Consider the following 115,343-nt stretch of genomic DNA (forward strand, 5'->3'; position numbering starts at 1 on the left):
CATTGGATACATATGTAAGGGAAGGCAATTTAATTAACGGGTCAAAAGTTATGTATGTTGATACTGTAGGATTTGTATCGGATATACCTCATAATTTGGTAGAAAGTTTTAAAGGAACGTTAGAAGAAATTAAATACTCGGATTTAATTTTACATGTAATAGATATTTCAAATATTAATGTTGATGATCAAATTAGTATAACTAATAAAATGATAAAAAAGCTTAATTGTGAAGATAAAAATATTATTTATGTTTTTAATAAAGTTGATAAATTACTTAATGAAGATATTAAACTGCATTATTCAAATATTGAAAATAAAATATTTATAAGTGCAAAAAATGACTTTGATATAAGTTTACTTTTAAAAGAAGTTGAAAAACATTTATTTTCTTCTTTAATTCAAACAAAACTTTTAATACCATATGATAAGCAAAGTATAATAAGTACTATAATGAATGATTATATTCCTGAATTTGTTGAATATAAAGAAAATGGCACTTTGTTAAAAATATTATTAAAGTCTGATGATTATAATAAATATAAAGGATATGAAATAAATGAAGAGTAATGAAAGTTTTTTAAGTATTCATAGTAATAGTTCATATAGTTTTGTTATTAATAAATCTGAATTTATAGGACATTCTTTTTATGTTGAAACTGTTGATGAAGCAGAAAAGCATATTTTAGAAATAAGGGAAAAATATCATGATGCAACACATAATTGTTTTGCCTATATCATTGGAGAGGATAAATTAATACAAAAATATTCAGACGATGGTGAACCATCTGGAACTGCTGGAATTCCAATGTTAGAAGTTTTGAGAAAAAAAGATTTGACTAATTGTTTAGTAATATCTACAAGGTATTTCGGAGGAATCTTACTAGGAGCTGGAGGATTGGTAAGAGCTTATACAAAATCTGTAGTAGGTGCTTTAGAAGAAGCAAAAATTGTTAAAAAAGAAGTATTTTATGATATTAATATAGTCTTAGATTATATTTATTGGGGAAAAATAGAAAATTTTTTTAAAAATTTTGATTTAGAAATTTTAAATATTGATTATTTAGATAAAGTAATTATCAATCTATCAGTAAAAAAAGATAAATTTAATACGTTAGAAAAGATTCTTATCAATGAAACTTCAGGTAATTGTATTATTAATATAAATGGTTTTTGTAGAGGATCTGTATTTTTCGAATAACAACTTAAAAACAAGAATATAATTAATTATTTATAGTTTATATTTCTTGTATTAAAATTACTTTTATTGTATAATATTGAGTAATGATAAAAAAATAAATTCTATTTTTAGGAGGGTTTGACTTGTCTGATAACAAAATAAATAATAGTATTGTAGTTATGAAAGGCATTACTAAAATTTTTGGAAAAAATAAAGTTTTAGATGAAGTGGATTTCGAATTAAAAAAAGGAGAAATTCACGCTCTATTAGGAGAAAATGGTGCCGGTAAAACTACTCTAATGAATATTCTTTATGGTTTGTATTCACCAAATTCAGGAGAAATATATATTAATTCTAATAAATATACACACATGACGCCGAAAATAGCGGTAGAAAGTGGAATAGGAATGGTTCATCAACATTTTATGCTTATAGAACCATTTAGTGTTATCCAAAATATAGTTTTAGGAACTGAAGATACTAAGGGTCTATTTATTGATCTTGAAAAATCGAGAAAGAAAGTTCTTTCAATTATTGAAAAATATGGTTTCAGTATTGATTTAGATTCTAAAATACAGGATATAACTGTAGGTTCTCAACAAAAAGTTGAGATTTTAAAAGCTTTATATAAAGGTGCTGAAATTATAATTTTTGATGAGCCAACAGCTGTTCTTACTCCTCAAGAGATTGATGAATTTATTAATATATGTAATAATTTAAAAAATGAAGGAAAATCTATAATAATTATTACACATAAACTTGATGAAATTAAAAAAATGGCAGATTACTGTACAATTATTCGTCGTGGTAAGTTTATTGATAAAGTAACAGTTGCAGAGTCATCCCAAAAAGAACTTGCTGAAAAAATGGTAGGTAGGGAAGTAAACTTTAGTGTTAATAAAAAAGAAAATGAAGTAGGTGAAATAGTTTTAGACGTTAAAGATATTAACGTTCTTAATAATAGAGATTTACCAGTATTGAATGGATTAAGTATTAATGTTAGAAAAGGTGAAATATTAGGTATTGCTGGAGTCGATGGTAATGGACAATCTGAATTGATAGAAGCTATCACAGGTCTTAGAAAAGTAGAATCTGGAAATATTTCTATTTTAGGTAAAGATATTACAAATAAGTCAGTTTATGAAATTATTGAAAGTGGTATAAGCACAATTCCTGAAGATAGACATAAGCATGGTTTAGTTTTAGATTTTTCAGTTTCAGAAAATATGATATTAGAAAAAAGAGGAAAGGCTCCTTTTTCAAAAAAAGGAATTTTAAATTTTAAAGAAATAGAGTCATATACTCAAAAAATGATTGATAAATTTGACATAAGACCAAATGATGTACATGCAACAGCTAGAGGACTATCCGGTGGTAATCAACAAAAAGTTATTTTAGCTAGAGAAATAGATAATAACCCAGATTTACTAATAGCTGCACAACCAACAAGAGGTCTTGATGTTGGAGCTATTGAGACTATTCATAAGTATATAGTAGAACAAAGAGATAAAGGAAAAGCGGTATTATTGATTTCTTTTGAATTAGATGAAGTTATGGACTTATCTGATAGAATAGCAGTAATTTATAAAGGAAAAATTGTTGGTGAAAAGTTATCAAATGATACAAATGAAAAAGAATTAGGACTTATGATGGCAGGAGGTGTTATTAATAATGAAGAGTAGAAAAAAGATATTAATGCTTTTACTTTCAGTATTAATAGGTTTTATTGTAGGTTCTATAGTTATATCAATAGCTGGGTTTAATCCTATTAATTATTACAAAATAATGATAGAGACTACTTTTTCTAGACCAAAATTTTTTGCTAGAACTCTAGTAGACGCAGTTCCATTAATTATTGGTGGTATTGGTGTATCACTAGCATTTAAAACAGGTGCTTTTAATATAGGAGCTGAAGGACAGTTTATTATTGGATCTTTAACTGCTGCGTTCTTCGGATACTTTTTAAAATTACCACCAATTATACATCCAATAGTTTGTATTATTTTAGCTGCTCTAGCTGGTATGGCTTGGGGTGGATTTGCAGGGTGGATTAAATCAAAATATGGTGTTCACGAAGTAATAACTACAATAATGTTGAACTGGATAGCATTATATTTTTCAAATTTAGTAGTTACTTTTGGAAAATTTTATAATGAAACCAGTCAAACATCAAATGATATACAATCAACTGCAAGTATTAAAATGTTTCAAGGATTAAAAGAGTCTTCTATTCCTTTTGTAAAAGATTTCTTTTCTGCTGATATAAATTTTGGTATCATTTTAGCTATTATTTTATCTTTTTTAGTTTATTATTTATTAAATAGGACTTCAAAAGGATATGAATTAAAAGCCGTTGGATTAAATCCGAATGCGGCTGAGTTCGGTGGAATTAATGTAGGAAGTAATTTAATATTATCAATGGGTCTATCAGGGGCATTATGTTCTGTTGCTGGTGCGGTTAAAGTTTTAGGATTTGCTGGAAATGTTGCAAGACTTACTGTAGCAGAAGGCAATGGATTTGATGCAATGTCTGTGGCACTTTTAGCAAATAGCCATCCTATTGGCTCTATATTCTCCGGGTTTTTCTTTAGCGTGATAAAAAGAGGTGGATTTAGAGTTCAACAATTATTAGGAGTTCCGTATGAAATAGTTCAAATTATTATAGGTATTATTGTACTATTTATTTCAATGCCTTTAGTTATAAAAATTATTTCAAGTAAATTTAAAAGAGTTGGAGGTAAAAAATAATGAATTTTTCGACATTAGCTTTATTTATATCTGATACATTATTGTTTGCAACTCCATTATTATTTACTGCTTTAGGTGGAATGTTTACTGAAAAAGCAGGTGTTACAAATATTGGTTTAGAAGGAATGATGACAATAGGAGCATTTGCTGGAGCCACTGTAGGATATTATACAAAGAGTGCTTTATTAGGCTTTATAGCGGGTGGTATTGCTGCTGCTTTAATTGCACTTATTCATGCAATTGTTAGTATTACTTTTGGTGCAGATCAAGTAGTTTCAGGAATCGCTATAAATTTTATTGGACCAGGAGTAGCTTTGTTTATTTGTTCGCTTTTATTTGAAGGAGCTAAACAAACAATACCTGTTTCAGATGGTGAAGGCAAAATGATAAAAATATTTGATAACCTTACTGGAATACAATTTATAGACAAAATATTAGGTCAATATATAACTACTTATATTGCATTAGGATTGGTTGTTTTAATTTCAATTTATTTATATAAAACAAAATTTGGATTAAGACTAATAGCAGTAGGAGAACATCCAAAAGCAGCAGAAACATTAAATGTTAATGTTTATTTATACAGATATTTTGCCGTTGTAATTTCTGGGTTACTAGCTGGTTTTGGGGGTGCAACTATGAGTTTAGCAACTGTTTCTAACTTTTCACAATCCTTAATTTCTGGCCAGGGGTTTATTGCATTAGTAGCAGTAATATTTGGTAAATGGAAACCTTATGGAGTATTAGGAGCGTGCTTATTTTTTGGTGCAGCTCAAGAATTAGCAATTCTATTACCTGGATTAAATATTAATATTCCTGAATCAATTTTACCAATGGTTCCATATATAAGTACATTATTAGTACTAATATTCTTTGTAGGAAAGTCTAAAGGACCATCTTCTGCAGGAGTTCCATATATAAAATTGGAAGATTAATATATAAAGGCATACTTATTAGTATGTCTTTTTGTTGTGAAAAATTTAAATGTATTTTTTAATATATAAAATGGAGGATAATTATGATTACAATAAAAAGTAAACAAGAAATTGAAGGGATGAAAAAATCTGGTGAAATTATTTCAAAAATCCATATTGGGTTAAGAGATTTTATTAAACCAGGAATTACTACTTTAGATATTGATAAATTTTGTCATGATTTTATGCTTAAAAATGGAGCAAAACCAAAACAAATTGGTTATCATGGATATCCATATGCAACATGTACTTCAGTTAATGATGTAATTTGTCATGGACTTCCAAGTAAGCAAATATTAAAATCTGGAGATTTAGTGACTGTTGATATGGTTGTAGATTTAGATGGATACTTATCTGATAGTGCATGGAGCTATGCAGTTGGAGAAGTATCTGACGAAGTAAAAAATCTAATGGATGTTACTAAGGAATCTATGTATAAAGGAATAGAAGCTGCAGTTATTGGAAATAGAATAGTAGATATTGGAAAAGCGATACAAAGTTTTGTTGAACCAAAAGGTTATTCTATCGTTAGAGATTTTTGCGGACATGGTATAGGTGTAGAAATGCATGAAGATCCGCAAGTTCCTCATTATATTACATCTACTAGAGGAGTTAGACTTGTAGAAGGTATGGTAATAACAGTAGAACCAATGATTAATACTGGAGATTGGAGATGTACTATTGACGATGATGGATGGACAGCTAGAACTATAGATGGTGGGCTTTCTTGTCAATATGAGCATACATTTGTAATTACAAAAGATGGACCATTGATATTAACAGATCAATCACTTTATGAATAATTATTTGCATATTATTTATTGATTTTTTTATAAAATAGGAGTATAATTTAATTGTAGATATTGTAAAAATTAATAAAATATTTAAAGTAGGGACAAAATTGGTGTAACGGGACAAAAATGAATGATATTGAATATGTAAAAAAATTTGCTCCTGATTTGATTGAAAAATTAATATTTAGATTCAAAATCTTAGAATATATTTCTATAAATGCTCCAGTTGGTAGAAGAAATATTGCTTCTCATTTAGGAGTAGGAGAAAGAATAGTTAGAAATGAATTAGAATTTTTTACAGATGAAAAATTTATTGAAGTTATAAAATCAGGAACTTTTATTACTGAACTTGGAGAATCTATTTTACAAGAACTCAGAGGTTTAGTTAATAATTTAAATGAAAATCATATTATTGCTGAAGAATTAAAAAATAAACTTAGAATAAAAAAAGTATTAGTGTGTGACTCGTATCAAGATGAGATTCTTGGTAAAGAACAACTTGCTAAGGTAGCTTCTGAATATTTTTTAAATATTATATCTGAAAAAGATGTTATTGCTATTTCAGGGGGTACGACTGTTAAATCTTTTGTTGATACTATGAGTGTAAAGAAATATTATAATGAAATATCTGTAATTCCAGCAAGAGGTAGTTTGGGAAATGGATTAGAGTGTCAATCAAACGTTGTTGCAAATAATTTATCAAAGAAATTAAAAGCAAAGTTTTTTGGAACTTTTTTACCAGATTATTTAGATGAATTAACGTTTGATAGATTAAAGGATTTAGAAGAAGTAAAGACACTCATTGAATATTTAGATAAGATTAACGTTTTAATTTTTGGTATTGGAAGAGCGGATGCAATGGCAAAAAGACGCTCTTTAAAATCATCTGAAATTAATTTGCTTAATGAAAAGAAAGCTGTTAGTGAAGCATTTGGAAATTACTTTGATATTAATGGAAATATTGTTTATAGTTCAAATACAATAGGGTTGGATATGGAACAATATTTAAAAATTAATGATGTTATTGCGATAGCTGGATACGGGAAAAAGTATAAGGCAATTATTTCTATCTGCAATATTAGAAAAGATATGACTCTTATAACAGATAGAGATACAGCAAAACAGATTTTAGCTATATTATAAGCGAAAGCTTTTATAAAATTATAAGGAGGAATCGAAATGAAAGTTGCGATTAATGGATTTGGTAGAATTGGTAGATTAGCATTTAGATTAATGCATGAATTAGAAGGAGTAGATGTCGTAGCAATTAATGATTTGACAGATGCAAATATGTTAGCACATTTACTTAAATATGATTCAACTCAAGGACGTTTTGAAAAAGAAGTTATAGTTAAAGAAGGATGTTTTTCTATCGATGGAAAAGAAATTAAAGTCTTTTCTGATGCAGATCCTAAAAATTTACCTTGGAAAGAATTAGATATTGATGTTGTGTTAGAATGTACAGGATTCTTTGTTGCAAAAGAAAAAGCTCAATTACACATTGATGCGGGTGCAAAAAGAGTAATAATTTCTGCTCCTGGAAAAGGTGATATGAAAACTGTAGTTTATGGAGTAAATCATGATATTCTTGATGGAAGTGAACAAATTTTATCTGGAGCTTCTTGTACAACAAATTGTTTAGCTCCTATGGCAAAAGTATTGCAAGATAAATTTGGTATAGTTCAAGGTATAATGACTACTATACATGCGTATACTGGAGATCAAAACACATTAGATGCTCCACATAGAAAAGGTGATATGAGAAGAGCTAGGTCAGCTGCTATAAATATTGTTCCAAATACTACGGGAGCAGCAAAAGCTATTGGCTTAGTTATACCTGAATTAAAAGGAAAATTAGATGGCTCTGCGCAAAGAGTACCTGTTGCGACAGGTTCATTAACTGAATTAGTAACTGTTTTAGAAAAAACTGTTACTGTTGAAGAAATTAATAATGCAATGAAAGAAGCATCAAGTGAATCATTTGGATATACTGAAGATCCAATTGTTTCAACTGATGTAATTGGAATAAAATATGGTTCTTTATTTGATGCAACACAAACTAGAATAGTTGAAGTTGATGGTAAACAACTAGTTAAAACAGTTGCTTGGTATGATAATGAAATGTCATATACTGCAAATTTAATTCGTACGTTCCAGTATTTAGTTAATCTTTCTAAATAATTAATAGATAAGAATTTCAAAAAATAAATTATAAGTAATTTAAGATATGTGTTGAAATCTTATTGTCATATAATAATATGAGGTGAAGATTTTCACCTCATATTGTATAGTAAGGAGTAATTATGAATAAAAATGTTATTACAGATTTAGATGTTACCTCAAAAAGAGTTATTGTAAGAGTTGACTTTAATGTTCCAATGTCAAAGTCTGAAGTTGGTAAAATTACTGATAATGCTAGAATCTTAGCTGCTTTACCAACTATAAATTATTTAATTGAAAACAAAGCTAAAGTTATTTTATTATCTCATCTTGGAAGACCAAAAGGAGAAGCTAAAAAAGAGTTTTCTTTAGAACCAGTTGCTAAGGAATTGTCTAGGCTTTTAAATAAAGAAGTAAAATTTTTACAAAGTGATTTAGTTGTTGATGATAATGTAAAAAATAAAGTATTTAATTTACAAGATGGAGAAGTAGCATTACTAGAAAATACTAGATTTAGACCAGAGGAAACTAAAAATATAGATAATTTTTCAAAAGAATTATCTTCTCTTGGAGATATTTATATAAATGACGCTTTTGGGACTAGTCACAGAGCTCATTGTTCAAATGTTGGACTATGTAAATTTTTACCATCTGCAGTTGGATTTTTGGTTGAAAAAGAGATTTCTATTATGGGAAAAGCTCTTTCTAATCCAGAAAGACCTTTTGTAGCAATTTTAGGTGGTGCAAAAGTATCTGATAAAATTACTGTAATTGAAAACTTAATTGAAAAAGTAGACAGTATTATAATCGGAGGAGGAATGGCATTTACATTCTTAAAATCTTTAGGATACTCAGTTGGTAAAAGCTTATTAGAAGAAGATAAAATTGATTTAGCAAAGGATTTATATGAAAAAGCTAAAAGTAAAAATGTCAATATGTTATTGCCAGTAGATGTAGTTGTAAGTAAAGAATTTTCAAATGATTCTGATTTCAAAACTGTTACTATAGATTCAATTGAAGAAGATTATATGGGTCTTGATATAGGATATAAAACTGTTGAGCTATTCTCAAATGAAATTAAAAAAGCAAAAACAGTGGTTTGGAATGGTCCAATGGGAGTATTTGAAATGCCAAATTTTGCAAAAGGTACATTTGAGATTGCAAAGGCTATAGCTGAAACTGATTCTATAAGTATAATCGGCGGAGGAGATAGTGCATCTGCTGCTGAAAAATCAGGATTTAAAGATAAAATAACACATATTTCAACTGGTGGTGGTGCATCATTAGAATTTCTAGAAGGAAAAATTTTACCAGGAATTGATGCAATAGATAATAAATAATTGGAGGTAGTATGAGAAAACCTGTTATTATTGGAAATTGGAAGATGAATAAAACATTGGATGAAGCAAAAATACTAATTAGTAACATCTTGTCACAAAAACTAGATAATAGTGTTGAAAAAGTTGTATGTGTACCCTATATATATGTTACTGAAATTAAAAAATTAATAGATGGAACTGGTATAGGGTTAGGTGTACAAAATATGTTTTACGAAAATAGTGGAGCGTATACTGGTGAAATTTCTCCTACTATGCTTAAAAGTTGTGGTGTATCTTATGTGATTTTAGGTCATTCAGAAAGAAGAACTATTTTTAATGAAACTGATGATTTAATTAATAAAAAAGTAAAAGCAGCATTACAAAATAATATAATTCCAATATTATGCTGTGGCGAATCTCTTGACGAAAGAAATTCTGGTGCTGAAAAAGATATTGTAAAAAGACAAATAAGTAATTCATTGTTTGGAATTAGTAAAAGTGAAATTGAAAAAGTAATAATTGCTTATGAACCTATTTGGGCAATTGGTACTGGATTAACAGCATCTTCTGATGATGCAGAAGATATGATAAGATTTATTAGGGAAATATTGAATGATATTTATGGTGAAATATCATTTAAAGTAAGAATTCAATATGGTGGAAGTGTTAAACCAAATAATATAAAAGACCTAATGACAAAAGAAAATATTGATGGAGCATTAGTTGGTGGTGCTTGTTTAGAAAGCGAAAGTTTTTGTGAATTAATAAATTATAAAATATAAGGAGAATAATATGAGCTTAATAGTTGAAATTTACGCAAGAGAAGTTTTAGACTCAAGAGGAAATCCTACTGTTGAGGTTGAAGTAACAACTGAAAATGGAATAGTTGGAACTGCTATAGTTCCTTCTGGTGCATCTACAGGTGTCCATGAAGCTGTTGAATTAAGAGATGGTGATAAAGCAAGATATTTAGGAAAAGGAACACTTAATGCAGTTAATAATGTAAATGAAAAAATAGCAGATGAATTGATAGGTTTCGATGTGTTTGACCAAGTTGGAATAGACAGAGCTTTAATTCAAATAGATGGAACAGATAATAAGTCAAATTTAGGTGCGAATGCAATTTTGGGTGTTTCTATGGCTGTTGCTAGAGCTGCATCGATTGAATCCGACACTCCACTTTATGAATATATTGGTGGTGTAAATGCTAAAACTTTACCAGTTCCAATGATGAATATTTTAAATGGTGGAGAACATGCAGATAATAATGTAGATATTCAAGAATTTATGGTTATGCCAGCAGGTGCTATTTCTTTTAAAGAAGCGCTTAGAATGGGTACGGAAGTTTTTCATAATTTAAAAACTGTATTAAAATCTAGAGGATATAATACTGCTGTTGGTGATGAAGGAGGATTTGCTCCAAATTTAAATTCTAATGAAGAAGCTTTACAAACTATCATGGAAGCAATTGAAAAAGCTGGATATGTTCCAGGTAAAGATATATTTTTAGCTTTAGATGTAGCATCAAGTGAAATGTATGAAAATGGAAAATATAATTTTAAGGGAGAAGGAAAAGTATATACTTCAGAAGAATTAGTAAATTATTATTCTAATTTAGTTAACAAATATCCAATAATATCAATTGAAGACGGATTATCAGAAGATGATTGGGATGGTTGGAAACTTTTAACTGAAAAACTAGGTAATAAAGTTCAACTAGTAGGAGATGATTTATTTGTTACTAATTATTCCAGACTAAATTTGGGAATTAATAAAGGAATTGCTAATTCAATCTTAATTAAATTAAATCAAATTGGAACAATTACTGAAACATTAGATGCGATAGAATTAGCTAAAACTAATGGATATACTTGTGTAATATCACATAGGTCAGGAGAAACTGAAGATACAACAATTGCTGATTTAGCTGTTGCAGTAAATTCCGGACAAATTAAAACTGGTTCTGCCTCAAGAACAGATAGAATCTGCAAGTATAATCAATTATTAAGAATTGAAGATAGATTAGGAGAAAATTCTAAATTTTTAGGATTATCAGCTTTCTATAATATTAACAGAAAATAGTATAATTAAAATAGCTCATTATTTTTATATAAAAAATTATTATATAGTATAAAAAAATATATTATTTAATGTGTTTTATGATATACTATTATGTAGATATTTATATAAAATATATGAGCTAATCTTTTGATTGTATATTATAATTTTGGAGGAAGTATGTCTATTTTAATTTCTGTTTTAGGTGGATTAGGATTATTTCTTTATGGGATGAATCTAATGGGAGCTGGATTACAAAAATCATGTGGTGAAAAATTAAAAGGAATAATAGCAGCAGTAACAAAGAATAGAATTTATGCTGTTTTAGTTGGGATTTTTGTTACTATGATTATTCAATCTAGTTCTGCAACTACAGTTATGACAATAGGTTTTGTAAATGCTGGGTTTATGACTTTAGCTCAATCTGTTGGAATAATTATAGGGGCTAATGTTGGTACAACAATAACTGCACAGATAATAGCTTTTGATATTTCTAAATATGCGCCATTAGTGATAGCTATTGGAGTATTTTTGTGGATGAGAGCTAAAAATGATAGAAAAAAAGATATTGCAGAGATTCTTATAGGATTCGGTATCTTATTTTTAGGTATGTCTATAATGACTAACGGTTTAGAGCCTCTATCTCAAGAAGAATGGTTTAAAAATATATTGGTAAAATTAAATAATCCAGTAATTGGTGTTTTAGCAGGTCTTTTACTTACAACTGTTCTACAATCCTCATCCGCATCAATCGGTTTATTGGAAGCATTAGGAATGCAAGGTGCTATAAATATTAATCAAGCTTTTGGGATTCTATTTGGAGATAATATTGGTACAACAACAACTGCTATGATTTCTAGTATTGGTGCTAGTAAAAATGCTAAAAGAGCTGCATTTATACATTTTCTATTTAATTTAATAGGAACTATTATATTTATGACAATACTTAGAATTCCAGTTCAATATTTAGTAGAATATATTTCTCCAGGGAATGTTCAAAGACAAATAGCTAATGCACATACACTTTTCAACATAATAAATGTTTTAATTCAATTGCCATTTGCTAGCTTATTAGTAAAAATTTCACAATGGGTTATTAAAGGTGATGATGTAGTTGAAGAAAGGTATTCTGAACATTTAGATAAAAGAATATTCGAAACTCCAAGCATTGCTATAATTCAAGCACAAAAAGAAGTTGCTAGAATGGGTGAAATAGTAATTGAATCTTTAGAAAAAACAGTTGAAGCTTTTAAAACTAAAAGTAGTAAAAATATAGAGTTTGTTCTTGAAAGAGAAAAAGTAATTAATGGTTTAGAAAAAGAAATTATTGATTATTTGGTACCATTATCAGATAAAAATTTATCTGATGAAGAAAAACATAAGGTATTTGTCATGATGTATGCAATTAACGATTATGAAAGAATTGGAGATCACTGTGAGAATATAATAGAGTTGATACAAGAAATAAAAATAGAAAATTCAGTATTTAGTAAAACCGCCTTTGATGAATATGAAAAAATATCATCAGATGTTATGAAAATTATTGTAGATACAACAAATGCATATAAGGATAATAATCTTGAATTAGCTAAAAAGTGTATTCCTATAGAAGAAGAAGTAGATATTTTAGAAGAAACTTATAGAAGAAATCATATGGATAGAATTAACAAGGGTATATGTGATACAAATGCAGGCGTTAAATTTTTAGATATATTATCTAATTTTGAGAGAATTGCTGACCATGGTTTAAACATTGCAAATTACACATTAGGAAAAGAATTGTAAAAGATTGTTATTTTTGTGTACAAATACTTAAAGTTATAAAAAAGTTTTATTATGATTTTGACAAAAAATGCTTTACAATTGGGTAAACATAATATATAATAATAAACGGATGTGATTTCATTGCAGTTTGTTATTTTTATACTGTAAATGGAGGTAAGCTATGTACGATTGTATTATAATTGGCGCTGGTCCTGCTGGAATTAGCGCAGGTATTTATGCAGCTAGAGCTAGTATGAAGACAATAATAATTGAAAGAGGAACACCAGGTGGTTTAATAGCAAAGACAGATGAGATTGCTAACTATCCAGGTGCTGAAGATGTTCCAACTGGTCCAGAATTAATTGAAAGAATGGTAAAACAGGCTAAATCATTTGGAGCTGAATTTATAACAGATACAGTAGTAAATGTAGATTTTTCTGGAACAACTAAGATTGTTTACGGTGAAAATACTACTTATGAAGCAAAATCAGTTATTATAGCCACTGGATCTAATCCGAGATTACTAGATGTACCAGGAGAAAAAGAATTTACTGGTAAAGGAATTGCTTATTGCGCTACATGTGATGCACCATTTTTTCAAGATTTAGACGTGTATGTTGTTGGATCTGGGGAAGCTGCTGTTGAAGAAGCTATGTATTTAACTAAATTTGGTAGAACTGTTACTTTATTAGTTAGAAAAGATAAGTTATCTGTAGCGAAATCAATAGAAGAGAAAGCAATGAAATGTGAAAAATTAAAAATTATGTGGAATGTAGAAGTTGAAAGTTTTGAAGGAACAGGTTTATTAAGCGCAATGAATATTGTAAATAATAAAACTGGAGAAAAAACTAAAATTGTTCCAAGAGAGGGAGATATGATATTTGGAGTATTTATCTTCGTTGGATATATTCCTGAAAGTACAATATTTAATGGTATAATTGATACTGATAGAAACTATATAGTATCAGATGAAACAATGAAAACTAGTGTTGAAGGTGTTTTTGTTGCCGGAGATGTTAGAGTTAAAGAGCTAAGACAAGTTGTTACAGCAGTTAATGATGGCGCAATTGCTGCAATAAATGCAAGAAAATATGTTGAAAGCTTAAGTTAATTGAATTTAATTCCGAAAGGATTAAATATATAAATTTTAAGGAGGTGAGTATATGCGTCTAGAATTAGGAAAAATCTTAATTAACGATGTTAAATTTTGTTCAGAAACAAAAGTTGACAAAGGTGTTTTATACATTAATAAAGAAGAATTAATAGATCATTTAATGGATGATGAACACTTAAAATCAGTAGACGTAGATCTTGCAAAACCAGGTGAAAGTGTAAGAATTACTCCAATTAAGGATGTTGTAGAACCAAGAGTAAAGGTTAACGGAGCAGGCGGAGTATTCCCTGGAATGATTTCAAAAGTTGATGTAGTTGGTTCAGGAAGAACTCATGTTCTTAAGGGAGCAGCAGTAATGACAGTTGGTAAAATAGTAGGTTTCCAAGAAGGTATTGTTGATATGCAAGGACCTGGAGCTGAATATACACCATTTTCAAAAACTAATAATATAGTTTTAATAGTGGAACCAGCTGAAGGAGTTGCTACTCATGCTTATGAAAAAGCTGTTAGAATGGCAGGATTAAAAGCTGCTACTTATCTTGGATTAGCTGGTAAAGAAGTTGAACCAGATGAAGTAGAAGTATTTGAAACTAAACCATTATTTGAACAAGCTGAAGAATTAAAACATTTACCAAAAGTAGCTTATGTACAAATGTTACAATCTCAAGGATTATTACACGATACATATGTTTATGGTGTAGATGCAAAACAAATAGTTCCAACTTTATTATATCCAACTGAATTGATGGATGGAGCTATCTTAAGTGGTAACTGTGTATCTTCATGTGATAAGAATACAACATATCATCACTTAAATAACCCTGTTGTTAGAGCAATGTATGAACAACATGGAAAAGAAATTAACTTCGTTGGTGTTATTATCACTAATGAAAATGTATATTTAGCAGATAAAGAAAGATCATCAAATTGGACTGCTAAATTATGTGAATTTTTAAATCTTGATGGAGCTATCGTATCACAAGAAGGATTCGGTAACCCAGATACAGACTTAATTATGAACTGTAAGAAAATCGAAGGTAAAGGTGTTAAGACTGTTATAATCACTGACGAATATGCAGGTAGAGATGGTGCCAGTCAATCATTAGCTGATGCTGACGCTTCTGCAAATGCAGTAGTAACTGGTGGTAATGCTAATGAAACTATCGTATTACCTAAGATGGATAAAGTTATTGGAACTTTAGACTATGTTGACATAATTGCTGGTGGATTTGATGGATCATTAAGAGAAGATGGTTCAATAGTGGTAGAATTACAAGCAATTACTGGAGCAACTAATGAATTAGGATTTAATAGATTATCAGCTACTGGCTATTAAAATCTATTAAAAAAACGGAATATTATATAAAATTAAAAGAAAATAAAAATTAAGAAAGGATGTGTAAGCGATATGGCACTTTTTACAGAAAACACAAAAGTAATCATAATCGGCGATAGAGATGGTATACCAGGACCAGCTATAGAAGAATGTGTCGCTACAACTCCTGCAGAAATAGTATTTTCAGCAACTGAATGTTTTGTCTGAACTGCAGCAGGAGCAATGGACTTAGAAAATCAAAGAAGGGTAAAAGAATTAGCAGAAAAATATGGAGTAGAAAACTGTGTAGTTCTTTTAGGAGCATCTGAAGCAGAATCAGCAGCATTAGCTGGTGAAACTGTAACAACAGGTGACCCAACTTTCGCAGGTCCATTAGCAGGAGTTCAGTTAGGACTTAAAGTATATCACGCAGTTGAACCTGAATTTAAAGCAGAAGTTGATGAATCAGTTTATGATGACCAAATTGGTATGATGGAAATGGTTCTTGACTGTGATGCTATCATTGAAGCTGTAAGTGAAATTAGAAATTCATTATAATTTGTAATTAAGATAAAATCATATATAAATATATGATAGAGAGGTGATTAGTGTGGAAAAATTAAGAGTAGTTCACTATATAAACCAATTCTTTGCTGGTATAGGTGGAGAAGAAAAGGCAGATTACAAACCAGAAGTTAGAGAAGAAAAAATCGGACCTGGTTTAGCATTAAATGCTGGTTTTAACGGTGAAGCTGAAATAGTTGCTACTATTATTTGTGGTGATAGCTATTTTGGTGAAAATATGGACCAAGCTAAAGCAGAAGTTTTAGAAATGGTTAAGAAATACAATCCAGATTTATTCATAGCAGGTCCTGCATTCAATGCTGGTCGTTATGGAGTTGCTGCTGGTACAATTACTGAAGCAGTTCAAAATGAACTAGGAATTCCAGCTTTAACTGGTATGTATATTGAAAACCCAGGTGCAGATATGTTTAAGAAGAGCATATATGTGATTTCAACAAAGAATAGCGCTGCAGGTATGAAAGATGCTGTAAGCAAAATGGTTCCACTTGCATTGAAACTTGTTAGAGGAGAAGAAATTGGTTCTCCAGCTGAAGAAGGATACATTGAAAGAGGAATTAGAAAGAATATATTTAGAGAAGATTTCGGTGGTAAAAGAGCAGTTAATATGATGATCAAAAAGTTAAAGGGAGAAGAATTCGAAACAGAATTCCCAATGCCAAACTTTGATAGAGTTGATCCAAATCCAGCTGTTAAAGATATTACAAAAGCTAAAATTGCTTTAGTAACATCTGGTGGTATTGTACCTCATGGAAACCCAGACCATATTGAATCTTCATCTGCTTCAAAATATGGTAAGTATGATATTGAAGGTGTTTTAGATCTTAAAGAAGGTGAATGGGAAACTGCTCACGGTGGTTATGACCCTGTTTATGCTAACCAAGATTCAGACAGAGTTTTACCAGTTGACGTTTTAAGAGAACTTGAAAAGAATGGTGAAATTGGAAGTCTTCATAGATATTTCTATACAACAGTAGGAAATGGTACAGCAGTAGCTTCTTCTAAAGCTTTTGCAGAAGAATTTAGTAAAGAGTTAGTTGCTGACGGAGTAGATGCAGTTATATTAACATCTACTTGAGGTACTTGTACACGTTGCGGTGCAACGATGGTAAAAGAAGTTGAGAGAGCTGGAATACCAGTAGTACACATTTGTACAGTAACTCCAATTTCAATGACAGTAGGAGCTAACAGAATTGTTCCTGCTATTGCAATTCCTCACCCATTAGGTAATCCTAAATTATCTGCTGAAGAAGAATATGCATTAAGAATGGGTATTGTTAAAAAAGCATTAAAAGCTTTATCAACTGAAGTTGAAGGACAAACAATATTTGAATAATTTTTTAATAAAAAAGGTGTCAAATATTGACACCTTTTTAATTTAATGGTATGCTATTACTAAGGGTAGTTGGCTTATGTAGTTGGCTTATGTAGTTGGCTTATATAGAATACATACTATACTATCTGTTTTTTATATTAAAGGAGGTAATTAAGATGAATTTTCCTGTATTAAAAGGAACTTCTTACGTATTAGTTCATGCACCAGACATGATAATCCAAAATGGAACAACTCAAACTACTGAAAAGGCTTTAAATCCTAATTCAGACTATTTAAAGGAAATACCAAATCATATTAGAAAATATGAAGAAGTACTAAACTATTTACCAAACCAAGTTTATATTGGTAATAAAAGACCTGAAGATTTAAAGGCTGTACCACAACCATGGTCAGATCCTGAAAAATATTTATCAGGTGCTCCAAGAGAAGGTAAATATGGTGAAATAATGCCAGAACATGAATTTATAGGTCTTATGAAGATTTGTGATGCTTTTGATTTAGTTTTACTTAATAAAGAATTTACTGAATTAGTAAAAGCAGATTTAGAAAAGCACCCATTAATTAATGAAGGCTTACTTGCTAGATTAAAAGAAGGTGTTGAACAATCAGTTCTTGAAGGACATATGGATAATCATGCCGAAGGATTATTTTTTGAAGATAAATTAGTAGGTGTTGTTACTAGAGCTCATGATGTAGATGTTAACTTATCTGCTCATGTTATGTTTGAAAATTTAGTAACAAAAGCATCTGCTTTATTAGCAGCTTTACATTTAGTTGCAAAGAACAATTTAGATCCTAACGAAGTAGAATATGTAATTGAATGTTCAGAAGAAGCATGTGGAGATATGAACCAAAGAGGTGGTGGTAACTTCGCAAAATCTATAGCTGAATTAGCTGGATTCGATAATGCTTCAGGATCTGACTTAAGAGGATTCTGTGCTGCTCCTACTCATACATTAATTACAGCTTCATCACATGTACATGCAGGAACATTTAAACATGTTGTTATAGTAGCAGGTGGAAGTACTGCTAAATTAGGTATGAATGGTAAAGATCACGTAAAAAAAGATTTACCAATATTAGAAGACTGTATTGGTGGATTTGCTGCATTAATTTCTGAAAATGATGGAGTAAACCCAATTTTAAGAACAGATATCGTTGGAAGACATACTGTGGGAACAGGTTCTTCACCACAAGCTGTAATGTCATCATTAGTTACTGCTCCATTAGAAAAAGCTAATTTAACAGTTAAGGATGTTGATAAATATTCAGCAGAAATGCAAAACCCAGATATTACTAAACCAGCAGGAGCTGGAGACGTTCCAAATGCTAACTTTAAGATGATTGGAGCATTAGGAGTAATGAAAAAACAATTAGAAAAAACTGAAATAAATGAATTTATAGAAAATCATGGTATGGAAGGATGGGCTCCAACTCAAGGACATATTCCTTCAGGAGTTCCTTATTTAGGATTCTGCCGTGAAGATTTAACTTCAGGTGATTTAAATAGAACTATGATTATAGGTAAAGGATCATTATTCTTAGGAAGAATGACTAACTTATTTGATGGTGTTTCAATTGTTTTAGAAAGAAATTCAGGTGAATTAGAAGATAACTCTGGAGTTTCTAAAGAAGAAGTTAAGAAATTAGTTGCTGAAGCAATGAAAAATTTTGCATCTTCTTTAATTGAAGAATAGAGGTGATTTAATGTCTGATATAAAAAAAGTAATTGGTAATGTTTTTGAAGAAATTGCTACTGGTTTAGAAACTGGTGCTTTTACATCAAGACCAAGAATTGCTGTTACAACTTTAGGCAGTGAACACGGATTGGAAAATGTCGTTAAGGGTGCTGAATTAGCTCAATCAAGAGATAAAAGTGTTGAATATTGTATAATAGGACCAGAAGTAAAAACTTCATTAAAACAATATGTTGTTGCTAATGATGAAGAAGGTTATAAAGTAATGGAATCACTTTTAGATAGTGGAGAAATTGATGGTTGTGTAACTATGCATTATAGTTTCCCAATCGGAGTATCTACTGTTGGTAGAGTTGTAACACCTGCTGCTGCTAAAGAAATGATTATTGCAACAACAACAGGAACATCCTCTGCACATAGAGTAGAAGGTATGGTAAAAAATGGTATCTATGGTATTATTGTTGCTAAAGCTTTAGGTATTGAAAATCCTACAGTTGGTATTTTAAATCTAGATAATGCCGTTTCTGTTGAAAGAGCATTTAAAGAATTAAAAGATAATGGCTATGATATAAACTTTGCTGAATCAAATAGATCTGACGGTGGAGTGTTAATGAGAGGAAATGACTTATTACAAGGTGTTCCAGATGTTATGGTTAATGACACATTAACTGGTAACCTACTAATGAAAGTATTCTCTTCATATACCACTGGTGGAAGCTTTGAAGCTATGGGTTATGGTTATGGTCCTGGAATAGGTGAAGGATATGATAGATTAGTACTAATTATATCTAGAGCATCTGGTTTCCCTGTAATCGCTAATGCTATGAGATATGCAGGCCAATTAGTAAAAGGAAATATCAAAGAAGTTTCTAAAAAAGAATTTGAAAAAGCAAATAAAGCTGGTCTTAAAGCTATTTTAGAAAAAATTACTTCAGCTGGAGCTAAAAAAGCAGAACCAGAAGAAGATATTAAATGTCCTGCAGAAGAACAAGCTACTGCTACAATTGGTGGTATTGATATTCTTGAACTTGAAGATGCTAAGGTTGCTTTATGGAAAAATAATATTTTTGCAAAAACTGGAATGGGATGTACTGGACCAGTTATCATGGTAAATGATGCAAATCTTGAAAAATCTAAAGAAATCTTAACAAAAGAAGGATATATTTCTTAATATTAAATTTAAAGAGAGCTTTTAGCTCTCTTTTTGTTTGAAAATATAGAAAAGTGGTATAATTATAATGTCTTAGTAAAAAGGCAAAAATAGGAGGTATTAATATGAGTTTAATCGGAAAGAAAATTGAAGAATTTGATGTTCCAGCATATTATGATGGAGATCTAATAAGAGTATCAAACAAAGATTTAGAAGGAAAATGGAGTGTATTATTCTTCTACCCAGGAGATTTTACATTTGTATGTCCAACAGAATTAGAAGACTTAGCTTTAAGCTATGATAAATTTAAAGAAATTGGTTGTGAAATTTATTCAGTATCTACTGATTCTGAATTCGTTCATAAGGCTTGGTGGGACGCTTCTGAAACAATCAGAAAAATTCAGTATCCAATGATTTCAGATAGAGCTTTAGCTCTTTCAGAACAATTTGGTGTTTTAATTGAAGGAGAAGGTCAAGCATTAAGAGGCACATTCGTTGTTAACCCTCAAGGTGAAATTGTTCTTTATGAAGTAAATGCTAATGGAATTGGAAGAAATGCTAAAGAATTATTAAGAAAAGTTCAAGCGGCGCAATTCGTAGCTAAACATGGAGATAAAGTATGTCCTGCAAGATGGGAACCAGGTGATGAAACTTTAACACCAGGATTAGACTTAGTTGGTAAAATCTAATTAAAAATTTATTTAGACCAGAATATTTTCTGGTCTTTTTTTGTTGAAATTTAATTGTTTTCATGATATAATATATCTAATATTTTGTATAATAAAAAAATTGAATATGAGCATATAAAAGAGGAGTAGTTTAAAAGAAATTTTTAGAGAGAATTTATTTGGTGAAAAAATTCATTTTCTTTTTTATGAAGGTAGCTTTTTAGCTTTGAAAGACGGGTAATTACGTTATAAATTAAGAGAGTCATTTTATGAAAATTAGGTGGTACCGCGATAACTTCGTCCTATAATTGGGATGAAGTTTTTTTATTTAATACACTAATTTTTAAAAAATGTATTCATATAATAACAAATACTTATTTTATTATTATTTATAGGAGGTACTATGAAAAATTTAGAAAAAACTTATAATCCAAAAGATTTTGAAAAGAAAATTTACAATAGTTGGTTAGAAGATAAAGATTTTGTAGCTGAAGTTAATCCAAATAAGACACCATATACAATTGTTATGCCACCACCAAATGTAACAGGTAATTTGCATTTAGGTCATGCATTAAATAATACTATTCAAGATATTTTGATTCGTTGGAAAAGAATGAGTGGATATGAAGCACTTTGGGTTCCTGGTACTGATCACGCATCTATTTCAACAGAAGCTAAAGTTGTTGAAAAAATAAAAAATGATGGAAATTCTAAAGAAAAATTAGGAAGAGATGGATTTTTAAAAGAAGCTTGGGATTGGACTGAAAAATATGGTGGAAACATAAAAAATCAACTTAAAACATTAGGAGTTTCTTGTGATTGGTCTAGAGATGCATTTACATTAGATGAAAATCTATCTAAAGCAGTTGAAGAAGTATTTATAAAAATGTATAATGATGGTTTAATTTATAGAGGAGATAGAATTGTTAATTGGTGTTGTAATTGCGGTACTGCAATTTCAGATGCAGAAGTAGAACATATGGAGGAAGAAGGAAATTTTTATCATATAAAATACTTTTTTAAAGATAGTGATGAATATTTAACAATTGCAACAACAAGACCTGAAACAATGTTAGGAGACTTGGCAGTTGCAGTACATCCAGATGATGATAGATATAAAGACAAAGTTGGTAATACTTTAATTTTACCAATTGTAAATAAGGAGATACCATTAATTGCAGATGAGTATGTGGATATGGAATTTGGAACTGGTTGTGTTAAAATAACTCCTTCCCATGATCCAAATGACTTTGAAGTTGGAAATAGACATAATTTAGGACAAAAATTAATGATGGATTATGATGGAAAAATAGCAGAAGGATTTGGCAAATTTTCTGGTATGGATAGAAAAGAAGCTAGAAAAGAAATTGTAAAAGAATTAGAATCCCAAGGTTACCTAATAAAAATAGAACCACATAATCATGCAGTTGGACATTGTGAAAGATGTAAAACTACTATAGAACCAATTATTTCAAAACAATGGTTTGTAAAAATGGAAGAATTAGCAAAACCAGCAAAACAAGCATATTTAGATGGGAAATTAAATATTATTCCTGAAAGATTTGGAAAAGTTTATATTAATTGGTTAGATAATATTAAAGATTGGTGTATTTCTCGTCAATTGTGGTGGGGTCATAGACTTCCTGTATATTATTGCAAGGAAAGTGGAGATGTTGTAGTAAGTAGAACTGAACCAAAAGAAGATGGAAAAACTTTTGTTAGAGATGAAGATACACTAGATACTTGGTTTTCTTCTGCATTATGGCCATTTTCAACTCTTGGATGGCCTAATGAAACATCTGACTTAGAATACTTTTTTCCAACAGAAACATTAGTTACGGGTTATGACATTCTATTTTTCTGGGTAATTAGAATGGTGTTTTCTAGTTTATATAATCTAAAAGAAGTACCGTTTAAAAATGTATATTTTACAGGACTAATTAGAGATGAACTTGGTAGAAAAATGAGTAAGTCATTAGGTAATGGTATTGATCCGCTAGAAATTATAGATAAATATGGTGCGGATGCTTTAAGATTTACATTAGTTGGAGGAAATACTCCAGGTAATGATATGAGATTCTATGAAAAGAGAGTAGAATCAAATAGAAATTTTGCAAATAAACTTTGGAATGCTTCAAGATTTGTACTAATGAATTTAAATGAAGATGAAATTTATGATATAGACTTTAATAAAATTGAAGTTGAGGATAAATGGATTTTAACAAGATTAAATAGAACAATTGAAGAATTATCTTTAAATTTATCTAAATTTGAATTTGGTTTAGCTTCAGCAAAAATTTATGATTTTATCTGGAATGAATTTTGTGATTGGTATATTGAATTTTCTAAAACACGATTATATGGTGATAATTTAGAAAATAAACTTGTTGCAAAGTCAGTATTAGTTTATGTATTAAATAATATTCTAAAATTATTACATCCTTTCATGCCTTTTATTACTGAAGAAATATATTCTTTCTTACCAAATGTTAATGAAAAACTAATTAATGCAGAATTTCCAGTTTATGATAGAAAATGTATATTTATTGAAGAAGAATTAGAAGTAGAAAATTTAATAGAAACAATAACTGCTATAAGAAATAAAAGAAGTGAAAAAAATATTCCTCCTTCAAAAAAATCTGATTTATTTTTTGTTTCAAATAATGAAGTAACAAAAAACTATACAGTAGAATTAGAACATCTATATAGATTTTTAGCTTCTTGTTCAAAAGTAATCGTGATGGATAAAGATGAAGAAGTTGATAATTCAATGGTTGTAATATGTAATAATCAGAAAATTTATATTCCTTTAGATGGGTTAGTTGACTATGAAAAAGAACTTGAGAAATTGAATCAAGATTTACAAAAATATGAATCAGAAATTAAGAGGGCATCCTCAAAACTTTCTAATGAAAAATTTGTAAATAATGCTCCTGAAAAAGTTGTTAACGAGGAGAAAGAAAAACTAGAAAAATATAAAAATATTTATAATGAAATATTATCAAGTATTGAAAAAATTAAAAATAACTAAGAATAATTAGGTGATACTATGAATGTTGATTTTAATGTTATATTTATGACTTTTTTAATTGTAATACTAGTTAGTATTCAATATACTTTAAATAAAATATTGATTATTTTAAAAGAAATTAAAGATTCAGAGAAAAAGAAGTTAGACTTTGAAAAAAACAAAAAAATTGCAAAGGAGGATTATTTTGATGAACAAAAGAGAGGTTATTAGATTTACAAGAGAAGAAATTTCTAATAGGATAAAAGAACTTGGTAAACAAATTTCAAAAGACTATTCTGGTAAAGAATTAGTTGCAATAGGTCTTTTAAGAGGAAGTTTCGTGTTTCTTGCTGATTTAGTTAGAGAAATTGATACTCCTATTGTAGTTGATTTTATAACAACTTCTTCTTATGAAGATGCTGAAATATCTTCTGGAAAAGTTAATATTATTTCTGATTTAAGAGAAAATGTAGAAGGAAAAGATGTTCTTATAGTTGATGATATTATGGACTCTGGAAATACTTTAAAGAATATTAAAGAATATATTCAAAGTAAAAATCCTAGAAGTATAAAGACATGTGTTATGCTAGATAAGCCTAGTAGAAGACAAGTAGATATTACTCCTGATTATTTTGGTTATGAAATTGAAGACTGGTTTATAGTTGGATATGGATTAAATTATGGAAGTAAATATAGAAATATTCCATATATATTTTCATATGAGGATTAATCATGTACAATAGATTTTCTTATATTTATGATGATCTTATGAAAAGGCAAGTAGACTACGAACTACTTGCCTCTAATCTTATAAAAATTTGTCAACAATATCAAATAGATGTAAAAAATGTATTAGAGTGTGGTATGGGAAGTGGAAACTTAACAGAAACTCTATTAAAAAGAGGATTTAATGTTGATGGTTTTGATATTTCTGATGAAATGTTATCTATAGCATATAATAAATTAATAGATTATAAGAATGTAAATATTTTAAAAGGTGATATTAGAACTTTTGTAACTAGTAAAAAATATGATTTAATATGTTGTTTTTTTGATGTCTTAAATTATATAAAAACAATAGATGATATTGAGCTTTTTTTAAAAAATGCAAAAAAACAGATGAATGAAAATTCTATTTTAATGTTTGATATTAATACAGAATATAAACTTAAAGAATACTTAGGAAATAATACTTTTGTATCCGAAGAAGAAGATTTTTTTTATGTTTGGAGAAACTATATCAAAAAAAATTACATTGATTTTGAAATTGATTTTTTTATAAAAAATGAAAATAATACTTATGAAAAAATTAAAGAAATTCAGAGACAATATATACACTCAGAAAATGATATTATTCAATTATTTGAAAAAAACGAATTGAAAATTTTGGATATTAAAGATTTTGAAACTTTCCAAAATAAAGAAAAAACAACATATAGAACATTATATATATTAAAAATTTAATTTGACAAAATTATATAGTAAGTATATAATTAAAAAGGATGTGAAAAGCATTCCATATATTTTTAAGGAGGTTTATATATGTTTTTTTTAACAGAAGAAGTGGCAAAACAACAATATTGGTCACTTATTAAAACAAATAATACATTGGTGTTATTAGCTATTTTATGTGCAATAGCTGCTTTCAGTATTTATCTAGAACAAACATACAGCTGGGCTGGTAAAGTAACTGGATGTATTATAGCATTAGCTTTTACAATGGTTTTATCAAATGCAAAAATTATTCCTGCTGAAGACACTAAAGCCTATGATATTGTCTGGGGTTGGGTAGTACCGCTTGCAATTCCAATGCTTTTATTTAAAGCAGATTTAAAGAAGGTATGGAAAGAATCAGGTAGAATAATTGGTATCTATTTACTTAGCGGTTTAGGTACTATTTTTGGAGCTTTTGTAGCCTTTTTCTTATTAAGAAGTTTTATTCCAGAACTTTATAAGTTAAGTGCAATGATGGTAGGAACTTATACAGGTGGTAGTATGAATTTAACTGCTATGTCAGATGCTTTTCCTTTAAATGATAAAGGTTTACTCGGATCTGCAGTAGTAGCTGATAATCTATTTATGGGAATATATTTTGTTAGTTTAACAATAATACCTACAATGAAGTTCTTTAGAAAACATTATACTCATCCTTATGAAGATGAAATGGAGAAATTAGGGAATGTTGGTGAAAACAAAGCAGCTCAATTCTGGGCCAAAAAGGATATTTCTTTATTAGATGTTGCAAAAGTTATTTCTATATCATTTGCAATAGTTGCGGTTTCTACAGAATTAGGTGGATTTATTTCTGGATTTAAGCCGGATACTAGTTCAATGGGAACAGGCTTAAAATTCTTGGTAGATTTATTATTTGGCTTAGTAGGTAGTAAATATCTATTAATGACTACTATTACTGTTATTTTAGCAACTTATACAAAGATTTTATCTAAAATTTCTGGTGCTGATGAAATAGGAACTTATTTGATTCACATATTTTTTGGTGCTATTGGTGCTCCAGCTTCTATAGAAATAATTCTTAAGAAAGCACCATGGTTATTAGTATTTTGTATAATTATTGTAGTTATTAATATGATTGTTTCTTTCATTTTTGGTAAAATTTTCAAATATTCAGTTGAAGAAATTTGTATAGCATCAAATGCTAATATTGGTGGACCTACAACTGCGGCAGCACTAGCTATTGCAAGAGGATGGAATCAATTAGTTGTACCAGGAATGTTAGTTGGTATTCTAGGATATGTTATCGGTAATTATTATGGTGTATTTATTGGTAATATATTAAAATTGTTTTAATTATGATTTGTGCAATTAAATTAGAAAAAAATGGAGAAATGGTATTAACTAGTAATGGTCAAAAAATTATTACTGATAGTGTAAAATGTAAAGAATTAAATTCTGGTTTTATGACTCCAGGAGCAATGTTTATGGGAGCACTAGCTGGTTGTAAGGTTTTAACTTTTATTAAAGCATCAAAGTATTATAATATTAATTTTGAAGATTTAAGTATAGAAATAGAAGCTGATGTAGTAAATACTGATTACATTGATGATACTCCATTTAGAAATCAAGAATATTCAGAAATTAGAACGAAGTACACTTTAAAAACAGATGTTAATATAAGTGAAATTGAAAAAATAATTAATCTTGCAAGTAAATTTTGTACAGTAAATTTAGCTGTTGATAAAAATATTAAACAAGAACACTATATTGAAATTATATAAAAATAAAAATCACGGATTTCATATTCGTGATTTTTTTGTTTTATTTATTATCTTTACAATAACTGCTATAAATGGTATAATTACACATATTAGTAGTTGGAGGAGAATATGAAAAAAAGATTTTTAATTGCATTAATGTCCTGCTGTTTATTATTCAATAATATAAATGTAACTAAAGCTGAAGATAATAATTTAAATGATAATTATAGAATTTATGAGCTATTTAATATATCAGATACAAAAAATTTAGAATTAACTGGAGAGTCAACAATTGACTTTTCAAATACTAATAAAAATGAAAACAAATTAGAAGGAATATATAAAGCAGATTATACATTAAGAAGTACTAATAATGGAAATTCTACTTTAAAAATGGGAATAACATTTAATAGTAGTATCGAAAATTTAAGTAAATTTTCACTTAAGATGGATGGTGCTGAAATTCCATACTCATTTAAATTTCTTAATGATAAATTCAAGTCTCCTACTGGTACTGAATTTTATAAAGAAATAATAGGAAATATAGATTCTCCAATTTATGAACCTGTAAATTTCAAAAAAGAAGATGTAGGAGTTCTAAGAAAGTTTAATTTAGAATCAAGTAACACTGAAAATTTAAAATATGAAATTACTATAAAGTATTCTACTGATAAAACAAAGTTATTTTTATCAGGTGGAGAAGATTTAAAGGTAGAGGAAAATAAGAGTAATAAAACTTTAATATTAACTCATGAATTTAGTGGTAAGAGTAAAACACCTATTTTATATACAATTGGAAGTGATGTAAATATAACAACAAAAGTATACTCAGGGGATAAGGAAATTAATTCTGGATATAAAGAAAATATAGATAAAACGTCAGTAAATGTCGAAAATTTCTTAAAAAATATATTCTTAGGGGAAATTCCTGAGAATGTCAGACAAAGATTTTCTGAAGACAATTTATATGAAATTTTTGTTGAAAATTTTGATAAAATTATAGGTGGTAGTGGCTATGATAGTTTGGGAGTTTTAAAATCTACAGCAGACAAGCAAATTGTGGTTACTTTTGAAACTACTATAGAACCAAAAGTTGAAAAAAAACTAAGTGTCGAATATCCAATATCATCTACACTAACTACTATAAATAATATAAATGTTATGAAATTAAATATAGAAAGTTCACCATTTTCTACATTTGATAATTTTAAAAGTTTTAAGTATACTTTTAAAGGAAATGAAGATTATAAATATATTATTAATTCTAACACAAAATATACAAATACAAAAAATGGTTCTGAAATAACTTTATCTAAAGCTCCTATTGAGTTAATTACAAATTTAGTATATAAAGAAAGATATGTAAAAGGAATTAGTGAAAAGGAATCAAAATCTTATACTAAGTTAGTGATTATTATCCTTGGAATTTCTGAGGTTGTAGGGGTATTATATTTGAAGAATGTTTATTTTAAGGATAAAAAATCTAATAAAAGAAAAAGATAAAATCGAAAATCATTTTCGATTTTTTTCTTTTTATTGCATTTGCAACATAAATTAAGTATAAAATATAGTAATATAGATATATTATAAGGAGGTAAATATGAGTAAAATAAATTTTGATGATAAATTATATAATATTTTAAATGGAAATGAAAAACTTTTACAGTTTTTTATTAATAATGGTTTTGACCAATTAAAGAACGAAAAAATGCTACAAACAATGGGAAAGATGGTTTCTTTAAATATGGCTTTAAAAGTTAGAGGAATAAATAAAGCAGCTTTTGAAGAAAAGCTAAATATGTTTTTAAATGATGAACATAGTGCCGTTGATAAATCGTTAGTTGAAGAGAAAGAACTAAAAGGAGATGTAATTGTTAAAGGAGTGCTACCATGTCCATTAAAAATTCCTATTCTAGAGGCATTTGATAAATTTATTGAAGAGCAAAAAAATAATGGGTTAGACATTGGTTATGAATTAAAATCAGCAAATTTAGGAATTGATTGGATTGAATCAGATATAAATTCTAAAGATATTGATAAAGTTGCAGATGTTATGATTTCAGCTGGTTTTGAACTATTTTTTGATAAAGAAAAATTTTCAGATTTCTTTAAAAATGAGAATTTTTATGTTGAACCAAGAGAATTTAATAAAGATTTTGATAATGAAAAAATTTGTTTAAGAGATCCAAAGAATATATATGATATTATAGCTGTAGTTCCATGTGTATTTTTAGTAAATGAAAATAATCTTAACGGCAAAGAAATACCAACTTCATGGGAAGAATTACTATTTAGTGGAAATTATGATGATAGTGTAGCTATACCATTATCAGATTTAGATATGTTTAATGCATTAGTTGTAACTATTTTCTCAAAATGGGGAATAGAAGGAATTAAAGCATTAGCAAGAGTATATAAAAAGAGTTTACACCCTGCTGAGATGGTAAAGAAAAAAGGAGATTCAAAAAATAATCCTATAGTTAGTATAACACCGTATTTCTTTACACAAATGGTTGCTAGAAGCTCAGCGTTAAAAGTTGTTTGGCCTAAAGACGGAGCTATAGTAAGTCCGGTATTTTTAATGGCAAAAAAAGATAATGAAAAAGCCAAAACTGTAGTAGAATTCTTTAATAATAGTAGTGTTGGTAAATTACTTTCATCTAATGGTAAATTTCCAACTACTGTTAAAGGTGTAGATAATTTATTAGAAGAAAATTGTGGATTTTTATTCTGTGGATGGGATTATATTCATAACAATGATATAGTTAAAATTATGAAAGAATCTGAAAAATTATTTAATGAAGAAATTTTAAAATAGAGGTTAATATGAATTTAGTAGTAGTATCTGGTCCTCCTTCATCAGGAAAGACTAGTGTTATAGTAAAAACAATCGAAAATCTAAAAAATAGAGGAATTAAAGCAGGTGTAGTAAAATTTGACTGTTTGTATACAGATGATGATTTAATCTACGAAAAAAACAACATATTAGTTAGAAAAGGGCTTTCAGGTGCTTTATGTCCAGATCATTTTTTTGTATCTAATATAGAAGAAGTTGTACAATGGGGAATTAGTAATGATTTAGATATTTTAATTACTGAATCTGCTGGACTTTGTAATAGATGTTCTCCTTATATAAAAAATATTAAAGCTGTTTGTGTTATTGATAATCTTTCAGGAATTAATACACCTAAAAAAATTGGTCCAATGCTAAAAAGTGCAGATTATGTAGTTATAACGAAAGGTGATATAGTATCACAAGCTGAAAGAGAAGTTTTTTCTTCAAGAGTAGCTTCTGTAAATCCAAGTGCAATTGTTATGAATATTAACGGACTTACTGGTCAAGGAACTTATGAATTAAGTACATTATTATTTGATGAAGATAATTCAATTAGTACAGTAAATGGAATGGAATTAAAATTTGCAATGCCAACCGCCTTATGTTCTTACTGTTTAGGAGAAAAGAAAATAGGTGCAAAATATCAAATGGGAAATATTAAAAAAATGAAATTGGAGGATAGAAATGCATAATTTAAAAATTAAAGAATTAATAGAAAAATATCCTTTTGTTGAAGTTTTTTTTAAAGAAAATAATTTTGATATTTCAAATAGTAAGCATTTGTCATTTGCAGAATATTTACATTCTTTTTCAGAAGATGATAAAGAAGAACTAGCTATTGATGAAAATTTACTTTGTGAATCACTTAATATCTATATAAATCAGATGAAAAGTTTTTTAGGACTAGAAGATAATGAAGTAAACTCAATTACTTTACTTGCTGGAACAGATAAATTTGGTAATAAGGAAAATTACGATGAATTTATAGTAAATAAATCAGAAATAATTTCAATAGTTGGTCCAACAGGAAGTGGAAAGTCTAGACTATTAGGAGATATTGAATGGGTAGCAGATAGAGATACTCCAACTAATAGAAAAATTTTAATAAATGGAAAAGATGCTGATAAAAAATGGAGACTAAGTGCAAATAATAAATTAGTTTCTCAACTTTCTCAAAATATGAATTTTGTTATGGACTTAACAGCATATGAGTTTATAGAACTTCACGCAAAAAGTAGAATGGTTGAAAATGAGGAAGAAATAATTAATAAAATTATTGCTGAAGCAAATAAACTTGCTGGAGAAAAATTTGACTTAAATACGCCTATAACTTCATTGAGCGGTGGACAGTCAAGAGCATTAATGATTGCTGATACAGCAATTTTAAGTTCATCACCGATTGTTTTAATTGATGAAATTGAAAATGCAGGAATTGATAGAAAAAAAGCGTTAGAATTGTTAGTAAGTGAAAATAAAATAGTTTTAATGGCAACTCATGATCCAATATTAGCTTTAATCGCTGATAAAAGAATTGTAATAAATAATGGAGCTATAGTTGCAATACACGAAACTACTAATGAGGAGAAGAAATTACTTTTAGATCTTGAGAAAATGGATAATGTCATTCAAGATTTAAGAAAAGAATTAAGATATGGCAATTCACTTTCCAATTTTGAAATAAAATTATAAAACTATTTACTTTTTCTATTTAAAGTATTATAATAAATGTGAGATATAAATTTTTATATTTCATATTATAATCATGGAGGAAATTGTTAAGAAAAAATTTCTTTTTGTTGTATAGGTATTATTGTTATTTATCTGCAGTGAGGGATTAAAATTATGATTATTGCAAAAAAATATTCTATAAATTATCTATGGATTGTAAATTTTGTTATATTTACTTTACTTATGTTTATGTTGGATTATATCGATTTAAATCATGAGTATATATACAGTATTGATAAATATTTATTTTTAAAGGTTTTGCCTATAATTGATGAATTAAATGGAGGAACATTCATTATAGTATTTATATTATATATGACATTCTCAATTTTGTATAAGATAAATTATAAATTTTTAATTATAAATTTATGCTATGTAATATTTCAATTATTAGCAATATTGTATCCGGTAGTATTTGGGAAAGTTGAATTATTAGGTTCTAAATCAATATTATTGTTTATAATTATAATAATAATTCATTTTATATTGATTTTTATTAATACTTTTCTTATAAAATTTAAAAATGATTGAATTTTTTAAAAGGAGAAATTTTAATTTCTCCTTTTATATTGCAAAAAATGTGGTATAATAAACATGTCTTTACACATTTTATAAAGATATAATTTTTATTGAGAGGAATTAGATATAATTTTTATTGAGAGGAATTTTATGTATGAACTTTTATCTCCGGCAGGGTCTATGGAATCCTTAAAAGCTGGAATTCAAAATGGAGCAGATGCTATTTACTTAGGAGGTAGCAGTTTTGGAGCAAGAGCCGCTGCAACAAACTTTGATAATGATGAGCTTATAGAAGCTGTAAAATATGCAAAACTTAGGGATGTAAATATATTTGTTACGGTTAATACATCTATTAAAGAAACTGAAATTGAAGATTTGATTTCTTATACGGATTTTTTATATAAAATTGGTGTGGATGCTATTATTTTGTCAGATATTGGAATTGCAGAAGTTTTAAGAAAAAGATATCCAAATATGGAACTTCATGCATCAACTCAAATATCTGCACATTCTTTAAATGATGTTTTAGAATTAAAACAAGTTGGATTTGATAGAGTTGTTATTGCAAGGGAGCTTGGTATAGAAGAAATTAAGGAAATTTGTGATAATGTAGATATAGATATTGAGGTATTTATACATGGAGCTATTTGTGTAAGTTATTCAGGTCAATGTCTTATGAGTTCAATGCTTGGAGACCGTTCAGGAAATAGAGGTCGTTGTGCTCAACCTTGTAGGCAAAGTTACAAATTAATAAATAAAACAACTGGAAAAATTATTAATGTAAATGGAAATTATTTGCTAAGTCCAAAAGATTTATGTAGTATAGAAAATATTGAAAAAATATTGGATACAGGTGTAAAATCCTTAAAAATTGAAGGAAGAATGAAAAGACCTGAATATGTAGCAGTTGTTACATCAAGATATAGAAAAGCTATAGATAATTATATAAATAATAAAATTACAACTGATAAAAAGACATTAAGAGAAGATTTAGAAGCAATTTTTAATAGAAAATTTACATCAGGATATCTAATGAGCAAAAGTGGATCTGATATTATCAATTTCGATAAGCCAAATAATGTTGGAGTTAAAGTAGGTGAAGTATTAAGTTTCAATCCCAAAAAGAACAAATTGAAAATTAAATTATCCGGCAAACTTTCAAAAGGAGACGGGATTAATTTAGGTGGAGGAAATATTGGCAGAATCATTAAAGACGGAGAAATTTTCGACTGCGGAGTAGCAGGAGACATTGTTGAAATAGATTTTATCAAGAATATAAAACCTAAAACACCGGTTTACAAAACATCAGATAAACAATTGGTTGATAATGCTAATAAATCATTTAAAGAAGGGATTGAAAATAAAAAGATAAATTTAAAATGTGAAATTTTTATAAAAGTAGGTTATAAAATAAAATTTAATTTGGAAGATATTGAAATTTTTTCTGATGAAATAATAGAAAAAGCAAATAACAAGGAAGCTGAAATAGATAAGATTATTGAAAAATTATCTAAAACCGGTGGAACACCTTATAATTTTGTTTTTAATAATATTTTTGTTGATAAAAATGCATTTATACCAGTTTCGGTATTAAATAATCTTAGAAGAAAAGCAATAGAAAAATATGAAGAGTATAGATTGGATTTTTCAGCAAAAAGAATTATTTGTCCTTATGAGGATTATAGTTATCTAAGTGGAGAAAAAGTCTTTAATGGAAAAATTACATTAAAAGTACATAAAAATTCTCAATTAGATACAATTTTAGAAAATCCAAATATATCAGAGTTTGTAAATGAAATTTATACCGAAGATTTTACTTTACTTGAAAAATATTATAATAAATTTAAAACTCTTGGGATAAATATAATTTACAGTGCTTTGGGTGTTATAAGAAATGAAGAGTATTTTGTGTTAGAAAAATATTTATCCAAAATAAATAGCGATATTTTTAAAAAAGTTCAAATATCAACCTGGGGTTCAAAAAACTTTTTTAAATCAAAATTTGACACAAAAAAATTCAATATAGATACATATTTTAATATCTATAATTCATATTCGTTGAATTTTTTTGAAAAATATTTTGATGCTGAAGATATAACAATTTCACAGGAAATAAATAAATTTGAAATAAAAAATCTATTGGATAAATCAAAAGAAAGAAATTCAAATGTTGATATGATTATTTATGGACATACAAGATCAATGCTTACAGAATACTGTGTAATGGGAGTTTTAACAAAGGATTGTCACAAAGATAGACGTTGTGCTGAATGTGCAAGAAGCGATTATATGTTAAAAGATATGGAGAATAGAGAATTTAGATTATTTCAAGATATGTTTTGTAGAACAGAAATTAGAAATCATATTGCTCTTGATTTAAGAGAAAATATAAAAGAAATATTTGAATTAGGAGTTGATAGAGTAAGACTAGATTTTACCTATGAAAATTCAGATATGGTTTATAGTATTTTGAAAGAGTGTATTAATTTCTTAAAATATCAAAAAATAATAAAAAATAGTAGTGCATTTAAAGGTCATTATATAAATTCGGTTAATTAATAAAAAAAGTAGTATTATTATATACTACTTTTTTATTAGAAATATACTTATAATTTAAAAAATTATTAAAAACATTGAAAAATAGATAGATATTTGATAAAATAAAGGTTAAGATGAAATTATACATTTTAAAAATAATTAATTTATATATGTATTAATTACTTTAATGTTTTGTTAATAAATAGGGAAGTGTATATGAAAAAAGGAGATATTATTGTTATCTTTTGTTTGGTTGTTATTTTTTCTTTTTCATTAGTTTTAATAAATAAGAGTTTTATAACAACTACAGACAAATATATAAGTATACAAGTAAATGGTGAAGAAATTAAACAAATTACATTCAGCAAAGAAAAGAAAGTGTATCCAATAAGAACTGAATTTGGTATTAATATTTTAGAGGTTAGTGAAGATGGTATTAGAGTAATTGAGGCAAATTGTCCTGATAAACTGGATGTAAAATTTGGGAAAATAGACAAAGTTGGTCAAGCTATTGTTTGTATGCCAAATAGATTAGTGATACAAATAAAATCAAGACAAAATAATGATTTGGATGTGGTAAATTAATGAATACAAAAAAAACAAATTTAATTTCACTATTTGTATCAGTTGCTTTAATTGTATCTTTACTAGAAAACTATATTCCTATACCAATTCCAAACGTTAGATTAGGATTATCAAATATAATTATAATAAATTCTATACTATTATTTGGTTTTAAAGAAACATTTTTTATTTCATTTTTAAAAGCAGTTTTACTAGTACTAATTCTAGGGAATCCTATAAGTTTTATTTATAATTTTTCTGCAGGATTTTCAAGTATGGTTGTTATGTATTTAGTAAACAAGTTTTTTAATAAATACTTAAGTTTAATAGGAATTAGTGTCTTAGGATCTATTACTTATATTATCATTCAAATTTTAGTTTCTATGGTACTTTTAAATTCTATAACTTTAATAAATTTTATTCCATTACTAGGTATAATCGGAATATGTACAGGTATTTTAGTTGGAATTATTTCTAATTATATGTATAAGATTTTAAGAGGTAATTATGTTAAACTATAATTATGATGAGTTTTTGAAAGATTTAGACAAATTTTTAAATGAAGAAAAACAAAAGAAAATAAATAATGATATTAGAGAAGAAAGTCATTCTTATAATGAGAAAATTATTGATGAAGTTAGTAGTGTAAAAAATATAAAATATGATGATATAGATTCTTTTACAATATCTATAAGAGATTTAGAAGAAACTGAAAAGCCGAGAGAAAAACTTTATAAATTTGGCCCTGAAACTTTGACTGAATATGAACTTTTGGCAATATTATTGGGGAGTGGTTCAAAAAAAGAAGATGTTCTGAATCTTTCAAAAAAATTATGGATTTTCATGAAAAAATTTCATAGAATAAGTGAAATAACGATTAATGATTTAATGAAAATAGATGGTATAGGATTATCTAAAGCTTGTACTATAATTTCAGCATTGGAGTTTTTTAAAAGAATAAATTTAAAAGAGTGTGTTGATAATTTTTCCATTGGATCTCCAAAAAGCGTTGCTGATATTTTTATGAATATTTTAAAAGATGAAATGAAAGAACATTTTTATGTTCTTGTACTAGATACAAAAAATAAGATTTTTTCTTGGGATGAGATATCTCGAGGAGATTTAAATTCATCAATTGTACATCCTAGAGAAGTATTTAAGTATGCTTTAAGCAAAGGAGCAAATAGTATAATATGTTTACATAATCACCCAAGTGGTGATCCAACACCTAGTACACAAGATGTAGAAATAACAAAAAGATTAGAAGATGTTGGGGATTTAGTCGGAATAAAATTATTAGATCATATTATAATAGGATATAATAAATATATAAGTTTAAAAGAAAAAGGATTAATGATATAAGAGAGGTAGAAAAATGAGTTTTTCGTGGATTTTAGGGGAAGATTTAACTTTAGATTTAGGAACATCCAATACACTTATATACTCTAAAAGAAAAGATGGTAAAATTATTGAGCCTTCTGTTGTAGCTGTGGATTTAAATAATTATGAAATTGTTGCAGTTGGTGAAAAAGCGAAGAGTATGGAAGGTAAAACTCCAGATAATATAATAACATTAGCACCAATTAAAGGTGGGAAAATTATAAATTTTGAGATTGCTCAAGTAATGTTAACAAATTTACTTAAAAAAGCAAAGTCAAGTTTTTCTGTTTTTCATCCTAAAGTATACATTGCTATATCAAGTGGTATTTCAGAAGTAGACAGAAGAGCAATTGAAGATTGTGTTATATATTCTGGAGCTAGAAGCGTAGAATTCATTCCTAGTGCAGTTGCTTCTGCTATTGGAATGGGTCTTCCTGCATTAGAACCATCAGGTAGTGTTGTAGCTAATGTTGGTGGAGGTACAGTAGACGTTTCTTTAGTAAGTTTAGGTGGAGTTGTAGCATCAAAATTTGTTGATATTGGTGGAGATTCAATTGATTTTGATATTATTAATATAGTAAAAAATAAGTATGAACTAATGATAGACAAAGAAACTGCAGAATTTATAAAAATTAATCTAGCGTCATTCATAACTAGTAATATAACAAATAATCTTTCTATATTTGGAAGAGATATAAATACTGGAATGCCGAGGAATGCTGTTATATATGGTAAAGATATAACTTCATCTTTGTTTCCTTTATTTAATGCTGTTGCAGATGCTATTAAAGTTATACTAGAGAAAACACCACCTTCAATGACAGGAAATGTTTTAAGAAATGGAATATACTTAACAGGTGGTTGTTCTAAAATAAATGGTTGTGTAGAATATTTACAGAATGAATTAAGAGTAGCGATAAATGTAACAGAAAACCCATTAACTTGTACATGTTCAGGAGCAAGAATACTAGCTAATAATATTAAAGCAAAAAATAATAGGAGAAAAAATAATGAATAGATTTAGAAATATTAAATCACGTAAAAAGAAGATTTCTTTTTTTACAACTATAATAATTTTAAGTTCTATAATTTTTTTTAGTAGCAATTCTTCTATTATGAATATAGGTGAAAATGCAATAGGAACTGTAACAAGTTCAATTACTAGAATTGTTTATTCTTCAATCGCCAGTTCGAAAGAAGTATTTACAAAAATTTTTGGTTCTAAATCTATAAGAGAAGAGAATGAAAAGCTAAAAATTGAAAATGCAGAGCTTAAAGAAAAGAATGTTAATATGGAAAATATTATTGCTAAAGAAGATTTTTTAAAAAATGAATACAATCTTTACTTAAAAAATAAAGATAGTCTTTTAAGCGCAAATGTTATAGCATTAGATTCCAATAGTTTATTGATTAGATTTAATATCAATAAAGGTAGTAAAGATGGAGTAAAAGTTGGAGACATTATTGTTCAAGGTACTGTAGGGGAAGATGAAAATACTTATATTAAAGCAGTTGTTGGAAAAGTTATTGAAGTTGGCTATAATTGGAGTAAAGTATCTAGTTTGGTTGACTCTTCAAGTAATGTATCTTTTAATGTTGTTAGAACTCAATCCTTCGGTGTGATAAATGGGCAAGAAAATAATCTTTTATCTGGATTTATGTATAAATCAGATGCAGATATAATTGTAGGAGATAAATTAGTTACATCAGGAAGAGGAGGTATTTTTCCCTCTGACCTTTATATAGGTGAAGTAACTGAAGTTAAATCTTCCGAAAATAATTTAGAGAAAAAAATAAGTGTAAAGTCTCCGGTAGATTTTACAACATTATTTAGAGTCTTTGTAATTAAAGGAAATGGAGATGGCAATGAATAGATTAAAAGTAGTATTAATGTTTTTTGCAAGTATTATGATACAAACTGCTATTTTACCAAACTTTAGTATTTTTAACTCTAAAGCAAATCTCAGTCTAGCTCTTGTTGTTGCAATTGCAATGAATTATGGGTCTTATATTTCAGGTTATTCTGGAATTATTCTAGGTTTTTTTGAAGATGTTTTATTTTCGAAATTAATTGGTATAAGAGCATTAATATATTATATGATTGGTTTTATAGTTGGATATAATGAAGATTCTCTCAATAAAGGTGATATTCGTTCAGGTTCAATAATTACAGTTGTAGCAACGTTGTTTTATTGGATAATGAACACTATAATTTATATGTTTTTTGAAAATTATTCTTCAACTGTACTTATAAATTATATTAAAGGCCCTATATTTTTAGAGTTAATTTTTAATGTATTGTTATATTTAATCTGTAATTATATTATACGAAAAGTATTTAAGAAGAAAAAATTCAGATTTTAGATAGTAGGTAATAATATGAAAATTTTTGATAAGAATAAATTAAAAGAAATTAATGATAGACAATTAAGGTATAGAATTGTTTATTCTATTTTTTTTGTATTGATGTCTTTACTTGTTTTAAAGTTATTTCATTTAACTATTATAAATGGTGATGATTATAGAAATAAAGCTGATAACAATAGGCTTAAAGATGTAAAAATAACAGCTCCTAGGGGCAATATTTATGATAGAAACGGAAAATTATTAGCTGGAGTAAAAACTAGTCCAGCAGTACAAATCTTAAAAGATGAATATAGCAGATTAAGTAAAGATGAAAAAATTAGTAAAATTGAAGAATTAATAACAATATTGAATAAAGATGGTGCGAGTTGGGATACTGATGATTATTTTTTAGGTATCAACTATTTCGTATATACTTCGGATACAGATTATTTTACAGAGTTAAAATCACCAAAAGAGAAAGTTTTAGATATTATTTTGGAAAATAATCTTGTAGAAGATATTTTGAGACTAAAAATAGAAAAAAATTCATCATCTAAATTTTCATTCTATATAATAAAAAAAGTAATAAGAGATTTACAACTTAAAGGTATCTATGTTCCAACAGATTTTTTTGATGTTGATACTGGTGAAATTTCTTTTTCAAAAGGAACAAACTACGATGAATATGCTAAAGATAAGGATTTATCAAAAGGTATTTATTCACATGTTGCTAGTTTGGTTAAAGATGATAAATCAATTATAAGAAAGATATTAGACCAACCATTAGCTAGAAAATTAGTATTTGATGAATTGAAAAGTAGAAATTTACTATCAAATATAGAATTAAAATCATTGATTGACTTAAATAAGTATAATCTTTTATTAATCAAATCTGAGTTAAATAAACAGAATTCAAAAGTAACCTTAGATACTAGTGCAAAAGATGATTTTTATAATATGGTTAGGAAATTTAGCATAGATAAATTATTGAGTTTTGTTAAAGTTGATAAAAATGGAAAAAAGATTATTCCAGCTCAAATTTTATTAAAACTTTTAGAAGATAAAAATATAGAATCTAATGTAGAATATACTATAGTTAAAGATGAAAAAGATAAAGAAACATTACAATTCAATTATAAGGATAATAATGATAAAAAGGAAGTTGAACCTTTAACATATTTAATTTCAATTGCAGAAGAAAATGATTTACTATATGACTTTGTATTATCTGATGATATAAAATTAATTGCTCAAGAAGTTAATACTGAAAATAATATTATTCTCAGAATTTCTATTACAAATAAGTCATTTGATTATGTTTATAATATTAATAGGACTGAGATTAAAAATAGATATAAGATTAAAGATGATTATACTGCAGAAAGTCTATTTGAAACTTTAAAGAAAACATATAGTATTGAAAATTTAGATGATTATCTAACTTATAGTTTTCTTGTAATCAATAGAAAAGTTGAATTGCAAGGGGATAAAGCTTATATTCCTATTACATTAACTTATGGTATTTCTGAGCCGTGTATTTCAAATATTAAGGAAAAATTTGAAAATAATAATGGATTTACCGTTTCAATGGAGCCTATTCGATATTATCCTAATGGTGAATTAGCAGCACATATTTTGGGATATATTGGAAAAATATCACAACAAGATGAGATAGAAAAATATAGTAAAGAAAAAGGATATTCTTCTGATAGTTTTATTGGTAAAACAGGAGTAGAGGAAAGTCAAGAAGTTTCACTTAAAGGACAAGATGGATTCAAAAAAGTAATGGTAGACAACAGAGGAAATAGAACTGAAACTATTTCTGAAACAGAAGCTATACCTGGTAAAAATGTATACTTATCAATAGATGTAAATCTACAGAAGATAGCAGAAGAATCTTTAAAGAGAACATTAGAGTCTATAAGAAACGCAAGCGAGTATAAAAGTAAATGGGGTAGTTATACACCACATGAAAGTCATCCAAATGCAACAAGTGGAGCAGTAGTAGTTATAGATGTTAAAACGGGAAAAGTATTAGCTCTTGCTAGTTATCCATCTTATGATCCAAATCTTTTTGTAACAGGAATTTCAAATAGTGATTGGATTAGTTTATTTCCTGAAGATCCAAGAGATTTTTTAGCTCCAAGACCTTTATATAATATTGCAACGCAAAGTATTTCACAACCAGGATCTACGTTTAAACTTGCTACAGCTTTATCTGCACTAGAAAAGGGTCTAGATCCTAATGAGATTATAAACTGTCAAGGAGTAATGGATGTTGGAGACACAAAATTTGGATGTTGGATTTGGAATCAGTATAAAAAGACGCATGGATATGAAAATTTAAGAACAGCACTTAGAGATAGTTGTAACTACTATTTTTATGCATTAGCATTAGGAGAAAATCCAAAATCGAATCAGAAAACAGGAATAAAGTTAACAATTGAAGATCTCTCTAAGACAGTTAAAGAATTAGGACTTGGAGAAAGAACTGGTATTGAAATTAATATTCCAAAAGAAAGTAAAGGTGTTGTTCCCGATTCAACTACTAAAAAGTCTTTAACTAAAGTTATGCTAAAGTTAAGATTGGAAAAAGAAATAGACAAATATATTCAAGATGGTAAATCAAAAGAAGATTATGATTTTACTAAAATAATAGATACTATTGTTAATTGGACTGAAGAAGAAACTGTTTTATCAAGAACAGAAGTTATAAAAAGATTAGAGGATATGCAATTAAAAGCTACTGAAATTATAGGAAATTCTAAATCTACTTTAGCTGATATGATTAAATTTGACTACTTAAATCAAGCTTCTTGGTCAAATGCAGACTCATTAAATACAGTAATTGGTCAAGGACAAAATGCGTATACACCAATACAAATGGCTAGACTAATGGCTATGATTACAAATGGTGGCCAAAAAATTAAAACTTCGGTTATCGAAAAAATTGTAAGTTATGATAATAAAACTGTTTCTTTTCAAAATAATCCTGAAACTGAGAAAACAACTTTTAATCCGCAAAATTTAAAGTATATTTTAGAAGGTATGAATATGGCTTCTAAAACATCTGAAAATAATAAAATATTTAAAAATTTACCAGTAGAAATAGGGACAAAAACAGGTACTGCTCAAAAAAGTGGAACAAATCCAGTTACAGGGCAGGCATACGATAATTATGCATGGACTGTTTCTTTTGCGCCATATAATAACCCTGAAATTGCTATAGCTACAGTAATTTTTCAAGGTGGAGCTGGTGCATATTGTGGACCTATAGTCAGAGATATTATAGGTCAATATTTGGATAATAAAACAGAATCAGGAGAGAATGTTCAGTCAGACAAACAAAATGACAATAATTCAGAAAATAATGATAATTTAGTTGGAGATTAGTCTAAAAAGTATTGTAATTTTAGTTATTATGATATATAATGTACTAGACTAAATAATTTAGGAGGGTTTTATATGAAACTTAAAAAGACTTTCGCTGCTCTTTTAGTAGGCGCGATGATTTTAACAGGTTGTTCTTCTTCACCTAAGGAAACAAAAGAAACAAAAACAGAAGAAAAAAAAGAAAGTACTAAAAAACCAATCAAGTACGCAATGGTTACTGATACTGGTGGTGTAAATGACCAATCATTTAACCAATCTGCGTTTGAAGGATTAAAAGATTTGGAAAAAGAAGGTATAATCGAAAAAGCAAGTTATGTTGAAAGCAAGCAAGCTTCAGATTACAAAACAAACTTAGAAACATTGTTAGATACTAAGTATGACTTAATTGCTGGTATAGGATTTGCATTAGCAAAAGACATTGAAGCTGCTGCAAAAGCTAATCCAGATCAAAAATATGTAATAATTGACTCTGCTTTTGAAAATACTCCAAAAAACTTAATTGGAACAATTTTTGCAGACAATGAAAATTCATTCTTAGTTGGATATTTAGCAGGAACATTAACTACTTCAAATAAAGTAGGATTTATTGGAGGCATTACATCTCCATTAATTAAAAAATTTGAAGCAGGATTTAGAGCAGGTGTTGAATTAGCAGCTAAAGATAATAATAAAACTGTTGAGGTAGTTGCTCAATATGCTGAAAGTTTTGGAGACGCGACTAAAGGTAAAGCAATAGCAAATAGTATGTACTCATCAGGAGTTGATATGATTTTCCATGCTTCAGGAGGAACAGGAAATGGAGTTATTGAATCTGCAAAGGAAAATAATAAATTTGTTTTTGGGGTAGATAGAGACCAATCATACTTAGCACCTGAAAATGTAGTAGCTTCTACAATTAAAAAAGTTAACGAAGCTATTAAGAGTGTTGGTAAAGATTTATATGAAGGAAAATTCAGAGGTGGAGAAACAATTGAATTTTCACTAAAAACTAATGGTGTTGATATTGCTTATGGAAAAGAAGATCAATTAAAGATTAAAATTCCTAATGAATTAAAGCAAAAAATTGAAGAGTTAAAGAAAAGTATAGCTGATGGTAAAATTACTGTACCAACAGAAGTTAAATAGTTTTTATTAAAAGGAAGCATAAGCTTCCTTTTTTTATTTAAATTAAATTTTTATATTTACCTTTTGCTCCTAATATTATATAATATTAATATTAAATAATATTAAGGAGAGTATCATATGAAAAATGAACTAATACTTGTTGTTGATTTTGGAGGACAATATAATCAATTAATTGCTAGAAGAGTTAGAGATCTTAATGTATATTGTGAAGTAATTCCTTATAATAGAGCACTTATTGAAGTAAAAATAAAAAAACCAATTGGAATAATTTTTACTGGTGGGCCAAATAGTGTTTACGATGAAAATGCGCCAAAAATTGAAAAAGAAATTTTTGAGTTAGATATTCCTATTTTAGGTTTATGCTATGGTATGCAATTAATTTCTAAAACATTTGGTGGAGTAGTTGAAAAAGCAGAAAAAAAAGAATTTGGTAAAACTATATGTATAAAAGATAAAAATTCAAAACTTGTAGCAAACATGAAATCTGAAACAACTGTTTGGATGAGTCACCAAGATCAAGTTGTAAAACTACCAGAAGACTTTGATTGTATTCAACATACAGATACATGTCCTTATGCCGGAATAGAAAATGAAGAAAAGAAAATTTATGCTGTTCAATATCATCCTGAAGTTAATCATTCAGAAGAAGGTAAGGAATTAATAAAGTCATTCCTTTATGATATTTGTAATGCAAGTGGTGATTGGACAATGCATAATTTTATGACTGAACAAATTAAAAAAATTAAAGAAACTGTTGGAGATAAAAAAGTACTTTTAGCTCTTTCTGGTGGTGTTGATTCCTCTGTTTGTGCATCATTACTATCTAAATCAATTGGAAATCAATTAACTTGCGTATTTGTTGATACTGGTCTTATGAGAAAAAATGAAGGTGATGAAGTAGAAGAAGCTTTTAAAAATGATGAATTAAATTTTGTAAGAGTAAATGCAAAAGATAGATTTTTAGAAAAGCTAAAAGGAGTAACAGATCCTGAACAAAAAAGAAAAATAATTGGAGAAGAATTTATTAGAGTCTTCGAAGATGAGGCTAAAAAAATTGGTCAAGTAGATTATTTAGCACAAGGAACAATATATCCAGATGTTATTGAATCAGGACTTGGAGATGCAAAAGTTATAAAATCACATCACAATGTAGGAGGACTTCCTGATGTTGTAGATTTTAAAGATTTAATAGAGCCTCTAAGAGATTTATTTAAAGATGAGGTAAGAAGATTAGGGTTAGAACTTAAAATGCCTGAATACTTAGTTTTCAGACAACCATTCCCAGGACCTGGCTTAGGAATAAGAGTAATGGGAGAAGTAACAGAAGAAAAATTGGAAATCTTAAGAGATGCTGATGCAATATTTAGAGAAGAAATTGCAAAAGCTGGAGAGGATAAAAATATAAGCCAATATTTTGCAGTTATAACAAATAACAAAACAGTTGGAGTAATGGGAGACTTTAGAACATATGACTACACTCTAGCGTTAAGAGGAGTTACAACAACAGATTTTATGACTGCTGATTGGGCTAGAATACCTTACGAAGTTTTGGACAGAGTTTCCGTAAGAATAGTAAATGAAGTAGAGAATATAAACAGAATTGTCTATGACATAACAAGCAAACCGCCAGCAACAATCGAGTGGGAGTAGAACGAGAAATCACATAAACGGTCTAAATCAGGGTTTTTAGGTGTGTTTTAATTAGTGATTGAGAAAAATTGGGTGTTAATTTTTCAGATATGTTTGCAAATAAAGAACTAAAGAAATAAAAAACTTGAGGTAAAAGAATATTACTTCAATTAGAGTAAATACTTATAGTAGAAGGAGATATATGATATATTTTTGTTGAATAAGGTATTGCCTTATTTTAGCTGTGCTTAAAATGATGTAGCAGACGAACTAAATACAAAAATTAGAATATCTTTGAGTAGTTGAGAAACTTTTTGTTTTCTAAAAGAGAAATATTTGATAACAAAATTAGATATCTATGTGTATGTTAACCGTTTAAATACAGCCAGTAAGAAAAATCAAGGTGTGGATGTTGCTATTAAGTCAGACTTTAAAGTAGTTTATCAACAGAAGAGTTAACAAAATTTAACACTCAATATCCGAAGCTGAATACTTAAATAACTACAGATTTTCATAATGGATTCTAAATCACAGATAAAACATAAATTTATTATATATAGATCAACCACTAAAAATGTTGGAAAATAGATTTGAAACTACTAAGATAGAAGAAATGGACTTCGATTTACGATTAATAGTAAATGAGGAATAGGAGAAGAATAATGCAATCTAATTTTGATTTTTTACAAAATGATTTTCCAGTTTTATATCAGATTGGAAGTATTGCCGAAAAATATCTATATACAGATTCAAATTCTTGTTTAATAAAATTGGGAATTTTTGGAGAGATGGTGGTTAATCTAATGTTGCAATTAGACAAAATTCCTGTGCCACAAACAGATAATACCCATGCGAATCGTATTAAGCTTTTAAGAAAAGAAAGCATGCTTCCAAATCAGATTGACGATATTTTATATGCTTTAAGACTGAATAGAAATAAGGCGGTGCACTCAAATTTAGATGATCGAGAACAATGCAAGACACTTCTTCGAATGACTTACAATTTAGCAGTGTGGTTTATGCAAGTATATGGAGATATTAATGGAACGATTAATGATTTTTCAATGCCTGTGGAAGATAAAACCAACTATGCATCTTTGGTTGAAGAAAAAGAGACACTTATACAAGAATTGAGTGCAAAAATCAAAGATATACAAGCACAAGATATTTCACAAAATGATCGTATTCAAAAAGCAAATAATGCAGTTAACTTCATGAAGCTCTCAGAAAAGGAAACAAGATATTTGATTGATGAGCAGCTTCGTAGAGTTGGTTGGGAAGTTGATACTGAGACACTACGTTATTCAAATGGAGTTCGACCACAGAAAGGAAAAAATCTGGCAATAGCTGAGTGGCCGACAGAAAATGGATATGGAGAAAAAGGACATGCTGACTATGTGCTTTTTGTGGGATTAAAGATGGTTGGGATAATTGAAGCAAAAAGAACGAGTCTGGATGTACCTTCTATAATTGATGTGCAAGGGAAAGAATATGCAAAGAATGTTATAAGGGAATACAATGCAGATAGAGTTGCAGAAGATGAGGCAGAGTATGGTGTTAATTCAAAGAAAGAAAGTTATCAATTTTCGGATTGGAATGGATACAAAGTACCTTTCGTATTTGCAACCAATGGACGTAAATATTTGGAGCAGATTAAAACAAAGTCGGGAATTTGGTTCTTAGATTTAAGAGACAATAGCAATATACCAAGAGCATTGCAGGGATGGATTAGTCCAGGCGGTATTGTGGAGTGGTTGGAGAAGGATATCCAATCAGCAAATGATAATTTGAAGAATACTCGCTATGACTTATTGACAGACAAAAATGGTTTGAACCTGCGTAGTTATCAAATTCAAGCGATAGAAGCAGCAGAAAAAAGTATTATAGAAGGAGCAAAAACAGTTCTGCTTTCAATGGCTACAGGCACTGGTAAAACACGAACAATTTTGGGGATGATATACCGTTTTTTAAAATCCAATCGTTTCAAAAGAATATTGTTTTTAGTGGATAGGACAGCGCTTGGTATGCAGGCACAGGATGTATTTAATGAAGTCAAGCTTGAAGATTTACTGACATTAGGTGAGATCTATAACATAAATAAATTAGAGGAAAAAGAAATATCAAGAGAAACAAAAATACAAGTTGCTACTGTGCAGAGCTTGATAAAACGCATTATGTATAGTGAAGAGGGACTAATTCCCGCTGTTTCTGATTATGATTTGATTATAGTGGATGAGGCTCACCGAGGTTATACATTAGACAAAGAAATGGATGAAGATGAGTTGCTCTATCGAAATCAAGATGATTTTGTGAGCAAATATCGAACCATCATTGAATATTTTGATGCTGTAAAAGTTGCGCTTACGGCAACGCCTGCATTGCATACTACTGAAATTTTTGGGAAACCGGTATTTAATTATTCATACAGAGAAGCGGTAATCGATGGCTATTTGGTTGACCATGATGCACCTCATAATCTGAAGACGAAACTCAGTGTAGAAGGTATTAAATACAATAAGGGCGAAATTGTGCCAATTTATGATCCTATTACCGGAGAGGTAACCAATAGCGATGAATTGGAAGATGAACTCAAATTTGATATTGATCAATTCAATCGTAAAGTAATTACAGCAGATTTCAACAGAGTAGTTTTAGAAGAAATTTCAAATTACATTGATCCCGAAGGAGAAGGAAAAATACTAATTTATGCCGTGGATGATAAGCATGCTGATTTAATCGTTTCCTTGTTAAGAGAAATCTATGAGTCACAAGGTGTTGACCAAGATGCTATTATGAAAATTACAGGAAGCATAGGAGATAAAAAGAGAGTAGGAGAAGCAATCAGGCGTTTTAAAAATGAAAAATATCCAAGCATTGCTGTTACAGTTGACTTGTTGACAACAGGAATAGATGTACCGGAAATCACAACCTTAGTATTTGTACGCCGTGTAAAATCAAGAATCCTGTTTGAACAGATGCTGGGTAGAGCAACAAGACTTTGTGAGAAAATAGGAAAGACACATTTTGAAATATATGATCCGGTTGGCGTATATGAATCTCTTAAAGATGTTAGCACGATGAAGCCGATTGTTGTCAATCCAGAGACGGATTTTGTCGATTTGATGGAAGGGTTGAAATTGCTAACAGAGGAACAAGTACAAAATCAAATTGACCTTATTGTTGCCAAAATGAGAAGAAAGATTAAAAATCTATCGAAGCAACAAATGGAATACTTTGGAGTACTTTCAGATGGAAAAAATCCACAACAATTCATTGAGGAAATATTAAATTTAACTCCGAATCAAGCAAAAACAATGATTTTAAAAAATGCTCCGGTATTTGAACTATTGTCACAAAGTAAAAGAACCATAGAAAGAGCGGTGGTTATTTCAAACAAAGAGGATGAACTTCTAAGTCATACCAGAGGATATGGAAATGGACAAGAACCAAAGGACTACTTAGAAGAATTTAGGAATTTCATTTCAGAAAATGTAGAAAAAATTGAAGCTTTAAAATTGATATGCACCAGACCTGCAAGTCTTACTCGCCAAGGGCTAAAAAATCTCCGAAAGATTTTAGATCAACAAGGCTTTACAGAAAAGCAACTCAATAGTGCGTGGAAAGAGGTGAAAAATGAAGAGATTGCGGCGGATATTATTAGTTTGATTCGTGCACAAGCTATCGGCTCCGCCATGATAAGTCATGATGAAAGAATTAAAAATGCTGTAAAAAAGCTAAAATCTAAACACAATTTTACAAAAATGGAAGAGGGATGGCTAGATCGAATTGAAGCTAACTTGATAACAGAGACGGTTTTGACAGAAGATATTTTTAATAGCGGTGTTTTTAAAGACAAAGGTGGGTTTAATAAAATTGATAAAATATTTAAAAATAAACTAAGAGAATACATCATAGAGTTGAATCATTATCTTTATGAGGATGGAGGGAAAGCGGCATAATGGGAAATCAGGAAATCATACAAAAACTTTGGAATTTATGTAATGTGCTTCGAGATGACGGTATAACCTATCATCAATATGTAACGGAGTTGACCTATATTCTTTTCTTAAAAATGATGCAGGAAACTGGAGAGGAGAAAAATATTGAGAAGAACATCGTCAGTTACGAAGAACTGAAAAAGAAAAATGAAGAGGGCACAATAACAAAGAATGAACAGCAGGAATTTGCAGATAAAAAGAAAGTTGCTGAATACTCTTGGGATAGATTGGTATCCCTTTCTGGAATTGAACTTAAAAGGTATTATGAGCAAATTATCCATTTATTTGGGGAGCATTGTCGTGGACATATAAAATCCATCTATCATAATGCCCGAACAAATATTGAAGAACCGAAAAATTTGGAAAAAATCATTCGTACAATGAATAATCTGGATTGGTACAGCATAGATGAAGAAGGGTTCGGAGATTTATATGAAGGACTTTTGGAGAAAAATGCTAATGAAAAAAAATCAGGTGCAGGACAGTATTTCACCCCTCGTGTATTGATTGATGTCATGACTCAATTAGTTCAGCCACAGCTTGGCGAGCGCTGTAATGACCCTGCTTGTGGGACATTTGGGTTTATGATTGCAGCAAATCGTTATGTAAATGAACATCATGATGAATTTAGCTTGTCGGATGAAGAGTATAAATTTCAGAAGGAAAAAGCCTTTACAGGATGTGAACTCGTTTCCGATACACATCGTTTGGCGCTGATGAATGCAATGATTCACGGAATTCATAGTGAAATTTTGTGTGCTGACACTTTAAGTAATATTGGGAAAAGGATGAGTGATTATGATGTTGTATTGACCAATCCACCATTTGGAACAAAAAAAGGTGGAGAGCGTGCCACTCGAGACGATTTTACATTTCCGACATCCAACAAACAGTTGAATTTTTTACAGCATATTTACCGCAGTTTGAAAACAAATGGAAAAGCCCGTGCAGCAGTAGTATTACCGGATAATGTATTGTTTGCGGATGGAGACGGAGCAAAAATTCGTGAAGACTTGATGGACAAATGTAATCTCAATATGATTCTTCGATTGCCGACCGGTATTTTTTATGCACAAGGAGTCAAAACAAATGTACTGTTCTTTACCAGAGGAACAACGGAGAAAGAGAATACAAAAGAAGTATGGTTCTACGATATGAGAACCAATATGCCTTCCTTTGGGAAGACAACACCGCTTAAAAAAGAGCATTTTGTTGATTTTGAAAAGGCATATCTAGCAGAAGATAGAACTAAAATCGAGGATGAAAGACTCAATGTCTTTACACGAGAGGAAATCAAAGCCAAAAGCAACAGCTTAGATTTTGGTTTGATTCGTGATGAAAATGTTTTGGATTATGAAGATTTGCAAGATCCGATTGAAAGCGGAGAAGAGATGATTGGACAATTAGAAGAGGCTCTTGATTTGATAAAAAGCGTAGTAAAAGAGCTGAAATCGCTTGGGAGCGTAAACTGATGGCAAAGAAAAAGAATAATTTAACATTGGAAGAAAAGCTGCAAAATGCATTGGTTCCCGAGGAAGAACAACCGTATCAGATACCAGAAAATTGGGTTTGGACATACTTGTTGGAAGGGTTTGCTGAATGCAAAGATAAATATAGAAAACCTGTAAATGCAAAGGAACGAGAAAGTCGGGAAGGAGTTGTGCCTTACTATGGAGCCACTGGTCAAGTAGGTTGGATTGATGATTATCTAACAAATGAACATTTAGTTTTAGTAGGTGAAGATGGTGCTCCTTTTTTTGAATTACTAAAAGATAAAGCTTACATTATAGAAGGAAAAGCATGGATAAATAATCATGTTCATATAGTAAAATCCTTTTATGGGATGAAAGGAAATGAATATCTAAAACATTATCTAAATATTTTTAATTATAATGGATATGTAAATGGAACAACAAGATTGAAATTAACACAATCAAGGTTAAGAGAAATTCCTATTCCTATGGCACCTATTTTAGAACAGCAAAGGATAGTAGAGCGTATTGAAAGTCTCTTTTCAAAATTGGATGAGGCGAAAGAAAAAATTCAAATGTCATTGGATAGTTTTGAAAATCGTAAATCAGCAATTTTATATAAAGCATTTTCCGGAGAACTAACCAAAAAATGGCGAGAAGAAAATGGGATCAAGTTCAAAGATTGGGATAAGGTGGAATTACGAGAAAGATGTCATATTAACCCCAAAAAAATCTCTACAAAAGAATTAAATGATAATATGGATATAACTTTTATTCCGATGGCATCTGTTTCAGATATACTTGGAGAAGTTTCAGAACCATTAGTAAAAAAACTTGGCAAATATAAAAAAGGGTACACAAATTTTTCTGAAGGCGATATATTATTCGCTAAAATTACTCCTTGTATGGAAAATGGTAAGATAGCTGTTGTCGAAGAACTTGAAAACAATATAGGATTTGGATCAACTGAATTTCATATAGTCAGATGTAATAATAACACATATAATAGATTTATATATCATTTACTTCGATGGAAAAAGTTTAGAGAAGAAGCAAAAGCAGTTATGTCCGGAGCTGTTGGTCAGCAAAGAGTTCCAAAATCATTTTTAGAAGAGTACAAAATAAGCTTTCCATCTCTTGAAGAACAAAAAGAAATTGTACGCATTTTGGATACTATCTTTGATAAAGAACAAGATATTCAGCAACTTATTGATTTGATAGAAAAAGTTGATTTGATGAAAAAATCCATACTGGCAAGAGCTTTCAGAGGGGAATTAGGTACGAATCTTCCCGAGGAAGAAAGTGCAATGGAACTGTTAAAGTCTGTTTTGGAGGTTTAGTGATTATGAAAATTTCAGGCTTAAAAATTAGTGGGTACAAAAATCTTAAAAACCTGGAAATGGATTTTGAGAAAGATGTATCCCTTATAGCCCTTATTGGTGATAATGGAAGCGGAAAATCAAATGTTCTTGAAGCTTTGACGATAATTTTTTCCGGATTATCGATGAAAGAAAAAATTGGTTTTGATTTTGAAGTGGAATATTATATTGGTCAAACAAAATATTTAATTTGTAATAATGCCGAAGTTCTATCGATTTTTAAGAATGGAAAGAAGATAAGAAAACTTGACCCATTAAATGATTTGCCTCCAGCAATTTTTCTCTATTACTGTGGGGATACAAGAAGATTAGAGGAAATTGCTGATTCAAATATAGACCTTGAATTTAACAAGGCATTAAAGATTCAAGAAAAAGTGAAGGTAAAGTATCTATCCTTATTGCAATTAAGGGACTTTCCAGGGGCGCTTTTGGCAAATGCACTATTTGGAACACAGACTTTTTCTAAGGTTTCTGAGTTGCTTGGCATAACAAGAATTGCAGACAAGGTAATCTTCTCTTTGAAAAGACCGAACTGGAGTAAAAAGGCTTCGATAAATGAAGATTCTTTTTGGAATGCCCGAGGAACTGTGGCAAATCTACTTCATCAGATTAAGGATATGGGGAATTTAACTATCTCGGACAGAGATTCGGCTGTCATCCAAATTGATGATTGGAAAAAACTCAAGACAATGGCAGAAAACATTTTTGATATACTTAAAATATTCAAACTTTTAATGCAAGCAGATATATTGCACAGCATACGCTTCGATGTTTTAAAAAATGATAACGAGATTTCAATTCACGAATTAAGTGAAGGAGAAAAACAACTTGCTTCACTTTTAAGCTTTTTAGAAGCTACAAAAGAGTATAAATCTTTGTTTTTGTTAGATGAATTCGATGCTTTTTTGCATCCTTCTTGGCAAAGGAAATTTGTGGAACTTGTATCGGATATAGAAATTCGCGGGCAAATTATTTTTACTACACACTCACCATTATCATTGACTAAATTGAATAAGCATCAGATCAGAATTTTTAAGAATGGAGAAGTTGAAGAAGTCACTGTTGATACATTCAACAGAGATAGCGCTGAAGTGATGGAAGAGATTATGGGAGTAGATTTAAGGTCTGAAGAAGTTCAGAAACTGATAGATGGATTTAAAAAAGCGGCACTATTTTCGGATAAAGAAAAAGCATTATATTACAAAGAACAGTTAAGAAAAAAACTCTCGGAAGAGGATCCTCTTTGGATAACCGTTGAAATTCTTTTGTCAAAATTAGGAGAAAAATAAGATGAAGTATATAGCGAAGGAAGAAGCTCCAAAGGAGTATCAAGAATATTGTAAGAGAAACAAAGCTTCTTACGATGATTTAAGAGAGAAAAATAATAGAGAGGTTTATGAAAAACTGAGAGTATCATTATTGGAAGAACAGGGGTATATTTGTTGTTATTGCGGTTGTCGTATCACCTTAGACAATGTCACGGTTGAACACTTGAAACCACGGGATAAATATAAAAAACAAGAGTTGGATTACTCCAATTTATTAGCTTCTTGTGATGGAGGACAAAATAAACGCAGTAAGAGCAAGGAAGTTAATTTAAGTAGGAGTGAAAGAGATAAACAGTATCCGTTGTATTGCAATTGTCAAAAAGGAAATATGGAAATACCGGTTACCCCACTGATAGATAATTGTGATGAACGATTTAAATATGATGAAAAAGGAAATATTTTTTGTAAAGAGGGTGATACTGCTGCTGAGAATACAATAAATATTCTAAATTTAAATAACTCGACTTTAAAAAACCAAAGACAAGCGGCTATTAAGAACGTCATATGGCGCAAAGATGAAATTCAAAAAAATAAAAAAGAGGAGATAGAAAGACTTTCTTCTATGCAAAATGATGACGGCGTTTTTAGATATATTCCGTTTTGTTTTGTAATGAGATCTTATTTAGAAAGTTTTATTTAAAAAGTAGATTTATTCAATAAGGTGATAACAAGAATTTGCCGCTGGAATCGTTACTGGAACGGGCAAAATAATCTAAAAACGATCCAAAATTAGACGATATTCTCAGCACTTAAAGAACTCAAAGTATGCAATTTGAACGCTTTTGGCATAGAATGAACAGTGGAGCATGAAGAGTGAGAGCAACAGAAACAAATATTTTACCGTTATAAAACGCTTAAGGATACAGCGGTGAATTGTTTTTAAGTAATTAAATTCTCTAAATTATATTATTTTTATACTAAAAAGTTTAATAGCAGTATAATTTTAATAATGGAGATTAATATCTCCATTTTTTTAAAATATTTTAAAAGATTTGATTTTTTAGTAAAAAGGTGTATAATAAAACTAAACAAGTATTAATATATATTAAGGAGATAAATATGGATTTTAAAGAAAAATTAAAGAAATATGCTGAAACTATAATAAAAGTTGGAGCAAATGTTCAAAAAGATCAACTAGTAGTTATAAGAGCTAATATTGAAGCAAAAGATTTAGTTAGAGAATTATCTGAAGAAGCTTATAAAGTTGGAGCTGGAAATGTTAATGTTGTTTGGAGAGATGATATAATAACAAGACAAAAATTTGAATATGCGAGTATAGAAACTCTTTCTGATGTTAAACAATGGACAGTTGATCAATTTACTGATTATATTGATAGTAATGCAGTATTTATTTCAATTGTTGGAGATGATCCAAATAATTTAGATGGTTTAGATATAAATAAAATTAAAGCTAGTAGTATTGCTAATTCGAAAGCTATGAAATATTTTTCATCTTCATTAATGGCAGATAAAAATTCATGGTGTGTTGTTGGTGCACCAACAGTAGCATGGGCAAAAGTAGTATTTCCACTTTTATCAGAAACAGAAGCCGTTAATAAGTTATGGGAATTAATTTTTTATACTTCTAGAATAGGTGAAGGTGACTCTGTTAAAGGTTGGGAAGAACATATTAATGAACTTAGTAGCAGAGCAAAATATTTAAATGAAAAACAATTTAAATATCTAAAATATACAAGTGATAAGGGAACTAACTTAACAATTGAATTACCACAAAATCATGTATGGAATGCTGCTGGAAGTGGTTTTAATTCAAAAGGTGTTAGTTTTACAGCTAATATTCCAACAGAAGAAGTTTTTACCCTACCACATAAAGATGGTATTAATGGTATTGTATATAGTACAAAGGCTTTAAATTACAATGGAAATATTATAGATGAATTTAAGTTAGAATTTAAAAACGGAAAAGTTGTTAGTTATAATGCAGAAAAAGGTTATGATGTATTGAAATCTCTATTAGAAACAGATGAAGGCGCTTTGTCTTTAGGTGAAGTTGCTTTAGTACCATTTGATTCTCCGATTTCAAATACAAACACAATGTTTTTTGAAACTCTTTACGATGAAAATGCATCATGCCATTTAGCTTTAGGTAAAGCATATCCAACTTGTTTAAAGGATGGAGAAAAAATGACAGAAGAAGAACTTAAAGATAAGGGTGCTAATGATAGTTTAGTTCATGTTGACTTTATGGTTGGAGATGAAACTTTAAATATTGTTGGAATAACTGAATCTGGAAATGAGATTCCTGTATTTACTAACGGTAATTGGTCAAATTAAAATTAATGCAGGAATTTCCCTGCATTTTTTTATTATTTAGAATAAATAAGTTTATATTAAATATAAACTATTTAAAATAATTTAGGAGGATTTTGATTATGAGTAAATCAAAGAAAAAAGCATTTACATTAATTGAACTATTGGTTGTTATTGCTATACTTGCTATATTAATATTAATAGCAGTTCCAAGGTATAACAATTCTAGAGTAAAAGCAGATAAAACTGCGCATGCAGCTAATGTAAAAGTATTGGAAGTAGCAGGTCTTAGATACTTAACAGAAGAAAAAGTTGAATCCGATAAGGATATAACTGATGATTTAGTTGCTAAAAAATATGTTAAAGAAATTCCAAAATTACCTAAGTCAATTAAAGGAACAGCTTATAAAGTAGAGATCAAAAATGGTGATATTGTAGTAACACCATCAGTTGAAAAAGATGATTAAGAGAAAGTCATTTACTCTTATTGAATTAATCGTCTGTTTAGCAATTATTTCTGTTATGATTTTAGTTATTAGAGTAAGCTTTATTAATAATAAAAAAACAATAGCTTTAGAGGAACTAAAAATTATAGCAGAAAGTATAGAAAATGCAAAAGTCTTTTCCATAGAAAATAAGAAGATAGTAGTTATTAAAACAAATTCGCATGATAATACTTTTGATATAAAATCTGAAGGTTATTTTTTTAAAAAAATTTATTGTAAAAATTTAAATATTTTAAATAGTATTCAATTAGACTTTAATAATAGAGGCATACCAAGTGAGGGAAAGACTTTTAAATTTTCTTATGATAAAGAATTTTATGAAATAAGAGTAAGACCAGTAACCGGATTTATAAATGTGATAATAAATGAAAAATAAAAATTTTAGAATAAAGTCATTTACAATGATAGAATGTATATTTGCGATTTTTATATTGTCAATAATTAGTATTTATATAATTTCTGGTATTAATACTTTTTTACATATACAAAAAGAAAATATTAAGAATATCAATAAATTAACAGAAGTAGAAAATACTGTAGTTATTATAAAAAATAATATAAAAAGAAATTTAGAAATATTAAATGATGTAGATTTAAATAAATTTGAAATTAAAATTTTTGATTTAGGCGAGATATATAATATAAAAATTAATTACATAGATGACATGGAGAAAATATATGAAATATATATATCAAAATAAAACTAAGTCTTTTACATTATTAGAGCTTTTAATAACAATTGCAGTTTCTAGTATTATTATATTGTGTTGTATATATATTTTTTTTGGAACTTATTTTGCTAATTTAAATCAACGAAAAAATTTTTCAAAATTAGAGCAGATTAACTATTCAATGGAATATATGGAAAATGAGATTAGTGATTCAGTTTTAACAAAAATTTCTTCGGATAGTATTAAATTAAAAAAATATAGATATAGTTCTTATTTAAGTGAAAAAGCATCAAATACTATTACAAAAGTAAATGATATTGAATATAAAAAAATAAAAGTTGGAAATAAATATGAAATAAGAAGAATATCTAAAGATACTTTAAATTCTATTAATTATGGTAATAATTTACTGATTAAGGATTTAGATTTTTTTAACGTGGAATATTTTGAGGATTACTTGGTTTTAAGATATTCATTTAACGACAAAGAATATATTAAGTATATTTTACTAAAAAATAAAAAATATGATTATATAAGTGGAGAAAATTAATATGAAATTTAAATCTTATATTATGCCTATAGTACTATTAATTTTTTCATTGGTAATGATATTCTTTTTATCAATATATCATAGAACAATTAGTTCATATAACAAAAATAATTCAAAAGAAAAATTGGTTATTAATAAGTTTAAAAATTTAAGCATGGAAGATATTTTAAGTACTAAAGCAACATTAAATTTTATAAATAATAAAATTAATAATAGAGAAAATTTTAGTATTAATATTAATCTAGATGAACTCTTAAAAGTAAATAATATAAATGATATAGATAATTTTTTTGAGAATTATCATATAACTTTAAATAGTAATAAGATAAAGAAAAAGATAAACTTTTATGATAATCAAAAAACATCACATTCATATTATGTTCGTCAATATGAAATTTTTTTTGAAGTAAGATTTGATAATCAATTAGTTGAATATAGAATAGTAGATTTAAATAGGATTGAAAATTATTTATTCGATACACAAATTAAAAATTATATTGAAGGACGAAAGAAAAATCTTAATGATAACTATTATATTGCATTAAATAATAATACATCTAAGTTATACGAACGAATTTTTTCTAACGAAATTCAAGTTAACTTTACTAAAGATTTACGTATTTACAATTATAATGATAAAATTTATATAATATATGATGAACAGTACAAAAAATTGTTGAATAGTTATTTTAGTAGTAAAGGATTTGAAATGATAAATTTGGATATTAATTTATCCGATATTGAAGAATTTATTAAAAATAATAACTTAAAGAATTGCTCAAAAAATAATTTTATTGAATCATATCTTTTAGAAAATTCAGAATATATTAAAAATTCTATTAATATTGATATTAATAATAAATTATATTTAGATTTTGACAAAAATGTTGAAATATATTGTAATATAAAATTAGATCAAAATGATGAAATAGTTGTAACTAATAAGGTTCCAAAAGTATATGGTATATTAGTAAATAATACTAAAATAAACGATATTAAAATAGATTTTGAAGGTATTTTATTCTCTAAAAATAAGTTAAATAGTAAATACAAATTTTCTCCAGAAATTTTGGATATTACAGCTAGATTTATTAAAATTAGTAATAATTTTTATTTAGAAAAAATAGATAATAATGATATAAAGTAGTTTGATTAAAATTAATAAATTTGATATACTATATCTGTTAAAATGAATTTTTTTGGAGGGGAATTTAATTGGAAATTAAAATAATAAATAGAAGCAAAAATGAAAACCCATCTTATGCAACAGAAGGAGCTTCTGGGTTTGATTTAAGAGCAAATTTAGATGAAGATTTAATAGTTAAACCTTTAGAAAGAGTAGCAGTTCCAACAGGATTGTTCCTTGAAATACCAGTTGGTTATGAAGGACAAATTAGGGCTAGAAGTGGAATGAGTTTAAAACATGGTATAACTATGGCTAATGGTGTTGGTACTATAGATAGTGACTATAGAGGAGAAATCAAGGTTTTAATTGTAAATATTTCAGATAAAGAATATACTATTAAAAATAATGATAGAATTGCTCAAATGATTATTGCAAAATATGAGAGAGCTGACTTTAAACTTGTAGAAGAATTATCTGATACATCTAGAGATAAAGGTGGATTTGGACATACAGGATACTAAAAGGGGAGTAAATGAATAATAAAAGAAAAACAAGATCAAAAACAAAAAAAACAAATCTAAATAAAGATAAAGTATTATATAGAAATACGATTTTAGGATTGCTTTTATTAAATACTTTTTTTATTATATTTTCTATTTTTTCTAATACTGGTTTCTTAGGTAACATTATAAAAAATGTATTTCAAAAACTTTTTGGAGGTACATATATTATATTTCTAATAATTATGGAAATAATTTATACAGTTGTTATTCTTGGTAAATTAAATAAAAAAAACAAGAACCGTAGTATAATGGGATTACTTGTCTTTTTTAATTATATGGGTTTAGTTGACTTATCTAATAACACTTCAAATAATTTATCGATTAAATTTTCTATTGCTCAAAGTACTGCTCCAAAAGGTAGTGGTTATTTAGGGGCTATTTTAGGATATTTTTATAATATAATGATTGGAACAATAGGATTATACGTATTTACATTTATGATAGCATTATTCTTAATACTATCATTTTTAGATATAACTTTTATAGATTTTTTGAAAATTTTAAAAATTAATATTATAAAATTATATAATACAATACATGAAAGATATTTAAGTTATAAAGAAAGAAAAGCTCAAAATAATAGTTTAAATGAATTAAAAAATGAGGAAAATATGGTAATCGTCGACAGTGTAAATGATATGGAACAAAGGGAAATAATTGTGTCAGATCATAATAATGGACTATCGATCGAAAATGACGTTGAAATTGAAGAACTTGAAAAAGATAATTTGCTAGATAGTTTTAATTTATTTCCTGATGATAATGAATTAAATAAAGAAAGAAAAGACAAAGAAAATAAAATAAATACAGAAACTATAGATATAAAAATGGATACTTCTGAAGGTAAAAAAATAGAATATAAAATTCCATCTTTAAATTTACTAAAAGGTAGTAAAAATAAAGAAACAGAATCTGAATTAACTTTAAAGGATAGAGCCAGAAAGATAGAAACAACATTAAAAAGTTTTGGTGTTGGAGCTAAAGTTGTAAGAATTAATAAGGGGCCAACTGTAACATGCTTTGAATTACAACCAGATATGGGAGTTAAGGTTAATAAAATTGTTAATTTGGCAGATGATTTATCTTTAGCCTTAGCATCTTCAGATATAAGAATAGAAGCTCCGATTCCAGGTAAATCTGCTATAGGAATAGAAGTAGCAAATACATTAAAAGAAAATGTATCTTTAAAGGAAATTTTATCATCAAAAGAGTATCAAAATTCTACTTCTAAGATGCCAATGGCTTTAGGTAAGACAATTTCCGGTGATATTATAGTTTCATCTATTGATAAAATGCCACATATGTTAATTGCTGGAGCAACAGGTTCAGGAAAATCAGTTTGTATAAATACATTGATAATGAGCATATTATATAAATCATCTCCTGAAGATGTAAAAATGATACTAATCGATCCTAAAGTTGTTGAACTAAAAATATATAATAATATTCCACATCTTGCTATACCAGTTGTTACTGATTCTAAAAAAGCGAGTGCAGCATTAAATTGGGCTGTTAGAGAAATGGAAAGACGATATTCACTATTCTCTGATAATCAAGTTAGAGACATCAATGGATATAATGAAAAACAGAAAAATGATAAATTGGAAAAATTACCATATTTAGTTATAATTATAGATGAATTATCAGATTTAATGATGGTAAGTGCTAATGAAGTTGAATCACATATATGCAGGCTAGCTCAAATGGCAAGAGCTTGTGGTATCCATTTAATCGTAGCAACTCAAAGACCATCTGTAGATGTTATAACAGGAACAATTAAAGCTAATATACCATCAAGAATTTCTTTCCAAGTTTCTTCTCAAATTGACTCAAGAACAATATTAGATGCATCTGGTGCTGAAACATTACTTGGTAGAGGAGATATGCTATTTAATCCATCGGGAGTTTCAAAACCTATTAGAATTCAAGGATGTTTTGTTTCTGATAGTGAAGTTGAAGCAGTAGTAAATAATATTAAAGAACAAAGTAATGATGTCATTTATGATGAAGAAATAATTAGAAATATTGAATCTGAAGTATCTAATTTAGATAATTCTGAAGATGATGATGTAGATGATTTATTTTATGATGCGGTAAAAATTGTTTTAGAGGAAAATTCAGCTTCAATATCCCTACTTCAACGTAAGATGAAAATTGGATATGCTAGAGCGGGTAGAATAATTGATGAGATGGAAAGTAGAATGATAGTAGGTAAGCAGGAAGGTAGTAAACCTAGAAAAATATTAGTTGGGTATGATTACTTAGAAATGAAGAAAGGGGATACTAATGAATATAGCAAATAAATTAACTTTGTTTAGAATTTTTTTAGTACCAATTTTTATTATGAGTTTACTGATTTTAGGAATTGATAATATATTAGGTTTTTTAATTTTTATTATAGCATCAATAACAGATATGTTGGATGGATATTTAGCTAGAAGTAGAAATTTGGTTACAACATTTGGAAAATTTATGGATCCGCTTGCAGACAAAATTCTTGCTTGCTCAGCATTAGTAATGCTTGTTCAGTTCGGGAAAGTTGAAGCTTGGATGGTTTGTATTGTTTTAGCTAGAGAATTTATAATATCAGGTTTTAGATTAATTGCAGCAACTAATGGAATTGTAATATCGGCTAGTATTTATGGAAAAATAAAAACTATAACTCAACTTTTTGCAATTAGTTTTATACTTCTAAACTCAACGAATTTTATTAAGATTCCAATGAATATTGATAAGATATTGTGGTATATATCAGTTGTATTCACAGTTATGTCTGCGATAGATTACATTTGGAAAAATTTGAAAGTTTTAGATTTAAAAAATATATAATTTAGGAGGAAATAATGGCTATAAAGAAAACAGATAAATTCGAAAGAATAGAAGATAAAGATGAAAGAAAAAAAGCTTTATCAATAGCACTTGAAAAAATTGAAAAAGATTTTGGTAAAGGAATAATTATGAGAATGGGTGATGCACCAAAATTAAATGTTGAATCAATTAGTACAGGCGCTATGAATTTAGATATTGCATTAGGGATTGGAGGAATTCCTAAAGGAAGAATTGTAGAAATATATGGACCAGAATCATCTGGTAAGACAACTTTAACATTACATATAATTGCTGAAGCTCAAAAATCAGGTGGAGTTGCAGCATTTATTGATGCTGAACACGCTCTTGATCCAGAATATGCAAGAAAATTAGGTGTAGATGTTGATAATTTACTTATTTCTCAACCTGATACAGGAGAACAAGCTTTAGCTATAGTAGAAGCATTAGTTAGAAGTTCTGGAATTGATTTAGTAATTGTTGACTCTGTAGCTGCACTTGTTCCTAGAGCAGAAATAGAAGGTAATATGGGAGATTCTCATATGGGTTTACATGCTAGACTAATGAGTCAAGCATTAAGAAAATTAGCTGGTATTATTTCAAAATCAAATACTACAGTTGTATTTATAAACCAATTAAGATCAAATATATCTACTAATCCTTATGCTGGTGGTGGTCCTGCTGAAACTACAACTGGTGGTAGAGCTTTAAAATTCTATGCAAGTGTTAGAATTGATATAAGACGTGCTGAACAATTAAAACAAGGTGATGGAGAACCTTATGGTGCAAAAACAAAAGTAAAAGTAGTAAAAAATAAAATGGCTCCACCATTTAAAACATGTGAATTTGATATAATATTTGGAGAAGGTATCTCTAAATTAGGAATTATAGTAGATATGGCATCAGATAAAAATATAATTAAAAAATCTGGTGCATGGTATAGTTGTGGAGATCTTAAATTAGGTCAAGGAAAAGAAAAAGCTAAAGTTTATTTAGAAGAACATCCAGCTTTTCTTGAAGAAATCAAAGAAAAAATTTATGCTGCATATGCTATAGATTATGAAAAGAAAGATGTTCCTGATGAAGTAGAAGTTTCTTCATTTGAAGAAGATATAGAAAATTCAGAAGAATTACTATTAGATGATTTAATAATAGAATAATATTTTTTAAAAGATGAGTAACAAACTCATCTTTTTTATTGTATATTAAGATGATTTTTATTTCTTATTATGATATAATAAATATAGTTTTGTACTTATTAAAAAATTATTAAATAGAATAACTGAGGAGGTTTTATGAAGATTAAATTATTAAAAGATAGTTTTATTAATATTTCTAATAATATATATGACTCAGATTTTATTAGTATGACAAAAATTAAGGAAGATAAAATAAGTTTTGATGAGAGTACTTTGTTTTTATCAAAAAGAAGTAAAGATAAACTGAATTCTCAACCAATAGAAAGAAATAATGAGTGTATATATATTTTTAAATATTTTAATTCATATGGAATTTTGGCTGATTTACCAATTGAAGAATACACTTCTGAAAAAATCAAATGTCATGAACTAGTATTACCTGATATTATTCAAGGAATGATTGCGAATTATCATGAATATAATTCAGAAACAGCTCCTGTTTTTATTGTTCATAAAGAAGAAATTGACTATAAAAAAATACTAAATAATAAAAAATATAAAAGAGAGTATCATTTTGAAAATATTGATTTATATGCTTATTATAATGATGAAGCTAGAGAGATATTAGATAAATTTTCAAAAATAGATCAGATGTACGTTGCAGACGGACATCATAGATTATATGCCTCATCTATGCTAAAAAATAAGGCAAGTGTTTTATCATGTTTTTTAGGGTTTTCACAAGTTAAAATTTCTCCTATCCATAGAATGATCAAAAATATGGACGCTACTTCTTTTGAAAAAGCAAAACAATTTATGGGTACATTTTTAGAAGTTTATGATGATGAAGAATTAAAAAAAGGATTCGTTAGGATATCCTATCAAAGAGATTCTTTTTTAGTAAAGTTAAAAGATACAGAAAATGATTTATTCTGGAATAATGATGTCTATAGAATGAATACACAAATAATATCAACAGCATTTAGAATACTTAATTTTTCAAACGTTGAATATATAGGTGATGATGATTTAAAATTTGTTAAAAAAAACTTAACTAATAGTGATGTGCTTATAGAGTTATATCCTATGGATGCTGATGAGTTTATGAAGCTTGCCGATGAAGTATGCATACTACCGCCAAAATCTACATTTTTTATTCCAAAATTTCCTTCATTTTTAGTTTTTAAGAAATATAAATAAGCGAGGTGTATAAATGCAAGCAGTTATTTTAGCAGCAGGTCTAGGAAGCAGACTGAAAAAATTAACGGAAAACCACACAAAATCCATGGTTGAAGTAAATGGTGTTTCACTAATTGAAAGAATGCTTAGAATTTTAGATAAAAAAAATCTTACAAAAATTGTAATTGTTACAGGATACAAAAGTGATTTTTTTGTAAATTATATAAAATCTTTGAAGTTAAATACAAAGTTAACTTTTATAAATAATGAAATATACAATAAAACAAATAATATTTATTCAATGTACCTAGCAAAAGAAGAAATGGTTAATGATGATAGTATTTTACTCGAATCAGATTTAATATTTGAAGAGCAGATTATCAATGATATATTATATGATCCTCGTGAAAATTTAGCATTAGTTGATAAGTACGAAAGATGGATGGATGGTACATGTTTAAAAATTAATGAGAAAGAAGAAATTACTGATTTTATTCCTGGAAAATTATTTGATTTTAATGATGCAGATAATTATTATAAAACAATTAATATTTATAAGTTTTCTAAAACTTTTTCAAAAGATATTTATTTTCCATTTTTAGAAGCTTTCATGAGTGCGAATGGAAGAAATGATTATTATGAAACTGTATTAAAAATAATAATAGATTTAGGAAAAAATCATATACTTGCAAAAGTAATTTCAAATGGTGTTAAATGGTATGAGATAGATGATGAACAAGATTTAGACATAGCATCTTCTATCTTTTCGGATAGTTATGAAAAACTAGAAAAATATCAAAAGAGATTTGGAGGTTACTGGAGATATCCAAAATTACTAGATTTTTGTTATTTAGTAAATCCTTACTTCCCACCAAAAAGATTAGTTGACGAACTAAAATATAATTTTAAAGTTTTACTTGAACAGTACCCATCAGGGCTAAATATTAATTCATTGTTAGTTTCAAAAATTTTTGATGTAAAAAAAGATAATATTGTAGTTGGCAATGGTGCTGCTGAGTTAATAAAATCAATTATTGAAAAAATTGAGGGTAATATAGGCATTATTAGACCTACTTTTGAAGAGTATCCAAATCGTCATAATTCCAACAAAATAATAGTATTTAATCCAAACAACAATTATTTATCTTATACAGCAAGTGATTTAATAAATTATTTTTCAGACAAAGATATTGAGGCATTAATCTTGATTAATCCAGATAATCCAACAGGAAATTATATCTGTAAAAAAGATATTTTTACAATAATTGAATGGGCGAAGTCAAAAAAGATTAAATTTATTTTAGATGAAAGTTTTGTGGATTTTGCTGAAGAAAAAGATTCAACATTTTTATATGATGATATTTTAAATAGTTATAATAATTTTATTGTTGTAAAAAGTATTTCTAAATCATATGGAGTTCCAGGACTTCGTTTAGGCATTTTAGCAACGTCAAATACTTCAACAATAGAAATGATAAAGAAAGATGTGTCTATTTGGAATATTAATTCTTTTGGAGAATATTATCTACAAATATATGATAAGTATAAGAAAGATTATCAAAAAGCGCTATTAGAAATAAAAAACTCTAGACAAGTATTTTTTAATGATTTAAATTGTATCAAAGAATTAAAGGTTATTCCTTCTGAAGCTAATTACTTTACAATAGAATTAACAAAAGGAACATCTTTAGATTTATGTTCAAAAATGCTTGAAGATTATAATATTTTAATTAAAGATTTAACTCCTAAGTTAGCTAATGGTAAAGAATATATAAGAGTAGCTGTTAGAAATATTGAGGATAATAAAAGATTAGTTTTGGCATTTAATAAATATTTTAACAGCATATAATTTAATATTACTAATGAAACAGTATTTTATTAATAATTAAGTGAAAATACTGTTTTTTTATTTTATATATAAAAATAAAAAATTAAAATATTTCTAGATAATTGTATAATACTTATAAATATGATATACTAAAGTGTATTAGTATTGGAGGTAATTATGAAAATTATAGTAGATTTATTAGGATCTGATAAAGGACCTGAAACAATTTTCAAAGGAGTAATAGAAACTAGTAAATTACACAAAGACTTGTCTTTTGTAGTTATTGGGCCACAGGAAATATTAAAAAAAATAGAAATTGATAATGATTTAAGAGATAGATTAGAGATAATTGATACACATGAATATATTTTGAATAACGAAGAACCAACTTTTGCTGTAAGAAAAAAGAAAGATTCTTCTATAGTATTAGGAATGAGATATTTAGATAAGGGAAGTGCAGATGGTTTAATATCTTTTGGAAGTACGGGAGCTGTATTAGTTTCGGGACTTCTTATAGCAAAGAGAATGGAAAATGTAGAAAGACCTGCTTTAACTATTACTTTGCCTACTAATAAGGATAGAATGATTTTGTTAGATTTAGGTGCTAATATTGATTGTACTGTTGAGATATTAAAACAATTTGCGATAATGGGAAATATTTATGCTAGAGAAACTTTAAATAAATTAAGTCCTAAAGTGGCTTTATTAAATATTGGAAGTGAGAATGGAAAAGGAACAAAAGTTTTAAAAGAAACATACGCCGCTTTAGAAAAAGAAAACATGAATTTTGTAGGAAATATTGAATCTAGAGATATTTTTAACGGAAATGTTGATGTAGTTGTTTGTGATGGATTTCATGGAAATGTACTACTTAAGACAATTGAGGGTTCAGCAAAATTCATTTTAGAAAATATGAAAAAAACCTTAATGTCATCATTTATTGGTAAAATTGGAGGACTATTAATAAAATCCCCAATGAAAAAATTAAATAAAACATTAGACTATAAAGAATATGGAGCGTGTCCAATGTTAGGATTAAAAAAAGTAGTTTTTAAAGGACATGGAAGTAGTGATGAAAAAGCTGTTGTTTCAGGTATAGGTTCAATGGTTGATTTTATAAAAAAAGATATTAATTCAAAAATTGCAAAAGAAATTGAGAGAGGAGAATAATAATGGTTTTTGAAAAAGTTAAGGAGTTTCTGCAAAATTCATTTAAGGGAAAAGAAATTAATTTAGATACTAAATTTAGAGAAGATTTACAAGCTGATTCTATAAAAGTATTAAGTGTTATTATGGATATTGAAGATGAATATAATTTAGAATTAGATGAAGAAACTATTCGTTCAATTGTAACTGTTAGAGACTTGGTAGAATATATAGAAAAAAATATCTAAGAGGGATTTCAATGATTACTAAAGAAAGAATAAAATTACTAGAAGAGTTAATGGGAGTGCTCGGATATCAATTTAAGGATTTAGAATTATTGAATTTGGCATTTGTTCATAGATCTTATTTAAATGAATATAAGGACGTTAAAATCTCAAATGAGAGGCTTGAATTTTTAGGAGACGTAGTTTTAGGATTTGTTGTTAGTGTAGAATTATACAGTCAATTTCCTGATTCGGATGAGGGGTATTTAACAAAAATAAGAAGTAAAATTGTATGTGAAGAATCTTTTTCATATGCCGCTAGGATTTTCAATTTAGGAAAATATCTTCTACTAGGTAAAGGTGAAGATAGTTTTGGTGGAAGAGATAGAAATAGTATATTAGCAGATACATTTGAAGCGCTTTTTGGAGCATTATATCTTGACGGAGGTATGGAAATTGTAACTGAAATTGCAAATAAATTTTTCTTTGACACTGTAGTTTATAGAATCAACAAAAATATTTTTATAAAAGATTATAAAAGTTATTTACAAGAATATTTTCACAAAGGGTCTTCAACTAAAATATTATACACATTAATCGCTGAAAGAGGACCAGATCATGATAAAGAATTTGATATGTGTGTAAGTATTGATGATATTATATCCGGATATGGAACTGGAAAAAATAAAAAGCAGGCAGAACAACAGGCTGCTAGAGATGCTTTATTAAAAGCAGGAGCTATAAGTGAATAAATGTAACATTATACCAATTTTTGTTCCACATATGGGATGTCCTCATGACTGTATTTTTTGTAATCAAAGAAAAATAACGGATTTTGTTGATGTTCTAGATGAAAAAGAAATGAGAAAAAATATAGAAAAATATATCCAATATTTTAAAAATAAGTCAATTCCAATAGAAATTGCTTTTTATGGAGGAAGTTTTACTGGAATACATAAAAACTTGATGATTCGATATTTAGAAATAGCTAAATATTATATAGATAGAGGAATAATTAATTCAATCAGAATATCTACTAGACCTGATTATATAAATAAAGAAATTCTAGAAGTTTTAAAACAATACAATGTTAACACGATTGAATTAGGTGTTCAATCTATGACTAAGTGTACTTTAGATTTAAATAATAGAGGTCATAATGTAGACTGTGTATATGAATCATCTTCATTAATAAAGAAATATGATATTAAATTAGGTTTACAAATGATGGTAGGTCTTTATGGAGATACATTTGAAACAGTGCTTAACACTGCAATTGAGTTGTGTAAAATTAAACCTAATTTTGTAAGAGTTTATCCTACACTTACCATTAAAGATACAGAATTGGAAAGACTTTATTATTTAAAAAAATATAAACCAATGAGTCTTGAAGATTCTATTTATTTGTGTAAATATGTTTATATTGTATTTGAATATTATAAAATACCAATTATAAGACTTGGATTACAAAGTAGTGATAATATTTCAGAAGATGGTGATATAGTTGCGGGACCATATCATCCAGCGTTTCGTGAATTAGTTGAATCATCAATTTATAAAGATATAATAGAAAAATTTATTTGTTTATATAACATAAAAAATACATGTAAAATTGAGTGTTATAATAGTGAAATTTCTAAAATTACTGGAAATAAAAAATCAAATGTAAAATATTTTAAAGAAAAGTATAATATTAATATAGATATAAAAACACATAATTTAGATAAGAAGATTTTAAAAATTAATGATAACATAGTAAATATTAATGATTATATAGATTATTTTTTTAATAATATTATTTTAAGGAGAATTAATGAGACTTAAAAGTATTGAAATAAATGGTTTTAAATCATTTGCTGATAAGATTAAACTTGATTTTGAGACAAATATTACTGCTATTATTGGACCAAATGGAAGCGGAAAAAGTAATGTTGCTGATGCTGTTAGATGGGTTTTAGGTGAACAAAGCGCTAAGACTTTAAGGGGAAGTAAAATGGAAGATGTTATTTTTTCCGGAACAGATCATAAAATCAAAAAAAATTACTCCGCTGTTAGTATAACTTTTGATAACTCTGATAATATTATTCCAATAGATTTTAAAGAGGTAACAATAGCTAGAAAATTATATAGATCTGGAGAAAGTGATTATTTTATAAACAAATCTAATGTTAGATTAAAAGAAGTTCGAGAATTATTCTTAGATACTGGAATTGGTAGGGAAGGTTATTCTATTATAGGTCAAGGGCGTATAGAAGAAATTATCAATGGGAAATCAGAAGATAGGCGTGCAATTTTTGAAGAAGCTTCTGGTATATCTAAGATTAAATATCAGAAAAATGAGTCTCAAAAAAAATTATTCAAAGCTAAGGATAATTTAACAAGACTTAGAGATATAATAATTCAAAATGAAAATAGATACACTTTTTTAAAGGGGCAATCAATAAAAGCAAAAACTGGTATAACTTTATTACAAAATATTGAAAAAGCTGAATTTTCTATATCATATAAAGATTATAATAATTTAAATAGTAATTTTAATAAATACACAGAAACTTTAAAAATTAGTAAAGAGGAATTTTCTGATATTAGTAAAGAATTAGATGATGTAAAAATAAAAATAGCTCCTCTTAAAGAAGAACTTAATAATATAACTAATTTAGTAGAAAAAGATACAGCCGAGTTAAATAAAATTACTAGTCAAAAGAATGATAGTGTGAATAAAAAAAATATTTTAAACGAAAGAAATAAGTTTATAAAATTAAATAACGAACAATCTTTAGATATAAAAGAAGAGTATATATCTAATTTAGAAAAAATCAATTCAGAAATTGATGAAATAGATACTAAAATTTATGAAAAATCAGAAAATTTAAATATTCTTACGAAAGATAAGAATAATTTAAAAGATATGTTATCTAATAAAATAAAAGAACTAGAGTTTAAAACAAATATTTTAGAAAATTTACTCATAGAAAAAGAAAATATTGAAAATAGTATAAATGACTTAGAAACAGAAAAAAAAGCTAGTGAGTTAATTTCTTATTCAATAAAGAAGAAAATAGAAGAAAATATTGAGGAAACAAAAAAATTAAATGTTGAAAAACAAGAACTTGATAACTTAGTATATAAAAATAAGGTACTTTTAGATTCATATTTAAAAGAACAAGATAATTTAAATTTAAATATAAACAAATATACTATAAGTATAAATGAATTAGAAGAAGAAATTAAGAAACTTAAAAGTAAAAATTCTATTATTAATAATGAGATTACATTAAAAAATAAAGAAATTTTGATGTTAAAACATTACATCAGAAATTATGAAGGTTATAGTAAATCAATACAAGATTTATTTAGACTTTGTGAAAAAGAGAAATACATAAAAAAAATGATATGTGGAACTCTTGGTGACTTAATATCTGTAGAAGATAAATATAAAAAGGCAATAGACACTGTTCTTTCTTCAAATTTACAAGGAGTTGTTATTCATAATGATTTAGAAGCTAAAAAAATTATTGAAAAAATAAAAGAAAATAAAATAGGTAGAATTAATTTTTTTCCAATCTCAAAAATTTTATTTAAAAAAGAATTTAATAATCTTAAAGATAATGATATACTTTCATTTGCAAATACCGTAATTACTTGTAATGAAGATATTAGAAATATAATTGATTATTTTTTAGCAAATACTATAATATGTGAGAATTTAGATATTGCCATTAAGTTGTCAACAAAATATAAGAATAAATATAGAATTGTAACGTTAGATGGTGATGTTATTAATAGTTGGGGTTCTATTTCTGGTGGATATAAATCAAATAAAAATTCTTTTTCATTAATAGGAAGAAAAAAACAATTAGATGATGCTCAATATGAAATAAATTGTTTAGAAATTTCATTAAAAGAAAATACTAAAAAAATAGATACTTTGGTAAATAACTTAGAAAAAAATAGAGAAAAATTATTATTAATAAATTCTGATAAAGAAAGTATTAATTCAAAAATAGATGATGTTCAAAAAATAATATATAAAAACGAAATTGATATTTCAAATATTTTAAATAGAATTGAAGAGATTAATAGTTATAATGAAAATCATCAAGTTTTTAACTCTGAAAAAGAAAATGAATTACAATTATTGACTAATAATTCTATAATTTTAAATGATAATATAAATTTAGTAAATTTAGAAATGAGTGATATAAAAAATAAAATTTCTGAGTTAGAAAAGAAACAAATTTTAATTTTAAATAATCTTGATACTGTGGAAAGAGATTTAAATATATTGAATAATTCAAAAAGTATTTTATTAGAGAATAAAGTTTCAATAGAGAGAAAATTAATTTTAAAAGAAAATGAATTAGAATCTTCTAACAGTCAATTAATTACTAATTTATCTGAAATTGAACTAATAGAAAGTTTGATTATTGAATTTGACAGTAAAATAAATGAATTAACTAATTCTATTAATTATAATACTAATTTAAAGAAAGAATTAATACTTAGAAACGAGGATATTTCAAAGAAATACACAGAGTTAAATGAGAAATATATAATTTTAGAAAAAGATATAGAGAAATATGAACTTAGACTTTCAAATTTAAAAGACCAATTTACAAATTTATTAAATAGGCTCTGTGAGGAGTATTCTTTAACTTATGAAAGTTGCGAAAAAAAAATGGAATTATATAAAAATGAATGCTTCTCTAAGGACGAACTAAAAAAATTAAAAGAAGATTTAAGAGAATTAGGTTCTTTTAGTTATGATTCTATTGAAGAATTTGAAAAAGTTAAAAATGAATTAGAATTTCAAAAAAATCAAGAAATAGATTTACAAAACTCTATTGATGATATAAATAAAATTATCTTAAAACTTGAAAATACAATGAAGAAAACTTTCATTACTGAATTTAAGAATATTAATGAGAATTTTTCAAGTATTTTTAAAATTTTATTTAACGGTGGTGAAGCAAGACTTGAACTTGATAGTGATGATATATTAAATTGTGGAATAGATATAGTGGCAAAACCAGTTGGTAAAAAAATGCAGACTTTATCATTAATGTCTGGTGGAGAGAAAGCATTAACTGCCGTAGCATTACTTTTTGCAATATTTGAAACACGACCATCTCCATTTTGTATTCTTGATGAGGTTGATGCAGCTTTGGATGATTCAAATATTCTTAGATATGTAGAATATTTAAAAAATTATCTTACACAAACTCAATTTATTATGATAACTCATAGAAAGCCAACAATGGAAATGGCTGATATGATTTATGGTGTAACTATGGAACAAAAAGGAGTTAGTAAAATTGTTTCTATGACTTTTAATAAGGAGAATAAATAATATGTTTAATTTTTTTGGAAAGAAAAATGAAGAAACACAGACTAAAGAAACAACAGATAAAAAACAGAACTTTTTTGAAAGATTAAAATCTGGATTAGCAAATACTAGAAATAACTTATCTAGTAAGATTGATAATTTACTTTCTATGTCTTCAAAAATTGATGAAGAGTTATTTGAGGAATTGGAATATATTTTAGTTTCAGCTGATATAGGAGCCACAGTTACAATGGAACTAATTGATGATTTAAAAGATATTGTAAAAAACGAAAAAATTAAAGAACCTTCACTAATAAAAGACAAATTAATAGAACTAATGAATTTTAAATTAAATGAAAAAGAATTAAATCATAATTTTAATATTACAGATGGTATCCCAACTATTATACTAGTTGTTGGAGTAAATGGAGTTGGAAAAACAACTTCTATTGGTAAATTAGCAAATAAATTTAAGGCACAAGGTAAAAATGTAATGTTAGTTGCTGCTGATACATTTAGAGCAGCTGCAACAGAACAACTTACAGAATGGGCTAATAGATCTAATGTTCCAATTATTTCAAATGAAGAAGGAGCAGATCCGGCATCTGTAGTTTATGATGGAATTCAAAGCGCCAAGAGTAAAAATATTGACGTTTTAATATGTGATACTGCTGGTAGACTTCATAACAAAAAGAATTTAATGAATGAATTAAATAAAATTACTAGAATAATTGATAGAGAATTTCCTGAAGCAAACAAAGAAGTAACCTTAGTTTTAGATGCTACTACAGGTCAAAATGCAATTGTACAAGCAAAAGAATTTAGAGATACTGCAAATATAGATAGTGTTATTTTAACAAAGTTGGATGGTACTGCAAAGGGTGGAGTAGTATTTACAATACAATTAGAAATGGGAATACCTGTTAAACAAATTGGTATAGGAGAAAGAATAGATGACTTACAAGATTATAATGATCGAGATTTTGTAAATGCTATTTTTAGATAATTTAAAAATTAACGTTTATTTTAACGTTAATTTTTTTTTTTTTTTGAAAAAATTAAAAAAACTATTGACAAATCTTTATTTAATGGTATAATATTAAGGTCAAGAAAAAAACTTGACCCATTTAAGAGGTGATTATGGAAAAAATAGTTGAAATTGCCGTTCTATTTGATTATTATGGTAAACTACTTAGCGACAAACAGTATAATGTTGTCGATCAGCACTGTAATGAAGATTTATCACTTAGAGAAATTGCTGAAATAAATGGAATTTCTAAACAAGGTATATCAGATATTTTAAGTAGAGCAGAAAAAAAATTGAGATTCTATGAAGAAGAATTAAAATTGATTTCTAAATTTGAAAAAATCAATAAAAATTTAAAAGAAATTAACCAATTAATTGAAAATTCAAATGAAGATAATTCTACTTTAATTAATATTCTAGATATTATTCAAAAAAAAAATAAAGAAATAATTGAAAATGACTTATAGGAAGTGGTAGGAATGATATTCGAGAATTTATCTGAAAAGCTTCAAGGAGCGTTAAGTAAACTAAGAGGTAAGGGTAAACTTTCTGAAAAAGACGTTGATCTTGCTATGAGAGAAGTTAAACTTGCACTTTTAGAATCTGATGTAAATTTCAAAGTAGTTAAACAATTTATAAGTAATGTAAAAGAACGTTCAATTGGTAAAGAAGTTATGGAGAGCTTAACTCCAGCACAACAAGTTATAAAAATTGTTAATGAAGAACTTACGGCACTTATGGGAAAAAAGGAAGAGAAGATTCAAATAGATTCTAATCCTCCAACTGTTATTATGCTTTGTGGTTTACAAGGGGCCGGAAAAACTACTCATGCAGGAAAACTTGCGAGACATTTTTTAAAACAAAATAAAAAGCCTCTTCTTGTTGCATGTGATGTATACAGACCTGCAGCAATAAAACAATTGCAAGTTGTAGGAAAATCAGTAGATGTTCCTGTTTTTACAATAGAAGATTGTAAAGATGTTACAAAAATAGCAAATGAATCAATAAAATTTGCTAATTCAAATTCTAAAGATATAGTTATATTAGATACTGCTGGAAGATTACATATTGATGATGTATTAATGGATGAATTAAAATCCATTAAATCATCTGTTAACCCAATTGAAATTCTATTAGTAGTAGATTCTATGACAGGTCAGGATGCAGTTAATGTAGCAGAAAGTTTTAATAATGAACTAGACATTACTGGCGTTATAATGACAAAATTAGACGGAGATGCGAGAGGTGGAGCAGCCCTATCAATTAAAGCAATAACTGGTAAGCCAATTAAATTTATAGGTGTAGGTGAAAAGCTTGATGATTTAGAGCAATTTTATCCTGATAGAATGGCATCAAGAATTTTAGGAATGGGAGATATTTTATCTGTCATTGATAAAGTTCAAAAACAATTTGATTTAAAACAAACTAAAGAACTTGAAGAAAAAATAAGAAAACAAAGTTTTACTTTAGATGATTTTTTGAATCAGATGCAACAAGTTAGAAATATGGGTCCATTACAAGACTTGTTATCTATGATGCCAGGTGTTAATTCAAAAATGCTAAAAGATATTAATATCGATGAGAAAGAACTTGATAAAATAGAAGCTATGATTTTATCGATGACAAAAAAAGAAAGAGAAAATCCAGATATAATTGATAATTCTAGAAAGCAAAGAATTATAAAAGGTTCTGGAACGAGTATTACAAATCTTAATAAGTTATTAAAACAATTTAAAGATAGTAAAAAAATGATGAAAAAAATGCAAGAAATGACTAAAGGAGCTAAGAAAAAAGGAAAATTTGGTTTACCTTTTTTTAAATAAATTTTAAGGAGGACAATATGGCAGTTAAAATCAGATTAAAAAGAATGGGTTCAAAGAAAAAACCATTTTATAGAATAGTTGTTGCTGATTCAAGAGCACCTAGAGATGGTAAATTTATCGAGGAAATTGGATACTATAATCCATTAACAGAATCTAAAGAAATTAAAGTAGATGCTGAAAAAGTTAATACTTGGATTAAGAATGGTGCTAAACCAACTGATACTGTAAATAGATTATTTAAAAATAATAATATATATTCTGAAAATAAATAAGGAAAGTATATATGAAAGAATTAGTTGAATTTATGGTAAAGTCTTTAGTAGATAATCCAGATAATTTAGTTATAACAACTGAAGAAGATGGAGATTTAGTGAAGATTTTTATTAAGGCAGATGAAAATGATATTGGAAAAATTATAGGTAAACAAGGGAAAATTGCTAAAGCTATAAGAACAATTGTTAGATCTTCTGCAATGAAGTTAGGTAAAAAGGTAATCGTAGAAATTAATTAGTATTATGGAATTTATTGAAGTTGCAAAAATCATAAATGTTCATGGAATAAAAGGTACTGTAAAAATTTACTCATTAACATCAGATATTAATAGATTTAATGCTAACTGTAAGTTTTATATTGATAAAAATAATGAAGTTACTATTAAGTCTGTTCGGAAATTAACTTCTGAATTAGCTTTGCTAACATTTAATGAATATGATAATATAAACCAAGTACTGGAATTTAAAAATAAAGGACTTTTTATTGAGGAGTCCGATTTGTTAGAGCTTCCAGATGATGAGTTTTATATTTATAAATTAATTGGAATAAATGTTTTTGATCAAAATGGAAATTTTATAGGTCAAATTAAAGATGTATTAACAACTTTAGCAAATGATGTTTATGATATTGAGTATAAAGGTAAAAGCATATATATTCCAGCAGTTAAAGAGTTTGTCAAAGAAGTTGATTTAGATAAATCTATAATGAAGGTAAATATAATAGATGGTATTTTAAATGACTAAAATTACAATTTTAACATTATTCCCAGATTTTATTAATTCAATAAAGAATTATGGAGTTTTAGGAAAAGCTATAGAAAAAGGAATTTTTGAACTAGAAGTTTTAAATATTAGAGATTTTTCTAAAGACAAACATAATAAAGTTGATGATGAAATCTATGGTGGTGGAGCTGGTATGTTGATGGCTGTTCAACCAGTTTTTGATGCTATAAATTTTAGTAAAACTGAAGCTTCAAAAGTTATATTTCTTTCTCCACAAGGAGAAGTTTTAACTCAAAGAAAATGTAAAGAATTATCCAATATTGAACACTTAATACTATTATGTGGACATTATGAAGGGATTGATTCAAGAGTTATAAATAATTATGTTGATGAAGAAATCTCTGTCGGCGATTATGTTGTTACAGGAGGAGAAATTCCTGCATTACTACTAATGGATGCCGTTTGTAGAATGATAGATGGTGTATTAGGAAATTCAGAGAGTGCAATTTCAGATTCACATTATAATAATTTATTACAGTATGATGTTTTTACAAGGCCTAGAAATTTTAATGGTTTAGAAGTTCCGGATGTTTTACTTAGCGGTAATCATAAAGAAATTGAAAAGTGGAGAATAGAATCTTCAATTAAGAATACGAAAGAAAAAAGACCTGACTTATATGAAAAGTATATTTTAAAAAATAAATAGGATGTTCCTCTGGTTTATAGAAATAAATTAAGAACATTGATACTAGGAGGAATTGTTGTGGATATAATAAAACAAATTGAAAATGAACAATTAAGACAAGAAAAATTTGATTTTAATGTTGGGGATACTGTTGTTATCGGATATAAAATCAAAGAAGGAAATAGAGAAAGAGTTCAAGCTTTTGAAGGAACAGTAATTAAGATTCAAGGAAAAGGATCAAGAGCTACTTTTACAGTAAGAAGAGTATTACAAGGAGTTGGAGTTGAAAGAACATTCCCAATTCACTCTCCAAGAATTGAAAGCTTAAAAGTAATTAGACGTGGTAAAGTTAGACGTGCTAAATTATTCTACTTAAGAGATAGAGTGGGTAAAGCTTCAAAAGTAAAAGAATTAAAGAAATATTAAAAAAAATTAGTACCTCGTTTTTCGAGGTACTAATTTTATAGAAAAGAGGAAAATATGGATTTATTCAAAGTGAATTACAATTTATTTTCTAAGTTGTCAAAACCATTAGCTGAGAGAATGAGACCTAAAGACTTAAATTTTTTTGTAGGTCAAGATAATATAATTAAAAATAATTCTGTTCTAAAAAACATGATAAAAAATAATAAATACTCATCCATGATATTATATGGACCACCTGGTTCTGGTAAAACTTCTCTTGCCAACATAATATCAAGTAATAGTGATAATTTTTTTGTTAAAATTTCTGCAGTAACATCAGGGGCAAAAGAAATTAAAGAAATTGTTGAACTTGCAAAAGATAACTTATCAATGTATAATAAAAGAACTATATTATTTATAGATGAAATTCATAGATTTAATAAACTACAACAGGATTTTTTACTTGAATATGTTGAAAATGGCGATATAATATTTATTGGTGCTACAACTGAAAATCCTGCATACGAAGTAAATAGTGCTTTGTTATCAAGAGTAGTTGTTTTTGAACTGAAAGCTTTAAGTTTTGAAAATTTAAAAAATATAATTGATAATGCTATTTTAAATGATGAAATAATCAAAACTCAAAAAATAAGTTATACTGAAGATGGTATACAATACTTGATAAAATTATCAAATGGAGACGCAAGATCAGCTTTAAATTATCTAGAACTAATAGTAGATAATATAGAATCAGATGAAAAAATTATTTCAGAAAATTTAATAAAAACAATTTTTGATAAGGTAAAAATATACTATGATAAGAATTCAGATAAACATTATAACTTTATTTCAGCTTTTATAAAGTCTATGAGAATTGGAGATCCAGATGCTGTAATATATTATCTAGCATCAATGTTAATATCTGGTGAAGATATTAACTTTATAGCAAGAAGAATGATTATTTTTGCATCTGAAGATATTGGAAATGCAAATCCAAATGCATTAGTTTTAGCAAATTCATGTGCTGAGTCTGTTAGAAAAATAGGTATGCCTGAGGCTAGAATCATTTTATCACAATGTGCGATTTATTTAGCTTGTAGTGATAAAAGTAATACTTCATATTTAGCTATAAATAGAGCAATGAAATTTGTTAAAGAAAACGGATTGGAAGAAGTCCCTGATTTTTTAAAAAACTCAATAACTATTTCAAAACCGAAAGAGGAATACAAATACCCTCATGATTTTGAAGATATGATTACAGGTCAAGAGTACTTGCCAGAAAAAATTAAGGATTTTAAATTTTATAATCCTAAAAATATTGGATATGAAAAGAATTTTTATGATAAATTGGAGGATAAATAATATGTTTCTATTAAAAGATATTTTTATAAACGAAGATAATTTTATTGATACAGAAGTAGAAGTTGCAGGTTGGATAAAAAATAGTCGTTTTAACAATAATATAGGTTTTATTGAGCTAAATGATGGTACTACATTTAAAAGTATACAAATTGTAGTAGAGTCAAAATTAGGTAATTTTCAAGCTGTTTCAAAGTTATTATTACCATCTGCTATCATTGTTAAAGGTAAAGTAGTTAAAAGTTTAGGTGGAAAGCAAAATATTGAAATCAATGCCTCAGAAATTATTATTGAAGGAGAGTCTACAGATAAATATCCACTTCAAAAGAAAAGACATACTTTTGAATTTTTAAGGACAATTCAACATTTGAGACCTAGAACAAATACATTTAATGCTGTTTTTAGAGTAAGATCAATTTTAAGTTATGCTATTCATAAATTCTTCTTTGAAAAAGGTTTTGTTTATGCTCACACTCCAATTATTACTTCTAGTGATGCCGAAGGAGCTGGAGAAATGTTTAGGGTTACAAGTTTAGATATTAACAATTTACCTAGAACTAAAAGTGGAGAAGTAGATTTTACACAAGATTTTTTCTCAAAATCAGCTAATTTAACTGTAAGTGGACAATTAGAGGGTGAAGCTTTTGCTATGGCATTTAGAAATATATATACTTTTGGTCCAACATTTAGAGCTGAAAATTCTAACACAACAAGACATGCTGCCGAGTTTTGGATGATTGAGCCAGAAATAGCATTTGCAGATTTAACAGATGTAATTAACTTATCGGAAGAAATGGTAAAATATATAATAAAATTTGTTCTAGAAAATGCTCCTGATGAAATGAAATTCTTTAATGATTTTATAGATAATGAATTGATCGAAAGATTAAATTCAGTTGTACACTCAAAATTCAAAGTTATGACTTATACTGAAGCGATTAACATATTACAATCTTCAAATGAAAATTTCAAATATCCTGTTGAATGGGGAGTAGATTTGAAAACAGAACACGAAAGATATATTTGTGAAAAAGTTGTAAAAGGACCTGTTTTTTTAACTGATTATCCTAAAGAAATAAAAGCTTTTTATATGAGACTTAATGATGATAATAAGACTGTTGCAGCAACAGACATGCTAGTTCCTGGAATAGGCGAATTAATTGGTGGAAGCCAAAGAGAAGAAAGATTAGAAGTATTAGAACAAAAAATGAAAGAATCAAATATGAGTATTGAAGATTATTCTTGGTATTTAGATTTAAGAAGATTTGGCGGTACTAAGCATGGTGGTTATGGATTAGGATTTGAAAGAATGCTTATGTATTTAACAGGAATGCAAAATATTAGAGATGTATTACCTTTCCCAAGAACTGTAGGTTTATGTGAGTTTTAAATTACTAAATTATTTAATGAGATGTTTTTTACATCTCATTTTTTATATATTAAATTATTTTAATATATTTAGTTTATTTTTATAATATTAGATTTTTTTGTAATAATATGGTATAATTAAGCTGTATCTTTATTTCGTAAATGCAATAATTGAGGTGTATTATTATGAAGAATAAAAAAGACATAATTTTGATTGCTAGTTTATTTTTGGGATTATCAGGATTTGGATTTGGTTATAAATTTTTTGCTTCAAAAAATTATAATAAAGAAGCTATACACTCAACTAAATTTGAGAATAAAACTAAAAATGATGATGAGTCAATTGAAAAAAGTAATACGAGTTTAGAAATTTATATACATATTGATGGAGAAGTCAATAATCCAGGATTATATAAACTGTTTAACGGAGATAGAATTGATGATGCAATTCGTGCAGCTGGTGGATTAACTGCTGATGCAGATAAATCAAAAATTAATTTAGCTATTAAATTAAAAGATGAAATGAAAATACATATCTATAAAAAAGGTGAATCACATGCTGAATCTATTAATAATTTAAATAATTCTAATTCTAATAATAAGTTAGTAAATATAAATACAGCAAGTATAGAAGAACTTTGTAAATTACCAGGAATAGGCGAAAACAAAGCTAAACTTATAGTTGAATATAGGGAAAAACATAAATTTGTAAAAATTGAAGATATAACAAAAGTTTCGGGAATTGGAAAGAAAACTTTTGAAAAAATAAAAAATGAGATTACAGTAGAATAGGAGATTATAATGAAAAATATTGATTTAAAAGATATAAAATTAACATCATACGCAAAAACGTCTGGATGAGCCGCTAAAGTCGGTCCAGATATTCTGGACGAGGTTTTATCTGGTTTAGATAATAGAACTTCTATAAGTAAAGATTTACTGGTTGGAATTGAAACTTCTGATGATGCTGCAGTATATAGAATTAATGATGAACTAGCTTTAATTGAAACGCTAGACTTTTTTACTCCAATTGTAGATGATCCTTTTACTTTTGGGAAAATAGCTGCTACTAATTCTCTATCAGATGTTTATGCTATGGGAGGAGAACCAACTATGGCTATGAATATAGTATGTTTTCCAAATTGTTTACCACCAAAAGTATTAACAGAAATACTTAGAGGCGGATTAGAAAAAATGAAAGAAGCAGAATGTTTACTTATAGGGGGACATACTGTACAAGATGATGAGCCAAAATATGGATTAAGTGTTTCTGGTTTTGTTCATCCTAAAAAGGTTTGGAAAAATTCATCCGCTAAAGTAGGTGATGTTCTAATTATTACTAAACCTATTGGGCTTGGTGTTATTAATACAGCTATAAAAGGTGGTATAGCAACAAACGAAGAAATAGCAGATGCAACTCACACAATGGAAACTCTAAATAAATATGCAAAAAGGGCAGTAGAAAATAATACAATAAATTCATGTACTGATATAACAGGATTTGGTTTAATGGGACACTGTTACGAAATGGCAAAGGGATCAAATACAACATTTGAACTAGATAGTTCTAAAATGCCTATTTTAAAAGGTGCTTTAGATTATGCAAATATGGGATTAATTCCTAAAGGATGCTATGATAATAAAAAATTTGTTGGAAATAACTATATTTTAGAAAATGAAATCGATGAATCTTTACTAAATGTAATGTTTAATCCAGAAACTTCAGGTGGGTTACTTATAACTGTTCCTGAAAATGAAGTAGAAGATATATTAGAAAAATTGAAGGAAATCCCTACTAGATTTGCAGTAATAGGAAGAGTAGTAGAAAAAACTGAAAAATATTTGACTATTAAATAATGGAGATATTTATGAATTTGTACAAAATGATACCTAAAGTTGATCAACTTTTAGAAAATGATGTAATTAATAAACTATTAAAAAACAATTCTAAAAATTTAGTTATGGAGTCTATTCATGAAGAACTAGATAATATTAGAAATAAAATTTCAAGTGGATATGATGAAAATTCAATAACTAATTATATTAAAAATTTAGTAAGTAGTATTGAAAATAATGTATATAATAAAAATATATTAAATTTAAGAAAAGTAATTAATGCTTCCGGTGTTGTTATTCATACAAATCTAGGAAGATCTGTTTTAAATGAAGAAATATTTGAAAATATTAAAAATGTATCAATTGGATACTCAAATCTTGAATATGATTTAGAAAAAGGTGAACGAGGCTCTAGATATTCTCATTTAACAAATATTATTAAGAAAATTACTGGAGCAGAAGACTGCATTGTTGTAAACAATAATGCTGCGGCTGTAATGTTAATTTTATCTACAATGGCAAAAGGAAAGAATGTAATTACTAGTAGAAGCGAATTAGTTGAAATAGGTGGATCATTTAGAATTCCTGATGTATGTAGAGAAAGTGGAGCTGAACTTAAAGAGATTGGAACTACAAATAAAACACATCTTAGTGATTATGAAAATGCGATAGATGAAAATACATCAGCATTCTTTAAAGTTCATCAAAGCAATTTTAAAATCTTAGGCTTTACTGAATCGGTATCTTCTTTTGAGTTAAATGAATTGAAAGAAAAATATAATATTCCAATAATAGAAGATTTAGGTTCAGGAGTTTTAATAGATTTATCTAAATATGGGTTATGTCATGAACCTACAGTTCAAGAATGCATCAAAAATGGGGTAGATATTGTAAGTTTTAGTGGTGATAAACTTCTAGGTGGAGTACAGGCTGGTATTATTGTTGGAAAAAAAGAATATATTCAAAAAATGAAAAAGAACCAGTTAACAAGAGCATTAAGAGTAGATAAATTTACTCTTTCTGCACTAGAATCTGTGTTTTCTTACTATATTGATGAAGAAGTTGCGGTATCAAAGATACCCACTTTAAATATGCTAACTATAAGTATAGAAAAACTTAATGAAAAAGCAGAAAAACTAATTGAATATATTAGTAAAAGTTCAGAATTTGAATTTGAGATTATTAATATTAATTCAGAAGTTGGTGCAGGTTCACTACCAACTCAAAAATTACCTTCAAAAGCAATAAAAATAATATCTAAATCTTATACAGAAAATGAATTGGAACAAATACTAAGAGGTTATAAAATTCCAATTATTGCTAGAATTTATAAAGGTAACTTAATTTTAGATGTTAGAACAATTTTTGAGAATGAATTTTATATAATTAAAGAAGCAATTGAATCTTTAATAGGAGAATAGTATGGATAATAAAAAAAATATTATCGTTGGAACTGCCGGTCATATTGATCATGGAAAAACAACATTAATTAAAGCAATAACTGGCAGAAATACTGATAGACTAAAAGAAGAACAAAGTAGGGGAATATCAATCGAGCTAGGTTTTACTCATTTTGACTTAAATGATGATTTGAGGGTTGGAATTATTGATGTTCCTGGACATGAAAAATTTATAAAAAATATGCTTTCTGGTGTTTGTGGTATGGATATTATCATATTAGTAGTAGCTGCTGATGAAGGAATCATGGCACAAACAAAAGAACATTTAGATATTTTAAATTTAATCGGAATAAAGAATGGTATAATCGCGTTAACAAAGTGTGATTTAGTAGATAAAGATTGGATTGAACTTGTTAAATTGGATATTTCTGACGAAGTTAAAGGAACTTTCTTAGAAGATGCAAGAATAATTGAAATATCCTCAACTGAAAAAACAGGTATTGATATATTAAAAAACGAAATAATTAGAATTGTTGATACTTTACCCGAAAAAGATTTAAATTCAAATCCAAGACTATATGTAGATAGATCTTTTTCAATTACTGGATTTGGTACTGTAGTTACAGGAACCTTAATTTCAGGAACTTTAAAAATAGATGATGAACTTTTAATTTATCCTGAAAACAAATTAACAAAAGTTAGAAATCTACAAGTTCATGATAGTAATGTTAATGCAGCTTTTGCAGGACAACGTGTTGCTATAAATTTAGCAAATGTAAAAAAAGAAGACGTCCCAAAAGGCTCTGTATTGGTTCCAAATAATACTTTTACTGAAAGTAGTATTATAGATATTAAATTGAAAACTGTAAATTTGCCTTTTGCAATAACTAATAGAACTAGATTTCATCTATATATAGGATCAAATGAGGTTTTATGTAGAGCAATTTTATTAGAAGACGAGGAATTAGAATCTAATAAAGAATATATAATTCAATTAAGATTAGAAGAACCAATAATCAGTAAAAGAAATGATAAGTTCATCCTTAGACTTTTTTCTCCTCTATATACTATAGGTGGAGGGTATATTATTGACTCTAACGCTACTAAGAAAAAAAGATATAATTCTAATGATATTGATAAAATTAAACAACTTGATAATTGTTCTTTTAAAGAGTATATTTATCATTATATAGATAGATTTAGTAATAATTTTTACTCCGAAAAAAATTATTATAGTTTATTTTCTGATTCTTCTGAAAATATCACAAATCTTATTAATGATTTAATTTCAGAAAAAGAAGTTATTTCTTTTGGAAATGGTCCGGATAGATTAATAATTTCTAAAAATTTTATGAATAATTTAATTAATAAAATTACTTTATTTATTGAAGAATTTCACAAGAAATTTCCAAAAAGAATAGGTGTATCTAAAGAAACTTTGAAATCTAAATTTTTTGATACACTAAATGGTAAAATAAAAAATGAATTTATAAACTATTTAATCTCTGATAAATTTAATGTATCTGATGAATATGTTTCTTTATTAGATTTTAAAGTTTCACTTGATGACTTAGATTATAAAAGAATAGAATCTATAAAGAATACATTCAATTCTGATAAGTTTTCTATAATCAATTTTGAAGATTTCAAAATTGATATATCTATAGAACACTTTAAAGAATTAATTTTATATTTGATAAGTAATAAAGAGGTAATAAAATTAGACTCTGGTTATATGCTAAAAATAAACTATGATTTAGCTGTAAATATGATAAAAGAATTTATTGTAAATAATGGATCAATTTCCGTTTCAGATGCTAGAGACTTACTTAATTCAAACAGAAAATCAACAATGGAATTACTTGAATTCTTAGATAAAGAAAAAATAACTTTAAGAAAAGATAACGAGAGAATATTAGTAAAATAGGAGTTGTTTTATGAAATTAAAAATATTAATGGCTTTACCTATTGATTCACAAATTAAGGACTTGATGTACTCAATGTTAGAAGATGAAAATTATGAAATTACAACGGCCAATAATATTGAAGATACTATAATTTTGGCTGATCAGAAAAATTTTGACATTATAATCATGGATATGAATTTTAAAGATGGTACTGGGTTAGATTTGAAAAGAAAATTAAATGAATTTTGTGATGTACCAACAATTATAACAACAACATTAAAAGATGATATGCAAAAAATTTTAATTTTTGAGTATGGCGCTGATGATTACTTAATTTATCCATTTAATATTCTTGAATTAAAAGCAAGGATTCGTGCAATAATGAGAAGATTTGGTCAAAGAAGAACAGATATAGATAATTTAATATTTGCTGATGATCTAGAGTTTAATATTGTTGGAAGGACAGTAAAGCTAAAAGGTGAGGAAGTAGATTTAACTGGAAAAGAGTTCGATATTTTGTATATAATGGCTATTAACCCAGAAAAAATATTTAGTAGAGAAGATATAGCGAAAATAGTTTGGAAAGAAGAACATGTTAGCGACTATAGAAAAATAGATGTTCATGTCAGAAGATTACGTGAAAAAATTAATAAAGGTGATGTAACATATATTCAAACTAAATGGGGAGAAGGCTACTATTATAAAAAAATATAATCTTAAATAGGAGAAAGACATGAGAGAATTAATTAGTAATTTAAAAGAAAAAATTTTAAGTGAAATAAAAGATTCTGATAAAAATACATTAGAAGAAATTAGAATAAAATATTTGGGTAAAAAAGGTGAATTTACTAGTATTTTAAGAAATATGGCAAATGTTTCAAAAGAAGAAAGACCAAAAATCGGGGAACTTATTAATCAAACAAAAACAGAAATTGAAAATAAAATTAATGATAAAATAGAATTATTCAATAAAAAAGAACTTGAAAAAAGAATTAAACAAGAAACTATAGATGTAACAATCAACAAAAAATTTATAGATATGGGTCATAGACATCCTCTTAACCAAACAATGGAAGAGCTTGAGAACTTTTTTATTTCTATGGGTTTTTCCGTTATTGATGGACCAGAAATTGAAACGGTAGAAAATAATTTTGATAAATTAAACTCTCCTATGGATCACCCTTCAAGAGAGATGTCAGATACATTTTATATTGATAAAGATTTGTTATTAAGAACTCACACTTCACCTGTTCAAATTAGAACTATGTTATCAACAAAACCACCTATTAAAATGGTTTCTGCCGGAAGAACATTTAGATTTGATGAGGTAGATGATACTCATTCTCCAATGTTTCATCAAATTGAAGGACTTGTAGTAGGTGAAAATATAAATATGAGCAATTTGATTGAAACACTTAATACTTTTATTAAAGAATTTTTTGGGGAAGATATGCAAACTAGATATAGACCTCATTATTTCCCATTTACTGAACCTAGCGCTGAAGTAGATGTATCTTGCTTTAATTGTAAAGGTAAAGGATGTAAAGTATGTAATGGAACCGGTTGGAGTATGGAATTACTAGGATGTGGAATGGTTCACCCTAATGTATTAGAAGCATGTGGAATTGATTCTAAAAAATATTCTGGATTTGCTTTTGGTATGGGAATTGATAGAATTACAATGGTTAAACATAAAATTAATAATATTAGACTATTATATGATAATGATAAAAGATTTTTAGAACAATTTTAAGGGGGATTATATGTTATTACCAATTAACTGGGCAAAAGAATATATTGATATAGATAATGATATTATGGATATATGTGATAAAGTTACTTTAACAGGATCTCATGTTGAATCTATTGCAAAACTAGGTACAAATATAAGTAATATTGTTGTAGGTAGAATTATTGATATTTATAGACATGAAAACTCTAATAAACTATGGATTACGAAAGTTGATATTGGAGATGAAATTGTACAAATTGTAACTGCTGCTCAAAATTTAAAACAATTTGATTATGTTCCTGTTGCAAAGGTAAACTCAACACTAGCAGATAATACAAAAATTAAAGAAGCGAAATTAGCAGGAGAACTTTCTCAAGGAATGTTCTGTAGCTATAAAGAATTAGGTTATCCTGACTCAGTAATCCCTAAAGAATATAAAGATGGAGTATTAAGAATTTTTGATGATAATTTAATTTTAGGCTCTGATATTAGAGAAGTTTTAGACTTAAATGATACTGTTGTTGAATTTGAAATTACTCCTAATAGACCCGATTGCTTATCTATTGTTGGTATGGCAAGAGAAATAGCTGCTAGTTTTAATAAGAAATTAAATAAAATCAACTTTAAAAATTTAACAGAACTTATTAATAATAATAAAATTAGTATTAATATAAAAAACGAAAATTGTCAAAGATATTCAGCTAGTATAATAAAAAATGTAACAATTGAAGAATCAAATAGAAAGATTCAAAATTATTTATTAAACTCAGGTATTAGACCAATTAATAATATAGTAGATTTAACAAATTTTTTAATGCTTGAATTAGGCCAACCTCTTCATGCGTTTGACTTAGATAAATTAGAAGGAAATATTACAATAAGAAATGCTTTTGAAGGAGAAAAAGTTGTTACTTTAGATGACGTTGAAAGAGTGCTTTCCTGTGATGATATGCTTATTTGTGATGATGCAAAACCTATAGCAATAGCTGGTGTAATGGGGCTAAAAAATTCTGAAATAGATTCTAATACAAAAAACATACTAATTGAGTCTGCTTATTTTACAAAAAAATCAATCAAATCTACTTCAAAAAAATTAGGTTTAAAATCTGAAGCTTCAATTAGATATGAAAAAGGTTTAACATCTGAACATACTTTGAATGTACTATCTAGATTTTTATATTTACTTGAAAAATATGTTAAATGCGAAATTCAATCTGTATCTGATGTAAAAAATGGATTAAATAATGAAACAATTATTGAATTTGATCCGATTTTAGTAAATAGATTATTAGGAGTCGAAATAGATAATTCAGAGATTATTAATTACTTAAATTTATTAGAAATTAAAACTGAAGAAAAGAATAATATCATTATTTGTAATATACCTTATTTTAGAACAGATTTGTCAATTAAAGAAGATATAGTTGAAGAAATAGGTAGACTATATGGCTTTTCTAACCTTAATCCTACGCCCATTTTAGCGCCAAATACAATAGGTAGAAAAAGTAAGAAGAGAGTTTTTGAAGATAAAGTAAAAAGTATTTTATTAAATTTAGGATTATATGAAATTACTACTTATTCATTTATTGGTGGAAATATAATTTCTAAGTCAAAAATGGATATTAATAATACAGTTAAAATTTTAAACCCATTAGGCGAAGAATTTAGCATAATGAGAAAGTCTCTACTACCAAATATTTTTGACGTTTTATCAAAAAATTTAAATTATAAAAATGAAGATTTACTAATTTATGAATTAGGCAATACTTTTCATGTAATTAATGGTGAAAAAGTTCCATTAGAAATGAAAAAAATTGTTATTGGTTCTTACGGAAAATATGATTTTTACTATATTAAAGATATAATATTTAATTTATTCAATAGTTTAAATATTAAAAATTTTGAATTTATAAAGAATAGTACAATAGAATATTTTCACCCTGGAGTTTGTGCAGATATATTTGTAGATGGTGAAAAAATTGGAGAAATAGGTCAAGTTTCATATGAAGTTTGCAAGAATTTTTCAATCAAAAAAAATATTTTTGCTTGCGAAATTGATATAGAAAAGCTAAGAGAAAAATCAAGTTTAATAAAAATTTATGAACCTTTAATTAAATATCCCGCAGTTAAAAGAGATTTGGCCATAATAGTTGATAAAACAACTGATAGTGGAACTATTGAGAAAATAATCAGAAATAATTCAAATGATTTATTAAAAAATGTTGAACTTTTTGATATCTATACAGGAAATCAAATTGATGAAGGAAAAAAATCAATGGCATATAAATTAACTTTCCAATCTAAGGATAAAACTCTAGTTGATGAAGATATAAATAGTATAATTGATTGTATGCTTAAAGATTTAAAAGACAAATTAGGTGCTTATTTAAGATTTTAATTAGGAGAATATTATGGATACTAACAAGATTAAAGTTAATATCGCAGGGACTGTTTATACAATAATTGGAGAAAAAACTAGAGCAGAAGTAGAAGAAATTGCAAATTTTGTAGATGAAGAAATTAAAAAAATTACATCTCACAACTACTTATTAAATTCTACTATGGCTGCTACTTTAGTTGCTTTAAACATCTCAAGTGATTATTTTGATTTAAAGAAAGAGATTAACTTATTAAGTGAAGATAGTGAATTTCCTATAAAAAAACAAGAAGAATTCTTAAAGAATAATCAAAAAATAGAAAAAGAAAATGAAGAATTAAAAGAAAAAATTAAAGAATTAAATGATAAAAATAATATATTAACGAAAACAATAAGTTCCGTTGAAAAAAGATATGAAAATTTAGAAAAAATATCTTACGAGCATTTTTATCAATTAAAACAAAAAAATGAAATAATAATAGAATTACAAAATGAAATTCTAAAATTAAAGAATGAATATATTAACAAAATAAAAAAAATGGAGATAATGAATAATAATGAATAATAAAGTACTTAAAACTTTAGAATTTTATAAAATTATAAATATGTTATTAGATCGTTCTCAAAGTATAATAGGAAAAAATATTATAAAAAATTCGTATATTTCTAAAGAATTATCAGAAGTTCAAAAATTATTAGATGAAACAGATGAAGCATATAGATTTATTATAAAACATAGGTTACCAGGTATTTCTAATATAGATAACTTAGATGAAGACTTTAAACTTATTGAGCTAGGTCACTTTTTATTACCAAAAAAACTTCTGGAAGTTTGGAAACTTCTTAATACATCAAGGTCTTTAAAGAATATAATTACTGAAGAAGAATCAATAGAGTTTAATAATATTTATTCCTTATTAAATTTATTAAATATCGATACTCATTTAGAAAGAGATTTAGAAGTTTCTATAATTTCAGCTGAAGAAATTTCAGATGAAGCAAGTCATGAATTAAAAAGAATTAGAAGGATGATTAAGTCTAAAAATAACTTAATTAGAGATAGATTAAATCAGCTAATTTCAACATCAGATAAATTAATGGATAATATATATACATTAAGAGATGGGAGATATGTAGTACCAGTTAGAAGTGAATTTAAGAATTCTTTTAAAGGTATTGTTCATGATCAATCTTCATCAGGTCAAACAGTCTTCATAGAACCAATGTTTGTAATTGACTTAAATAATGATTTAAAAAAATTAGAAATAGAAGAAGAAAAAGAAATCGAAAGAATTTTAAGAGAATTTTCAAAGAGAATTTATGAAATTCTACCACAATTAATTACTAATTTATCAATTATTTCAAACATTGATTTTATTTTTGCTAGAGGTAAATTAGCATATGATATGGAGGCTATAAAGCCAATTATTAATGATAATGGTATTATTTCTTTAAAGTCAGCAAAACATCCTCTTATCGATAAAGATAAGGTTGTTCCTATTGATATATCTCTTGGAAATAATTTCAACACTTTAGTAATTACAGGACCTAATACCGGTGGAAAAACTGTTACTTTAAAAACTGTTGGTATTTTAACATTAATGACACAATTTGGCTTAATGATTCCTTGTTTTGATAATTCTGAAGTTGCTATTTTTGATGAGATATTTGCAGATATTGGAGACGAACAAAGTATTGAACAATCTTTAAGTACTTTCTCATCTCATATGAAAAATATAATAGATATAATAAATAACGCTAAGACTAATTCTTTAATTCTTTTTGATGAACTAGGATCAGGAACAGATCCAGAGGAAGGCTCAGGTCTATCTATTTCTATATTAAATCATTTCTTAGAAAAAAATATCAGAACAATAGCAACAACACATTATAGTCAATTAAAAATGTATGCTATGTCAACTGAAAATGTTCAAAATGGAGCAATGGAATTTAATGTAGAAAAATTAGAACCTACTTATAAATTAATAATTGGAATTTCTGGTAAATCAAATGCATTTGAAATTTCAAAAAAATTAGGGCTTGATGATAGCTTTATAATTAATGCAAAAAAATTTATTTCAAATAATGATTTATCTTTTGATAAGTTAGTTAGTAATGTTGATAATAGACGTAAAGAATATGAAGAGCTTATTTTAGAACAGAGAGAATTATTAAATTTTAATAAAAAAATTAAGCAAGAATACGAAAACAAACTTGAAAAATTTAATAGTCAAAAAGAAAAAAGAATAAAAAAATTAGAAGAATATATTGAAAATTCTATAAATGAAACTGATAAATTCTGTAGAGAAACTATTAATCATATAAATAAAGCTAGATCAAAAGAACAATCTCACAAATTAAAGAAAATTTCAGATGAAATATTGAAGAAAATAGAAAAAATAAATCATAATAAATCTATTAAAAATGATATTATTTCTAATATATCTAATGAACCTTTAATGTTAGGAGAAGAAGTTAAAGTTCTAAGTTTAAATGAAAATGGTTTTATTCAGACTTTACCTGATAAAAACGGAAATGTTCAGGTTAAGATAGGAATTTTAAAAGTAAATGCTAGTATAAGTGATATTTTAAGAATTGAAAACATTATTGATAAATCTAAAGATAAAACTTCTTATTCAAAATCTACATTTATAAAAAGTGATAAAATGTATAGTAATAAGATTGATGTTAGAGGTTATAATACAGAAGATGCAATCTATGAAATTGATAAATTTTTAGATGATTCTTTCATTGCAAATTTAAATGAAGTAACAATAGTTCATGGAAAAGGAACTGGTATTTTAAGAAATAACATAACAGATTTCTTAAAAAAACATAAATTAGTTAAATCATTTAACTTTGGAAAGTTTAATGAAGGTGGCGATGGTGCTACTGTTGTAAAATTAAAATAGGAGTAAATTATGATAAAATTTAAAGATATAGTAGTAGATACAATTTTTAATTTAGATATAAATTTAAGTAAAGATGAAATTAAAGAATTAATAGAAAATCCTCCTAATCCAGAAATGGGAGACTATTCTTTTCCTTGTTTTAAATTATCAAAAGAGCTAAAAAAGGCACCAAATATTATAGCTGAAGAATTAGTTGATAAAATTAATACTGAAGATACTATTTTTGTTGAAATAAGAAATGTTGGACCTTATATTAATTTTTTTATAAAACCAACAGAATACTCTAAGAATGTTATATCTGAAATAATCTTAAAAAAATATGATTACTGTTCTTCAAAAAATAATTTAGACAAAACCATTGTCATTGATTACTCATCAACAAATATAGCTAAGCCATTTCATATTGGTCATATTAGAAGTACTCTAATAGGAAATGTTATTAAAAATATTTATAAATTTCTAGGTTATAATACAATTGGAGTAAATCATCTTGGAGATTATGGAACTCAATTTGGTAAAATAATTGCAGCATATAAGTTATGGGGAAATGATGAGCAAATCAATGCAGATCCTATTAATCAATTACTAAAATTATACGTTGACTTTAATAATCTTTGCAAGACAGATGAAAATATGTTAGATACTGCTAGAAATTATTTTAATAAACTAGAAAACGGCGATGAAGAAGCAGTAAAACTTTGGAATTGGTTTAAAGATATTAGTTTAATGGAATTTAAAAAAGTATATGATAAATTAAAAGTAGAATTTGATTCTTATAGAGGTGAAGCATATCATTCTCAATTTATCAATGATGTTGTTAAAGAGCTTGAAGATAAAAATTTATTAACTGAAAGCGATGGATGTAAAATAGTAAATCTTGATAAATATGGTCTACCACCAGCTTTAATTTTAAAGAGTAATTCTTCAAGTACTTATATCACAAGAGATATTGCAACGGCATTAACAAGAAAAAGAGATTACAATTTTAGTAAAAATATTTATGTAGTTGCAACTCAACAAAAATTACATTTTGAACAATTAATAGCTGTTCTTAAAGAAATGGGATACGAGTGGGCTAATGATTGTATACATGTATCATTTGGAATGGTAAGTGTAAAAGATGATCTTTTAGGAACTTCTGCAAAACTTAGTACAAGGGAAGGTAATGTAATATTCTTAAATGATGTATTAGAAAAGAGTGTAGAAAAAACATTAGAAATTATAAATGAAAGAAATAATACATTAGAAAATAAAGAAACAGTTGCTAAAGAAGTTGGTATTGGAGCTGTAATATTTCAAGAATTATTTAATACAAGAATTAAAGACTATTCTTTTGATTGGAATAATGTTCTTAATTTTGAAGGAGAAACTGGACCGTATGTTCAATATTCCGCAGCAAGAGCGTATAGCATTCTAGAAAAAAATGATTTTTACTCAAAAATAAATAATATAGATATTTCGAAAGTGTCTAATTATGAAATGAATACAGATGAATTAACACTGGTAAAATCTATATATAAATTTGAAGATATATTATTAGATTCTGCAAAAAAATATGAGCCTTCAATTCTTGCTAGATATATAACAGAAGTAGCAAAGCTATTTAATAAATTTTATAACTCTTGTCCAATAAACAATCAAAAAGGTGATATTAAAGAATTTCGTTTAGTCTTAACTTATTGTTCAAGATTATTAATAGAAATAGGTTTAGGCCTATTAGGTATGGACACGCCAAAAAAAATGTAGGTGACTATGGATAATTTATACAATTATTTTATTAAATTTTCTGATAGAATATATTTTCTAACAGTAAAAAAATTAGATATTAATGGAAAATTATATAAAAATATTGATATTCCAATTAACTCTAATGTTTTATTAGACAATATTAAGAATAAAAATTTCAATGAAAAAATTAATTTAGAATATTTTTTTGAAGGCATTTTATTATTAAATGGTATTGATTCTAACTTTAGTAATATAACACTACTTAATAATTTTATAAAATCGAAAAATATTAACTTACTAGAATTTGTTAAATCTAAAATAAAATTTAATAACGATAATTTTGATAGTATTATATACAACTTATTAATCATAAGGGGACTACTAAATTTAGAAATAGATGACGAGTTCATCAAAAAAATTTATGTTAAATTCTTATTATCCATCACAGATTATGATAACACTTATCAAAATGTATTTTTAAATGAAATAAAAATATTATTATCAGATTTAAGCAGAAATATTGAAAATGATTCATTAATTAATATGCTATACGGTGATTTATATGTTAAGGAAAAATTTTATATAAAAGCTAATTTATATTATAAAAAATCTCTTACTAATACTAATTATAAAATTGATAATATTATTAATAAAAAAATTGAAGAAATTAGTAATAAAATAAAAATTGAAGAATTATTACAACTAGTTGATAGATTTAAGTATAATGAATGTTATAAAATTTTGGATTCTATAGATAAATTAAATCTTGATAAGGAAGATCTTTATTGGATTGGATATATTTATAATAAACTAAATGAAATTGATAAATCTATATACTATTACGAAAAATCTTTGGATTTAAACGCCGATTTTTTAAATATTTTTATAGAATTAGGGTTATTATATTACAAAACAAATAAAATCGAAAAATCGCTTAAAATTTTCGAAAAGGGGCTATCTGTATATATTGATGATGAAAAATTGCTATTTAATAAGATAGTAATAGAATTAAAATTAAAAAAATTTAAAAACGCAAAGGATGATATAGATAAGATGCTGTTGTATGAAGATATAGATAATTCTATAATGAATGATGTATTATATTTGAAGGAACTATATAAAGAAGATTTAGCTTTTTAGTTTAAAAATTCTTGACTAATATTTTAAAATATAATATAATTTATATAAAAATAGAGTAGAGGTTAAAATAATCTCTTCTTTATTTTAGTTGTTTTTATTTTCGCAAAATTATAGTTTTGCGAAAATAGTTAAAATTTATTTAGGAGGAATTAATGATTCATTTTGATGATTGCCCAGTAATTTTAGATGATTATTTAAATTATTTACTAACAATTAAAGGTCGTTCTAAGTTAACTGTTAAAGAATATTATTATGACTTAAAAAGATTTTTAAAATTCATTATTATGAGAAAAAAATTATTTGGTTATAATTTAAATTCTGATATAAATGAAGTTTCAATATTATCAATTAATAAAAGAGATATTTTAGATATAGATATTACAGATTTACACGCATACATATCCTATTGTGATTCTTATTATAACGATTCGACAAAAACAAAAGCAAGAAAAATTTCTGCAATTAAGTCTTGGTTTAAATATCTTCATAATACTGTTGAATTAATTGATAAAAACCCTTCCGAAAAGTTAGAATTACCTAAATTACAAAAAAGAAATCCTGTTTATTTAACCTTATCAGAATCAGAAAAAGTAATAAATGCAATAAAGTTAGAAGAAAACGAATTTAATAGAGCTAGAGATTTATGTATTATATTAATTTTTTTAACATGTGGTTTAAGAATATCTGAACTAACAGGTATTAATATTGAATCTATTAAAGATGATAAATTAAATGTTATAGGAAAAGGAAATAAAGAACGTACTGTTTTTTTAAATGAAAACTGTCTTTATGCTATTAAATGCTATTTAAAATTAAGACCTATAACTCCTGATACAAACGCCCTATTTATTAGTTCACATAAGAAAAGAATTTCAAACAGGTCAATTCAAATAAGGTTAAAAAAATATATACTATTAGCAGGTTTAGATCCTAATATATATACACCTCACAAACTTAGGCATACAGCTGCAACCTTAATGTATAAATATGGAGGTGTAGATATAAGAACAATTCAAAGCATTTTGGGTCATACAAGTGTTGCTACCACTCAAATATACACCCATTTAGATGATGATGACATTAAGAAAGGAATTTCAAAAAATCCAATTTCAAAACTAAAAATATAAATTTCAATAAAAAAGACAAGTTAAAAAACTTGCCTTTTTTATTAAACTCTTGATAAATATTCATTAGTTCTAGTATCAATTTTGATTTTATCTCCATTATTAATAAATAACGGTACAGTAACAACAGCTCCAGTTTCTACTTTAGCTGGCTTGTTTGCTCCTGTTGCTGAATCACCTTTAACACCAGGTTCAGTTTCAACGACCTCTAATTCTACGAAGTTTGGAGCATTAACTTGAAATGCCTTTCCATCATGAAATCTTATAGTCGCATTATCATTCTCTCTTAAATATAAAAGTGCGTCTTCAACAACATCAAAATTTAATGGTAACTGTTCATAAGTTTCTGTATCCATAAAGTAATATAGTTCACCATCAGAATATAAATATTGCATTTCTTTAGTTTCGATCTTGGCAATTTCATATTTATCATTTGGATTAAAAGTCATTTCTCTTGAACCGCCATTTTTTACTGATTTAATTTTTGTCCTTACAAATGCAGCACCTTTTCCAGGTTTTACATGTTGAAAATCTATAATTTGGTAAACATCTCCATCCATTTCAAATGTTGTACCTTTTCTAAAATCTCCAGCTGATATCATTAATTTTCCTCCTAATTTTATAAATAATTCAAAAGATATTATAACATATTATATTAAAAATATCTATATATTAATCATTTTTATTACCTTTATCTTTATCTTTTTCCTTATCCTTATCTTTTTCATTTTTTGCTGGTTCTTCAGTAGTTGCCTTTTTTGTACCAACTTTTACTATTTGTTTTTTTGGTTGATAATAGTCACTATTTAATAAGACAGGATTTTCACCATCTTTTTGCTTGTATGAGGAACCTCTATATCCTGGGAATCCTTTTTCAACTACAACCTTTTTCCCTTCAGGTAAAGTTGGATCTGGTATTTCTTCTACTGGCATTCTAATTGTAGAAACGTCAGTTGTAAATAATTTGATGTTATAATTTTTCTTATCTGTATCTCCTAAAATTTTAAAAGTTAATTCCCCATTTGAAACATAACTTGTTATAACTACCGGAAAATCAAAAGTATTTTGAAATTTTAAATCACTTTGACCTTCATAATACATAGCGTCTAATCCTATAGTACAGTATGGAACTCTCATAGAATGTTGATTTCTTTCAACAATTTTTAAATCTGCTTTTACTAAAGCTTGATATAATGTAGATGTAACTTGACAAATTCCACCACCAATTGAATCAACAATTTTATTATTAAGAAATGTTCCAGCTGGTTTGTAACCTGCACTTTTAGTTACTTCTCCAATTACTTTTGAAAAAGAAAAAGTTTCACCAGGATTTACAACATATTCATTTACTTTATCAGCAGAAATTTTTATATTTGTATTTCTATTAGGCTGATTATCAAATTTAGTGGTTGACTCTCCTATAACTCCTTTTATAGATGATAACAAATTTTTATCTATTCTTTTATAATCCGTTGAAATTATTGGAATTTCAATGTTAGAACTTGATGGTACATTTTTAAAAATATCTAGTATTTTATCTTCATCAACCTTAATTCCAGTTTTTCCATCAATAACAGATATTTTTTCTGATGCAAAGCCAAATTTCTCATCTACAGGATCGGAGTTTAATTTTTCTGAGATTTCTTTTATTATTTCATTTAATTTAGCAGCATCAAATGTGGTTTTTAGTTCGAATTTTCGAGGATTCTTTAATAATTCTTTTAATGTCTGTATCCTTTCACCCTCTGTCCCTTGTCTTCCAATATTAAATGCTTCATTAATAACATCTTCATAATTATATGAAAAATTTATATCTTTAAGTGCTACTTTTTTTGTATAATCATTAAAACTTAGTATAATATCTTCGCCTATCTTTATACTATCCTTTACTTTATTTATAGCTTCTTCTTTTGTTAAATCTTTTAAGTCAATTCCATTAATATATATTCCTTCAAAAAATTTATCATATGCCAAAAGTTCTTCTTTATTCAAATTTTTAGTCTCACCAGATGCATTACTTAATGGTTTTCTAAAAAATAGAAAATAACCACTAATACAACAAATAATTACTACTGCTAGTACTGCTGTAACAATACCAGATACTTTTAGATATTTTCTCATTAATCCCCCTATAAATTTTTATAATATAAACATTCAGTGTTAATAATACACTTTTCACAACATGGTTTTCTTGATTTACATAATCTTCTACCATGAAAAATAAATAAATGATGCGCTTTATTCCACGAACTTTTTTTTAACTTTTTCATTAATGAAAATTCTGAGTCTAACACATTATCCTCTTGAATTATTCCAATTCTATTAGTAACTCTAAATACATGAGTATCTACAGCTAAAGATGGAATATTAAAAGCACAAGACCTCACAACATTTGCAGTTTTTCTTCCAACTCCTGGCAATTTTGTTAAAGAATCCATATCATATGGAACTTTAGACTCATATTTATCAACTAAAATTCTACATGTTTCTAATATATTCTTACTTTTTGAGTTATAAAAACCACAACTATGTATATATTTAGATAAATCATCAATTGTTAGACTTAAAAAGTCCTCAGGAGTTTTAAAATCTTTAAATAACTCTTTAGTAACTTTATTAACTCTAACATCTGTGCATTGTGCAGATAAAATAGTCGCTATTAATAGTTCAAAACTATTAGAAAAATTTAACTCTGGTTTTGCATCAGGATATAAATTTTCTAATTTTTCCATTACAATGTTTATTTTTTCTTTGGATAAACATTTCAAATTCTTCACTCCAATCAATTTCAAGACTGTTTATTTAGTTAAAAATTATAAATTAAGTAAAATACTATATAATACTAAATTTATTTCTTATTCCGTAAAGCATAAAACTATAAATATTATACCACATTTTTTAATAATATAACTAAATATATCTAATTATTTATATATTAAATAGATATATATTTTTTTCTATTAAAAGTATTTAAAACATTAATTAATGCAATTTTTGCCTGATAATAATTAAGTCCACCTTGATAATAGACATTAAATGGTTCTCTTAAAGGACCATCAGCACTTAGTTCAATACTTGACCCATCTATAAAACTACCTGATGCCATTATTATTTTATCTGAATATCCCGGCATATCCCACGGATATGGCGTTACATGGCTATCTACACAACAATATTCTTGAATTGATCTGCAAAAATCTATAACTTTATTTTCATCTTTTAAAGTTATTACTTGTATAATATCACTTCTATTATCGTTATATTTAGGAATTGTTTCATATCCTAATTTTTCAAATGCATAAGAAAATAGTTTTGCACTTTTAATCGCTTCATTTACAACATGTGGTGCAAAATATAAACCTTGAACAATAGCTCTCGTTGTACCAAAACTAACTCCTACATGTTTACCAAGACCAGGAGAAGTTAACCTATTCGATATTGACTCAATTAATTCTGTAGAATTAGAAACTATGTATCCCCCATTTAAAGTTATACCTGCACCTAAGTTTTTTAACAGTGATCCTACTACAATATCAGCACCAACTTCTATTGGTTCCTTAGTTTCTACGAACTCGCAGTAACAATTATCAACCATAATAATTAAATTTGGATACTTTTCTTTAATTCGTTTAATAGCTATTTCTATTTCAGATGTGGAAAGACATTGTCTACTACTATACCCAGGAGATCTCTGAATTGCTAAAAGTTTAGTTTTTGAATTTATTTTTTCTAACACTTTTTCAATATTTATTTTATTATTTATTAAATCAACTTTACCATACTTTATTCCGTAGTCAGATAAAGTTCCTTTTTCATTACCACTTAGACCTATAACTTTTAAAAGAGTATCATATGGTGTTCCTGTTATATATATAAATTCATCACCAGGATATAGTATTCCTTGCAAAGCTAATGAAATTGCATGAGTTCCACAAGTTATTTCTTGTCTGACAATCGCATCATTTGCTTTAAAAATATCACAGTATATTCTTTCTAATTTTTCTCTTCCAAAATCTCCATACCCATACCCTGTAGTCCAAGAAAAATCTGTTGCTGATAATTTTTGCTTTTTAAATGCATTTAAAACTTTTAATTGATTATATTCTTCAACTATTTTTAAGTTTTCAAAATCTTTTTCGATTTCTTCACTGCATTTATTTACAAATTCTATTATTTTAGATTCAAATCTAAAATCAGTATCCAAGTAATTATCCAATTTATATATCTCCTTTATTTAAAAACTCTTTTATTAATTGTATTGATTTAATTAAAACATTATCATATCCAATTTCTACATCAATCCATTCAATATTCTTATTTTTATTAAACCATGTAAATTGTCTTTTAGCATATTTTCTTGAATTTTGTTTTATGTTTTTAATACACTCTTCAATAGTTATTTCGTTGTTAAAATATGGAATAAATTCTTTATATCCTATAGCAGTAAATGGTTGCGAAAATTCACCATATTTATAATATAATCTAGTTACTTCTTCAACTAATCCATTATTTATCATCATATCAACTCTAGTATTAATTCTATCATACAATTTTTTTCTATCTAAAGTTAATCCTACTATTAAATAATCATACTTTGCGTTATTACAATAGTCATTACATTGTTTAGAAAATTCTTTTTTTGTACATAAGCATACTTCTATTGCTCTAATTACTCTTTTTACATTATTTTTATGAATTTTTTCTTTACTTGAGTAATCTAAGTACAATAACAAATCATAAAGTATATCTAAACCATTTTCTTCGTAAAATTTTATTATTTTATTCCTTAAATCTTCTGATTGTGTTGCTCCCGTAAATTTAAAATCATAAACTAATGAATTTACATAGAGTCCTGTCCCTCCAACAAATATAGGTATTTTATTATTATTAGAAATATAATCTATGTATTTTTCTGCCATATTTTTATAATCTGATACATTAAAATTTTCATCACCATCTATAATATCAATCATATAATGATTAATTCCACAGGATTCTTCAGAAGTAACTTTAGCTGTACCTATATTAAATTCTTTGTAAATCTGCATAGAATCACATGAAATAATTTCTCCAGAAAATTCCTTTGAAATATCTATACCTAATTTTGTTTTACCAACTGATGTCGGTCCAACAATAAAAATTATTTTTTTCTTCATATTTAATCCTTAAAAAATATTTTTTCAAAGTCTAACTTAGAAACTTTTCTTAAGACTTTCTTATCATAAAAATTTATATCTATGTTTATTTTAGATAAATTCATCAATAATTCTTGAACTTCAAAATCTGTTAGATTAGTATTAATTTTTTTCTTACAAACAATTTTATATAATGACTCGTCAAACACTCTATTATCTTTCAATAATAATTCATCAAACATAGCGCTTATATCTTCTTTATCTATATTATCATTTAATTCAGTTGGCATTGTTCTTATAGCTATTGAATATTCATCAAACATGTCAGCTTCGATACCTAAATTATCTAGTTTATCTTTAATATTTTCAAATATAGTCATTTTATACTCATTTAATTCTAAAATAATTGGAAATAAAAGAAGTTGTTTAGTTATAGTTTGCTTATAATAATTATTTAATAAATTTTCATATAACAATCTATATTTCGCATTTAAAATATCTATAATTATAAATTCATCATAATCTGATAAAAGTATATATTTTTCAAATATTTTTCCTAATAATTTATAATCTAATATATTCTTACTATCATTTTTACTATCATTAGTGAATTTTATTTGTTCTTTAATAGGAGTTTTTTCAATTGTTTTATTATCAATGATATAACTCTCTGTATCATCTTTTTCATTTATTGTTTTTATATCATCATTTTTAACTTTAAATAAATCTTCATAAGAAAATTTATTTATTATATTTTGATCATTATAGTCTTCATCATAAACAATAGTTTCAACTATATCATTTTCTTCGGGTAGTTTTTTGATATTATCATTGATATATAAAATTTTATCATTTAGTTCCGTTTTTAATGATATAAAATCACTAGTTGTATTTTTTAATACAATATCAGTAATATTGTTATTTAAAAGATTTAATAATTTGTCTTCAAAAATAAATTTAATTTTTCTTTTATTAGGATGTACATTAATATCTATTAAGCTCGGATTTACTTCAATAAATATTACAAAAGAAGGAAATTTTCCTTTTGGTATTAAAGTAGATATTGATTTTTCAATTATATTTCTAATCTTTTCATCAAAAATATATCTTCCATTAACAAATAAATACTGACAGTTCCTACTTCCTTTATAAAAATGATTATTTGAAATATAACCATATATTTTATAGTCAGAATCGTTTATATCAACTGCCATTAAATTTTTATAAAAATCATCTTTAAATATATATTTTATATTATCTTTAAGTTCATTTTTTCCTGTTGTTTCAAATACTACTTTAGAATCTTTAATATATTTAAAAGATATATTAGGATTTGATAGAGCAAACGAATTCATTAAAGTAGTAATAATTGAACTTTCATAAGCATCTGATTTTAAAAATTTTTTTCTAATAGGTACGTTATAGAATAAATCTCTTATATATATAGTTGTTCCAAAATTCATACCTATCTTATTTTTTCTTTTAATTTTAGTATTTTCTATAAAACAATGAATACCAAACTCACTATTTTTTGTTCTAGTATTTATGTCTACCTTTGAGATTGATGAAATACTAGCTAATGCCTCTCCTCTAAAACCAAAAGATAGAATTGAATAAATATCTTCAAAATTATTTAATTTTGATGTTGCATGTTTTGTAAAAGCTAGTTCAATTTCATTTTCTTCAATTCCACAACCATTATCTGAAATCATTATTTCTTTTTTTCCAGCATTTTTAATTTCAACTTTAATTGTAGTTGCTCCTGAATCAATCGAATTTTCAACTAATTCTTTTATTACAGAGTATGGATTTTCTATAACCTCTCCAGCAGCAATTTTTTGAATTGTATCTTCTGATAGTAGTTTAATAGCCATAAATTTCTCCTAATTAATTATTTTCATTTTTTGAAATATTTATTAAATCATTTAATATTGCAAAAGCTTCCATCGGACTAATTTTTTCTATATTAATATTATTTAAATTAGTTATTATTTTATTACTATTTATTGAATTATCTATATTTGTATTTTTGGAAATATCTTTTTCAATCTCTATCTCTTTTCTTTCAATACTATCTAAGATAATTTTTGCGCGATTAGTTACTTCAATTGGAATACCTGCTAATTTTGCAACAGCAATTCCATAACTTTTATTTGCACCACCATCCATTATTTTTCTCAGAAATACAATTTCATCATTTTCTTTATCCTCTATAACTTGGATGTGTTTGTTTTTTACACAATTAAACATATGCTCTAAATCTATAAGTTCATGATAATGAGTAGCAAATAATGTTTTTGAATGTATTTTGTTTATAATATATTCTAAAATTGCCCAAGCAAGACTAAGCCCATCAAATGTTGAAGTTCCTCTACCTACTTCATCTAGTATTATCAAACTGTCTTTTGTTGCATGTCTTAATATATTATTAACCTCTTTCATCTCAACCATAAATGTACTTTCACCTTTATATAGATTATCAGAAGCTCCTATTCGTGTAAAGATTTTATCAACAATAGAAATATTAGCACTTTCAGCTGGAACATATGAGCCAATTTGAGCTAAAATAACAATTAAGGCTAATTGTCTAATATAAGTTGACTTACCACTCATATTTGGTCCAGTAATAATTTGTACTAAATTATTTTTTTGTCCTATATTTAAATCATTTGGAATAAATTCGTTTGATGAATTTAAAAAACTTTCAATAACTGGGTGTCTACCATTTATTATCTCAATTATTCCATCTTTATTAATATTTGGTTTACAGTAATTATGCTTAAATGCAACAACTGAAAGTGAAAAGAGTGAATCAATAAAAGAAATAATATCTGATAATTCTTGTAATATTTTTATATTCATCTTTATTGTATTTCTTATTGATATAAATATTTCATATTCTTTTTCAATAATATCACCCTCTGAGCCAAAAATCATATTTTCAATAGTAGTTAACTCATCTGTTTTGTATCTATTTGCATTGGTAAGAGTTTGCTTTAATTCAAAATACTCAGGAACTAAGTTTTGATATGACTTTGTTACTTCAAAAAAATAGCCTGTTTTTTTATTATATATTAATCTTAAATTTTTTATTCCAGTATTTATTTTTTGTTCAACTTCATATTTAATTAATTTTTCTTTTCCTTGTATTTTACTATTCCTAATTTTATCTAATTCTTCATCGTATCCTATTTTTATTAAATTACCTTCTTTTAATAGTATACCAACATCTTCTTGTATTGATGAATCAATTAAATTATATATATAAGTAGTGTCAGGTATTTTTAAAGCTAAACTTGAAAATAAAGAGTTACTATTTAAAAATAGCTTTTTAATCTTTGGAACTGCATATAAAGAATTTTTTAAATGAATTAAATCCCTAGCATTACAATTTCCAAAAGATATTTTAGAATTTATTCTTTCAATATCAGAAATGTTACTTAATTGTTCTTCTAAGTCATTTCTTAATTGAGAATTAAAAATTAAAGTCTCAACTAAATCTTGCCTAATTTTTATCTTTTCAATTTCAACAAGTGGTTGATCTAACCATTTACTTAGTAATCTAAATCCCATTGGAGTTTTAGTAAAATTTATTACTGATAATAATGATCCATTAATATCGTTACTAAAATTATTTTTTTTAAGTTCTAAATTAATTCTAGAATTTGCATCAATTCTAAGATAATCTGTTAATTTATATATATTAATATTTTTAAAGTCATTTAATTTAACATTAAATCTACATACATAACTATAAAAGTTGTCCACTGAGAAAAGTAAAATTTTATTATTAAGATTATCATTATAAAAATTCTTATTATTATCAATTAAAGATTTAAAATTTAAATCAATATCAACTTTAGTAATCATAATTCTAAGATTTTTAAATAATTTAATTATGCTTTTTTCAAGAGATTTTAATATATTTGAGTTAATAATAACTTCCGATGGGTTTATACGAATTACTTCTTCTTCGAGTATAGTTATTAAATTATCTCTATTCATTTCAAATATACTTGTAGAAAATATTTCACTAGTTGAAATGTCAGAATAAGTAATACTTAAATTAGTTGAATCCATATAAATACTCATTATATAGTTATTCTTATTACCAGCTATTTCATCAAATTCATCAATTGTACCTGGTGTAACTAATTTAATAACTTCTCTCTTAACAATACCTTTTGCAAGTTTTGGATCTTGAACTTGTTCACATATAGCTACCTTAAATCCTTCAGATACTAACTTATATAAGTAAGGTTTAACAACATGATGAGGAATTCCACACATTGGCGCAGTATTTCCACCGCCGCAATCTCTTTTTGTTAGAGCTAAATCTAATATTTTTGAAACTACTTTTGCATCTTCAAAAAACATTTCATAAAAGTCACCTAGCCTATAAAAAATTATACAATCATTATAATTAGACTTAACTTCTAGATATTGTTTAATCATTGGTGTAAAATCACTCATAATTACTCCTTCTAAACTAATTCTCCTTCAAGTGCAAATGAATTATGTCCAGTTATTTTTACATTAACTAATTGTCCAATATTTCTCTTTCCACCTTTAAAATGTACTAATTTATATCCTCTTGTTCTTCCAGTAAGAATTTCTGAATTATTCTTACTTATACCCTCAACTAACACTTCGTATGTTTTACCAACACACTCTTTATTTTTTTTGTAAAATATATCGTACATGGTATCAATAAGTCGTTGAAATCTCTCCTGCTTAATATCATGTGGTATTTGATTATTCATTTCGGCAGCTTTTGTACCTTTTCTTATTGAATATAAAAAAGTAAACCCTTGGTCATATTCAACATTTTCAACTAAACTTAAAGTATCATTAAAGTCTTCTTCAGTTTCACCTGGAAATCCTACTATAATATCTGTAGAAAGTGTAATATTAGGTACCTTTTCCTTTAATTTTCTGATTAGATCTAAATAATGCTCTCTAGTATAAACTCTATGCATATCTTTTAGTATTCTATTACTTCCAGATTGAAAAGGTAAGTGTATATTTTCACAAACTTTATCTAGATTAGCAATTGCTTCTATTAACTCATCTGAGCAATCTTTTGGATGACTTGTTAAAAATCTTATTCTTTCAATACCTTCAACTTCATTTACCATTTTTAACAATTCTGGAAATGAAACTTTTGGTCTTAATGTTTTTCCATATGAATTAACATTTTGTCCTAATAATGTTATTTCTTTATATCCTTTATTAGCTAATTCTTTTATTTCATTAATAATACTTTCAGGAGTTCTGCTAATTTCTTTTCCTCTTGCATATGGGACTATACAAAAAGTACAATAATTATTACATCCTGTCATTATATTAACATATGCAATAAATGGGTGTTCTCTATTTATTGGAGTATCATCATCCAATATATCTTCTTCTTCAATATCTACAATTACCTCTCCCGTGCTTCTATGCCTTGATATAAGAGAAGGTAATCTCGAAATATTCTTTGTACCAAAAATTATATCTACATGTTTATATTTAGAAATTATTGTTGCTCTAGCATCTCCTGTTTGCATCATACAACCACAAACTGCGATTATCATTTCAGGCTTTTTTCTCTTTAAATTTTTTAGTGCACCTAATTGTCCATAAACTTTTAATTCTGCATTTTCTCTTACTAAACACGTATTATAAATAATAAAATCAGATTTTTCTATATCATTTTCTTTTTCATAACCTAAATTTTCAAGCAAATAAGATATTTTTTCTGAATCATGATGATTCATTTGACAACCATAAGTTATAATTGTATATTTTTTATTCAAAAAATTCACCTCTATTTATATTTGTTTTTTAACGCAAATTGAATGTTTCTTTCGTGTTCTTTTTCAAGCATACTATCCCTCTTATCATAATTTTTCTTACCACGAGCAAGTGCAATATCTAGTTTTATCCAACCATTTTTTATATGCACATTTAATGGTATTAATGAATATCCTTTTTCCTTAGTTTGACCAATAAATTTATTTATTTCTCGCTTATTTAATAGTAATTTTCTTTCTCTTGTAGGTTCTAAATTAAAAATATTTCCATGGTCATAAGGTGTTATATTCATTCCATAAATATATACTTCTGCTTTTTTTATTAAGCAATAACTTTCCTTTATAGAAACTTTTCCTTGTCTTATACTTTTAACTTCAGTTCCTGCTAAAGAAATTCCTGCTTCTATAATATTTTCTATAAAGTAATCATGTCTTGCTTTTTTATTGTTAGCAATTGTCTTTATAGTAGTTCTATCTCTCATTTTATCACCTATTTAAATAAAAATATATTTCATTGCTAATTTCATTAACTTTAGCTACTATTATTTCAATTTCCATACCAATATCAAATACATTTCGACTTCTCTTTCCAACAGCAGTCAATGTTTCTTCATTAAATTCATAATAATCATCTGTAATATCTTCATATTTAATAAGACCTTCCACTGTGTTATCTAATTGTACAAAAATTCCAAATGATGTTACTGAAACAATAATTCCATTAAAAACTTGTCCAATCTTATTTTTCATATATTCAACTTTTTTGATATCCTCTAGTTTCCTCTCAGCATCTATAGCCATTATTTCTGTATCATTGATATGATTAGATGTTATATCTAAATAATCTAAATAATTTTTTGCTATTTCATTATTAGCATGTAAATAATTTTTTAATGTTCTATGAACCGTTAAATCCGCATATCTTCTAATAGGAGAAGTAAAATGACAATATAAAAAAGTTGCTAATCCAAAATGAATATCAATATTTGAAGAATATTGGGCCTTTGACATTGATCGTAAGATAGTATAGTTTACAAAACTTGATTTATTAGTATCCTTAAACTTATCAATTATATTACTTAAAAATTTTGATGTAAATTGATCAATAGATTGAATATTTACATTTAAATGTCTTAAATAATTTTTTAGAATTTCTAGCTTTTCTTCAGTTGGTTTTGGATGAAGTCTATATATTATTGGAATATCCTCATCTCCAAAATGTTTACCAACAACTTCATTTGTACAAATCATAAAAGATTCTATTATCCTATTAGCTATACCATTTATTTTTCTAGATATATTTTCAACTTCGTCATCTTTATTAAATGATATATCAATCTCTGGTAATTCAAAGTCTAATGTACCTCTATTTTTTCTTTTAATAGTAAGTATTTCATCTAATTTTTTCATTAAATATAGTTTTTCTTTTAAAACATCATCTTTATAAATATTACTATTATTAGCAGTATTATCTAAAAACAATGATACATCGTCATATACTAATCTATAATCACTATTTATAACTGACTCGTAGAATTTATAATCTTTTACTAATCCAGAATTACTTATTGTCATTTTAACTGTAATAGCAAGTTTATCAGTATTTGGATTTAAAGAACAAAGGTGATTAGATAATAATTCAGGCAACATAGGTACAACATAATCAAATAAATATACACTATTCCCTCTTTTGTAGGCTTCTCTATCTAATTTACTATCTTTTTTTACAAAATGGGATACATCTGCAATATGAACATACAGTATAAAATCATTATCTTTTTTTTCAATTGAAATTGCATCATCAAAATCTTTTGAGTCTTTACCATCAATTGTAACAGTAAATAATTTTCTAAAATCAACTCTATTTTTTATTTCTTTTTTTATATCAAAAACTTCTAATTCTTCTAGTTCTTTATATAATTTATTAGGAAACTTATATGGAATTCCAACTTCTTCTAAAATAGAAGCTATCTGAACATTCTTATTATTTTTATTTCCTAAAACTTCAATTATTACACCTTCTGGATTTCTCTTTTTGTCAGGATACTCAGTAATTTTACATATTACTTTGTCATCTGTTTTAGCACCATTTTTATCACCTTTTTTGATAAAAATATCATAGTTATATTTAAAATCATCCGGAACTACAAATCCAAAATTTTTGTTTTCAGTAAAAGTTCCTATAATTATATTATTATTCCTATTTAGAACTTTTACTACCCTTCCTTCCGCTTTTCTATTTATTTCTTTATTCTTTATTATTTCTATCTCAACATCATCACTATGATTCGCGTTATTTAGCTCATTTTTTGGAATAAAAATATCGTCAATTTCATCATCAGATACAAAAAAAGCATTACCTTTTGGTGTAAAAATAATTTTACCTTTTAATGTTTTATTTTTTTCATAAATACTATATTTATAATCATTACATGATATTTTTTTACTCTTAAATAGAGAATCTAATACATTAAAAAAATGTTTTAAATTAGCAAAATTAATATCTAATGCAACTGCAAGTTCTTCTTTAGTTAGCGGAAAATAATTCTTTTTTTTCATAAAATTTAATATTTGTTTCTCTAAATCCATTAAACTCTCCTTTTATAAAAGTAAAAAAATATAAGGTAATACCTTATATTAAATTATGTATATTAAGCAAAACTATAAGCCGTGTTCTGTATTTGACAATCATCTATCTAGACAAATTGTTACCAATTTGTTCAAGCAATCTACCTATGAACGTAGCGAGCAACTACAAAAGTTCAATCTTGATCTTGCACCGAATGGGGTTTACATAGCCATATAGTCCCCTATATGCTGGTAAGCTCTTACCTCACCTTTCCACCCTTACCATAAATGGCGGTATATCTCTGTTGCACTAGCCTTAGGGTCGCCCCCACTGGACGTTATCCAGCATTCTGCTCTATGGTGCACGGACTTTCCTCGTAAATAATCACGCGATTGTCTGTCTTACTTAATATTTTTAAAATATATTTCTTTTAAAAATGTTATTATTGTAAATAGAAATCTTTAAATTAAGATTTTTACTGTTTAGAAATTCTAGTAAAGATTCTAATACAATGACTTCTGATTCATAATGTCCTAAGTCAATTATATTAATACTATTTTCTAATGCGGATTGAATATCATGATACTTAAAATCAGAACTAATTAGTATATCTACATTCTTACTTATTGCATTATTTATGGAAAATGCTCCAGAACCTCCAAGTACCGCAACCTTATAAATATTCTTTTCGAAGTCTCCATAAAATACTATAGGTTGTATAAAATTTTTTTTTATTTGTTCTATATAATTTTTACAACTTATTAAATCAATATTACCTACAATACCATAGCCTAGTCCATTTTTATATTCAACAAAAACTTGTCTTTTATTTTGCAAAAAACATTTATCAGCTAATATTTTATTAACACCATTTTCATGTAAATCTAATGGTGTATGAATAGAAATTACATTAATTTTATATTTTATTAACAATTCAATTTTTCTATAACTATCTGATTTTGAGTCTAAAAATTTAATCTTTTCAAAGAATAAAGGATGATGAGATATAATACAATTAATTTTATTTTCTATTGCAAATTTTATTGCATCAATGGTAATATCAAGTGATAATAAAATTCCTTTTATATGATCATCATAATTTCCAAATTGGAATCCAGTATTATCCCAATCTTCTTGTAAAAAAAACGAATACTCTTTATCCAATATTCTTAAAAGATCTCCAACTTTAAAAACCATTCAAAATTCCTCTTATGCTTTCAACTAATTTATTTATTTCAGAAATTCTACTATTTCTATTACTTTCTTTTTTAATTTTTTCAATGATAATACTATATTTTTTTAATTCACTCTCTAAATAAATTTTTAAATTTTCAGATTTGTTTTTTATAAGTTCTTTACCATATAAAAATTCAAGATCACTATTATAAAAGTCTTTTCCTCTTTTAACCTTTATAATTTGATAGTATTTTTTATTTTCTATAGCATCAGACTCTTTATCAATAACAAAATTATTTTTAAATAAAAATTTCCTTAAAATATCTAACGAATTATTTGGTGATAGTATTAAATAATTCGCTGTCTTTGCTATATGAAGATTTTTTTCTAGTATTTCTTTTATGAGTATTCCTCCCATTCCGGATATTATTATAGTGTCAACTTCAAATTCTTCTATACAATCTAATCCGTCAGATACTCTAGTATCAATATTAGCAATATTATTATTATACAAAAGTTTTTGTTCTAATTTTTCTAAAGAATCCTTACTTATATCAGTAGCAATTATTTTTTTTGAAATAGATTTTTTTGATAATTCAATTGGAATTATACCGTGATCTGTTCCTATATCTGCCACAATTGAATTATAATCAACTAAATCACAAATTTTTTTTAACCTTAAACTACTCATAATTTTATTCCAAGAAATCCTTTAGCTTTTGGCTTCTACTAGGATGTTTTAGTTTTCTAAGAGCTTTTGCTTCTATTTGTCTTATTCTTTCTCTTGTAACTTCAAATTCTTTTCCAACTTCTTCCAATGTTCTTGGGGTACCATCATTTAAACCAAATCGTAGTTCTAAAACTTTTTTTTCTCTCTCAGATAGAGTACTTAAGACTTGATTTAACTGTTCTTTTAGCATTGAAAAATTAGCTGCTTCATCAGGAGCAATGGCCGTTTCATCTTCAATAAAATCTCCTAAATGACTATCATCTTCTTCTCCAATTGGAGTTTCCAAACTTACAGGTTCTTGTGCAATTTTTCTAATTTCATTAACTTTATCAACCTCAATACCCATATGCTCTGATATTTCTTCATTTGTTGGTTCTCTACCAAGTTCTTGAACTAATTGTCTTTCAATTCTTACTAGTTTGTTTATAGTTTCAACCATATGAACAGGTATTCTTATAGTTCTTGCTTGGTCTGCTATAGATCTAGTTATGGCTTGTCTAATCCACCAAGTCGCATAAGTGCTGAATTTAAATCCTCTTCTAAAATCAAACTTTTCAACGGCTTTCATTAAACCCATATTTCCTTCTTGTATTAAATCTAAAAATTGCATTCCCCTACCAACGTATCTTTTTGCAATACTAACTACAAGTCTTAGATTAGTTTCAGCTAATTTCTTTTTAGCCTCTATATCTCCTGCTTCCATATTTTCAGCTAATATTCTCTCTTCATCAGCACTAAGTAATGGGATTTTTCCAATTTCTTTTAAATACATTTTTACTGGGTCATCAATGTTAAAACCTTTTAAATCTGAAAAATCTTCTAATTTTATTTCTTCATCTTCAACATCGTCCTTTTCATCATCTAAGTCGATTAAATCATCACTAATTTCAATATCTTCTAAATTTTCGCTTTCATCAATAAATTCAACTTGATTTTCAACTAATTTAGTTTTTATTTCTTCTATATCATCAATATCAATAAGATTAAACAAATCTAAAGATTCAAGGTACTTATTATTAACAAAGCCGTTATGGTCATTAGCGTACTTTGTTAGTTCCTCAATTATTAGAATTTTTACTTCATCATATTCAATATCATTTAATTTATTACTCATGATGAACCCCTTTCTCAATATTTTTAAGTTTTTTATTTAACTCCATCAACTTTTTAACATTAAAATTTAAATTAGAAATTACATCTTCATTATTTCTATCCATATTTCTTAATGTTTCTATATTTTTAGTTGTTTTTCTAATTTCAAAATTTAAAACAGTAATATCTAATAATTTGATATAATCTAAAATTGATAATTCAACTTTTTCATCATAACATTTTACAATATATTCTACAATTTTTAAATCGTCATTACTATTTGCAAATTTATCAATTAATTTAGACGGAACAGTTATCATTTTATTCTCTGCATTATTTTTAACATAGCAAAAAACATTATATAAACCTGTACCCTTTATTAACTGTTCAAGTTTATAACTAATTTTTAACACTTTGCTTTCACATCTCATTAGTAATATAATACCCATTATTAAAACTTTTTTGTCAGAATTTAACAATAAACTATCTTCTTTATACCTCTCATCAGATATATTAGTACTTTCAATTATTCTACTATCATTTTGATAAAAATTCTTGTAGTCTTCCTTCAAAGATTCTTTATCAAACCCAAACTCATTTGATATCTTATTAACATATAAATCTCTTAATATATTAGTATCAATTTTTGATAAAAACAATAAAATATTCTCATAAAAAATTGAATTTTCAGTTATAGAATTCGAATTCTTTTTGTTTTTTTTCAAAATTTCATAATTAAAGCCATTAATGTCATATGGATTATCAACAAGCTTATTAAATTCACTTATTCCAAATTTTTTAATATAATCATCAGGATCTAGTTTATCCGGAAGAAGAATAATATTTGGTTTAATAGATAATTCATTAAATATCTGATTTGTCTTATTAGCAGCACTTATACCAGCATTATCCCCATCATAACATAAATATATATTATTTCTGAAGTACCTTTTAATTAACTTAGCTTGAGTCTCGGTAAAAGCAGTTCCTAAACCAGCAACAGCATTTGTTATACCTCTTTGATATAATGAAATAACATCCATATAACCTTCTACAATTAGAACCTTATCTCTAATATTATTTTCTATTATTTTGTCAAGTCCATAAATATTTTCTCCTTTTTTAAATATAATACTTTCAGGAGAATTTAAGTATTTAGCATTATCATTAACAATTGTTCTTCCACCAAATCCTATTATCTTTTTTTTCACATTTAAAATAGGAAATATTATTCTATTTCTAAATCTATCAATATAATCTCCATTTTTTGTTTTAATTATAAGACCTAATTCTTCAGCAATATCTATGTTTAAATTTTTTAATTTTAGTTCATTATATAATGATTTCCAGTTGTCATCAGCATATCCAATAAAAAATAAATTAATTGATTTCTGATTTATACCTCTATTTAGTAAGTACTGCTTAGGTATAGAATTTTCCATCATATTTTTATAATAAAATCTAGCAGCAAATTCATTTATTTTATAATAATCTTCGTAATTCTTATTTTCAGAAAAATTATTTGAACTATCATATTCAATTTGAATACCAAATTTATCTGCTAGTTTTTTTATTGTGCTAACATAATCTATTGAATCAATTTCCATTACAAAAGATATGCTATCGCCATGCTTTCCACAACCAAAACAATGAAAACTATTAGTTTCAGGATAAATAAAAAAAGAAGGTGTTTTTTCATTATGAAAAGGACAGTTTCCCGTATAATATCTTCCACTCTTTTTTATAGATAAATAATCACTCACTACAGAAACAATATCTGCTTTTTCTTTGATTTCTTCGATTTTTTCTTTTTTTATATAAGACATCATATCACCTTAAATTATAACTATTCAATCTATATACATTAAAATTAAGACATAATGCATTTACTAAAAGGCCAAGAATTCTTTCCTTATTTACTTTAAAGTCTATAGTTTCAAAATTTCTAATACTGTCTGAATGGTAAAGCAAATAAATATAGTTATATTCAAAATTATTAATAAGATAATTATATTTTATATGCATTTTTAAATTTGAATTTATTAGTAACTCAGAAATATCAAAATTATAATAATCTAAGTATTTATTGTTTTCAAATATTATGTGGTATCCATTATAAAGTAAATATTTTAAAATAAAATAAGTTAATAACATATTATAATCTAAATATTTAGTCTGTAATATTTCATCGATTAAGTTATATACTTCTAAATTCTTTAACTCTTGAACATTAGTTTTTAGAATAATTTCAGATAAAATATTTAGAAATAGTATCTGGTCTTTAGATTTAAATTTATAAAAATCTATTAATTCATATTCATTACAATAAAAAAATTCATTTTTATACATTAG

Annotated in this window: 99 protein-coding genes and 1 other RNA gene (2 of these 100 running past the window's edge); 84 read left to right on the plus strand and 16 right to left on the minus strand. The window is 26.7% G+C overall.

What is annotated here, in order from left to right; translation table 11 throughout:
- From hflX to ACLGL0_RS01270, 84 genes are all read left to right on the plus strand, one after another.
- Window positions 1–569 carry the end of a GTPase HflX gene (gene hflX, locus ACLGL0_RS00855; protein ID WP_314557539.1) on the plus strand. 706 nt of this gene lie to the left of the window's left edge, so the window shows 569 of its 1,275 coding nt (coding positions 707–1,275); the start codon falls outside the window, past its left edge; it ends in the stop codon at window positions 567–569.
- Entirely contained in the window at window positions 559–1,200 is a 642-nt protein-coding gene (locus tag ACLGL0_RS00860) for a YigZ family protein (protein ID WP_411013274.1), read from the plus strand. The genes hflX and ACLGL0_RS00860 overlap by 11 nt, the downstream gene beginning before the upstream one ends.
- Before the next feature lie 122 nt (window positions 1,201–1,322).
- On the plus strand, window positions 1,323–2,861 hold the full coding sequence (locus ACLGL0_RS00865; RefSeq protein WP_314557541.1) for an ABC transporter ATP-binding protein: 1,539 nt from the start codon (window positions 1,323–1,325) through the stop codon (window positions 2,859–2,861).
- On the plus strand, window positions 2,851–3,927 hold the full coding sequence (locus ACLGL0_RS00870; RefSeq protein ID WP_314557542.1) for an ABC transporter permease: 1,077 nt from the start codon (window positions 2,851–2,853) through the stop codon (window positions 3,925–3,927). Before ACLGL0_RS00865 ends, ACLGL0_RS00870 begins: the two co-directional genes overlap by 11 nt.
- Window positions 3,927–4,862: an ABC transporter permease gene (locus ACLGL0_RS00875; protein WP_314557543.1), complete on the plus strand. Its 936-nt coding sequence runs from the start codon at window positions 3,927–3,929 to the stop codon at window positions 4,860–4,862. The genes ACLGL0_RS00870 and ACLGL0_RS00875 overlap by 1 nt, the downstream gene beginning before the upstream one ends.
- Window positions 4,863–4,945: 83 nt before the next feature.
- The gene (gene map / locus ACLGL0_RS00880; protein WP_314557544.1) at window positions 4,946–5,704 is read left to right on the plus strand and encodes a type I methionyl aminopeptidase; all 759 of its coding nucleotides are present in this window, start codon (window positions 4,946–4,948) and stop codon (window positions 5,702–5,704) included.
- Window positions 5,705–5,821: 117 nt separating this feature from the next.
- Entirely contained in the window at window positions 5,822–6,838 is a 1,017-nt protein-coding gene (locus ACLGL0_RS00885) for a sugar-binding transcriptional regulator (RefSeq protein ID WP_411013275.1), read from the plus strand.
- Window positions 6,839–6,874: 36 nt separating this feature from the next.
- Window positions 6,875–7,876 carry a type I glyceraldehyde-3-phosphate dehydrogenase gene (gene gap / locus ACLGL0_RS00890; RefSeq protein WP_399544179.1) on the plus strand — a complete coding sequence of 334 codons (1,002 nt, stop codon included), beginning with the start codon at window positions 6,875–6,877 and terminating at the stop codon, window positions 7,874–7,876.
- A 122-nt stretch (window positions 7,877–7,998) separates the two neighbouring features.
- Window positions 7,999–9,195 (plus strand): phosphoglycerate kinase, encoded by a 1,197-nt coding sequence (locus ACLGL0_RS00895; protein ID WP_411013276.1) that lies wholly within the window; start codon window positions 7,999–8,001, stop codon window positions 9,193–9,195.
- Window positions 9,196–9,206: 11 nt separating this feature from the next.
- Entirely contained in the window at window positions 9,207–9,956 is a 750-nt protein-coding gene (gene tpiA / locus ACLGL0_RS00900) for a triose-phosphate isomerase (protein WP_411013277.1), read from the plus strand.
- A 10-nt stretch (window positions 9,957–9,966) separates the two neighbouring features.
- Window positions 9,967–11,256, plus strand: coding sequence for a phosphopyruvate hydratase (eno, locus tag ACLGL0_RS00905; RefSeq protein WP_411013278.1), 1,290 nt, complete (start codon window positions 9,967–9,969; stop codon window positions 11,254–11,256).
- Between the two features lie 156 nt (window positions 11,257–11,412).
- Window positions 11,413–13,017, plus strand: a complete 1,605-nt coding sequence (locus tag ACLGL0_RS00910) for a Na/Pi cotransporter family protein (RefSeq protein WP_411013279.1) — start codon at window positions 11,413–11,415, stop codon at window positions 13,015–13,017.
- A gap of 160 nt (window positions 13,018–13,177) precedes the next feature.
- Entirely contained in the window at window positions 13,178–14,107 is a 930-nt protein-coding gene (locus tag ACLGL0_RS00915) for an NAD(P)/FAD-dependent oxidoreductase (RefSeq protein WP_411013280.1), read from the plus strand.
- Between the two features lie 52 nt (window positions 14,108–14,159).
- The gene (locus ACLGL0_RS00920; RefSeq protein ID WP_411013281.1) at window positions 14,160–15,446 is read left to right on the plus strand and encodes a glycine/sarcosine/betaine reductase component B subunit; all 1,287 of its coding nucleotides are present in this window, start codon (window positions 14,160–14,162) and stop codon (window positions 15,444–15,446) included.
- A gap of 72 nt (window positions 15,447–15,518) precedes the next feature.
- Entirely contained in the window at window positions 15,519–15,983 is a 465-nt protein-coding gene (gene grdA / locus ACLGL0_RS00925) for a glycine/sarcosine/betaine reductase complex selenoprotein A (RefSeq protein ID WP_411013282.1), read from the plus strand.
- Window positions 15,984–16,035: 52 nt separating this feature from the next.
- Window positions 16,036–17,343 (plus strand): glycine reductase complex selenoprotein B, encoded by a 1,308-nt coding sequence (gene grdB / locus ACLGL0_RS00930; protein WP_411013283.1) that lies wholly within the window; start codon window positions 16,036–16,038, stop codon window positions 17,341–17,343.
- 155 nt (window positions 17,344–17,498) lie between these two features.
- Entirely contained in the window at window positions 17,499–19,040 is a 1,542-nt protein-coding gene (gene grdC, locus ACLGL0_RS00935) for a glycine/sarcosine/betaine reductase complex component C subunit beta (RefSeq protein ID WP_411013284.1), read from the plus strand.
- Window positions 19,041–19,050: 10 nt separating this feature from the next.
- Window positions 19,051–20,211 (plus strand): glycine/sarcosine/betaine reductase complex component C subunit alpha, encoded by a 1,161-nt coding sequence (gene grdD, locus ACLGL0_RS00940; RefSeq protein ID WP_411013285.1) that lies wholly within the window; start codon window positions 19,051–19,053, stop codon window positions 20,209–20,211.
- A gap of 104 nt (window positions 20,212–20,315) precedes the next feature.
- Window positions 20,316–20,879, plus strand: a complete 564-nt coding sequence (gene ahpC / locus ACLGL0_RS00945) for an alkyl hydroperoxide reductase subunit C (protein ID WP_411013286.1) — start codon at window positions 20,316–20,318, stop codon at window positions 20,877–20,879.
- A 382-nt stretch (window positions 20,880–21,261) separates the two neighbouring features.
- On the plus strand, window positions 21,262–23,889 hold the full coding sequence (locus tag ACLGL0_RS00950; RefSeq protein WP_411013287.1) for a valine--tRNA ligase: 2,628 nt from the start codon (window positions 21,262–21,264) through the stop codon (window positions 23,887–23,889).
- An 18-nt stretch (window positions 23,890–23,907) separates the two neighbouring features.
- Window positions 23,908–24,099 carry a hypothetical protein gene (locus tag ACLGL0_RS00955; RefSeq protein ID WP_233055537.1) on the plus strand — a complete coding sequence of 64 codons (192 nt, stop codon included), beginning with the start codon at window positions 23,908–23,910 and terminating at the stop codon, window positions 24,097–24,099.
- Window positions 24,077–24,598 carry a hypoxanthine phosphoribosyltransferase gene (hpt, locus tag ACLGL0_RS00960; protein WP_233055538.1) on the plus strand — a complete coding sequence of 174 codons (522 nt, stop codon included), beginning with the start codon at window positions 24,077–24,079 and terminating at the stop codon, window positions 24,596–24,598. Before ACLGL0_RS00955 ends, hpt begins: the two co-directional genes overlap by 23 nt.
- Window positions 24,599–24,600: 2 nt before the next feature.
- Window positions 24,601–25,332: a class I SAM-dependent DNA methyltransferase gene (locus ACLGL0_RS00965; protein ID WP_411013288.1), complete on the plus strand. Its 732-nt coding sequence runs from the start codon at window positions 24,601–24,603 to the stop codon at window positions 25,330–25,332.
- A 78-nt stretch (window positions 25,333–25,410) separates the two neighbouring features.
- Window positions 25,411–26,676 (plus strand): DUF819 family protein, encoded by a 1,266-nt coding sequence (locus ACLGL0_RS00970; protein WP_411013289.1) that lies wholly within the window; start codon window positions 25,411–25,413, stop codon window positions 26,674–26,676.
- Between the two features lie 2 nt (window positions 26,677–26,678).
- Window positions 26,679–27,104 (plus strand): OsmC family protein, encoded by a 426-nt coding sequence (locus tag ACLGL0_RS00975; protein ID WP_411013290.1) that lies wholly within the window; start codon window positions 26,679–26,681, stop codon window positions 27,102–27,104.
- A gap of 108 nt (window positions 27,105–27,212) precedes the next feature.
- Window positions 27,213–28,586: a hypothetical protein gene (locus ACLGL0_RS00980; protein ID WP_411013291.1), complete on the plus strand. Its 1,374-nt coding sequence runs from the start codon at window positions 27,213–27,215 to the stop codon at window positions 28,584–28,586.
- Between the two features lie 97 nt (window positions 28,587–28,683).
- The gene (locus ACLGL0_RS00985) at window positions 28,684–29,901 is read left to right on the plus strand and encodes an ABC transporter substrate-binding protein (RefSeq protein WP_411013292.1); all 1,218 of its coding nucleotides are present in this window, start codon (window positions 28,684–28,686) and stop codon (window positions 29,899–29,901) included.
- A gap of 8 nt (window positions 29,902–29,909) precedes the next feature.
- Complete coding sequence (locus tag ACLGL0_RS00990; RefSeq protein WP_233055544.1) at window positions 29,910–30,611, plus strand: GTP-binding protein; 702 nt, start codon at window positions 29,910–29,912, stop codon at window positions 30,609–30,611.
- Complete coding sequence (locus ACLGL0_RS00995) at window positions 30,604–31,608, plus strand: ATP-binding cassette domain-containing protein (protein WP_314557564.1); 1,005 nt, start codon at window positions 30,604–30,606, stop codon at window positions 31,606–31,608. The genes ACLGL0_RS00990 and ACLGL0_RS00995 overlap by 8 nt, the downstream gene beginning before the upstream one ends.
- A gap of 153 nt (window positions 31,609–31,761) precedes the next feature.
- Entirely contained in the window at window positions 31,762–32,178 is a 417-nt protein-coding gene (locus ACLGL0_RS01000) for a hypothetical protein (RefSeq protein WP_411013293.1), read from the plus strand.
- A gap of 138 nt (window positions 32,179–32,316) precedes the next feature.
- The gene (locus ACLGL0_RS01005; RefSeq protein ID WP_411013294.1) at window positions 32,317–34,725 is read left to right on the plus strand and encodes a U32 family peptidase; all 2,409 of its coding nucleotides are present in this window, start codon (window positions 32,317–32,319) and stop codon (window positions 34,723–34,725) included.
- Window positions 34,726–34,920: 195 nt separating this feature from the next.
- Window positions 34,921–35,289 (plus strand): NusG domain II-containing protein, encoded by a 369-nt coding sequence (locus ACLGL0_RS01010; RefSeq protein WP_314557566.1) that lies wholly within the window; start codon window positions 34,921–34,923, stop codon window positions 35,287–35,289.
- Complete coding sequence (locus ACLGL0_RS01015) at window positions 35,289–35,789, plus strand: Gx transporter family protein (protein ID WP_411013295.1); 501 nt, start codon at window positions 35,289–35,291, stop codon at window positions 35,787–35,789. Before ACLGL0_RS01010 ends, ACLGL0_RS01015 begins: the two co-directional genes overlap by 1 nt.
- Complete coding sequence (radC, locus tag ACLGL0_RS01020) at window positions 35,776–36,630, plus strand: RadC family protein (protein WP_411013296.1); 855 nt, start codon at window positions 35,776–35,778, stop codon at window positions 36,628–36,630. Before ACLGL0_RS01015 ends, radC begins: the two co-directional genes overlap by 14 nt.
- Before the next feature lie 13 nt (window positions 36,631–36,643).
- Window positions 36,644–37,666, plus strand: coding sequence for a rod shape-determining protein (locus ACLGL0_RS01025; protein WP_411013297.1), 1,023 nt, complete (start codon window positions 36,644–36,646; stop codon window positions 37,664–37,666).
- Window positions 37,659–38,522 carry a rod shape-determining protein MreC gene (gene mreC, locus ACLGL0_RS01030; RefSeq protein ID WP_411013298.1) on the plus strand — a complete coding sequence of 288 codons (864 nt, stop codon included), beginning with the start codon at window positions 37,659–37,661 and terminating at the stop codon, window positions 38,520–38,522. The genes ACLGL0_RS01025 and mreC overlap by 8 nt, the downstream gene beginning before the upstream one ends.
- Complete coding sequence (gene mreD / locus ACLGL0_RS01035) at window positions 38,515–39,012, plus strand: rod shape-determining protein MreD (protein WP_411013299.1); 498 nt, start codon at window positions 38,515–38,517, stop codon at window positions 39,010–39,012. Before mreC ends, mreD begins: the two co-directional genes overlap by 8 nt.
- A 15-nt stretch (window positions 39,013–39,027) precedes the next feature.
- The gene (locus ACLGL0_RS01040) at window positions 39,028–42,387 is read left to right on the plus strand and encodes a penicillin-binding transpeptidase domain-containing protein (RefSeq protein ID WP_411013300.1); all 3,360 of its coding nucleotides are present in this window, start codon (window positions 39,028–39,030) and stop codon (window positions 42,385–42,387) included.
- Between the two features lie 72 nt (window positions 42,388–42,459).
- The gene (locus tag ACLGL0_RS01045) at window positions 42,460–43,512 is read left to right on the plus strand and encodes a BMP family ABC transporter substrate-binding protein (protein WP_233055554.1); all 1,053 of its coding nucleotides are present in this window, start codon (window positions 42,460–42,462) and stop codon (window positions 43,510–43,512) included.
- 117 nt (window positions 43,513–43,629) lie between these two features.
- The gene (guaA, locus tag ACLGL0_RS01050) at window positions 43,630–45,162 is read left to right on the plus strand and encodes a glutamine-hydrolyzing GMP synthase (protein WP_411013301.1); all 1,533 of its coding nucleotides are present in this window, start codon (window positions 43,630–43,632) and stop codon (window positions 45,160–45,162) included.
- Between the two features lie 641 nt (window positions 45,163–45,803).
- Window positions 45,804–49,100, plus strand: coding sequence for a type I restriction-modification system endonuclease (hsdR, locus tag ACLGL0_RS01055; RefSeq protein ID WP_411013302.1), 3,297 nt, complete (start codon window positions 45,804–45,806; stop codon window positions 49,098–49,100).
- Window positions 49,100–50,611 carry a class I SAM-dependent DNA methyltransferase gene (locus tag ACLGL0_RS01060; RefSeq protein ID WP_411013303.1) on the plus strand — a complete coding sequence of 504 codons (1,512 nt, stop codon included), beginning with the start codon at window positions 49,100–49,102 and terminating at the stop codon, window positions 50,609–50,611. Before hsdR ends, ACLGL0_RS01060 begins: the two co-directional genes overlap by 1 nt.
- Window positions 50,611–51,951 carry a restriction endonuclease subunit S gene (locus ACLGL0_RS01065; protein ID WP_411013304.1) on the plus strand — a complete coding sequence of 447 codons (1,341 nt, stop codon included), beginning with the start codon at window positions 50,611–50,613 and terminating at the stop codon, window positions 51,949–51,951. The genes ACLGL0_RS01060 and ACLGL0_RS01065 overlap by 1 nt, the downstream gene beginning before the upstream one ends.
- A gap of 5 nt (window positions 51,952–51,956) precedes the next feature.
- Window positions 51,957–53,279, plus strand: coding sequence for an AAA family ATPase (locus ACLGL0_RS01070; protein WP_411013305.1), 1,323 nt, complete (start codon window positions 51,957–51,959; stop codon window positions 53,277–53,279).
- A 1-nt stretch (window position 53,280) separates the two neighbouring features.
- Window positions 53,281–53,958, plus strand: a complete 678-nt coding sequence (locus tag ACLGL0_RS01075) for a retron system putative HNH endonuclease (RefSeq protein WP_411013306.1) — start codon at window positions 53,281–53,283, stop codon at window positions 53,956–53,958.
- 419 nt (window positions 53,959–54,377) lie between these two features.
- Complete coding sequence (locus tag ACLGL0_RS01080; RefSeq protein WP_314557579.1) at window positions 54,378–55,613, plus strand: aminopeptidase; 1,236 nt, start codon at window positions 54,378–54,380, stop codon at window positions 55,611–55,613.
- A 98-nt stretch (window positions 55,614–55,711) separates the two neighbouring features.
- A complete protein-coding gene (locus tag ACLGL0_RS01085; protein ID WP_314557580.1) occupies window positions 55,712–56,056 on the plus strand; it encodes a prepilin-type N-terminal cleavage/methylation domain-containing protein in 345 nt (114 codons plus the stop codon).
- On the plus strand, window positions 56,049–56,471 hold the full coding sequence (locus ACLGL0_RS01090) for a prepilin-type N-terminal cleavage/methylation domain-containing protein (protein ID WP_314557581.1): 423 nt from the start codon (window positions 56,049–56,051) through the stop codon (window positions 56,469–56,471). Before ACLGL0_RS01085 ends, ACLGL0_RS01090 begins: the two co-directional genes overlap by 8 nt.
- Complete coding sequence (locus tag ACLGL0_RS01095) at window positions 56,461–56,796, plus strand: prepilin-type cleavage/methylation domain-containing protein (protein WP_314557582.1); 336 nt, start codon at window positions 56,461–56,463, stop codon at window positions 56,794–56,796. The genes ACLGL0_RS01090 and ACLGL0_RS01095 overlap by 11 nt, the downstream gene beginning before the upstream one ends.
- A complete protein-coding gene (locus tag ACLGL0_RS01100; RefSeq protein WP_411013307.1) occupies window positions 56,774–57,316 on the plus strand; it encodes a PilW family protein in 543 nt (180 codons plus the stop codon). The genes ACLGL0_RS01095 and ACLGL0_RS01100 overlap by 23 nt, the downstream gene beginning before the upstream one ends.
- Before the next feature lies 1 nt (window position 57,317).
- On the plus strand, window positions 57,318–58,463 hold the full coding sequence (locus tag ACLGL0_RS01105) for a hypothetical protein (protein ID WP_411013308.1): 1,146 nt from the start codon (window positions 57,318–57,320) through the stop codon (window positions 58,461–58,463).
- 68 nt (window positions 58,464–58,531) lie between these two features.
- Window positions 58,532–58,963: a dUTP diphosphatase gene (dut, locus tag ACLGL0_RS01110; protein WP_314557585.1), complete on the plus strand. Its 432-nt coding sequence runs from the start codon at window positions 58,532–58,534 to the stop codon at window positions 58,961–58,963.
- A gap of 11 nt (window positions 58,964–58,974) precedes the next feature.
- A complete protein-coding gene (locus tag ACLGL0_RS01115) occupies window positions 58,975–61,308 on the plus strand; it encodes a DNA translocase FtsK (RefSeq protein WP_411013309.1) in 2,334 nt (777 codons plus the stop codon).
- Window positions 61,292–61,834, plus strand: coding sequence for a CDP-diacylglycerol--glycerol-3-phosphate 3-phosphatidyltransferase (gene pgsA, locus ACLGL0_RS01120; protein WP_314557587.1), 543 nt, complete (start codon window positions 61,292–61,294; stop codon window positions 61,832–61,834). The genes ACLGL0_RS01115 and pgsA overlap by 17 nt, the downstream gene beginning before the upstream one ends.
- 14 nt (window positions 61,835–61,848) lie before the next feature.
- Entirely contained in the window at window positions 61,849–62,991 is a 1,143-nt protein-coding gene (gene recA / locus ACLGL0_RS01125) for a recombinase RecA (RefSeq protein WP_233055570.1), read from the plus strand.
- A gap of 135 nt (window positions 62,992–63,126) precedes the next feature.
- Complete coding sequence (locus ACLGL0_RS01130; protein WP_314557588.1) at window positions 63,127–64,170, plus strand: DUF1015 family protein; 1,044 nt, start codon at window positions 63,127–63,129, stop codon at window positions 64,168–64,170.
- A 13-nt stretch (window positions 64,171–64,183) separates the two neighbouring features.
- Window positions 64,184–65,998 carry an aminotransferase class I/II-fold pyridoxal phosphate-dependent enzyme gene (locus tag ACLGL0_RS01135; RefSeq protein ID WP_411013310.1) on the plus strand — a complete coding sequence of 605 codons (1,815 nt, stop codon included), beginning with the start codon at window positions 64,184–64,186 and terminating at the stop codon, window positions 65,996–65,998.
- A gap of 156 nt (window positions 65,999–66,154) precedes the next feature.
- Window positions 66,155–67,147, plus strand: a complete 993-nt coding sequence (gene plsX, locus ACLGL0_RS01140; RefSeq protein ID WP_411013311.1) for a phosphate acyltransferase PlsX — start codon at window positions 66,155–66,157, stop codon at window positions 67,145–67,147.
- Between the two features lie 2 nt (window positions 67,148–67,149).
- On the plus strand, window positions 67,150–67,371 hold the full coding sequence (locus tag ACLGL0_RS01145; protein ID WP_009449108.1) for an acyl carrier protein: 222 nt from the start codon (window positions 67,150–67,152) through the stop codon (window positions 67,369–67,371).
- Window positions 67,372–67,382: 11 nt separating this feature from the next.
- Window positions 67,383–68,099 carry a ribonuclease III gene (rnc, locus tag ACLGL0_RS01150; RefSeq protein WP_233055575.1) on the plus strand — a complete coding sequence of 239 codons (717 nt, stop codon included), beginning with the start codon at window positions 67,383–67,385 and terminating at the stop codon, window positions 68,097–68,099.
- A complete protein-coding gene (locus tag ACLGL0_RS01155; protein ID WP_411013312.1) occupies window positions 68,092–69,171 on the plus strand; it encodes an elongator complex protein 3 in 1,080 nt (359 codons plus the stop codon). The genes rnc and ACLGL0_RS01155 overlap by 8 nt, the downstream gene beginning before the upstream one ends.
- Window positions 69,161–72,697: a chromosome segregation protein SMC gene (gene smc, locus ACLGL0_RS01160; RefSeq protein WP_411013313.1), complete on the plus strand. Its 3,537-nt coding sequence runs from the start codon at window positions 69,161–69,163 to the stop codon at window positions 72,695–72,697. The genes ACLGL0_RS01155 and smc overlap by 11 nt, the downstream gene beginning before the upstream one ends.
- A 1-nt stretch (window position 72,698) precedes the next feature.
- Complete coding sequence (gene ftsY, locus ACLGL0_RS01165) at window positions 72,699–73,679, plus strand: signal recognition particle-docking protein FtsY (RefSeq protein WP_314557593.1); 981 nt, start codon at window positions 72,699–72,701, stop codon at window positions 73,677–73,679.
- Between the two features lie 134 nt (window positions 73,680–73,813).
- Window positions 73,814–74,167, plus strand: coding sequence for a YlxM family DNA-binding protein (gene ylxM / locus ACLGL0_RS01170; RefSeq protein WP_314557594.1), 354 nt, complete (start codon window positions 73,814–73,816; stop codon window positions 74,165–74,167).
- Window positions 74,168–74,179: 12 nt separating this feature from the next.
- Window positions 74,180–75,523 (plus strand): signal recognition particle protein, encoded by a 1,344-nt coding sequence (gene ffh, locus ACLGL0_RS01175; RefSeq protein WP_411013314.1) that lies wholly within the window; start codon window positions 74,180–74,182, stop codon window positions 75,521–75,523.
- 17 nt (window positions 75,524–75,540) lie between these two features.
- A complete protein-coding gene (rpsP, locus tag ACLGL0_RS01180) occupies window positions 75,541–75,795 on the plus strand; it encodes a 30S ribosomal protein S16 (protein ID WP_041953914.1) in 255 nt (84 codons plus the stop codon).
- An 11-nt stretch (window positions 75,796–75,806) separates the two neighbouring features.
- A complete protein-coding gene (locus tag ACLGL0_RS01185; protein WP_313962597.1) occupies window positions 75,807–76,034 on the plus strand; it encodes a KH domain-containing protein in 228 nt (75 codons plus the stop codon).
- Window positions 76,035–76,038: 4 nt separating this feature from the next.
- Window positions 76,039–76,539: a ribosome maturation factor RimM gene (gene rimM / locus ACLGL0_RS01190; protein ID WP_411013315.1), complete on the plus strand. Its 501-nt coding sequence runs from the start codon at window positions 76,039–76,041 to the stop codon at window positions 76,537–76,539.
- Window positions 76,532–77,224 carry a tRNA (guanosine(37)-N1)-methyltransferase TrmD gene (gene trmD, locus ACLGL0_RS01195; protein WP_314557597.1) on the plus strand — a complete coding sequence of 231 codons (693 nt, stop codon included), beginning with the start codon at window positions 76,532–76,534 and terminating at the stop codon, window positions 77,222–77,224. The genes rimM and trmD overlap by 8 nt, the downstream gene beginning before the upstream one ends.
- A gap of 57 nt (window positions 77,225–77,281) precedes the next feature.
- On the plus strand, window positions 77,282–77,629 hold the full coding sequence (gene rplS, locus ACLGL0_RS01200; RefSeq protein ID WP_233055584.1) for a 50S ribosomal protein L19: 348 nt from the start codon (window positions 77,282–77,284) through the stop codon (window positions 77,627–77,629).
- Between the two features lie 54 nt (window positions 77,630–77,683).
- Entirely contained in the window at window positions 77,684–78,970 is a 1,287-nt protein-coding gene (locus ACLGL0_RS01205; RefSeq protein ID WP_314557598.1) for a replication-associated recombination protein A, read from the plus strand.
- Between the two features lies 1 nt (window position 78,971).
- A complete protein-coding gene (gene asnS, locus ACLGL0_RS01210; protein ID WP_411013316.1) occupies window positions 78,972–80,357 on the plus strand; it encodes an asparagine--tRNA ligase in 1,386 nt (461 codons plus the stop codon).
- A gap of 164 nt (window positions 80,358–80,521) precedes the next feature.
- Complete coding sequence (locus ACLGL0_RS01215) at window positions 80,522–81,127, plus strand: helix-hairpin-helix domain-containing protein (protein WP_411013317.1); 606 nt, start codon at window positions 80,522–80,524, stop codon at window positions 81,125–81,127.
- Window positions 81,128–81,136: 9 nt separating this feature from the next.
- Window positions 81,137–82,192 carry a selenide, water dikinase SelD gene (gene selD / locus ACLGL0_RS01220; protein ID WP_411013318.1) on the plus strand — a complete coding sequence of 352 codons (1,056 nt, stop codon included), beginning with the start codon at window positions 81,137–81,139 and terminating at the stop codon, window positions 82,190–82,192.
- Between the two features lie 11 nt (window positions 82,193–82,203).
- Window positions 82,204–83,592: an L-seryl-tRNA(Sec) selenium transferase gene (gene selA, locus ACLGL0_RS01225; RefSeq protein ID WP_411013319.1), complete on the plus strand. Its 1,389-nt coding sequence runs from the start codon at window positions 82,204–82,206 to the stop codon at window positions 83,590–83,592.
- Window position 83,593: 1 nt separating this feature from the next.
- The gene (selB, locus tag ACLGL0_RS01230) at window positions 83,594–85,498 is read left to right on the plus strand and encodes a selenocysteine-specific translation elongation factor (protein WP_411013320.1); all 1,905 of its coding nucleotides are present in this window, start codon (window positions 83,594–83,596) and stop codon (window positions 85,496–85,498) included.
- 10 nt (window positions 85,499–85,508) lie between these two features.
- Window positions 85,509–86,192 carry a response regulator transcription factor gene (locus tag ACLGL0_RS01235; protein WP_411013321.1) on the plus strand — a complete coding sequence of 228 codons (684 nt, stop codon included), beginning with the start codon at window positions 85,509–85,511 and terminating at the stop codon, window positions 86,190–86,192.
- A gap of 19 nt (window positions 86,193–86,211) precedes the next feature.
- Entirely contained in the window at window positions 86,212–87,231 is a 1,020-nt protein-coding gene (pheS, locus tag ACLGL0_RS01240) for a phenylalanine--tRNA ligase subunit alpha (protein WP_411013322.1), read from the plus strand.
- Window positions 87,232–87,241: 10 nt separating this feature from the next.
- The gene (pheT, locus tag ACLGL0_RS01245) at window positions 87,242–89,608 is read left to right on the plus strand and encodes a phenylalanine--tRNA ligase subunit beta (RefSeq protein ID WP_411013323.1); all 2,367 of its coding nucleotides are present in this window, start codon (window positions 87,242–87,244) and stop codon (window positions 89,606–89,608) included.
- A 13-nt stretch (window positions 89,609–89,621) separates the two neighbouring features.
- Window positions 89,622–90,152, plus strand: a complete 531-nt coding sequence (locus ACLGL0_RS01250; RefSeq protein WP_411013324.1) for a cell division protein ZapA — start codon at window positions 89,622–89,624, stop codon at window positions 90,150–90,152.
- Window positions 90,145–92,499, plus strand: a complete 2,355-nt coding sequence (locus ACLGL0_RS01255; protein ID WP_411013325.1) for an endonuclease MutS2 — start codon at window positions 90,145–90,147, stop codon at window positions 92,497–92,499. Before ACLGL0_RS01250 ends, ACLGL0_RS01255 begins: the two co-directional genes overlap by 8 nt.
- Window positions 92,500–92,508: 9 nt before the next feature.
- Window positions 92,509–94,245: an arginine--tRNA ligase gene (argS, locus tag ACLGL0_RS01260; RefSeq protein ID WP_411013326.1), complete on the plus strand. Its 1,737-nt coding sequence runs from the start codon at window positions 92,509–92,511 to the stop codon at window positions 94,243–94,245.
- 6 nt (window positions 94,246–94,251) lie between these two features.
- Window positions 94,252–95,367, plus strand: coding sequence for a tetratricopeptide repeat protein (locus tag ACLGL0_RS01265; protein WP_411013327.1), 1,116 nt, complete (start codon window positions 94,252–94,254; stop codon window positions 95,365–95,367).
- Between the two features lie 152 nt (window positions 95,368–95,519).
- Window positions 95,520–96,494: a tyrosine recombinase XerC gene (locus ACLGL0_RS01270; protein WP_411013328.1), complete on the plus strand. Its 975-nt coding sequence runs from the start codon at window positions 95,520–95,522 to the stop codon at window positions 96,492–96,494.
- Window positions 96,495–96,535: 41 nt separating this feature from the next.
- Here ACLGL0_RS01270 and efp read toward each other — a convergent pair whose 3' ends face one another.
- The 16 genes from efp to ACLGL0_RS01350 form a co-directional block, all read right to left on the minus strand.
- On the minus strand, window positions 96,536–97,093 hold the full coding sequence (efp, locus tag ACLGL0_RS01275) for an elongation factor P (protein WP_233055598.1): 558 nt from the start codon (window positions 97,091–97,093) through the stop codon (window positions 96,536–96,538).
- Between the two features lie 70 nt (window positions 97,094–97,163).
- Window positions 97,164–98,612 carry a VanW family protein gene (locus ACLGL0_RS01280; protein ID WP_411013329.1) on the minus strand — a complete coding sequence of 483 codons (1,449 nt, stop codon included), beginning with the start codon at window positions 98,610–98,612 and terminating at the stop codon, window positions 97,164–97,166.
- Between the two features lie 8 nt (window positions 98,613–98,620).
- The gene (gene nth / locus ACLGL0_RS01285) at window positions 98,621–99,223 is read right to left on the minus strand and encodes an endonuclease III (protein WP_314557643.1); all 603 of its coding nucleotides are present in this window, start codon (window positions 99,221–99,223) and stop codon (window positions 98,621–98,623) included.
- A 203-nt stretch (window positions 99,224–99,426) separates the two neighbouring features.
- Complete coding sequence (locus tag ACLGL0_RS01290; RefSeq protein WP_314557613.1) at window positions 99,427–100,707, minus strand: methionine gamma-lyase family protein; 1,281 nt, start codon at window positions 100,705–100,707, stop codon at window positions 99,427–99,429.
- Window position 100,708: 1 nt separating this feature from the next.
- On the minus strand, window positions 100,709–101,647 hold the full coding sequence (gene miaA, locus ACLGL0_RS01295) for a tRNA (adenosine(37)-N6)-dimethylallyltransferase MiaA (RefSeq protein WP_314557614.1): 939 nt from the start codon (window positions 101,645–101,647) through the stop codon (window positions 100,709–100,711).
- A 2-nt stretch (window positions 101,648–101,649) separates the two neighbouring features.
- Entirely contained in the window at window positions 101,650–103,500 is a 1,851-nt protein-coding gene (mutL, locus tag ACLGL0_RS01300; RefSeq protein ID WP_411013330.1) for a DNA mismatch repair endonuclease MutL, read from the minus strand.
- 13 nt (window positions 103,501–103,513) lie between these two features.
- On the minus strand, window positions 103,514–106,099 hold the full coding sequence (gene mutS, locus ACLGL0_RS01305; RefSeq protein ID WP_314557616.1) for a DNA mismatch repair protein MutS: 2,586 nt from the start codon (window positions 106,097–106,099) through the stop codon (window positions 103,514–103,516).
- Between the two features lie 11 nt (window positions 106,100–106,110).
- Window positions 106,111–107,427, minus strand: coding sequence for a tRNA (N6-isopentenyl adenosine(37)-C2)-methylthiotransferase MiaB (miaB, locus tag ACLGL0_RS01310; RefSeq protein WP_399544194.1), 1,317 nt, complete (start codon window positions 107,425–107,427; stop codon window positions 106,111–106,113).
- Window positions 107,428–107,438: 11 nt separating this feature from the next.
- On the minus strand, window positions 107,439–107,906 hold the full coding sequence (gene smpB / locus ACLGL0_RS01315; protein ID WP_411013331.1) for an SsrA-binding protein SmpB: 468 nt from the start codon (window positions 107,904–107,906) through the stop codon (window positions 107,439–107,441).
- Between the two features lie 4 nt (window positions 107,907–107,910).
- The gene (rnr, locus tag ACLGL0_RS01320) at window positions 107,911–110,013 is read right to left on the minus strand and encodes a ribonuclease R (protein WP_411013332.1); all 2,103 of its coding nucleotides are present in this window, start codon (window positions 110,011–110,013) and stop codon (window positions 107,911–107,913) included.
- A gap of 59 nt (window positions 110,014–110,072) precedes the next feature.
- Window positions 110,073–110,401, minus strand: an RNA gene (gene rnpB / locus ACLGL0_RS01325) — RNase P RNA component class A.
- A 6-nt stretch (window positions 110,402–110,407) separates the two neighbouring features.
- Window positions 110,408–111,190: a Nif3-like dinuclear metal center hexameric protein gene (locus ACLGL0_RS01330; RefSeq protein ID WP_314557619.1), complete on the minus strand. Its 783-nt coding sequence runs from the start codon at window positions 111,188–111,190 to the stop codon at window positions 110,408–110,410.
- Window positions 111,180–111,860, minus strand: a complete 681-nt coding sequence (locus ACLGL0_RS01335) for a tRNA (adenine(22)-N(1))-methyltransferase (RefSeq protein WP_411013333.1) — start codon at window positions 111,858–111,860, stop codon at window positions 111,180–111,182. Before ACLGL0_RS01335 ends, ACLGL0_RS01330 begins: the two co-directional genes overlap by 11 nt.
- A gap of 4 nt (window positions 111,861–111,864) precedes the next feature.
- Window positions 111,865–113,013, minus strand: a complete 1,149-nt coding sequence (rpoD, locus tag ACLGL0_RS01340) for an RNA polymerase sigma factor RpoD (RefSeq protein WP_314557621.1) — start codon at window positions 113,011–113,013, stop codon at window positions 111,865–111,867.
- Window positions 113,006–114,817, minus strand: a complete 1,812-nt coding sequence (gene dnaG, locus ACLGL0_RS01345) for a DNA primase (RefSeq protein WP_411013334.1) — start codon at window positions 114,815–114,817, stop codon at window positions 113,006–113,008. Before dnaG ends, rpoD begins: the two co-directional genes overlap by 8 nt.
- Before the next feature lie 4 nt (window positions 114,818–114,821).
- A protein-coding gene (locus tag ACLGL0_RS01350; RefSeq protein ID WP_411013335.1) for a DNA recombination protein RecO crosses the window boundary here: on the minus strand, window positions 114,822–115,343 show its 3' portion. It continues 177 nt past the right edge of the window; 522 of the gene's 699 nt are visible here — the last part of the coding sequence; the start codon falls outside the window, past its right edge; its stop codon occupies window positions 114,822–114,824.

Source organism: Parvimonas pharyngis, assembly GCF_046569675.1.
Lineage (GTDB): Bacteria > Bacillota > Clostridia > Tissierellales > Peptoniphilaceae > Parvimonas.

Coding starts and splice junctions, on each gene's coding strand:
- ACLGL0_RS00975 (WP_411013290.1), top strand. CDS start 26,679: ATGATTTGTGCAATTAAATTAGAAAAAAATGGAGAAATGGTATTAACT.
- tpiA (WP_411013277.1), top strand. CDS start 9,207: ATGAGAAAACCTGTTATTATTGGAAATTGGAAGATGAATAAAACATTG.
- ACLGL0_RS01000 (WP_411013293.1), top strand. CDS start 31,762: ATGATTATTGCAAAAAAATATTCTATAAATTATCTATGGATTGTAAAT.
- ACLGL0_RS01095 (WP_314557582.1), top strand. CDS start 56,461: ATGAAAAATAAAAATTTTAGAATAAAGTCATTTACAATGATAGAATGT.
- rnc (WP_233055575.1), top strand. CDS start 67,383: ATGATTACTAAAGAAAGAATAAAATTACTAGAAGAGTTAATGGGAGTG.
- ACLGL0_RS01090 (WP_314557581.1), top strand. CDS start 56,049: ATGATTAAGAGAAAGTCATTTACTCTTATTGAATTAATCGTCTGTTTA.
- ACLGL0_RS01005 (WP_411013294.1), top strand. CDS start 32,317: ATGTATGAACTTTTATCTCCGGCAGGGTCTATGGAATCCTTAAAAGCT.
- ACLGL0_RS00875 (WP_314557543.1), top strand. CDS start 3,927: ATGAATTTTTCGACATTAGCTTTATTTATATCTGATACATTATTGTTT.
- ACLGL0_RS01265 (WP_411013327.1), top strand. CDS start 94,252: ATGGATAATTTATACAATTATTTTATTAAATTTTCTGATAGAATATAT.
- pheS (WP_411013322.1), top strand. CDS start 86,212: ATGAGAGAATTAATTAGTAATTTAAAAGAAAAAATTTTAAGTGAAATA.
- ACLGL0_RS01280 (WP_411013329.1), bottom strand. CDS start 98,612: ATGAGAAAATATCTAAAAGTATCTGGTATTGTTACAGCAGTACTAGCA.
- ACLGL0_RS01215 (WP_411013317.1), top strand. CDS start 80,522: ATGAAGAATAAAAAAGACATAATTTTGATTGCTAGTTTATTTTTGGGA.
- ACLGL0_RS01015 (WP_411013295.1), top strand. CDS start 35,289: ATGAATACAAAAAAAACAAATTTAATTTCACTATTTGTATCAGTTGCT.
- ACLGL0_RS01130 (WP_314557588.1), top strand. CDS start 63,127: ATGAAGATTAAATTATTAAAAGATAGTTTTATTAATATTTCTAATAAT.
- ACLGL0_RS00950 (WP_411013287.1), top strand. CDS start 21,262: ATGAAAAATTTAGAAAAAACTTATAATCCAAAAGATTTTGAAAAGAAA.
- ACLGL0_RS00955 (WP_233055537.1), top strand. CDS start 23,908: ATGAATGTTGATTTTAATGTTATATTTATGACTTTTTTAATTGTAATA.
- ACLGL0_RS01100 (WP_411013307.1), top strand. CDS start 56,774: ATGAAATATATATATCAAAATAAAACTAAGTCTTTTACATTATTAGAG.
- hsdR (WP_411013302.1), top strand. CDS start 45,804: ATGCAATCTAATTTTGATTTTTTACAAAATGATTTTCCAGTTTTATAT.
- ACLGL0_RS01330 (WP_314557619.1), bottom strand. CDS start 111,190: ATGGTTTTTAAAGTTGGAGATCTTTTAAGAATATTGGATAAAGAGTAT.
- ACLGL0_RS00990 (WP_233055544.1), top strand. CDS start 29,910: ATGAATTTAGTAGTAGTATCTGGTCCTCCTTCATCAGGAAAGACTAGT.
- ACLGL0_RS01235 (WP_411013321.1), top strand. CDS start 85,509: ATGAAATTAAAAATATTAATGGCTTTACCTATTGATTCACAAATTAAG.
- rpsP (WP_041953914.1), top strand. CDS start 75,541: ATGGCAGTTAAAATCAGATTAAAAAGAATGGGTTCAAAGAAAAAACCA.
- selA (WP_411013319.1), top strand. CDS start 82,204: ATGAATTTGTACAAAATGATACCTAAAGTTGATCAACTTTTAGAAAAT.
- ACLGL0_RS01185 (WP_313962597.1), top strand. CDS start 75,807: ATGAAAGAATTAGTTGAATTTATGGTAAAGTCTTTAGTAGATAATCCA.
- grdD (WP_411013285.1), top strand. CDS start 19,051: ATGTCTGATATAAAAAAAGTAATTGGTAATGTTTTTGAAGAAATTGCT.
- nth (WP_314557643.1), bottom strand. CDS start 99,223: ATGGAAAAATTAGAAAATTTATATCCTGATGCAAAACCAGAGTTAAAT.
- ACLGL0_RS00915 (WP_411013280.1), top strand. CDS start 13,178: ATGTACGATTGTATTATAATTGGCGCTGGTCCTGCTGGAATTAGCGCA.
- ACLGL0_RS01115 (WP_411013309.1), top strand. CDS start 58,975: ATGAATAATAAAAGAAAAACAAGATCAAAAACAAAAAAAACAAATCTA.
- ACLGL0_RS01145 (WP_009449108.1), top strand. CDS start 67,150: ATGGTTTTTGAAAAAGTTAAGGAGTTTCTGCAAAATTCATTTAAGGGA.
- ACLGL0_RS01135 (WP_411013310.1), top strand. CDS start 64,184: ATGCAAGCAGTTATTTTAGCAGCAGGTCTAGGAAGCAGACTGAAAAAA.
- trmD (WP_314557597.1), top strand. CDS start 76,532: ATGACTAAAATTACAATTTTAACATTATTCCCAGATTTTATTAATTCA.
- gap (WP_399544179.1), top strand. CDS start 6,875: ATGAAAGTTGCGATTAATGGATTTGGTAGAATTGGTAGATTAGCATTT.
- map (WP_314557544.1), top strand. CDS start 4,946: ATGATTACAATAAAAAGTAAACAAGAAATTGAAGGGATGAAAAAATCT.
- ahpC (WP_411013286.1), top strand. CDS start 20,316: ATGAGTTTAATCGGAAAGAAAATTGAAGAATTTGATGTTCCAGCATAT.
- ACLGL0_RS00885 (WP_411013275.1), top strand. CDS start 5,822: ATGAATGATATTGAATATGTAAAAAAATTTGCTCCTGATTTGATTGAA.
- efp (WP_233055598.1), bottom strand. CDS start 97,093: ATGATATCAGCTGGAGATTTTAGAAAAGGTACAACATTTGAAATGGAT.
- recA (WP_233055570.1), top strand. CDS start 61,849: ATGGCTATAAAGAAAACAGATAAATTCGAAAGAATAGAAGATAAAGAT.
- ACLGL0_RS01085 (WP_314557580.1), top strand. CDS start 55,712: ATGAGTAAATCAAAGAAAAAAGCATTTACATTAATTGAACTATTGGTT.
- asnS (WP_411013316.1), top strand. CDS start 78,972: ATGTTTCTATTAAAAGATATTTTTATAAACGAAGATAATTTTATTGAT.
- ACLGL0_RS01045 (WP_233055554.1), top strand. CDS start 42,460: ATGAAACTTAAAAAGACTTTCGCTGCTCTTTTAGTAGGCGCGATGATT.
- rpoD (WP_314557621.1), bottom strand. CDS start 113,013: ATGAGTAATAAATTAAATGATATTGAATATGATGAAGTAAAAATTCTA.
- pgsA (WP_314557587.1), top strand. CDS start 61,292: ATGAATATAGCAAATAAATTAACTTTGTTTAGAATTTTTTTAGTACCA.
- ACLGL0_RS01105 (WP_411013308.1), top strand. CDS start 57,318: ATGAAATTTAAATCTTATATTATGCCTATAGTACTATTAATTTTTTCA.
- rnr (WP_411013332.1), bottom strand. CDS start 110,013: ATGGATTTAGAGAAACAAATATTAAATTTTATGAAAAAAAAGAATTAT.
- ACLGL0_RS00965 (WP_411013288.1), top strand. CDS start 24,601: ATGTACAATAGATTTTCTTATATTTATGATGATCTTATGAAAAGGCAA.
- ACLGL0_RS01010 (WP_314557566.1), top strand. CDS start 34,921: ATGAAAAAAGGAGATATTATTGTTATCTTTTGTTTGGTTGTTATTTTT.
- pheT (WP_411013323.1), top strand. CDS start 87,242: ATGTTATTACCAATTAACTGGGCAAAAGAATATATTGATATAGATAAT.
- mreC (WP_411013298.1), top strand. CDS start 37,659: ATGAATAGATTTAGAAATATTAAATCACGTAAAAAGAAGATTTCTTTT.
- radC (WP_411013296.1), top strand. CDS start 35,776: ATGTTAAACTATAATTATGATGAGTTTTTGAAAGATTTAGACAAATTT.
- guaA (WP_411013301.1), top strand. CDS start 43,630: ATGAAAAATGAACTAATACTTGTTGTTGATTTTGGAGGACAATATAAT.
- ylxM (WP_314557594.1), top strand. CDS start 73,814: ATGGAAAAAATAGTTGAAATTGCCGTTCTATTTGATTATTATGGTAAA.
- ACLGL0_RS01080 (WP_314557579.1), top strand. CDS start 54,378: ATGGATTTTAAAGAAAAATTAAAGAAATATGCTGAAACTATAATAAAA.
- ACLGL0_RS01205 (WP_314557598.1), top strand. CDS start 77,684: ATGGATTTATTCAAAGTGAATTACAATTTATTTTCTAAGTTGTCAAAA.
- ffh (WP_411013314.1), top strand. CDS start 74,180: ATGATATTCGAGAATTTATCTGAAAAGCTTCAAGGAGCGTTAAGTAAA.
- ACLGL0_RS01335 (WP_411013333.1), bottom strand. CDS start 111,860: ATGAGTAGTTTAAGGTTAAAAAAAATTTGTGATTTAGTTGATTATAAT.
- ACLGL0_RS00995 (WP_314557564.1), top strand. CDS start 30,604: ATGCATAATTTAAAAATTAAAGAATTAATAGAAAAATATCCTTTTGTT.
- mutS (WP_314557616.1), bottom strand. CDS start 106,099: ATGAGTGATTTTACACCAATGATTAAACAATATCTAGAAGTTAAGTCT.
- ACLGL0_RS00870 (WP_314557542.1), top strand. CDS start 2,851: ATGAAGAGTAGAAAAAAGATATTAATGCTTTTACTTTCAGTATTAATA.
- ACLGL0_RS01040 (WP_411013300.1), top strand. CDS start 39,028: ATGAAAATTTTTGATAAGAATAAATTAAAAGAAATTAATGATAGACAA.
- rimM (WP_411013315.1), top strand. CDS start 76,039: ATGGAATTTATTGAAGTTGCAAAAATCATAAATGTTCATGGAATAAAA.
- ftsY (WP_314557593.1), top strand. CDS start 72,699: ATGTTTAATTTTTTTGGAAAGAAAAATGAAGAAACACAGACTAAAGAA.
- ACLGL0_RS01075 (WP_411013306.1), top strand. CDS start 53,281: ATGAAGTATATAGCGAAGGAAGAAGCTCCAAAGGAGTATCAAGAATAT.
- ACLGL0_RS01270 (WP_411013328.1), top strand. CDS start 95,520: ATGATTCATTTTGATGATTGCCCAGTAATTTTAGATGATTATTTAAAT.
- ACLGL0_RS00910 (WP_411013279.1), top strand. CDS start 11,413: ATGTCTATTTTAATTTCTGTTTTAGGTGGATTAGGATTATTTCTTTAT.
- ACLGL0_RS01065 (WP_411013304.1), top strand. CDS start 50,611: ATGGCAAAGAAAAAGAATAATTTAACATTGGAAGAAAAGCTGCAAAAT.
- mutL (WP_411013330.1), bottom strand. CDS start 103,500: ATGGCTATTAAACTACTATCAGAAGATACAATTCAAAAAATTGCTGCT.
- dnaG (WP_411013334.1), bottom strand. CDS start 114,817: ATGTCTTATATAAAAAAAGAAAAAATCGAAGAAATCAAAGAAAAAGCA.
- ACLGL0_RS00920 (WP_411013281.1), top strand. CDS start 14,160: ATGCGTCTAGAATTAGGAAAAATCTTAATTAACGATGTTAAATTTTGT.
- ACLGL0_RS00985 (WP_411013292.1), top strand. CDS start 28,684: ATGAGTAAAATAAATTTTGATGATAAATTATATAATATTTTAAATGGA.
- argS (WP_411013326.1), top strand. CDS start 92,509: ATGATAAAATTTAAAGATATAGTAGTAGATACAATTTTTAATTTAGAT.
- grdC (WP_411013284.1), top strand. CDS start 17,499: ATGAATTTTCCTGTATTAAAAGGAACTTCTTACGTATTAGTTCATGCA.
- ACLGL0_RS01255 (WP_411013325.1), top strand. CDS start 90,145: ATGAATAATAAAGTACTTAAAACTTTAGAATTTTATAAAATTATAAAT.
- plsX (WP_411013311.1), top strand. CDS start 66,155: ATGAAAATTATAGTAGATTTATTAGGATCTGATAAAGGACCTGAAACA.
- ACLGL0_RS00970 (WP_411013289.1), top strand. CDS start 25,411: ATGTTTTTTTTAACAGAAGAAGTGGCAAAACAACAATATTGGTCACTT.
- selB (WP_411013320.1), top strand. CDS start 83,594: ATGGATAATAAAAAAAATATTATCGTTGGAACTGCCGGTCATATTGAT.
- mreD (WP_411013299.1), top strand. CDS start 38,515: ATGAATAGATTAAAAGTAGTATTAATGTTTTTTGCAAGTATTATGATA.
- ACLGL0_RS01250 (WP_411013324.1), top strand. CDS start 89,622: ATGGATACTAACAAGATTAAAGTTAATATCGCAGGGACTGTTTATACA.
- eno (WP_411013278.1), top strand. CDS start 9,967: ATGAGCTTAATAGTTGAAATTTACGCAAGAGAAGTTTTAGACTCAAGA.
- ACLGL0_RS01060 (WP_411013303.1), top strand. CDS start 49,100: ATGGGAAATCAGGAAATCATACAAAAACTTTGGAATTTATGTAATGTG.
- hpt (WP_233055538.1), top strand. CDS start 24,077: ATGAACAAAAGAGAGGTTATTAGATTTACAAGAGAAGAAATTTCTAAT.
- ACLGL0_RS00895 (WP_411013276.1), top strand. CDS start 7,999: ATGAATAAAAATGTTATTACAGATTTAGATGTTACCTCAAAAAGAGTT.
- smc (WP_411013313.1), top strand. CDS start 69,161: ATGAGACTTAAAAGTATTGAAATAAATGGTTTTAAATCATTTGCTGAT.
- miaA (WP_314557614.1), bottom strand. CDS start 101,647: ATGAAGAAAAAAATAATTTTTATTGTTGGACCGACATCAGTTGGTAAA.
- smpB (WP_411013331.1), bottom strand. CDS start 107,906: ATGAGAGATAGAACTACTATAAAGACAATTGCTAACAATAAAAAAGCA.
- ACLGL0_RS00860 (WP_411013274.1), top strand. CDS start 559: ATGAAGAGTAATGAAAGTTTTTTAAGTATTCATAGTAATAGTTCATAT.
- ACLGL0_RS01070 (WP_411013305.1), top strand. CDS start 51,957: ATGAAAATTTCAGGCTTAAAAATTAGTGGGTACAAAAATCTTAAAAAC.
- ACLGL0_RS01025 (WP_411013297.1), top strand. CDS start 36,644: ATGAGTTTTTCGTGGATTTTAGGGGAAGATTTAACTTTAGATTTAGGA.
- ACLGL0_RS00980 (WP_411013291.1), top strand. CDS start 27,213: ATGAAAAAAAGATTTTTAATTGCATTAATGTCCTGCTGTTTATTATTC.